The sequence below is a fragment of the Bacillus sp. FSL R9-9410 genome (genome assembly GCF_038050385.1).
Taxonomy (GTDB): Bacteria; Bacillota; Bacilli; order Bacillales; family Bacillaceae_G; genus Bacillus_A; species Bacillus_A cereus_U.
Map to the genome: position 1 here is coordinate 2533421 of NZ_JBBOTV010000001.1, position 115343 is coordinate 2648763.

The window sequence follows — 115343 nt, forward strand, 5'->3', positions numbered from 1 at the left end:
TACTGGTAATATAGATACGCCAGATTTTACTGCAAGGTGAAAACTCCCTGCTTTAAACTCACCGATTTCGCCGCCCTTACTTCTCGTTCCCTCTGGAAAAATTACGATAGAATGTCCGTTCTTTAACAGTTCAATTCCATCTTTAATTGCCTTAAGAGATTGACGGCGATCGTTGCGGTCCATGAACACACAATTCATTAGTTCCATCCATGTTGGTACAACCGGAAACTTTTTAATTTCCGCTTTTGAAACGAATCCAATTGGCTTATTTAAGTAACCTAGTAAAACAGGAATATCCATATTACTTTGATGATTACTTACAACTAGCACCGGCTTGTCTTTCGGAACATTTTCAAGTCCCTTTACTTCTACAGTCGATCCAGTTACACGCACCATTTTCTTACCAAACCAGTTTGTTGTTTTATACACAACACTATCTTTTTCTTGCGGTGACATCGCATTTGCTTTTCTTTTTATACGCCACAACCTTGGTGTAATCGCAATTACGATTAAAATTAAATAAAAGATTTTAAAAAACGTTTGAATCATACAGAACCCCCACCTATTATCATTCCGACCTTCATTATACTAGACAAACGAAGGAAAAAGAAGAAAAAATGTCCAAACAACAAGTGTTTGGACATTTTGAAGTTTTCTATATTAGAAACGTTTTGCTAATTCGCGTGCATTTACAATTGCTGCTTCTTTAATGTCTTGTGCTTTTTCAGGATTTGCATTCATTCCTTCAACTGCAATATATTCAGTGTCTGATACACCCATGAATCCTAATACTGCATTTAAGTGATTGCGACCGAAGTCCATAGATGCGTATGCTCCTTCAGAGTAAATGCCGCCTGTAGCTTGAATATGAAGTGCTTTTTTGCCTTCTAGTAAGCCAACTGGACCATTTTCAGTATATTTGAATGTTTTACCTGCGATTGATAAGTTATCTAAGTATGCTTTCACTACTGCTGGGTAGCTGAAGTTCCACATTGGAGTCACGAATACATAACGATCTGCATGCATAAATGTTTCTAAGTTATTGTTCATTGCTGCAACTTTTTGTTGCTGAGTTTCACTTAAATTTTCGAATCCTTCGCCTGCTGCAAATTTACCCCAAGCAGCGAATACGTCTGCATCGATTGCTGGTACAGTTGTATTGAATAAATCAATTGTTACAACTTCGTCTTGTGGATGTTCGTTTTTATATGTTTCGATGAAAGCTTCCCCTACTGCCATACCGAAAGAACCTTCTGCTGAATTTGGATTTGCTGTAATAAATAGTACTTTTGTCATTATATTATCTCCCTTTTTCAAATTTATCTTTACTTTGAGATTTATTTTTTTATAGTAAATAACTTACCTTATGTAAGTATAATACAAAAAGTTTTAATGGCTGTCAATAAAAAATAGCTGCTTTTTTTTCGTAAGTTAATAAGTTATATTATTTCAGTTAGTTTTGTATATAAATATTAAGGTTTTAATCAAATAAAAAAACTACCTCCATATTTCATGGAGATAGTCTTCATCAATTACTACTTTTGAAAAACATGTTTCACTTTTTCAGCCGGAATATTACTTCCACCTCTACCTTTTACATCTTCAATCATCATTGTAATGACCATATCAGGTGAATTTAAATCAAACGCAGCGAACCAACCTAGTTCTTTTCCTTCTGCCTCTTTTGATACTTTTAATTCTGCTGTTCCTGTTTTACCAGCAAGAGTCATACCATCAATTTTTGCAATTTTCCCTGTACCATCTGGATCGTTAATTACTTTCGTTAAAGCCGTTTTCAATATATCTTGAGTTCCTTTAGAAATCACATTTTCTTTCCAGGCCTTTGGTTGTTTATCTGTTTTAATAAGATATGGCGACGGAATCGTTCCATCATTTACAATCGGTGCATACGTTAAAGCTAAATGAAGAGGGGTCATTAAGACTTGTCCTTGTCCATATCCTGTATCTGCCATTTGAATATCATTTTTTATGCCATCACTTGCGATTTTAGAAACTGGGAATCCGTATTCAATTGGTAATTTCTCATCAAATCCGAATTTTTTCGCCTCAGCCATAAATTTATCTTTTCCAATTTTCAAAGCTTCTTGTGCAAAGTAAATATTATCCGAGTATTTCATTGCCTTATCAAAATCAATCGGATTTGCATCTTTTACACGTGTTACGTAATAATTGCCCCAAGAAGAATCTTTCGTCCATTTCAGTCCTTCAATTTTCAATTCTTCTTTCGGATCGATTGTTTTCGTTTCAAGTCCAATTGCACCTGTAATTGGCTTAAATACAGAACCCGGAACCGATAATTGTGTAAATCGATTCGTCATCGGTTTTTTCGGGTCATTATTCCAAGCTTCACGTTGAGCTTTTGATGTCCCTCTCGCAATAAGATTAGGATCGTATGCTGGACTACTTACAAGTGCAATCGTTTCCCCGCTTTTCGGGTTAATTGCAGCACTTGATCCAGCCTCTCCTTTCATTTCATTATACGTTTTTTCTTGAACAACACTATCGATAGTTAAAGTTACATTTTCTCCATCAACAGCATCTGTTTTCGCTAAATTTTTAATTTCTTTTCCTTGCGCATCTTCCATGAAGACACGGCCACCTTTTTTCCCGCGTAGCTGTTCTTCCAATACTTGCTCTAATCCAGCCTTACCAACTGGATCATCTGCTTGATAACCTTTCTTTTGAAGCGTTTTTAAATCTTCAGCATTTACTTTTCCGATATAACCAGTAAGATGCGCTGCTGCTTCCCCTAATGGATATGTACGAACATTTACAGGTTTTGTTGCAACACCTGGTAAATCAATGTAGGTATTTTGCGTTGCTCCCTCAGGCAAAATTCCAATTGGTACGAGATACCCTGGTTTTACCCATTTAGCAGCTAGTTTTTGATCAATTTCTTCTACAGACATATTTAACAACTTCGCTACCGTTTCTTTCGTTTGCGGAGCAGCATCCCCTAACTTTTCAGGAATCATTCCGATTTCAGAAGCTTTACCATTCGTCGCAAGACCTTTTCCATTACGATCGTAAACTTCACCACGTTTTGGTTGTGTTGTCTGCATACGCACTTTACTATCTTTTGTCATGCCAGGGAAAATGAAATCAGGAGTCCAATCTATTTTCCAAGACTCTTTATCCCCATCTTTTTCTTTCACCATTTTTGCTTCATGGCCAAAAGTGATTTTACCACCAACTGTATCCATGCTTACTTTAAAAGGAACAGGGCCTTCATCTTTTTTATCTTCTTTTACTTCCCCTGTTTCTACCTTTAAGTCTTTCACTTCAATACCAGAATAAATCTTTTCATATTTCTCAGTAAACTCTTTCTGTGAAATATCTTTTTTTGCATTTTCTGATAATTGATCATACATATCTGCAAATTTTTGTTTATTCCATGCTTTTACATATGTATCAAACGCTTCTTGTGGTTTTTCTTCTTTGCCGCATCCGACTAGCATTAATGCAAAGCAAAGAAAAAGAATCCCCCATATTTTTCTCAACCGATTCTCCTCCTTTTATTACATAGCGTACTTCTAAAGATTTATAGCATTCTATACATGCTAACTCTCATTATAGCACTATCGAATCCTCTCTATAAAGATACATTTAATAATATAAATAAAAAGATTGATGTGAATGCTCACATCAATCTTTTTTTATTGTTGCTTTTCATAAATATGATAATAGTACGTGTACGGATTTTTTTCATCCGTTAAGCCTTTCTCCACAAAAACTTCTTTCCAATCAGTCATATCTATTTCCGGGAAGAATGTATCTCCATCAAACGCATGATGAATCTTTGTTATATACAATTTCTCCACATACGGTAAGAATAAATCATAAATTTGCGCTCCTCCAAAAATAAAGATTTCTTCTTCATCTTTGCATAGCTCAAACACTTCTTCCGCAGAATGAGCAACTTCACAACCTTCAACATGATACTCTCCATTGCGAGTTACGATAATATTACGTCTTCCTGGCAGTGGTCTACCAATCGCTTCATAGTTCTTTCTTCCCATAATAAGCGGGTGACCCATTGTCGTTTTCTTCACATACTGTAATTCACTTGGCAAATGCCAAGGTAATTTATTATCTTTACCAATTACTCTATTTTCGTCCATTGCGACCATAAATGAAATAATCATCTTTGCATCTCCTCTACAATTACACTGCAACTGGTGCTTTAATTGCTGGATGTGGATCATATCCTTCAATAGTTAAATCGTCCATTTCAAAATCAAACACAGATTTCACATCTGGATTTAATGTAAGTTTAGGGAACGGACGTGGTTCACGTGCCAACTGCTTTTCTACTTGTTCAAAATGATTTGTATAAATATGTGCATCACCAATTGTATGAACAAATTCTCCTACTTCAAGACCACATTCATGTGCAATTAAATGTGTTAAAAGTGAATAGCTTGCAATGTTAAATGGAATGCCAAGGAAAATATCACCGCTTCTTTGATATAACTGACAAGAAAGCTTTCCATCTGCTACATAAAATTGGAATAGCGTATGACAAGGCGGTAATGCCATACTTGGTACATCTTCAGGATTCCAAGCAGAAACAATTAGGCGGCGTGAATCTGGTGTTTTCTTAATCATTTCAATTACATCTTTTAGTTGATCTAGTGTTTCACCAGCTGTCGTTTTCCAAGCACGCCACTGCTTTCCGTATACGTCTCCTAAATAACCATATTTATTCGAAAAATCATCATCTTCTAAAACATTCTTTTTAAATAGGTCCATTTGCTCATCGTATTGCTTCTTAAATTCCGCATCTTGTTGAGAGCGAAGACCGAAATCTGTCATATCAGGACCATTATACTCGTCACCTTCTACCCAGCTCTTAAACGCCCATTCATTCCAAATATTATTATTATGTTGCAATAAATAACGAATATTTGTATCACCTTTCATAAACCAAAGCAGTTCACTTGCTACAAGGCGAAATGGGACTCTCTTTGTCGTTAATAAAGGAAATCCTTTACTTAGATCGAAACGCATTTGATATCCAAATACAGATACAGTACCTGTCCCTGTACGATCTTCTTTCTTCGTACCGTGCTCCATTACATGACGGCATAAATTTAAGTATTCATATTCAGCATGTTTCATATGTAGGAAAACCTTCTTTCAATCTTATATGAGATTTATCATAACATGAAAAACAGCGAATTTAATAATCCAAATTAATAAAAATTCTTTCAATATTTCTTACAAAATTATTAACTTTCAATATTAAAAAAGGTTTTCACTTTTCTATTACAGAAAGTATAGTGCGGAACATAAAATTTATATTTGGAGGTTGGAATCATGTCTAAAATCAAAACTCCTGTTTTAAGTACGTTACAACATAAGGTTGAAGAGATGATGAAAGATTTACACGTTCCTGGCGCTGCTATAGCTGTTATAAAAGATGGTGAGGTCATTATTTCAGAAGGTTTCGGCTATCGTAGCATAGAGAAAAAAGAGGCTGTTACTCCGCAGACAAGATTCGCCATCGGTTCTGCAACGAAAGCATTCGGTACACTTTCATTAAGCTTATTAGCACAGCAAAAAAAGTTTAATTGGGATACTCCTGTCCAAACTTACGTACCTAACTTCTCTTTATCCGATATGCTCGCTAACTCGCAAGTTACAGGACGAGATTTAGCTTCTCATCGTACTGGGGTAAGTCGTCACGATGCTCTTTGGTACAGTTCTTCCTTAACTCGAAAAAATCTTGTTGAAAAAATAAAACATTTATCACTTGATGCACCGTTCCGCACAGCATTTCTTTATAACAACTTAATGTATGCAACAATTAGCTACATTGTTGAAAACATTACAAATCAAACATGGGAGCAATACGCTACAGAACATATTTTAGAACCTTTAAATATGAGCCATACAAATTTCTCTGTTACAGATTCACAAACTACAGATGATTATGCTTTACCTTACATTGAAAATGAAGATGAAATAAAAGAAGTTCCATTCCGTAACATCGATACAGTCGGCGCTGCTGGATGTATTAATTCTACAATTGAAGATATGGCAAATTGGGTACTTCTTCACTTAAACGAAGGAAAGTTTGGAGATCATGAATTAATCTCCTCTGAATTATTACAACAAATGTATACACCACACAATTCAATTCCAGATCAACCGATTTTATCACTTCCCGAATCTCCATTAAATAGTTACGGACTTGGTTGGTTTATTAGCGCTTATCGTGGTAATAAGGTGGTTCATCATGGCGGTAATATTGATGGATTTTCAGCGCTCGTTTCATTCATACCAAATGAAAACATAGGCCTTGTCATTTTAACAAATGCTGGAGGCACATTACTTCCTACTTATCTCGCTAATCAAATTTATGATGAACTACTTGAATTAGAATCCATTGATTGGCATAAACGTGCTGTAGAAGATACTGAAAAAATGAAGGAAATGATGAAAGAAGCAACTGAATCACTTCCTGAACAAATTAAAGGAACTACACCTTCTCACAAGTTAGAGGATTATACTGGTACTTTTGAACATCCTGCATACGGAACATTACAAATATACAAGCGAGATGATTCGTTAAATGTACAATTTATGGAGATGGATATTCAATTAGGGCATCATCATTACGACATCTTCTCCGCAGAAGTTGAGTTATTCCAAATGAAAATGAGTTTATTATTCGCTTATGAAATGAGTGTGAGTGGTGAATTCCCATCCCTTCAGTTACATGTACCAGCTATGTTAAGTACTCAGCCGCTTGCATTTAAGAAAATTAAATAATTTTTTAAATAGAGGGATGACAACACTTCCCTCTATTTCCCTTTAAATTCTTCATCCAAAAAAAGGATAATACGTAAAGGATATAAAATTCTATTATTCAACTAATTAAATTATAAAATGGAAAAGCTATGTACACAGAAATTTCAAAAGAAATTGTTTCGATTACTCATCACGATTATTCCGGTTGTATTGATAAAAAAGGATGGGACGATCCTACTGCTGGTTTAAATGATTATTCTAATTTAGCAGTAATGGAATGGGCTGATACATTTGCTCTTTACTACCCTACTTCACGGCTTTCTATTATAGATAAAGGCGAAGGAATGTCCGGAATTGGTATACAACCACATATACATATCCCGTGGACTTCGGAACATATACAAGAAGATGTAGATTTAAAGTTAGCATTACAACTGCTTCAAAACGAAGAATGGTAAAAAATAAAGGTAGGTGTGAATCACACCTACCTTTTCTATTTCATATCAATCTTTTCTGGTTGAAACCAAATTGGCTTTAATAGCTCAAAGTTTTTATGATCCGCTAAAACTATAGTAAGACGTTCTAACGTATCATCTAACATATGGGGTGCTGCTCGTAAGGACCAGACAACTGATGAGAAAACTGTCATGCCAACGTACACCGCATATAATTTCCAAAACTCCTCTGGTATTCTACCATTAAAGTATCCTTCTATTTGTCCAATTGAATACGGAATACTAATGTCCCTTGCAAATAGTGCAATTTTCACGAAATCATGAAGTGGATCGCCCCAGTCGTATCCATTAAAATCAACAACACCTACATATTTCCCATCCCGCACAATTATATTTTCTAAATGAAAATCATCGTGTTGAAATCGATTTGGGCGATTTTGTAAATACATTTCATTATCATCTATAAACTTTATGATTTTATCATCATTTTTTATTTTTATTCCACATGTTTTATATGCCTCTAAATATTTCCGGTGTTTTTTCATTGCTCTTTCATACCATGGAAGTATATCCTTAGGAGCTTCATATGTATGCATTTTTGCTAAATCTTTTCCTGCCTCTATACCAATATTATATTGTTCTTTTGGTGAATACGTAGGCAATAGCTTCTTCGCATCTTCCCCTTCTACATATGAAAAAATGCCATAGCATAAACCTTCTTCTGCCAATAAACCCATTTCAATTGGTTTTTGCGCTCGCACACTACGGTTTTGCATTTCATTTAAAATTTGAAACTCTATTTTCTTTCTTTCATACTCTTTTATATCGCCTGTCCGTAACAAATACTTTTCATCTTCAATAGTCGTAATGATATATTTTTTATCAGGAGAGAAACCTTTAGAGATTTCTTCAATATTTGCTGCATCTTTTACTATTTGTATATTGCTTTGCCGTGCTGTAATTGTCTTCATGTTTATTCCCCTTACATTTCTACATTTGGTGTATACGCTACTTCTATAATAAATCCATTCGGATTGTAAAAAGTAATAGACTCATCTAAATTCGCTATCCCAAATTCAATATGATGAATACCTTATCGAAGTATATTCATATTAAGAATGTGCGCCCTGTACAACTTGTACAATTTCCATCGGCGTATTGACCATAAAATCTGGTTCATCTTTTTCTACTGTTTCAATGACATCATATCCCCAAGATACCCAAATCACATTCACACCAGCTTTTTTACAAGCTGCAATATCACGTTGTTCATCACCGACATACAACATATCTTGTTCTGTGAGCTTTTTCGACTTTAAAAATCTTTTTATCATTTTATCTTTACCAAACAAATTTTTAGAACAATACACTTCTTGAATATTTTCTATGCCATTATTATGTAAAAATGCCCTAATATGCTCTTCTGAGTTCGAAGATATAACCGCAATCCCGTAGCCTTTTTTATGTAATTCATCTAAAACATTCTTCATCCCATGGAATAAAACGAGATCTTTTATAGCAGGTTGATATAATTTATAAAACTCTAGCGCCAATATAGGAAGTTTATACAGTGGCACATCGAGTTTTTTACATCTTTCAGCAATAGTCAGTTTTCGTAAAGACTCAATCTCTTCCTCACTAACTGTCTTATATCCATGCTTTTCAGCAAGTTGATTATAAATTGGTACAAATATCTTTTGTGAATCTACTAATGTGCCATCAAAGTCAAAAACAATGTATTTTTGCATTCCCAGACTCCCTTTGTTTTTTTCCTAAACCTATGTTATTCAACAACATAAATGTCTTACCCTTTCATACACATAAAAAAAGAACAAGATTTTCTCTTGTTCTTCATTAAGACAACCATTTCGGCGGTACATTCGTATTCCAATAAATATTTCCTAACTCATGGTGTCCTGAGTATCCATCATCAAAACGATGATAGTGGAAATTAAAATAATATCCATCTTGCGGTGGATGATCTCTCCTTACATGAAATCGCAGTAAGTCATTTCCTGATTTCGTGTCATAAACATGAAAAATCTTTTCATTATTTCCGCCAGCTGGTCTTTGAGAAATCGCTAATGATTGCAACGATTCTTCTGGTACATCATTTGCAAGTTCCGCGATTGCCTCTTCAATTTTAGGTAATACAACGTATTTAAATTCATCTTCAATTACAGGCCCAATTTTAGAACCGAATTTTTGCATAGATTGCTTCTCTGCTTCTTGCATCGCATAGTTAACAAAAGTATCGGTGGTTAACCTATCATTCGTTTCTTCATATGTATAGGACGTACTCTCCAAATTTTGTTGCCCAGCTGTGCTCGTAGGCTTGTCCGCAGCTTTGGCATTATCAAGTAATATGGAAGGAGGCGTCACTAAACCAAACGTAAATACGGTAATTAATGCGACTAAGGTTTTTCTAAACCAATTTGGCATTTATGTTCCCTCCCCTTTCACTCATTATATTTTATATAACGGTTGTTTCTTCTATTATACAAAATGATTGTAATTTTTGCACTTTACAAATTTGTTAACGTTCACATTTTTTTCACTTGAATATGAAATTGTAAGATTTCATACACTAGAAATACAACAACAATGAGGAGGCGATCAGATGACTTTAGATGTCGTGTATTCCGCCGCAAGCATACTCCTTTTAGTATATTTTATTTATCAGTGTGTTACAGACTAGAAAAAGAGCCATTTCCGGCTCTTTTTCTATGGTAAAAATACAATCCAACCAATGAATACTATAAAAATAACTCCAATAATTACTGCTGGCAATAAATAAAAATGTGAGAGGATGACTGTTGCGTACATAAATACGACTGGAAGGAGCAAATAACGATCCGCCTTCCACCTTAATAATAGTAATTCTCCTTCATCACAATATAAATGTAGAAACATTTTCTTCGTAAATTCATTCCAATAATCACGCGCATAGCGAGAAATAGCAACTATAGCAAACACAAGAATAATAGCTGTTATCCACTGCGGAGTCACGATAATACTTACAGTACTAATTAAAACAATTTGCACATAAAACGTTAAAGCGCTACTTGTACGCAAAAATTCTTTCAAAAAAGATTCTACAATACGCGAATCAGATTTTTTTCCTAATATATTTTTAGAACGAGGGAACATCCACGGTTTTTTATTCGAACTACTCGGCTTCGCAGCATGGCCACCAACTTGCATAATCCCTACCGTCCAACGCATACTTTCTTCTTTTTCTTTCTCAACTTCTTTAAAAAAGAAATTTTTATAATTCATCTTTTCTTTTACCAAGACTATAGTAAATACAGCTGCTAGACCGATAAATAATATGGAATACAATGGATTTTTATAAATAAAAAATACACTGATTCCAAAAAAAATCAAACTAAAAGAAAATATAACATCTTTTATAATCAATAAAACCCATCGTTTCCCCACACGTACATTTATGAATCTCGTCAACAACGATAGCATAAATCGAAAAACAGTAAAGAAAATCCAGAACAGTACGATTTGTATAATTGTCGCTCCCATACTTTTCATCAATATAGGCAGCATAATGAATACTACAATTGCGTTCGTTATTGCAATCCGAATTAACGTATATATCATGCCAAGCTTCATTAATCTTCGCATATGATTTGGGTACGAAATTAAAAATAAGCTATCTGCTTGTTCAAAAAATGAGCGCACTCCTCTTGAAAATGTAACAAAGTAAAATGCAAGTAAACCTAATCCAAAATAAACGGTCTCTTCCATTGATAATTCTTTCATCCATAGTGAACGATAGTAGATCCCCGCAAATATAAGTGCTGGAATAATAATATATAATGCGACTGTCCAATCTGTTACAGAACGAATCGACTTCCATTTTCTTTGCAATTCATGACGTAACCTTTTATTAAACTGTTGTTTAATCATGCTGTTCCCGCCTTACAATTGCATCGAAACAATCTAACAGTGTACTTCCTGGCATTTCTGCTAACGATTGGATCGCCTCTAAATGCCCATCTGCTACTAATGTACCTTGCGAAATGAGTAAAAATCTTTCACAAATTCTTTCAGCTGTATCCAGCACGTGCGTACAAAGTAATATACCTGCTCCTCGCTCTTTTTTTTTATATAAGTAATTCAAAAAGTCTTTCGTGGCTACTGGATCTAAACCGATAAAAGGCTCATCAATAATATAGAAATCTGGCTCTGTTAAAAATGCTAATATTAGCATCGATTTTTGTTTCATACCTTTTGAAAATTTTGATATGTATTCGTGTATATGTTTTTCCATTCGAAACGTATGTAATAATTCCCTTGCTTTGTCCTCCCAATTTCCCACTTCATTTCCACAAGCCGCCATTAATAATTCAATATGCTCCCACAGAGTTAAATAATCATAATAAGTGGGATGCTCCGGTACATATGCATATGGATTTTTCTTTTCACCAAACGAGATTTCACCATCCATATTGACAAGCAAAGCGAGTATCGATTTAATTGTCGTACTCTTTCCTGCGCCATTTGCACCAATAAGAGCCACTAACTCGCCTTTTTCAATTGCAAATGCAATATCATGAACTGTCTTTTCACCAATTTCATATCCGGCTGAGCGGATATTCACCTCTAACATAATACTTACCTTCTTTCCAATTACATTACAATCAAGGAAAATGATAACATATCCCTCTAAATTTAGTATTATATCACTTCTGATATATTTGTTTCGGTAGCAGGAAAAAGCATATTTCAAGAGAATATTTAATGTTTGTAGTTTTTAATTTAAATTGAAAGGACTGTAACTATGAAAAACATTGAAGCTATTTTCATTGATCGTGACGGAACAATTGGCGGTGATACTACAATACATTATCCAGGTTCTTTCACATTATTTCCTTTTACAAAGGAATCTTTACAAAAGTTAAAAGCTCAAAATATTAAACTATTCTCTTTTACGAATCAACCAGGTATCGCGGATGGAAAAGCAACTGTGAATGATTTTGTTCAAGAATTAAAAGAGTTTGGTTTTGATGATATTTACCTTTGTCCTCATAAACATGGTGATGGATGTGAATGCCGCAAACCGAGCACAGGTATGCTCCTGCAAGCAGCAGAAAAACATAGGCTTGATTTAACAAAATGCGCTGTAATCGGTGATCGCTGGACTGATATTGTTGCTGGTGCAAAAGTAAATGCAACAACAATATTAGTTCGAACTGGTGCTGGATATGATGCTTTACATACGTTCCGAGACAAATGGGCACATATTGAGCCGAATTACATTGCAGAAAACTTTGAAGACGCTACAAATTGGATTTTAAATCATCAATAAAAAAATTAAATGAGACGTCTTCACTTTGAAAACGTCTCATTTAACTATATATATTTCAAAAAGTTAATTCATAATGAAAATAACGATTATCTCTCAAGTATCCATTTTCAGCGTATAATCGCTGAGCTGATAAATTATCAATCTCTGTTTGTAATTTTACACCTTTTGCGCCATTTTCTAAGGCGAATTCTTTAGCAGCTTCTAATAATTTTTTACCTGTTCCGGCTCCACGCTTTGCCTCTTGTACAAACAGATCATTTAAAATCCATAATTCTTTCATCGAAATGGAAGAAAATGAAGGATATAATTGCGTAAATCCAATATATTCTCCGTTTTCAACAGCCACGAAAATGACTGACTCTTTTCGCTCAAATCGATTTCGTAAAAATAATTTTGCTCCTTCAATATCGGAATCTTGTCGATAAAATACGCGATAGTTATTAAAAACAGATGCTAGTCCATCTAAATCTGCAATTGTTGCTTCATATATTCTCATTTTACTCCGTTCCCCTTCCAATACTGTTTCATAATATCTGTTGCCCATTTAGGCTGCTTTATTTCTTCTCTCGGTATAAATTCTTTCATAACAGGCTTAATATCCAATATAGGTGTACCATCGATTGCGTCTAATCCTTCAACCACAATTGTATTTCCATCCCTTTTTATCACTTTAACAATTGTCGCTCCTAGTCGATTCGGACGATTTTTTCCACGCTGTGCAAAAATCCCTACTTTTGGATAATTACTATTATTTCTAGGGTGTATAGCAGAATATTGAATTTGTTCATCTGTTACTTTATGAAAATAGAAAATAACTTCAATATGAGAAAACTCTTCGATCCCTTGTATACTTTCCTCTGTATACATATCAGTTAAAGTAATACAGGATCTTACATCTCCCCACTCATCATCTTTTATTTCCATTCTTTCATTATATACAAATGCGATTGGTTGAACTGAAAGCATCCGCATTCCCCCTTAAATGTAACCACTTACATTATAGAATATTTTCTGAATGTTTTCCACTTACACGTTTTTGTTTACATAATAAAATTATATATCTTTTTGTAATACTCAGTAGATGACTCACAGCTCATTCCGCCAATAAGACCTATTAATTTCATATATTCTCCTTCAAAATAATATTTTAAAACGTGTAATTCATACTATAATTTATACACAATAAATAATGTTCTACTGAAATATAATTAATAGTTTTATAACCATTTATATTAAAAGTTACTTTTCATTTCCACGGAAATAATTAATGAATATTCAGAAAATTAACCTTACAGTAACCTCATATTTATAATCAAAGCATTTTCGATAGAGCTCTTTTATTTCATCATAAGATGGAACTCGTGGATTGTTACTTGGACTCCCACTTCCGATAGCATCTTTCGCCATTTTAGAAATAGCATTTTCAAATTCAACTTCATCAATTCCGTATTCTCTTAAATTAGGAATACAAAGATCAAAACAAAGTTTCTTAATTTCAGCAATGGTATAATTCGCTACTTCTTCATCAGAATGGGAATACAAATCTTTGTTTAAGCTACGTCCTACTTCCGCTAACCTTTTTACTGCACTCATTTTTGTAAACTCTAAAACTGTAGGTAATAGTATTGCATTCGATATTCCATGTGGTACATGGAATATTGCTCCCACTGGACGGGACATACCATGAACTAATGTAACAGATGCATTTGAAAAAGCTATCCCCGCTTGTAATGAAGCAATCATCATTGCTTCCCTTGCTTCCATATTATCTCCATCTTCATATACGATACGTAAATATTTCATAATACTTTCAATAGCTGAAAGAGCAAGAACATCTGTAAGAGGTTGTGAAACTTTAGAAATATAAGCTTCAATTGCATGGCATAATGCATCTACTCCCGTTGCTGCAGTAATATGAGGTGGTACCGAACTTGTAAAAATCGGGTCTATTATCGCAACATGAGGGGTAAAGCTTGGATGTTTTATCATCATTTTCACATCTGTTTTTTTATTCGTAATTACTGCTACACTTGTTACTTCCGATCCAGTACCAGAAGTTGTTGGGATTGCGATTAGCGGTAGTGGATTGTATTCTATTTCTATATCCTTTTGGACGTAATCTTCAATTTCTCCACCATTTGTATATAACACTGCTACTGCTTTCGCAACATCAATACAACTTCCTCCGCCAATACCTATGATAAAATCGCATTTTCCTTCTTTACAAATAGATAACGCTTCTAATACGTGTAAATTTGTAGGCTCAGTATTTACTTCATTGTACGTAATAACAGTAATCCCTTTCGCATTTAAGTGATCCACACATCTTTCAACATAACCCAACTTCTCCATAATTGTATCACTTACAATAAAAGCCCTTTTCCCTAACTTTCTTGATTGATCCCCTAGTTTTTCAAACGAATTTCTCCCATATAATACAGACTTCGGCATACGAAACTCAGCAACTTCTTGCAAGTACTCCACCCCTTCTATCCATAATAAATATTTGCAAATACTCAGACATGCATTTCATTTTTCAGCATATAGATTGCTGCCATGAAGATAACAATGGACCTACACCTTGCTACCTTTCTTTGTTTTAAAACTTTGCTTTGCGCATGGCAGGAAAGGTCCTGACCGCTCCTATACACAGCCAGGTCCTCTCTCGGCCAACTAAAATAAACCTTTCTGCCGATTTTTCATAGAGTGACTGAGTAGTTACAATAAATATTTTATTATGTAAAATATCAATCTGATAAATCTTTTCTTTTCGTATACTAACTAGTATTAATAGATTCCTGTTAAAGTATAGAACGCGATGACTGCAAATACAGCAACCGTTTTCAAAATTGTAATAGCAAATATATCTTTATACGACTGTTTATGTGTTAATCCTGTTACCGTTAGAATAGTAATAATTGCACCATTATGTGGTAATGTATCCATTCCTCCTGATGCCATTGATACAATACGGTGCATAACTTCTAACGGAATATCATATTGATTGGCCGCTGCAATAAATTTATCTCCCATCGCACTTAAAACAATCCCCATTCCTCCTGATGCTGACCCAGTAATACCAGCCAAAATATTCGTTGTTACTGCCCCATTCACTAATGGATTCGTGAAAGTTGCAGAGATGCTATCTCTCATAATTGCAAACCCTGGAAGTGCTGCAATAACACCACCAAATCCAAACTCAGCTCCTGTATTCATTGTTGCAAGTAGCGCTCCACCAATACTTGTATTCAATCCAGCTTGAAATCCAGTTACTACTCGTTTCCAATATAATAAAAGCGTTGATAAAATCCCTATAATAAGTGCCAATTCTACAGACCAAATCCCAACTACTGCACTTAATTCAACTTTTCCAAATGCTTTCATACCAATAGCTGAGAAATCAAAACCATTTGGATACCACTTTGGTATCATGATTGTGAAAACTTTATTCATTACACCTACTAAAATAAGTGGTACAAACGCAATTACTTGCTGTATTCTTGTGATTTCAATACTGCTTAGTATCGGTATATCTTTTTGTTCTAATTGTAAAGATGCTGCCATTTCAGACTTTCCATCGTTAAAACCAAAATACCCTTCTCCTGCTGCTTTTGCCTTCTTACGCTTACTCTCTAAATAAAGTAAACCTAACGTTAAAACAAAAATTGCGCCTAAAATACCAAGTATCGGTGCTGCATAAATATCAGTTTTAAAAAAAGTTGTAGGTATTACATTTTGAATTTGTGGTGATCCAGGAAGCGCATCCATTGTAAATGTTGCTGCTCCAAGAACGATTGTGCCGGGGATTAAACGCTTCGGAATATCCGCTTGTCGAAACAACTTAGCCGCAAACGGAAATATAGCGAACACCACTACATACACACTAACACCGCTATAAGTTAAAATAGCTCCCATTAAAACAATCGCTAAAATTGTACGTTTTTCTCCAACTAACTCTACAATCGTCTTTGCGATGGAATCAGCGATTCCTGACATTTCTACTACTTTCCCAAATATTGCTCCAAGTAAAAATACAGGGAAATATAGTTTAATAAATCCTACCATTTTCTCCATAAAAATATTAGAAAAGAAAGGTAATACAAAACTAGGCTCTGTTAAAAATACCGCAAATAATGCAAAAATCGGTGCGAATAATATTACAGAAAATCCTTTATATGCTACAAACATGAGTAAACTAAGTGCTAATAAAATAATAACTAGCTCCAATTATAACCCTCCTTTTAAACTGAAAATTCAATCTTTTGATGGTGGACTTTCACTTGTATTTCGAACCCTTTTATGTCATGACATTCCTCCTCTTTTTATTACAAATTTTTTATGCTAAAAATGTCTAATTATAAGTATTCGATTACATATGAAAAATCCCTTTAAACAAAAACGATTTCATCGTCATATGTTATAAAGGGATTTCTATGTTCTATTTCTATAATTTTATTGTACTATTCTCTATACAAAAGCTTTGTAACTCTTCGACATCTTTCACTATATGAATCGCCCTAGCATCACTCAATTCATTCTCATTACCATATCCATACAATACACCTATTGAAGCAATTCCGTTACTGTTCGCACCGATTACGTCATGCTTTCTATCACCAATCATCACTATTTCTTCTTTTCGAAGTTCTTCATTTGTTTGTAAAATATGAGCAATTATTTCTTCCTTTTTTATTCTTGTCCCATCTAAATTACTCCCAACAATCTCTTCAAAAAAAGATGTTAACTGAAAGTGCTCTATTACTTGTTTCGCAAATACAGTAGGCTTTGAGGTTGCTACAAACAAACGATTGCCAGCATCCTTTAATTCTTGCAATAGGATTGGAATTCCATCGTATACTTTATTCTCTAATAAACCACTTCGCTTTAAATATTCCCGAAAATAAAACACTGCTCGTTCTACTTCTATTTCATTCATATTATATCTATCTACAAAAGATTGTTGGATTGGTGGACCGATAAATGAATCTAACTCACTTATATTCACTTCTTCAATCCCCATTTTTTCTAACGCGTATAGAACAGAATTTATTATCCCTTCTTTCGGATCAGTTAATGTTCCATCCAAATCAAATAGAAATGTTGTATACATATTTAATTCCCCCACTGATTTTATATGTACCCCATTAAGGCCATTATCCTACTTACACCTTTACTATACTATCACCATTTAATTTTTCGGAAAATTGTTCTTTCTAACCCTTATACTTTCAGTTACAAAATCACAAAAGATATGATAAAGTGAAAAAGTTATAATTAATTTAATAGAAACTGGTGAAACACATGTCAATTACGTTAATTTTTATAATGGCTTTCACAATTGTTATCCATGCAGTTGAAACTAGCTCTTATAGTATTCGATTAGCTGGTGTCCGTTTAAAAAAGATTGTCGTTGCCTTATCCATCGTAGGAATGGTACTACTTATTTCAAGAACATCTAACTTACTACAAGCTTTTTTAATTGGTGGTATTGTCGATGAAGCAAAACTAGATTCTTCTATTGATTTAGAGCATATTATACGGCTCGTTCTATTATCTGCTTCTGTCGGTACATTGCTCGCGATTATACTCTATCCAACTTTGACAAAGCTATTTGGATACGTTATTCAAAACTTTGAAACGAATGGTTCATTCATTCGAATGATGAAGACGAATAACATTCAAAAATTAAAATACACAAAAAAATATGTACGCTTTCCAAAATTCGAAATGATTCATCGAATGCGGATCGGTGGCATCCCAAAGCGTATTATGCTTATCAACATGTTTGCAACTGCAATTTATACAGCGGGTGTCCTTTCAGCCCTTTACGCTTCCTTTTTAAACCCAGATTACGCAACAAATGCAAGTACAGCTTCTGGCCTTGTTAATGGTTTTGCTACCATTTTATTAACAGTGCTACTCGATCCACGCATTGCTCTTCTAACAGAACGAGCTTTACAATCAGAAAAGGGTGCTGAAGCAATGAGTAAAATGTATGGCTGGCTAATGATTTCTAGACTTCTTGGCACCTTATTAGCACAACTTTTATTTGTACCAGGTGCTTACTGGATTTTATGGATTATTGAACTTATGCATTAATTCACTCTCTAAAAAAGTAGGTGTACTATCAAATGACTATTAAAACCGAACAAGATATTATCCACTTGATACAAAATGATCCGTGGATGATGAATGTATTACAAATGGCAAGATCACTAGAGCTACCTGATTGGTGGGTTTGCGCCGGATTTGTTCGTTCTAAAATTTGGGATACTTTACATAACTACGAAGTACGAACAGCTACACCAGATGTTGATGTCATCTATTTTGATCAATTACATAAAGATGAGACATACGAACAATCGTTAGAAACGAAACTAATGAATATGGATACTACTATCCCTTGGTCAGTAAAGAATCAAGCTCGTATGCATGTGGTGAATAACATGCCACCATATTCTTCTTCTGTTGATGCTATTTCTAAATTTCCTGAAACAGCAACCGCTCTTGGTGTTTCTTTGGACGAACAAAACAAAGTCATATTAACATCTCCATGCGGAATTGAAGATGTACTTTCATTACAAGTGAAGCCTACAGCCCATTTTCGTGAAACGAAAGAAAGAATACATATGTATAAAAATAGGGTTAATAAAAAGAATTGGCAAAGTAAATGGCCTAACATTACAATCACTTATCCCGAAATTTAAAAAGGGTGCTTCTCATTATTAGAAGCACCCTTTCTTTTTTATTTCAAAAAATGAATAACTGTTTCAGCAAATCGATTTGCTTCCTCATAATGTGGTGTATGACCACTTTCTTCGAATATGATATGCTTTCCATTTAGAGCATCATTATTAAATGTTTCAATTTGTTTTTCACACGTTACTACATCATATTTCCCCACAATTAATAACATTGAGTTGTCTACTTCCTTTATTTTTGATAATAATGACGTATGACATGCCCCTTCTGCTTTTAATCTATCAAAATGAATTTGCGAACGGCTCGAAAATTCCTCCCATTCTTCCTCACTATATAAACTACCGTCTGTTTCATCTTCCTTATAACTGTAAATCTCCATTCTTTTTTCTTCTAATTCAGAGCTTAATCTTATATAAGCTTCTAGCAACTCTTCTGAACTAGCATGACTAGATGAATAAGCTAGGCACTCTTCTGCTGCCGCTTCTTTTCCATACTTTTTTAATAACGTTCCTGTCTTTTGTAATAGAGCTCTACTTGTTAATGAAAAATCGAAAGTTGGTCCTTCAAATATTATTTTCTCTATTGAATTTGGATTCGTCGCTGCATATAACAATGCTACATATCCACCGAAAGAGTGCCCGATTACCGACCATTTCTCAATTTGTAATACTTTTCTTAGTTCTTCACAGTCTTGAATTAAATCACTTAGTCCAAAAGGTTCTTCCTTAGTAATTACTTCCGAACGACAAGCTCCTCGTTGGTCTAACATAATTACATATAATGAATTTTTTAATCGTTCCGCTTGATGAAATGAAAAATCATAACAACTCTCTCCTGGTCCACCGTGCAAATATAATACTGGTTTATTTTTAGGACTTCCATGTGTTTCAACGTATAGTTTTTTCCCTCTAATGCTCATATATTTCCCAACTTCAATCAAATTCGTTTTTATTATCATCACCTTCTTTTTTACTGAATATTATAACATTTAATGTTAAATAATCCCTATTACATTTAAAAAGACGATGACTATTGCAAGTGGAGCTATAAATCGAAGTAAAAATACCCAGATAGTAAACACTATCTTTCCGTAATTTCCACCTACAAAAAATTCAGCTTCTAACACTCTCTTTTCCATTTTGAATGATACGAAAATACTAATAAATAATGCTCCGAGCGGCATTAATATATTACTAGATAAGAAGTCTATCGCATCAAAAATATTCTTCCCAAAAATCGTAATATCACTCCATACTCCAAATGATAACGCAGATGGTATACCTACTAGGAAAATGCAGAAACCGATAATCCATGATAGTTTATTTCTTCTTTCTTGCTCGCCATTTGCTAATGCTGAAACGACCGTCTCTAGTAGCGAAAATGCCGATGTTAATGTCGCGAATGTAAATAACGCAAGAAATACTGTTAAGAACAATCCACCGAATGGAATTTGACTAAATACAGATGGTAATACGATAAATAGTAATCCAGGCCCTTCCGTCGGCTCCATTCCTAATGAAAATACTGCTGGGAAAATGGCAAGCCCTGCAAATAAAGAGACGAATAAATTCAATCCAACAATTGTTATTGCTGATTTTGGTAAACTTTCTTTTTTATTTAAATAGGAACTATACGTAACCATAATTGATATTCCGATACTAATCGCAAAGAATGATTGGCCCATTGCGAACAAAATACTTTCTGAAGTAATCTTTGAGAAATCTGGTTGTAAGAAAAACTTCACACCTTTCATCGCACCATCAAGTGTTAATGAACGAATAATAAGGGCAATGAATAAAACGAACAACGCTGGTAACATATATTTACTTGCTTTTTCAATCCCATTTTGTACACCTTTTGATACAACCCATATCGTAATGAACATAAATGCAAAATGTCCGATAATGGCCCAAGTAGGATTTCCAATTGTCTCTGTGAATAATGCACTATAATTTTGTCCTGGAGTAATAAGCTGTCCTGTTGCTCCCCTGAAAAAATATATTAAAACCCAGCCACCTACAACACTATAAAATGATAGCAATATAAAACAAGTTCCAACGCCAAGACGTCCAATCCAGTGCCATCCTGTATTTGGCGCGATACTTTTAAATGCTCCAACTGCTTGTTTCTGTGTACTGCGTCCAATCATAAATTCAGCAATAAGTAGTGGTAGTCCAATTAATACAGTAAATAATATAAAAATTAAAAAGAATGCTCCTCCCCCGCTCTTTCCAGCGATATAAGGAAACTTCCATATTGCGCCAAGTCCAATTGCTGATCCTGCTGCTGCCATTATAAAACCTAATTTCGAAGTCCATTGCTCCGTCTGTTTCATCTTATTTTCCTCCTAATTAAATCTTTTTATATAAATAAATAAATTTTATAAACCTATCCAAATAAACCCTCCATTTCTTTTTCTATAAAATAAAAAATGGCCCAGCATCTCTTTATATAAAGAGACGCTGAGCCATTTGCTTAACGCGGTACCACCCTTATTGATTCCATTATGAATCCACCTTAGTAGTAATCGTTTGATTACAAACCTCATATCGAAGGTTAACCGTTAAGATTTACTAAGAATGTAATTCCGTTCTACCTTACTGCTCCTAGGCGAGTTCAGGATGTCATTTGACTATGTCGCACCAACCCATAGCTCTCTGCACAAATACATGACCTTACTACTCCTATTCAACACATTTTAATATTTAGAATATATTTTCTTTTGAAATTAATATGAAGTATATCGGTTATATTTATAACTGTCAAGATATATATTAATTATTTTGTCGAAAAGGATTTTTATAGGATTATATAAAAAATATTTACAAATAAAATATAAGGAGAAAAATATGTTATGTCACTTTTAAGGAATGGATGTTTTTTTATTATCCGCTCATTTTTCATCATCTTTGGTATTATTGCGATTTGTGCTTTGCCACAATTGTTTTTTTGTACATCTCCAAGTGCATCAAGAGCGTTAGCCATGACGCCAACACCAACTTTACAATTAAATTTTAGTAACTATTTAGATTCGATATCAAATGTTATTTCTTCTTTGTTTCACCCTACAAGCATTACTTATAAAATTAGCAATGCTGGCACGCAATCACCAGACCGTGATCTTTTTCCATATTTACTAGAATCATATACGCATACATTAACTATTATGATTTGTGCTTTCCTTATCGCCGTACTCCTTTCTACTACTTTTACCATACTTACATTTTACTTTCCTAAACGCATTCAGTCCCTTATGACAAAACATTAATAGCGGTCTCTTCCAAAATCCCTACAGCAATGCCCCATTGTACTTTATTACAATGGGGCATTAGTTATCAATCATCTAGATCGTCTTCTTTACTATTCTTAATAGACTCTATTTCTTTTTCTGTTATAACATTCCCATTATGGGAATCAATATATATTTCTTCCTCACCTGTATTTGTTTCTACTTCTATTTCATATACAAAATTACCGTCTTTATGTTCCAAATCGATTTCTTTTACAACTCCATTTACATTTTTAAGTGCAATTTGTTCAGCTGTTTCAGGACTAACCGCCACATTTTCATGATTTTTTTCTATAGGCTCTCGGTATAATTTTTCTTCATGCTCCATTGCACTCACACCATATACTGTGCCCCCAATAATTAAAACAGCAGTTAATATTCCAATCCATAATTTCATTTAACGTTCCTCCTCTTCTTCTCTTACTCATATACTAAAGTTTCAAAATTACAGAATAAGGTGAAGAACATTAAGATTTGATGAGAAATAGTTATTCTTTATACAAAACTTTAATTAGATTAGCCTTCATCATCTTGATCATCATTCATTTCTTCTTGGTCATCATCATTATCATCTTGTTGTGTTGGCCCCTTTTGCTGGATAGCGTTATCTATCGTTGTAGTAGACATGATTTCACCTGTAATTATATGTACCCTTATATCAACTGTTTCTGTTTGTTTTTTAATAATAATTTGATAGATAGACGTACCATTAAAATCAACTAAACTTACTTTCTCAATAGTTCCGCCTGGCTCCTTTTGTAACGCAACTTCCTTTGCCCGCTCTTCTGTAATGACTTTCTGTATTTGCGAAGTTCCAATAAGAGCACCTGTCGCTTCTTCAACTTCCACCATTACATTCTCATTTTTATTTTTCTCTATCTCGATTACATATACATTTTTTTCACTCTTTTGCTCGAGCCTAATCCCTTTCACGTTCCCTGACACTTGCTGCATTGCGATTTCCTTTGCCTGCTGCTCTGTAATTTTTGTCGTTTCTTTCTCTAACACTTGAATCTTACCAGTCTTGCTTTCAATCTCAACTACCGTACTTTGTATAGCATCCGTTTCTACCGTTATGACATACACTTCTATCCCATTTCGTTTTTCTACTATAGTTTTTTTAATTACTCCATGTACTTTCTGAAGTGCCATATCTTCAGCTTTCTTTTTCGTTATTTTATTACTGTTTATTGAAATCCCTTTTGCATTCTTTATATCCCCATTTTGAGCATCTACTACTATTTCATATGAACCTTGTTCGTTTGAAATATTTACCTTATAAACATTTTTCTCCCCTTTATTTAATAACTTCATATTTTTTATTTCCCCAGGATATTGTTCAGACACAATATTCTGAATTTCTTTTTCGGTTAATAGTTCTTCTCCTTGCTTAGAGACAATACGCTCTGATACAAAGGCTACACTTACAGCTGCAAAGCAAACCAACAATACGATTCTCCATTTTCTTTTCATTTTCAACCCCTATCCCATTATGAAGATATTGGCAAATACACTGTAACTTTTGTCCATTTATCCTCTTCACTTTCAAGTTGTATATTCCCTTCATGAGCATCTATAATTTGTTTAGCAATTGATAAACCTAAACCTGTTCCTCCTGTTTCTCTACTCCTTGCTTTATCTACTCGAAAGAAACGATCGAACACTTTTTGTATATCCTCTCTAGGAATCCCCATACCATAATCTTGAATAGAAAGGAAAACTTTATCTTCCTTGAAACCAATTATAATATCAATTGAATTCTTACTATATTTCATCGCATTATCTAACAATACAACTAGAACTTGTTTTATTTTTTGTTCATCAATTTTGACGACAATCTTTTCTTCCTCTGTTATTACTCGGAAATCTCTATCATATGTTTTCTCTAGTTGTTCGGCAGTCACTCGGCATAATTTAATAAGATCTGACTCTTTAGTCTCTAGGCTCCACTCTGCACTATTATTAGCAAGAAGCAACATTTGATTTGTCATGCCCTTCATTCTTACCGCTTCAGAGTATATCGCTTCTACAGATTCTTCTAAAACATCTTGCTTTTTCATTCCCCATCTTTTTAATAACTTTGCATAACTTTCAATTACTGTTAAGGGCGTTCTCAATTCATGAGAAGCATCTGATACGAACTGTTGCTGTTTTTCAAAGTTTTGCTGTAATAAATCTATCATCTTATTGAATGTCGTCCCCATTTTATACAATTCATCTTTTGATTTTTTCTCCAGCGGAATCTTTTTGAAAATCCCTCTATCCTGTATATGTTCCATCGTTTGTATTAAAGAATTTACTGGTTTTAAAATGAGTTTACTTAACATTCTTCCAGCAAAAAAAGACGGAATTAAAACGAAAAGGGATGCTATAATTAATACATTTTTTAACATATTTAAATTCTCTTGCAAACTATCTAAACGTTCTGTCATTTCTAGCGATACTATTTTTCCATCTTGCCAAATGATAGGAATTTTTATATAAGCAAATTCCTCTCCAGATTTTTCATATACTCCCTCTGATTCCTTTCTTTCAAATTTTGTTTTTATTGTAGGAATCGGTTTTTTACTATCCACTTCTTGCCTAACAATTACCTTTGAGTCTTCATTAATAATTCTAATCATACCGTTCGAAGGTAAATATGGTTGTAATAAATTTACTGCATCTATTTCTTTTGCTCCCTCTGCATTCATCCCTTCAATAATATGTAATGCCTCACGCTTTAAACGTTCTAATTCTCCATTTGTCGTAACTTTATAAAACATAAAATATATTGAACTATTAATAAGTAACAAAATAAGCAATAACCATACTGTAGAAAATAAATATATTTTATTTTTAATCTGCATACATTAAACCTTCAAGACATATCCGACACCTCTAACAGTGTGAATAAGCGGTACGTCCACATTACAATCTACTTTTCTACGCAAATAACGAATATACACATCTACAACATTCGTATCACCATAATAATCAAATCCCCATACATTCGTTACAATTTGCTCCCGATTTAACACTTGATTTTCATGCTTCATTAAAAAGAATAGCAAATCGAACTCACGTGGAGTTAATTCTACTATATTACTACCCCTTTTCACTTCTCGTGTTTTCTCATCTAAATATAAATCCGCAATTTGAAAACTACTATACTCTTCTTCCTTTATTACATATGAAATTCTTAAACAAGCACGAATTCTCGCTAATAGTTCTTCTATTTGAAACGGCTTTGTAATATAGTCACTTGCTCCTCGATCTAGACCACTAACTTTATCAACAACCGAATCACGAGCGGTTAATAAAATAATAGGTATCACAGCATTTTTCAAACGTACCCTTCGAAGTACTTCTAGTCCACTTATATTCGGTAACATTACATCAAGTAAAATTAAATCCCATTTACCAGCTTGAAACTTTTCCATTGCCTCTGTTCCTGTTTTCGCAATCTCACTTTCATATCCTTCAAATTCTAATTCTAACTGTATAACACGAGCAATTTTTTCTTCATCCTCAACAATTAAAATCCTTTCTCCCATAAAAACCTCCTGCAATTTAATCTCTTTTCATGCAATTACAGTATAACAAGGAATACTTTCCTGCAAAAGAAAAAATATCCATATATTTATTACACCGTATAGAAAAAATCAGGAATTTAATACATTCCTGATTTTTTAAAGAGACAACCCAACCCATTGCCAATAAGCATAGTAAAACAAAAACATTACTACTATATAAATTATACCTAAATAACTACTTAATCTTAATAAATCCTGTGGCTGAAAAGTTTCTCTATCACTTTCTTGAAATAGCAGTAATGCTTTAGAACTTACCGGAAAGGTTAAACAATAATTCATGCCTACAATCCCTAAGAATAGTACAGCTACTTCATTTAGTTGTAGACTACTTGCAAAGTATAATAATGGAGGAATAAAAATAACCGCTCTCGTTGTATGAGATGTGATATATAAATGTGATGTGACAGAAAGAATTACAATTACAAGTAACACAATAAAAATAGATTGCTCATCAATTAATTCTGTTACAGAAAATAACTTCTGCATAATCCATTTTGCTGCACCACTCTCCATTAATGATTTACCTAACGCAATTGCTGCACCAACAAACAATATTAAGTTCCATGAGACACCTTTTAAACTTTCTTTCCACTGCATAACGCCGAATTTTGGTAATGTTAATAAAAACACTCCTATTATGGTTACAGTTGCAATTTCCAAACTATGTAACCATTCCGTTAACCAAAATACTACCATTGCGATTAAAATACTTATTGTATATTTTTCATTTCGAGATAATTTGAACTTAACTTTTTTCTGATGTAGTTCTGTCTTGACCTCTTCTTTGTCTAAAAACAAGTGTAATATTACGCGGCAAGATATAAAACTCATCGTTATTCCAAATGGTAATCCCCATATTAACCACTCTACAAATGTAATATTTTTATTACTAAATTCATCTAACATATCTAGTGCAATTAAATGTGAGCCTGCACCAATAATTGTCGAGCTTGTTGAAACTAAAATAACAGTAGGCATTAAGATTGCTAATGCTTTCGTAATTCTACGGCTTCCTATTTCTCTTGATATAGCTTGAAATACGGGTAATATTACTGCTGCGCGTCCAGATGTCGATGGGATAAAGAACGCTAGTGCTTGAATAATCATTGTCAAAACCCAGCACAAACTCGATATATTCCGGGCACGATTCACTACAAAGTTCGTCATTTTTTCAGCTAAACCGGTAACTTGAAATCCCCTTCCTAAAATAAAGGAACCGATCATAAGCCAAATGACATCAGATGCTAGTGAATCGAATAATAAATCCTGTTTTGCTGTTCCTGAAATAATTAAAAATAACACAGACCCTATTGCAATATATGCCGAATTAATAGTTGTTGTTGTCCATAAAATAATCGCACAACAAAATCCAAATAAGCTCCATTTTGCTTCCATCGTTAAGGAAGATGGAAGCAAAAGAACTATTTCTACAATTAACATAAGTGCTACTGGACGAATCCATGATTTCGTATTTTTCGGATCTCCTGTACTTTTCACATTTAATTCCTCAATATTTTTTTCAATCATGATACGTACCCACTGTTATTCAATCGAGAAGCAATTTGGTAACCGACTAAAACGGTACGCATCGTGCTTTCTGTACAATCTCGAAGCCATTTCTCTGCATTTGAAAACGCATTTTCTAAAGATGATGGCATTGGTAAAATACTTGTATATGCATCAATTCCGTAATCGTAATTTATGCTTGCCCCCTTCCCAACTGTCCCAACTAACGCAATTACAGGTAGTCCATATTTTTTTGCATGTTTGGCTACCTCAGCAGGGATTTTGCCACGTGGTGTTTGAAAATCTATACTTCCTTCCGCAGTATAAACGAGATCGCATTCTAGTAATTGTTTATTCAAATCTATATATTTCATAATAATATCGTATCTCGGATGAAGTTTTGCACCAATTAAAGCTTGCAATCCCGCACCTAGCCCACCAGATGCACCACTCCCTGGTGTATAGTGTACCTCTATACCTATATCCCTTTTAATAATTGAAGCATATCGTTCTAATGCTTTTTCTAATTCTATTACTTGCTCTGCAGTCGCACCTTTTTGTGGACCGAATACTCGTGCCACTCCATGCTCTCCGCACAATTGATTAAACCAATTACAAGCAACATCAATTTGAACATGTTTCAATCTTGGGTCCACTTGTGATGTATCAATCTTCGAAACTTGTAATAAAGAGCTTCCTCCTTGAATTTGCACTTCATTTCCTTCGTTATTTAAAAACTTTACACCTAGCGCTTGGGCCATACCAGCTCCTCCATCACACGTACCGGAATCACCACACCCTATTAATATACGTTGTACTCCTTTATTTAAAGCCAAATCTATCAACTGTCCTACGCCATGAGTTGTTGTTTTTCTAGGATCACGTAAATCTCTCGGAACAAGTCGTAATCCCCCAGCAGCAGCCATTTCAATGACAGCTGTGCGCTCAGCATTTTTCGTTTCAAAAATACCGAAATAAGATTGTATCTCTTCTCCAACAGGTCCAGTTACATGTACTTTATACATTTTTCCGCCTGTAATATTTATAATCGCATCTGTAAAGCCTTCTCCACCATCGACCATTGGTAACGTTTCAACGGTAGCTAGTGGCATAATTTTCAATATCCCTTCTTTCATTACATCAGCAGCCTCTTTTGCTCCTAAACTTTCTTTAAAACCTGATGGTACAACTAAAATACGCATATAATAATTCTCCCTTCACCTAATTAATCTAGTTACTTTCTAAGACTTATATTAATGGTGAAAAAGGAGAGCACTATTAAGGTTATATTAGAATTTGATGAGAAAGTGCTGAGTAATATTAATGAAGAAATTGAAAAAATCCGTTGCACTATTTAATAGCCACAACGGATACATTACTTTACTCTTCTTTAATTTTATTTCTCTATTAAGGGACAAGTCGTGTACAATCTCTAGGAAAAGCACTCGCCTCTCGGACGTTTGTTAACTCTAAAAATTTATATACAATCCTTTCTAATCCTATCCCAAAACCACCATGTGGTGGACAACCGTATCGGAATGTATCTAAATAAGATTGAAATTTCTCTGGATGTAATCCTTTTTCTTTAAAAGAAGCAAGTAACATATCATAGTTATGAATTCGCTGTGCACCTGATGTAATTTCTAATCCTTTATATAATAAATCGAATGAATCAGTAATAGTTGGATTTTCTTTATTCGGTATCGTATACATCGGTCGCGCTTCTTTCGGATAATGTGTAATGAATACAAATTCACTATTATATGTTTCTTTCACATATTTCCCTAGTAACTTTTCACCTTCTGTATCTAAATCCCCTATAAGAGATTCTTTTCGATACTTACTTTTCAAAACTTCTTGTGCTTCTGATAATGTAATTTTAGGAATTTCTGCAATAACAGGTACTGTTACTTGTAATAGTTGTAGTTCTTTTTCACATTTTTCTCCTACTTGTTGAAACATATATCGTAAAACATCTGTTTCTAATTGCATCACTTCATGAAAATCATGAATAAATCCAAGTTCTACGTCTAACGATATATATTCATTTAAATGTCGTGAAGAGTTATGATGTTCAGCCCGGTACACAGGAGCAATTTCAAAAACACGTTCGAGTCCTCCCGCTACCATCATTTGTTTATAAAATTGTGGTGATTGAGCTAAATACGCTTCTTTTTGGAAATATGGAAGCTTAAAAACATTCGCTCCTCCTTCTGCCCCTTGCGAGACAATTTTCGGAGTAAATATACGTGTGAAATCGTTCTCTATTAGGAATTCACTAAAACTTTGAACGAGTGTCGATTTCACTTTGAAAATCGCCGCGATTCGCTCATGCCTTAATGATAATACCCGATCATTCAACAGTTGATCTAAGCCAACTTGTAGCTTCTTTTTATTTATTTCAAATGGAAGTGGCTCTGCACCATTTAATACTTTCACTTCACGTGCAAGTATTTCAACACCTAATTCTGTTTTCGGTGTCTCTACTATTTCTCCAATTATTTGGACGACACTTTCAACATCAACTTTGTATCCGGCTAACTCGTTTTCTAATACACATTGAATAACTCCCGTTCGGTCCCTTAATAATAAAAAACTAACATTTCCTAGATGACGAATCTTTTTTACCCACCCTTGTAGTAATACAACCTTACCGCTATGCTCCGTACATTCTCGTGTGAGTGAGCGCTTCATTATTTGATCCATTATATTTCCCTCCATTAATTTTATTTTTATTTACGTTATTGTTATTGTTGTCGTCGTCATCATCATCCACGGTCACTCACCTCCTTTCAAAGAATACAAAAATCCGCCCCTATAAATAGGGACGGATTTTTCCGCGGTACCACCCAAATTGTCATAATGACCATCTTAGCCCTGATAACGGTAGGTACCGTTTGCTTTTACTAATTATCACTTTCAAAGCAACACTCACAGGTGTCTTTCCATCATGCGGTATCGCAATCTTCCCAGCAACCGATTGCTCTCTGTAGACCCTTGCATCATGTACTTTTCCTAATCATCACTTTTTATATTTACAGAGTATTCTATCTCTTTATTTTATAAAACGCAAGCCTTTTTGTAAACATTTTGATTTCCAAACTCATAAATACCTCTAAAGCGAGGTAAAGTAGATCATATATATCCTTATATACCTAATTAGAACTTATACTCAAATTTCTAACATGACATTACCATTTTATTACATAAATTCAATTTCATATACGCATATTAATATAAACTTTATAGCGAGGTCTGTATATGAAAAAAGCAATTAGTTTCTTTCTCCTTTTGTTTTGCCTTATTGTTGTAAATGAAACATATGCCTATTCACCAAAATCTTTACCAATCTCTCAAAACTCTGATCAATGGCAAGTGAATATTGATAAAGTGAATATAAAGGATAAAAATATGGTGCAACCTAAAAAGGGTGTGTTTCAAACTTATCATTTCTCTGTAAAAAATCTCGGGAAAAATGAAGTGTATAACGTACAAGTTGAAGTATTTCGTAACGAGCCAAATACGAAAACAAAATATGAACTCTTTTCTCGAAAAGAAGGTCGGCTAGCAAGCAAAAAAACTGGATTTGAACATGCTAACTTACCTATTTCTACAAAAGCAGATGAGGTTGACGTTATTATTACATGGCAAGAACACCCTTTCCGCTCGATGAGAAACGGTCAAAAGGTTGAGTCTAGAAAATTTAAAGAGCATTTTGTTTTTAAAGAAACAAAAAAGTAAATGGCATGAGAATATATTCACACTATCATTGATATAGCTTAATTTACTAGTACCAATTCTTATGTGAATTAAAAAGTCGTGGCTTATAAAAGCCACGACTTTTTAATTAATTCGTACTAATCCCTCTCGCTGCCCAAATGCGATCAATTTCAGCTGCGTGTTGTCCGCCGTATAAAAGAGCATCTGCTTGCTTAATCGCTTTCGCTCCATCACGGAATTTCGCATTTGGCGTTAATGACCAATGTGATTGTAAAATAATTTTTGTTGCTACATCACGGCCAAAAGCTTGCGCCATTTCATATTGACCTTGAGCCCATATTTCCCCATCATTATGCACTTCATTCGTTATATCTTTCGGATATACTTTATTCGTATCTAATCGGCGTAAGCACGTTGGATCTGAACTAGAGTAAGCAGCCGCATCCCATTCTCCAATGCATGCTTTTCCGTAACCTGTCGTTGATACCGCATCTTCATACGTTGCGCCTAAGAAATCACCAAATCCTTCTCCCATCGCTCCGCCTTCTGGTGAACTTCCGAAGCCAGGTACTTGATTATCTTGAATAGAATGTCCATATTCATGCGCAATAATGCCAGCATCTTCTGCATCATCTACTCCGCCAGTACCGAAAGTTAAAGCCTTCGTTGATGGAGAATAGAATGAGTTATCATCAGTTGTACCATTTACATTCACTTTAATCGAACGGTTATTAATATTTTTAAAGCCTATTCCTTGAATGTAACGCTGTAATGTATCAATATGATAATATGACATAACATCTTCAAAGCTATCATTTGCACGTGTAAAGTTAAATTGTAGGTTAGTAGATTTCGTCTTCGCCTTTGAAGAAATCGTGACATACTCCCCAATTAAAAATCCTGTACCATCTAGACCCTTTAAAGTAACTGTTTTTAGTTGATTATTTAACGCTGTAGAATCTGCATCATTATTATCCTTTAACCCTGCTAAACTACCACTTGATACGACAGGATTAGGTAAAAATACTTTCCCTGTTCCTTCTGCTTTTCGGTTTATATCAACCTTTTTAATTAACTTTCCATTTTCCGCATCAATAAATGTTTCCCATGCACCAAATGGATTATTAGAATGGACTACAACTTTGTATACTGGGATAGCGATTCCCTCTTCAATCATATATCCGAATTCTTTCTCAGTAGGAGCCCATAAGTTTTGCTCACTTTCTCCTCCAACATAAGCCATTGATTTTTGTTCAGCATCTTTTTCACTAATCTTTTTAGCTATTTCTTTCACACTTTGAACCGCCTGGTAATCAGAAACAGCAAGTACTCCTTGTCCCTGGCCATTAATAGTAACTGTTATTTGTTTTGAAAATACAGGAGCACCATTGACTACTTGTTGGAATCTAACATATGAAGCTACTGACGTTTCAGTTGTAGAAATATATTGTAAGTCTGAAAGGTCTGCCTTTAATCCATACTGCGCAGCATTTCCTTTTAAATATTCAATTGCTTTTTTCTGTGGTGAATAAGCTTCTAGCTTTACTTGCTGTTGTTTTTCCAATGCCGAAACCGTAGAAATCGTCCCCATTACTAATGGCACAGTCATTGCCATTGCCACCATTTTTTTGTTTAACATAAAACCACTCCCCCTAATAAATTGAATCCTTTACCCCATTCCTTTAAGGCTATTACTGTCCACAAGTAACGAGATAAATTGAATCTACGAGTAATTCTATACGAGCAATTCTATTACCTTCACATTTATGGTGAGTGAAATTTTCTCAATAATTATGTATAAAATGAGAACAATACTTTAGAAATATATTTATTTCCCACTTCGATTAACTATATTTTACTAAAATAATGTATTGAAAAATAGGTTATTTTTTACCTAACGGTAGGTTGAAAAATACCTAAATGAATGATACACTTTAATTAATCTTTTTTATTGGGAGGATTTATTATGAGTAAAAGTGAAGAAACACTCTCTTCCATAGTCGAAGCAAGTTATCGACTATTTGCCGGTCACGGCATTGCCAAAACGACCTATACAATGATTGCTGAAGAAGTTGGTATTGCCAAGCCATCTATTTATTATTACTTTAAATCTAAAGATGCATTAATTGAAAGTATTTTTAATGAATTATGCGAAGCGATGCAGTTCTCCTCATTCTTTCATACAGAAGAATTTACGAAAGAGAATTTCATTGAGAAATGTGTTGAAATTGGCTTTAAAATGATAGACGAACAACAGAAAGATCCTTATTTTAATCGTGTATTACAAGAATATGTATTACTATCTTCAAGAAACGATATGTACAAAGATCGATTACTAACTGTACAAATAGAATATTTAAACGGATTTGAATCACTCCTAACAAAAGCAAATGAACTTCAACTCATTCAAAATAAAAATCTAGTTTCAAAAGCTCATATGTTGGCATTAGTACTTGATAATATCGGAAACTTCATGATGTTCGATGTAAATATGAATTATAAACAAATATGGATTGAAGCTGTCCACAGCATATTCGAAAGAAGTGATTCGTATGAAAACTAAAAAACGAATTATCGGCTTAGATTTTGCTAGAGCGTGGGCAATGTTTGGAATGTTACTAGTTAATTTCATGGTAATAACAGGGGCGGAAGGAAATGGGCCTCCTCTGTTAAAAACCTTTATGACACTTTTTGAAGGTAGAGCTTCTGCCTTGTTTGTTATACTTGCTGGGATTGGCATAACTTTAATGACTAAATCATCTGTTGCTAGCCAAGAGAAAATAAAAATCAATACCAGCCGAATATTGATTTGGAAACGATCACTATTCTTATTTATTTTAGGGTTATTATTGTATGTAATGGAATGGACGGGTGATATTTTACACTACTACGGCGTTTACCTTTTCATCGCTGCATTACTAATTACTGTACGAAGAACTATACTAATATGGATTTCTATCATTATTTTACTTGCTGCACAATATCTCCAACTTACTTTCAACGCCTTCGAAGGATGGGGAGGCACAATCCCATTTATAAACTATATAGACTTTTGGACCTTAAAAGGTTTTCTTCGCAACTTATTTTTTAATGGCTATCACCCTATTTTCCCATGGTTTTCTTTCTTCTTAATCGGTATGATAATTGGCAGATTAGATCTTCATAATAGAAAAATTAGACATAGATTGCTCTTACTCGGTATAACAGTAACGATAATTATAGAGCTGTTGTCCAAAGCATTAACTCACCTTTTTATCCCATACATTGGTGAGGAAGCATCTACATTTTTGTTTAATACAGGCCCTATTTTACCAAATATATTATACGTCGCATCTGCTGCAGGATCCGCTATTGCTATATTAATAATTTGCCTCTACATTGCTGAAAAACATGAAAAGAATTGGTTTATTACATCCATTGTACAAACAGGCCAATTAACATTAACTCATTATGTAAGTCATGTATTTATCGGTATTGGGATATTGATTCTATTAAATAGGATGGAACATCAAACACTATTATTCGTTTTACTATTTGCTACTGGATTTTTCATTTTCAGTGTATTATTTAGCGTTTTATGGAGAAAGAAATTTTCTAGAGGCCCTATCGAATGGATTATGAGGAAATTGGCCGGATAAAGTGAAACTTTAATCAGTGGGGATTTTGTCCATCCCCACTGATTATTAGCCCTCACCAATCGGGCTTTTACGAGCATACAAAAAGGAAGTTGGAATGATTCCAACTTCCTTTTTTCTTTAATTAGCCGCGTTTAATTTAATTCGGACTTTTGTCTCCCCTAAAGAAAGTTCATCGTCCTCATTCGTTAAGTGACCAAATGTAAATTGCTTGACGAGTAAGTTCTCTTCCAATAAATCTTTATGATTCGTTAACGTTTGCTGTAGTTCTTCTTCTGTATCAAGAATTACATCCACTCGTAAATTAACCGGTAAATTCAACTGCTTACGATATTCTTGAACTGCACGAATAAATTCACGTGCTACTCCTTCTTGTAACAATTCCTCAGTTACATTCGTATCTAACATAACCGTATATTGTCCGTTAGTCGTATTTGAGAATCCTGATTTCGCAACTTTCTCTACTAATACATCTTCAGCCGTGACAATTACTTCTTTCCCTGCTGTTGCTTCATATACTGCTTTTTCTGTTGATACAAAATTTTGTACTTCTTCTTGTGATAATTGTTTTAACCACCCGTTTACTGCATTCACATTTTTACCAAACTTCGGTCCCGCTGTTTTAAAATTCAGCTTTAATTGATATGATGTGTATTTCGATTCATCCAGTTCAACATGGAATGCTTTAACATTTAGCTCATCCATTACGATATCACGATAAGATTCCCAATCGATATCATTTTCGTTATGCTCAAGTAATACAAGCTCTGCTAACGGCTGTTTTACTTTTAATGAATGTTGATTACGATTACTTCTTCCAAGTTCAACAACTTGTAAAACAGCATCCATTTCCGCTTCTAACTTTGACTGGATAAGTGATTCGTTTACAACCGGATAATCTGCTAAATGAACGCTGCTTTCTTCTAAATTCAGATGAATATCCTCAGCTACAAACGGTGTAAATGGTGCGATTAATTTACTAATTGTTACAAGCACTTCATGAAGTGTTTCATACGCAGCTGCTTTTTCAGGATTCATACCAGATTCCCAAAAACGATTGCGTGAACGTCTTACATACCAGTTACTCACTTCATCTACAAGAGCAGCAATTTCACGAGCTGCATTTGTGAATTGATAATCATCAAGTGCAGTTCTTACCTTTCTCGTTGTGCTATGCAATCTCGATAACACCCATTCATCTAATTTCGTACGTTTAACTTCATACTTTTCTTTCGGATTATATTCATCTAAACTTGCATATAAAACGTAGAAGCTATACACATTGACTAACGTATCTACAAATTTAGATTTCGCTTCTTGTACTGTTCTTTCAGAAAATCGTTTCGCATTCCACGGTGCACTATCAACGAGTAGAGCCCACCTTAGAGCGTCGGCACCAAACTTCTCTACTAAATCAACAGGATCTAGTGCATTCCCTTTACTTTTAGACATTTTCTGTCCTTCTTCATCTAGAACATGCCCAAGTGATAATACTCGTTTATATGGTACTTTCCCTGTATATAGTGCTGATACGGCTAATAAACTATAAAACCAGCCGCGTGTTTGATCAATTCCCTCCGCAATTACATCTGCTGGAAACTGTTCTTCAAACAACTTTTTATTTTCAAACGGGTAATGATATTGCGCAAAAGGCATGGAACCACTATCAAACCAAACATCAATTACTTCTGGTGTTCGATTCATTGTACTTCCGCATTTTTCACAGCACACTTGTACTTCATCTACATATGGCTTATGCAATTCTAAATCTTCAGGTGTTTCTTTCGTACTATGCTTTCTTAATTCAGCAATACTTTTCGGTGCGAATTGATGATCGCAGCTTTCACATTCCCATACGTTTAACGGTGTTCCCCAATACCTATTTCGGCTAATATTCCAGTCCACCATATTCTCTAAAAACTTCCCAAAGCGTCCATGTTTCATATGATCTGGATACCACGTAACAGTATCATTATTTTGTAAAAATGTTTCTTTAATCTCAGTTGTTCGAATTAACCAGCTTTCTCCTGCATAATAAAGTAACGGTGAATCACAGCGCCAACAGTGTGGATAGCTATGTTCATATTTTTCTTTATGATATAGTAAACCTTCCTTCGCTAAATAACGAACGATATCAACGTCACAATCTTTTACAAATTTCCCTTTCAAAAATGGCACTGCTTCTGTATACTCACCTTTTTCATCTACAACATGTAAGAACGATAACCCTTCACTTTGAACGATTTTATAATCGTCCTCCCCGTATGCTGGAGCGATATGAACGAGTCCTGTACCACTATCTGCAGTTACAAAATCTGCCTCAATAACACGGTATCCATTTGTAACTTCCTTCATAGGAAACGGTGCCGTATACGATGTATTTAATAATTCTTCACCTTTATGAACAGATAGTACTTCATAGTTTTCTTTTAGTACTTCTTGTACACGTTCTTTCGCAACAATGTATACATATCCTTCTTGTTTCGCTTTAACGTATTCCATATTTGGATGTACGGCAAGTGCAACATTCGCTGGAAGTGTCCACGGTGTTGTCGTCCATCCAAGGAAATATTCATTTTCACTATCTTTCACTTTAAACTTAACTGTGGCGCTTAAATCTTTCACTGTTTTATATCCTTGTGCAACTTCATGTGAACTAAGAGATGTTTGACAGCTTGGGCAGTACGGTGAAACTCTATGCCCTTTATATAATAAGCCTTTTTCATGAATCGTCCCTAAAATATTCCATACACTTTCGATATATGGATTCTCTAAAGTAACGTACGGATCATCCATATCTACCCAATATCCAATACTCTCCGTAAATTCACGCCACTGCTTCTCATATGTGAATACACTTTCTTTACACTTTTGAATAAATGGTTCAATGCCGTACTCTTCAATTTCATGTTTACCTGAAATACCAAGTTGCTTTTCAACACCTAATTCTACAGGTAATCCATGTGTATCCCATCCAGCTTTTCTTAACACTTTATATCCAGCCATCGTTTTATATCTCGCTACTAAATCTTTAATCGCCCGCCCAAGTGCATGGCCGACGTGTGGTAATCCGTTCGCAGTTGGTGGCCCTTCATAAAACACAAAAGATTGTGCGCCTTCTCGATTCTGAATTGATTGCTCGAAAATACTTTGTTCGTTCCACTGCTTACGAATACGTGTTTCTCTCCCTACAGCTGACTCTTTTACATCTACTTTTTTCATGTACAATCACTCCTTTGAATTTTTTAAAAAGCACACAAAAAACCCGTCCCTATGAAGTAGGGACGGGTTTACCCGCGTTACCACCCTAATTCTATTAGCTTTTCACTAATAGCACTTAGCAACGTACTAACATACGCGTTCTTTGTAACGGTAGACATCCGTCCGAGCTTACTTTATTCAGCCACGGCTCCTCGGAGATGATTTTCAAATAACGTCTGCACACCGGCTTTCAGCAATACACCGGCTCTCTGGGGAACAGCTCACTATTTTACTCTTTCTCGTCTTCAGATTTGTATACTTTATTAAAAGTTATTTTATGCCATTGGGCAATTAATTGTCAACCAATTCAAAACATATTTTTATTTATATCCTTTTTCTCTATTCTTATACAATTACTTTTCAAATTCTCGCAATCCTGCTAAATCTTCATCTTCCTCTGCAAGTTCAGCGAAAAATCCTGTTTCATCTTCACGAAGTACAATTTCAAGTTGATCTCTTGCCTCTTCATTTCTGTTTAATGATGTTAAATAACAAGCATGATCGTATCTTGCTAACAAGTCAGTAGCATCAATTGCTAATATTTCACTTGTTATTTTTTCTGCCTTTGTCGTTTGCCCAGCTTTATGATACGAAGATCCTAAAGCAAGAAGAATTACCGTTTCATTTGGATGATGTACAGAAGCATCTTCTAATAAATAAATCGCATCCTCATACCTCTCTTGACTTTGATATACTTCTGCTAAAGCAAGGAATCCTCTACTTACAAATGGCGTTTTCTCAATTAATTGCAAATAAATTTTTTCGGCTTTTCTTTCTTCGCCTAGCTTACATAATACATTCGCTTGTAAAAGAAGAGTATCATAATCATCCGGTAGCTCTCGAACCATTTGTTTCGTTAATTCAAAAGCATCTCGTAACATATCTTCTTCCTCACACTCAATGAAAAGATTTACAAGTTGCTTCGCTACATCATAATCCCACTTATTTTCTAACGATGTTTGTAATACCTCTATCGCTTCTTTATTCATCGCTGCATTCTCGTAAAATAGTGCAAAACGCTGCGCTGCCATACTATTTTTTGGATTTAATTTCAAGGAGATTTCAAATAAATCGATAACAGCTGTAATCATTGAAATTTCCTTCGCACGATTTTTCATGCGATAAAATGCTCTTGTAAATATAGATTTTTTCGGTTGCTCATTTTGCTGCCTTTCTACTACTCTTTCGGCAACCGCAGTAGCTGCATACACAAACGCTGTACTTCTTTCTGCTTTTTTCACCTTTAACGTATGAAGTGCGTCTCTTATTTGCGATACTTTTTTATGTTGCTCCATTGCTTTTACGTACACACCAAATATACGTTCACTTTCCAAATCTTTATGCATTACTTTCAGCGCCACTTCGATTGCTTCTGCACTCTGCTTTTTAACTAGCAATTTCGCATAATGATATAGTACTTCCACATGCGCTTCATCTATTTTCATTGCACATTCAATATATTCTTTTTCTTTATTTACCTCATTCATCGCACCATATACGTATGCAATTGCATCTAAACGCCATATTTCTGGTACCTCTTCTGCTAATTGTTCTAGTTCAACTAGCAATTTTTCATGAAGATTCAAATCTACTGAAAGCTGTGCCAAATATTCCATATTAATATGCAAAGGCTCTTCTTTCATTGCCTGGACCATATGACTTTGTTCTTTATAACTATTTTCTTCTTTTTCATAGATTTCTGCTAGTTGCACATGTACACCTGTGAAATTCTTATCCATTTCTAAACATGTTTCATACGCATGCTTCGCTTCTTGAAATTGTCCTAACGCCATGAATGTTTCACCGATTCGGAAATACGGCAATGAATCCTGTTTTTTCTTAAGTGCATCATTATACCGTTTTATTGCTTGATCATACTGTCCAATAGATTCATATAAAACACCAGCGTAACAACCGTATTCAATTACTTCCGTTTTATCTTTTTCTAACGTTCTTAAAAACGCTATGCCTCGTTGCACGAAAGCTGTGTCTTTTATTCGATTGACATACTCATCCAACACGTTCGCTATATTAGCGTATACGCTTCGTATACCGCTCTCTAATTTAGAAAGTGCAAGTTTTAACTCTTTTTCATCCCCACCTAATGCAATTTCAGCATCCCATAGCACCATGCCAGCATTCATAAGGAAATCTTGATTGTCTTCAAATTGCTTATTAATACTAACAATATAGTTTTTTGCATCCTCATATTGTTCCTTTGCCATATAAACTTGAGTTAAGCCGAAATGGGCATATACATCTTCATTATTTTCTTCTAAAGAACGCTTATATATAGTTTCCGCTTCTTCCAGTTCATCATTTTGAAAATGCACATCTCCTAAACGAACATATAAAGATGCCTGATCTTCACAATTTTGAATTCCTTGTAATAAAATTTCCTTCGCATTATTCCCATCATCCAAATCTGATTCATAGATTTCCGAAAGCTTCGTATATAAATACGCTGCCGTTTTATCTAATTGAATTGCTACTTTAAGTCCTTTTACCGCCAAATACACTTTTCCTAAATGCTGAGCACATCTTGCACGTTCATACCATATGTGCGCTTCATACTTATATTCTTTTAATAAATCATTAAAGAATCCATATGCTTCTTCATATCGTTCTAAATCTATTAAAATTAAACCGTGATTTACAAGTGTAAACCTTTCTGGGCTACGTTCTATAGCTGTTAGAGAATACTCTAGCCCCTTTTCGGATTGATCCATATACATGTATGATAATGCTAAGAAACTCCACGCAACTGGTTGATCTGCATCCAATTGTAATGATGAACGAAAACTAGCAATCGCTTCTGCATAATTATCTTGCTCAAAAGAATAACGTCCATTTATAAGATGATACAACGCTTGACTATTTTTTTTCTCCACACTTTGAAGCATATATCCTGCTTTTTCCATATCTTGCAGACGAATAAAACACTGTGCACTATGCAATTTCACAAAGTCAGAGCTCGGAAACTTTTCCATTAATTTTTCTATACAAAACTGAATAAAATCTTTATCTACTTCAGCATCTAAATGTTTAATCGTATATAGCCAAGTGTTTGGATTTTCACTTGTTTCTTTTAAAAATAGTACTAACTTTTCAATCCCCTCTTTATCTTGCTCAGCTAAATGATCTGTAAGAGAAAAGATTGTTTTATAATAAATGTGTTCTTCCTCATTTAAAAATGAAAGTTGTTCTATTCTATCTTTTGGTATAAACGTAATAGCCAAACAATCTGTGTAACGATATTTTTCTTGCAATTTATCATATTCCACAAGAATCGGTTCCAAGAAATTCGGATCTTGAATATAAAAAGCTTGCAGTACATCGTCATAACCAGAAAGCACTTGTACATGGGAAGCGTGCTCAATATCTATACTTAATAAAACGGGAATACCTTGATTGAGTAATCTCTTATAATTTTCCTCATTCCCTTGAAAATAACGATATTCGTAACCTTGCTCTTCTATATATGTAACTGTATCTGAAAACTTAGAACCTGTTACATCAAAAATATATTGTGCAATTTCATCTTGCGTACGTTTTTCTCCCCATACCCCTAACATCATTTCCAAACTTGTTGGAACGCAATAGTTATCCTTTTGTACAACCGGAACTATCGGTAAACGAACCTTTTTTCCATCAGGATTTTTTTCTATATGATGATATAGAGAATTTTTCAAACTCTTTTCACTTTTCAATAGTGCTTGCAAATCGTGAATATTATTCATTTTATAAAATGCTTCTGCACGTAAATGTATAAAATAAGTTGTATATGCATGATGCGGAAGCATATGATTAATTTTATCTATTACCGCTAACATTTCTTCATAGCTCTCTAAATCTAATAAATATTTTACTTTTTCAAAATAGAAATATGGTACTTGAGGGAACTTTGCAATCGCATCATTAATGAGTTGTAATGCTCGCTGCTGTTCACCTTTATATGCATATAATTGCGCCAATAAGTACGTAGCTAACTCTTCACAATCTTTATGCTGCTGACCGGCTAAAAGTTGTTCCTCTGCCTTCTCCCACTCACCAGTCTGTATATATAAGTAACCCCATTTATCAAAAACTGCACGTGTACTATACTTTTCCGCCTTTTGCATATAGGCATAGGCCTCTTCATTTCGCTTCATATCTAACAAACATCTAACTAACGTAAAATATGCTTTCGTTAAAACATCCGCATCAGTTTCCTCTTCATTTACCTCTTCCAAAGAATCTTTTAATAATTGTTCAGCATCAAGAATTTTACGTTCATCAATTAACTCATCACAATATAAAGAGAGCGTTCTCATATTTGGGAATTTTTTATAAGTATAACGAATTAAAAAGGAGCTATATTGATGCATCAAACCTTCATCAGCAAGACGAATTAATGTATCAGACTCCTTGGGTGACGAGACGTTAGAAAGCCAGTTCTTCACGTATGATAACTTATTCGTTTCTTTTATATGCGCAATTTCATTATTTATCTCATGTAATCCATCTACAAATCTCTTTTCTTTCAAACAAACTTCTAATTGTTTAAAATCTAGCATGTATTCACCTCAAATAATTATTTATACTGCCATTTGCAAGCAGTATTCTAACCTACTTGCTTAGATTTTACACATCATATAGTATGCATTCAACTAAAACCTCATATAATGAACGATATTATTTAATATTATTCAAGTTTATAACTAAATATCTTAAAAACATTGATTTTTATGGGGATTTTGTTTAATTTGATGAAATATCATGTGTTATTAGAACATCGATTTTATCCTCTTTTTTGAGGCTTCATTCAGTGGATGAAATTATATCAACGATTCGACAAGATATATTGATAAAAATGACAATCATCCTATCTTCTATTTCATACTATTAGGGAGGTTGTTCCAAATTCCCTTTTGTTTCACTTATCAAATTTTAAATCCACAAAAACACCGTAATGATTACTTGGGAATATGCATGATGAAGTTAGTACTGAATCTGCAAATATTGATACATTTTCTATATTTTGAAATTCAAACGCGTCATTTTCTTGATAGAAATTTAGTTAGTACAATCACAATCCGAGCAATCGGTACAATCTATTACGTCACAATCTAAATTTCTCTTTTTCTTGCTTCTTTTTAAATAAAAAAATAGTAGTGCCATAAATAATACGCAAATAACAAAAGCTATTGTTGCCTCTATATATTTTTCATGAATGATAAAACCAATTCCACTTCCACCTGATATAAAAATTAGAATTATGTAAATCCAGAACATTTACGTAGCTACCTCCGTTGATATGTGGTTTAAGATATAATCCATATAATACTAGATGCAATAAATAGTCCCATACCATTACCGCTTAATATACCGGTCGTTACTCTTAGTAAATTTGTACTGCTTCTCCATTTCCATTTTTGGGTGAATCCATCGATTAATAATGGAATTTGAGCAAAAAAGGACAGCATTAATGCGAGACTAAACGAAGGTGTTATTAAAAAGTAAATTGGAAACATACAGAAACCAATAAACATACCTGTGCATCGTGCACATAAAGGTAAGTATTTTTGTAGTTTAAGAAAACTCCTTTCCGGTATTCTATGACAAGGAATATGCAAAATAAAACCTCGAATCAATACGGATCATCCTCTCTACAAATATTTTAATTGATTTCGCAACATAATTATAGAGTTGTTACACTTCGTAACATATAACTTCTTATAGTTACGAGGCTTAGTCAGCAAAATCCAAAAAGACAAATTAGGTTAATGGTCACCTAATTTGTCTTTTTGTTACTATAGCTTTATTTTACATCTCCTCAGGCGCCTCCACCCCAAGTAAACGTAATCCCTCTTTTAATACAACCGTCACAGCATAAGCTAATGCGAGTCTACTCTCTTTCTCTTCGTTCTCTTCTAATATACGAACATTTCCATAATATTTATTGAACGCTTGTGCTACATCTAATACGTATTTTGAAATAATAGATGGTTCATTTTTGTTGAAGGCCGCTTCAATTACTTGCGGGAATTTATTGAGTAATTTTACTACACTCCAGCTGTAATCGTCTTTTAATCCAAAAGTACACGTTTCAAATTCCACACTTTCTTTTCTTAAAATTGAACAAGCACGCGCATGCGTGTACTGTACATACGGTCCTGTTTCCCCTTCAAATTTCAACATATTTTCTAGTGAAAATTCGATATTATGCATACGCTCATTTTTTAAATCGTGGAAGATAACTGCTCCAACACCTACTTGCTTTGCCACTTCTTCTTTTTGTTTTAAATTCGGATTTTTCTCTTCAATATTTTGTTCCGCAAGTGCAACAGCTTCTTCTAGCACTTCTTCTAATAAAATAATTCTGCCCTTACGTGTCGACATTTTCTTGCCATCTTTTAATATGAATCCGAACGGTACATGTTCCATCCCATCCACCCAGTTATAGCCAAGCTTTTTTAATACAGTGAAAAATTGATTGAAATGTAAACTTTGTTCGGGTCCTACTACATATAAAGCTTTATCAAACTCGTATGTGTTTTGACGATACAATGCCGCTGTTAAATCACGTGTTGCGTAAATGGTAGCACCATCTGATTTTCTAATTAAGCACGGCGGCATACCTTCTTCTTCTAAATTAACGACTAATGCCCCTTCTGATTCTTCCAGTAAATCGTACTCTTCTAAAATCCCAATAAAGTCTTCCATTTTATCGTTATAGAAAGCTTCTCCTTGAAAATTTGTAAATTCCACGCCGAGAAGTTCATAAATACGAGAAAATTCTTTTAAAGACTCATGACGGAACCAATTCCAAAGTTCGACTGCTTCTTCATTTCCCCCTTCTAGTTTTTTAAACCATGAGCGTCCTTCTTCTTCTAGTTCTTTGTTCTCTTTTACTTCTTCATGAAACTGAACATATAGCTTAAATAACTCACGTATTGGATCCTCTTTAACAATTTCTTCATTTCCCCATTTTTTATATGCGGTAATTAATTTTCCAAACTGTGTTCCCCAATCGCCAATATAATTGATTCCTACAACTTCATACCCACATTTTTCGGCGATATGTTTCAGCGAATTACCGATCATTGTAGAACGTAAATGCCCCATTGAAAAAGGTTTCGCGATATTAGGAGAGGAATAATCGATAACTACTGTTTTTTCACATCCAAAATGATTTTGACCGTACTCTTCTTTCTCCGCTAAAATTGTTTTTAATACTTCATCACTTACTGTTTGACGATTAAAAAAGACGTTTACATACGGGCCAACAGCCTCTATTTTCATAAAAAATGGGTCATTTAATTTCTCCGCAACTTCCTTTGCGATAGTAGCTGGTGATTTTCTATATTGCTTCGCTAGTGAAAAACATGGGAACGCTGCATCACCGAATTCATCTTGTTTTGGTGTTTCGATTAAATCTAAAATTTGATTTTGCGTTAATTCATTCGTAAAAATATTCGATAAACTTTTCGCAAACTGCGTTTTATAATTCATACTATAACCTCCTTATTTTTTAAAACACAAAAAACTCGTCTCTAAAAAAGAGACGAGTTTTAACCCGTGGTACCACCCTTGTTGTTCATTACGAACCACTTTCCCGTTTATAACGAGGACAGGGGGCCTCGGCTTACTCTACTATTCGTTCAAGAAGCGTCTCCGAAGTGCGCTTCATCTTTTTCTTCTGCACTAGGCTCACACCATCCCTAGCTCGCTTTCCTTCTGAAAAAGACTACTCTCTTCATCACAGACAGTATATTTAATTAATTATTGCTTATTATACATCTTTTCAAACAATTAGCAAGGGTCAATTACACCAAAATGAAACTTAGCACTTTTTCTTTTGTATACATGAAAATTGTGTTTTTCAAATCTAGAACTACGGAAATGATCTTTCAGAACAACACGTTTTCTCGCCACACGCTTCGCTTCCGCAATTGTTTCATCAGTAATATCATGATACAAAGCGAAGTGTTTTAATCCTTTAATTCCATCTGATTCGATGATAGTTTCTTCAAACATCGGATCAAGGTAAACAACATCATAACTATCATCTTCACATTGTGTTAAAAATGCGAAATGCTCTGTTTGTTTTACATCGATTCTTTGCATTGCCTCATCGATTTCAGAAACAGATGAAGACCACGTTTGCAAGCCTTTTCCCATGATGTAAGCCATATATTCGTTTCCTTCAATCCCTGTTACTTTTCCGTTCTCACCAACAATATAACTAGCTACAATACTATCTGATGCCATACCGAGCGTACAATCTAATACTGTCATTCCGCTCTCTAATTTGGTAGCTTGTATAAACGGATCATGTTCTCCGCGCATTAACCTTTTCACACGAAACATTGCTGAGTTTGGATGAAAGAAAAACGACTCTTCCGTACCCTTTGGATAAATAGCTAATCGGTTTTTCCCTACAATCAGCACATCTTGTTCATACTGCTCATGCAGTTTGTGCACAGGTATATCATTACGTAAAACGAAAGAACAATTTAATTCTTCTGCTACCTTATTTGCATAAGCTGTCATTTCTTTATTTGTTCTTCCTGCTGTTGTTACTATCATTTTTTCACCTCTATATAAAGAAAAGAGGGAGATTCACTCTCCCCCTACTTTAGCAATTCTTTTCGAAAGCTTGTTCTAAGTTTGTAATAATTTCGTCCATTGTTGCGCCTTCAATTTCATGACGGTGAATGAAATGAACAACTTCTTTTCCTTTTAGTAATGCCATAGATGGTGAAGATGGAGGAATTTCTCCGAAGTATTCACGCATTTTCGCAGTAGCATCTTTATCTTGACCTGCAAATACAGTTACAAGATGATCAGGTTGTTTTTCAGCACGTACAACCGCTTGACCTGCTGATGGGCGTGCTAAACCAGCTGCACAACCACAAACAGAGTTTACAACTACTAAAGTTGTACCTGTTGCATTCTCAATAAATTCTGTTACAGCTTCTTCTGTAGTTAACTCTTCAAATCCAGAACGCACTAATTCTTGGCGCATTGGAATTACCATTTGACGCATGTATTCTTCATATGCATTTGACATCTTGTAATCTCCCCTTCAACTTTCATTCCAACTTCATCATATCACGCGCTATTAATAGGTGCAAAAGAAAGATAACGATGATTTCATTTTTTTGTAGGGATTTCACAAACCCCTTCACGGCAGTGTCCAACTGGGACAAGTTTTCTATTGTTGGCAATATATTCGTATACTTTACTTCCAAATCCAACTATGATAGATAGTTTTATAAAAGGAACTGCAAACCAATAAAGTGGGACAGCCTTTGCTAATACGTAAATGCTGTGAATTCCGTCATACCACTTATTATTTTTAAAAATATACAGTCTTTGTTCCATCTTACTTTGTAATTCTTGAGATAGTTCATACTTCTCAACTACATCTTCATCTCGAAATGAAACAAATTTCATTGTACCCTTTTTATCTAACCTTTTCGTCCGCTCTGCCACTGCCGTACACATCGGACACCAACTATCATAGAAAACAATCATATATTATTCCCCTTTACGAGACTCCGTCATTTGCTTCCATACAGAACCTTTTGCTTCTTCGCCGCCTTCAATACGTTCTAAAGCTAAACGCGCTTGCATTGCTACTTCAAACTCTGGATCATCTTCAGCTGCTTTTAATGCCGGAATTGCACTTTCATCACCAAGTTCAAATAAGAACATTGCTGCACGCCAGCGTACTAATTTACTTGAATCTTTCAGAGATTTAATCATAACGAACATCGCTGCTGGGTCACCTACATCTGATAAGCAATCTCCTGCTGTACGGCGAACACTTACAGAACGATCTAATAACGCTTTATATAATAACGGCAATACTCCATCACCTTTTACCATACCTAAATAAGCTGTTGCTAAGCGGCGAATAGATACTTTCTCATCATCTAGCGCCATTTTCAATACCGTCATATCCTCTTCCGTTGGATCCATTTGTTCTAAAGCTGCAAAACGTTTTTTCCAGTCAGAATCCTTCATCATCTCTTCTGTTACTTTATATGGCTCACGCTTTTGAATCGTTACTTCAACAGCACCTGCTTGATTCAATAATTCTTTAACCGTTTCATTTACACGTTCTTCTGAATAAGCAGCAACAATTTCTTCTACTACTTCTTTCCCGATTTCTTCAAAATTACCGTAACGTGTACTTTGTTCTACCCATTTGCGCTCTTTCACAACGTTAGGTGCAGACATTTGCACTTTCATAATGGATTCTTTAAAACGATCAGGTAAGCCTACACGCTCTTCTGTCGTTCCATCTGTTAACTTCACTTGCATCGGAATAGTAAAGAACATTTGAACAAACACTTTCACTTCTCCAAAATGAGAAAGTTGTTGTTCTTCGCTTTCTTCCACTATTTCTTCACCAAAAACGGCACGAACTTGTTGTAATAAAACTTTCCAGTCAAACTTCGCATTTCGCTCCACTGCTAAAAAGTCTGCAACATGATATACACCTTTAATGCCTTCAATTTTCAAAATTTCTTGCACTTGCATTGGTGCTTGTTCTTTATTTTCATTTGTATAATTATTACGCGCTCCTGATGGTAATACTTCATTTAAAATAACTTTCATTGTATTCGGACTTGGCGTCGGTTCGATTGCTTTAATTTTCACGTAAAAATACTCTCCTTTATTGCGTGTTCTTAGCTGTATTGTAACATGTTATCCCTCTATACTCCTACTCGGATGCTTAATTTTACTAATTCCCCTCCTACATTTTTAGAATTTCAATTATTTCTATTTTTCACCTAATCGTTCCGGAACTATAGTTAAAAGTCTAATTGACAATAACAAAAAAAGGCATTAATCTTAACTCATAAAATGACCCCGGTCATTTTATGATCAAAGTCATTTGAAAGTGGAGGGATAACAAATGAATAATGTCATGATTATTGGTGGTGGTATTGCTGGTCTTTGCGCAGCAATTTCCTTACAAAAAATAGGATTAGATGTAAAAGTATATGATAAAAATACTGAACCTACTGTTGCTGGTGCAGGTATTATCATTGCCCCAAATGCAATGCAAGCACTTGAACCATATGGAATTTCTGAGCAAATAAAAAAATTCGGCAATGAAAGTAACGGTTTTAACCTTGTATCCGAAAAAGGAACTATATTTAGTAAATTGACCATTCCAGCTTGTTATCCAAAAATGTACTCCATTCATCGAAAAGATTTACATCAATTGCTACTTTCCAAACTACAAGAAGGTACTGTCGAATGGGGAAAAGAGTGCGTAAAAATAGAACAAAATGAAGAAAACGCCTTAAAAATATTATTTCAAGATGGTAGTGAAGCATTCGGCAATATACTCATTGCTGCAGATGGTATTCATTCTGTCGTTCGAAAACAAGTAACACAATGTGATGGTTATCGTTATGCCGGTTATACGTGTTGGCGCGGCGTAACTCCAGCTCATAATCTATCTTTAACAAACGATTTTATTGAAACTTGTGGAACAAACGGTAGATTTGGTATCGTCCCTCTTCCTAACAACGAAGTATACTGGTATGCGCTCATAAACGCTAAAGCTAGAGATCAAAAATACAAGGCTTATACAACAGCAGATTTGTATAATCATTTCAAAAGTTTCCATAATCCCATCCCAGCTATTTTAAAAAACGCATCGGACGTTAATATAATTCATCGTGATATTGTAGACCTTATTCCAATGAAACAGTTTTTTGACAAACGCATCCTCTTTATTGGAGATGCTGCCCATGCACTTACACCTAATTTAGGCCAAGGAGCTTGTCAGGCAATTGAAGATGCTATTATTCTTGCTGAATGCATCAAAAATAATGCCCACTATCGCCAAGCATTTACAGAATACGAACAAAAAAGACGAGATAAAATTGAAAAAATCTCAAACACTGCATGGAAAGTTGGAAAAATGGCGCAAATAGAGAGTAAATCCTTAACTATACTAAGAAACCAAGTAATGAAACTTGTTCCGAAATGGGTTTCTGAAAAGCAAGCACATGAACTATACAATTTTCATTTATAAAAAACTACAACGAAAAGTGGCGAAAAGTATGACCAGATTTCTCTCTATCTTATTTTCAACTATAGTACTTATTAGTTTACTTGGATGCTCTGCTTACACCTCAAATAAAGCAGACTCAAAACTAGCATTAAAAACAGATGATGTAACGGATGTAAAGTTATTAAATATGAAGGAAAATATTACAGTAAAAGCAGAAACAAATAATAATGGATTTATTGTACAAATGCTCAAATCTATTCAAGCAGGTACACCTAAAGAAATCTCCTTAACAAAACAAACTATGGAATCTGTATCGAGTAAAATGGAAATTGTATATGAAGATCATTCAATCAAAACTTTATTAATTTGGGTGAATGATGATGAGACAATTACAGTAGCAGAAAACTCTAGCAGCACAACTACAAAGGGTCTTCAAATACAACACGACATAAAAACTCCCATGATTGTATTAAACTTTATTAAACAGTAAAATTAAGCATGAAATAAGATTTTATTTGAGATAATCTAATAAATAGATATAATTGTTTGTGTTAGGAGTAGATTATATGCTTAGAGAAACGAGAAAAAAAGAATTAAAAGAACTTATATTCCTAAAAGCAGTACAGCTCTTTCAAGAACGTGGGTACGAAAATGTAACGGTTCAAGATATTACTACTGCATGCGGGATTGCAAAAGGAACTTTCTTCAACTACTTTCCGAAAAAAGAAAACATATTATTATTTTTAGGTGGTTCTCAAATTGAACTATGGAATGAAAGTTTAAAAACGTATGAAAATGTGGAACATCCAAAAGAACGAATCAAACTTGTTTTAGGAGACTTACTGGATCGCTTTACTGGACAAGGAGAATTAATGACGCATGCTGTTTTTGAAATTATTAAATCTAACTACTTAGTAGAAAATGAATTAAAAAGTATACAACAGCTACAAGAAAGTTTGTCTTCTATTATTACAGAAGCGAAAGAGACAGGAAAATTACACAGTCCATGGGATACAAATATCATCACTTCTACTATTATGAGTACTTATTTTTATACACTAATGTCCCACTCGCTATTACACGCTAATGAAACAAGTGCGAAAAATATACTTAATCAACAGTTGGATATTGTTTGGGAAGGTATCAATCAAAAATAATAGAGGGCTATGCTACAAAGCCCTCTTAACTTTTAATACTCTTTACGTTTTACCCCGATGCCCCCTCTCTCCTTCTCTCCAGAAATGTAATACTCTCAATCACAACTTCAGTTCTATATATTTTCTTTCCTTTCTCATCATCGTAATTATTCGTATGAATACGCCCTGTAATCCCAACAAGTGAGCCCTTCGTACAATATTCTGTTACATTTTCAGCCGATTTTCGCCATACGACACAATTTATAAAATCGACTTGTTGTTCACCCAAACTATTTCGAAAACCTCTATTCACCGCAACACATATTCGCGCATAAGCGACACCTTGTTTTGTGTAGTATAATTCTGGCTCCTTTGTCAATCTACCAATTAATACAACTCGATTCATCATAAGTTATACCACCTCACATATTTTTCTTCATTGTAAAGAAAAATGTTGGAAGGGTAAAAAGCGCAAAATGATATGTTTGTAAGCAAAAATTATTGCTTTATATCTTACAAATCAAAAAAAGAAACCCTACATAGTTTAAACATGTAAGGTTTCCAAAAATATTATACTTCACTGCAAAATATGTAATATCCTCCGCGGGCCATCTTTATTTCAGCGCGGTACATTACATTTTCTAAGTAGAAAGTAATCGGTTTAACTTTACTCTCAATTTTTAATTGTTCATTACATTTAGCCGCATAGCTTTCAATAGCTGAACGAATGACTTCTGCTGATGGATATGTTAACGCGTCATCTAGTTCTATGAAAAAACTTTTAGAAAATAGTTTTTTCATAATCCCTTTTTTCTCTTTCATCATATTCCATCCCCCTTCAATTTAAGTCGCCAACATCCATATTTTCAATTTATCTTTAAAAATAAAAAAACCTGCACATTTCATGCAGGATTTTTTATTAGTCATTTTTCGTAAAGTAAGAAACGAAACGAAGAATTTCTAAGTATAACCATACTAGCGTCATCATTAGACCCATTGCACTGTACCACTCCATATATTTTGGAGCTTGGCTACGTGCACCATTTTCGATTAAATCGAAATCTAGTAATAAATTTAATGCAGCAACTACAATAATAACTGCACTAATGATCATACCAATTGTCCCACCTTGGTGAATATATGGAACAGAAACACCGAACATGTTTAGTAAGAATACGATTAAATACATAACCATAATTCCCATTGTTGCTGCTATAACACCTGTGCGGAATTTATCAGTTACCTTCACTACGCGTGTTGCATATAAAACTAACATCGCAAATAGAATTGAGATTGTTAGTAATACAGCGTTTAAAACGATAGAATCCTGAAATTTCATTGCATAAACTGCTGAAATACTCCCTAACACTACCCCTTCTACTGCCGCATAAATCGGTGCACCAATTGGTGATATGCGCGGGAAGAAGATAGATGCAAACGCAACGATTGCCGCAATAACTAAAGCACCAATTAATACTGGCATTTTCATCGTACCATTTGACATCTGTATGTATGAATAGACAGACGTTGCAAGCAGCAAGATAAGCATGATAAACGTTTTGCCTACTGTTCCGCCAATAGTCATCGCAGAAGTATTTGCTCCCTCTTTACGGAATGCCTCTTTTTTCAACATTGGATTAGATGTTCTCATTTTTTCCCTCCTAAAATAGGTTCTACCAATAGTGTAAAGTTTTTCTCTTTACTTTTCAATATATGCAGCTTGTTTTTATTTTAAACCTTCAACGATGTCTGATAACTCGCTCCATCTTTCCATCGTTTTTTCTAGCTCTTCTTCTGTTTTCTGCTGTGCTTCAGATAATTCTTGTGCCTTTGTGAAGTCAGATCCAACTTTCGCAAGTTCTTCTCCAATTGACTCAATTTTCTCTTCTAGTTCGGCAATTGTATCTTCAATTGTTTCCCATTCACGCTGCTCATTGTATGAAAGTTTACGTTTACGTTGTTGTTTTGGAGCTTCTTCTACTACTTTTTTCTCTTTTTGAACTTCCGCTTTCTCAATAAGTTCTTTCGTTTTTTCCATTTCTAAATAATCTGTATAACTACCTAGGAATTCACGCACTTCGCCCTCACCACTAAAGATGAACAATTCATCTACTACTTTATCTAAGAAGTAACGGTCATGCGATACAGTTAAAACGACACCTGGGAAATCTTCTAAATAATCTTCCAGTACTGTTAATGTTTGTGTATCTAGATCATTCGTAGGCTCATCAAGTAATAGTACGTTTGGTTCTCCCATTAAAATACGCAATAAATATAAACGTCTTCTTTCGCCACCAGATAGTTTACCAAGCGTTGTTCCATGTGAATGCGGTAGGAATAAGAAACGTTCTAGCATTTGAGATGCGCCAATTACTTTTCCATCTGTCGTATGAATAACTTCCGCAATTTCTTTAATGTATTCAATCATACGCTGGTTTAAATTCATCTCTTCATTTTCTTGCGTATAATAGGCAACTTTTACAGTTTGTCCTACTTCAATTTCACCACTATCAGGAGAGAATTTTCCTGCAAGCATATTTAATAGCGATGATTTTCCGCTTCCATTTGCTCCGATGATTCCGATACGATCACCAGGCTTCACAATATGATTAAAGTTATGTAATACTGTTTTATCACCAAATTTTTTCGTTACATCTTTTAATTCAAGTACTTTCTTTCCTAAACGACTTCCACTTAGTGCAATATCAACTGATTGCTTCGCTGCTGGTCCTTCTTGTCCCTTCAGCTCATCAAAACGCTGAATACGCGCCTTTTGTTTCGTAGAGCGGGCTTTTGCACCACGACGAATCCAAGCAAGTTCACGACGATATAAATTTTGGCGTTTTGATTCTTGTGCCGATTCTTGCTCTTCACGAAGTGCTTTCGCTTCTAAAAATGTACTATAGTTTCCTTCGTAGCTATATAGTTTACCATTGTCTAATTCAAAAATACGGTTTGCTACACGATCTAAGAAATAACGATCATGGGTTACAAGTAATACCGCACCTGTATATCTTGCTAAATATTCTTCCAACCATTCAACTGTCTCATGGTCAAGATGGTTCGTAGGCTCATCCAAAATTAATAAATCAGGTGTTTCAATAAAACATTGCGCCATTGCAATACGCTTTTTTTGTCCACCAGATAGGTTTCCAACAGTTGCTGTAAAATCAGTAATTCCTAATTTCGTTAATAACGATTTTGCATTCGCATTTGCTTCCCATGCACTCATCGCATCCATACGTTGCTGCACTGCAAATAATTGTTCCTGTACTTTTTCATTACTTGGATCTTTTTCGATATTTAATAACGATTGTTCATAATCACGAAGAAGACGAATTAAAGGTGTATCACCATGGAACACTTGCTCTAATACTGTTAGTTTTTCATCAAACTCTGGTTGCTGTGATAAATAACTAATTGTATAACCACGTGAATGCGTCATATCACCTGTATCAGGAGTTTCTAATCCTGCAATAATTTTTAATAATGTCGATTTACCAGTACCGTTTACACCAATAATTCCGACACGTTGTCCTTCTGTAATACTACATGATAATCCATCAAATAACGGTTTTTCTCCATATGATTTCGATAAGTTCTCCACAGTTAACATTTTCATATTTGTGCATTCCACTCTTTCATAAATTGTTCAATAAACTGTTCCATATAACGATGACGAATTTCAGCCTCTTGTTTTGCTGCATTCGTGTTCATCAAATCTTTTAGCTTCAAAAGTTTTTCATAAAAATGATTTAAAGATGGATCATTATTTTTTCTATATTCATCTTTCGTCATCACTTCTCGAGGCGGAATAGTTGGATCATACATTAATCTCCCTTTCGCCCCTCCGTATGCAAATGTACGAGCTATTCCAATTGCACCAAGAGCATCTAAACGATCCGCATCTTGAACAATTCTCCCTTCAAGTGACTCAACTGTGCCACCATGACCGCCCTTATAAGACATATTGGCGATGATATGAAGAACATGTTTACTTTCCACTTCTTCAACATGTAACTCCTCTAACCAATCAGAAACTTTTTTCATTCCTGCTTCTTCACTCTCATTTAACTTCTCATCTGCTACATCGTGAAGTAATGCTGCCATTTCAATTATAAAACGATTTCCCCCTTCTTGCTCGGATAAAGAAATCGCCAATTTATGTACGCGTTCAATATGATACCAATCATGCCCACTCGCATCTTTTTCTAAAATATGCTTTACGAAAGTTATTGTTTTTTGTATTTTTTCTTGTTTTATCATTTTATCTTCACCCAGTTACTTATTGTAACACGCCCGCATTTTTTCATCACATATTTTCTTGTCCGCCCATACACTAGGTGGTAGGCATCATTATGAAGGAGGAATAAAAATGTTCTATAATAATCAACCGCCTTATCCACAACAACCATTTTCCCCTCAACATCAGGAACAAAGATATGCTGAACAGTATGGGGAGCAAGAAACACAGCATCAAGAGCCTCAATACGAACAAAATCCATACGCAACACCGCAAACTCAAGAAACTGAATATCAACAAAATCCATATGACACACGTCCAAATTATGAATATCCTCAAAATCCATATGCAGCACCACCAACTCAAGAACAACCATATCAGCAAAATCCATACACAACTCAGTACACTCAAGAACAACAAAATCCATATGTACCGCAGCGCACCCAAGAACAACAATATCAGCAAAATCCATATGCAACTCAGCCACAACAACCGATGTATCAACCAAACTCCGACCAACGTGTCTCACCACCTGCACCACCAACTATCGATCCGACGCAACCACAAATTTTACCGCCTGGTCCAACATTCGATATTACACAGCCACAAATTTTACCACCAGGATCTATTACAGAACCAACGCAACAACAAATCCAACAAGTTGTCGGTACACAGTTTTTACCTTTAAAGAAACCTGTACTTGATTTCGTAAAACCTTGGGTAGATTACGGTTTAAATGAAGCGAAACATACATCACATCAACACGCTTTAACTGAGGTTGCTGCAATTATGTTCTTAGTTGGTAAAGGATTCAACCCAACGATTGCTCATTATATTGTTGAATCTTGGGAGAAGAATGAGCAGTTTTAGGGTTATTTATTTGCTAAAACATAAAAAATATAAAAGTGCCAAATCCCTTATATCACAAGGGGTCTGGCACTTTTTAGTATCTAGAACAAATTTTATTAGAATAATTATTTTTATAGATTTTCATACTTTTTTATATAATACGTGAACAAAATGTGAGCAAATATGTGAACATAAACGGCACACGAAACGCCTTTACTATTTTGAATTTCATATCAGGGCAAACCATTTACTTTAACTTTTAGATTCACAGTAAACCCTAATTCTTCATCATCCAAAGTATGTCTAAACTTGGGCATACTTTTTCACTTCATATATACGTAGACTTCACATGCAGTTACATAGTATATTTTCCCTTGGCTGTTGTGTACTTTATATTGCGGTGAGCCATTAACACTTATTTTGGCATCGATAATGAAACCAAGTCCTTCATCTACAGTTCCAGCTACATCTTTATCAGACCAAGAAGCAGAATCATAGAAGCGAAGGTTGTCCACTTTAGAAACAACGCGTTTTCCTACTTCAGAACTTGCAGCAGAAGTTTGTTCCCCTTCATATCGAATGTAAGAAGGATTGTTATAAATCCATTGGTTACCGCCAAGATTTAGCCAATCACCTTGTTTTCCCCATACTTGATATGCTTCATTTTTACCTAATTGACGGGTAATGCCATAATTTGTTGATGGTCCACTTCTTAGGTTTACGTTATAACCATCGATATAAGCAACTCCTGTTGCCCCTGTAACGTTTTGAGCAGGTTCTTGTGGTTTTGGTTTAACTGTAACTGTTTCGCCTTCATATGCCTTTTGTACGTCCAATCTGAATTGTGATTCTGATACGCCATGACTGCGAAGATAATCAAGCGGATCTTCGTGGTCGGTTCCACCTAATTTATAAGTAATATCTTTATGTGTCCATAATCCTTTGCTTGGATGAATCCCTCTATCTTTTAAAATCTTAGCTAATAGTTTTACATAACGTTCATACGATGATTTAAATTTAGCTGGATTACTAGTTTCAGAAAGCTCTACGTGAACAAATCGTTTGTTAGCAGCTGGTCCAGCACCATAAGCGATATATTTTGTATCGGCAATTTGAATTGTTTCATCCCAATCTACTGCATAATGAACGAAAGCAGAACGCCATGTACGAGATTCATATTTTTGAATATTAATTGCTGGTGCTTCTGGTGTTGCTGTACTATGTGCTACAACGCCTTCATAAGCGCCCACACCGTTACGATACGCTTGTTTCGGTAAGTCTTGGATAATTAGTACTCTATCGGCAAAAGAAGCCGTAGCGAACGAAAATAAGAGCAATAGAGTCATAAATAATGAGCTAAATAGTTTAATTGGTTTTTTCATTGTGTATTTTCCCCTTTTTAGCCAAACAAAAAGAGCACCGTCTTTTGACAATGCTCTCTCCTTATGTAAGGCGTATATTTTTATTTGGTAGTATGTTTTTCTTTTCTTGCATCGGACCTTTGGATTTTCGCCTGGATTTCGGATGCTACACTTTCTAATAACCATGCAGGAATCCATTTATCCCAGCCGATTCTTGCGCAGTTTGCAGCAAAACTATTAAAGATATGATAGATTAGCCCACCGGTTACCATGAAGAAAAAGAAATCCGGTAGTTTAAGAGCCGTATCAAAGAAATGTGCAAGAGCAGGTAATGATAAAAGCACCACGGTTCTCGTGATACCTTCAATTCCATATTGTGATGAATAGGTACCATCTAATTTAGAAGCTCTACTACCAGTAATCCAATCTAGCATGATAATCCATCCGAAAATCACTATCCAAATTAGATTCGTCTTTCCATACATAAAATTAACTAGTGTTCCTAATCCACCACTTATTGCTGCACCCATTTTAAATTGAGTACTTGTAATAACATCGGCTATATTTAATGACTTGATGAGCTCGTGAATTCTTTCCAAGTTCTCACCTCCTTTCAAATTTTGACCAAAATAAAAAAGCCTACTGTTGTACGCTTGATTTGGATAAATCTACATGTTCATTTTCTTCCACACGTATTCTAGCGGTTCAGTTCGTGGTGGTTTCATTACTGCTTTTTCAGTAGCCTTGCTTTCGTTTCGGGAGAAATCGAACATAACCCCTTTTCGTATAGCAGTTGGTCTAACTCCTGTAATATACATATTACTGATTTCTAATTTTGAACCTTTACGTGTTTGTATTTTACGCGTTGCGGTTTGATATGGGGTTTCCGGTTGAAATATTATGCCCTTTATTGTCATAAAATCACCAGCCTTATTCTACTCGTAATGCAATTTGGTAATCAGCGAATGAACTCCATACACTTGAGTAGTAAGTGTTAAATACCTTATACTTCTGTACTTCTTCACCTTGAGAAATTTCAACGATATCGCCAGTCACATAATTTGAACCTCTATATATGTAGAAACCATCAAATTTTGCTCTTAATCCATCTACGGAATCTCCCATGAAAAGTGATGTGAATATCATATTTCCTTCTGGAGATGGCGCCTTTAAAAATACTTTTTCCCAAAAGAAATTACCAACAGTAAGATTTTTAAACCCATCATACATTAATTTGCTTCTAGCAGTTACCAGTGCCGTAGGAGAACCCCAATACGAACCAGCACTCACTAAGACACTAAATGGAGAAGATATAGGGCTGAATTGTTCTTGTTGATATAGTTCATTTGGAATACCAATTAAACCTATTACAGTTTTCCCTTTTCGTTCTGGAAAGTTATCATCGTTTTCATAAACACAATAGATAACAATGTCCTTATCAACGTATAAATATAAGTCCACCATAACAATTGGTTTACTAATAGTATTGATGCTAGTAGAGTTTGTTATTTTCCCTTGATGAAAACATAACGGGTAGAAAGGACCAGGGCCACCAAAGGTAACATCCTGCTCTTTATCATATCTTTCAATTAATCTAAAGCTTGCATCAGTAGCAGACTTAGAAGGATCTCTTATATCATAGTCTTTATATATACCTGCTATAATATCTTTGGTACTTGCAGTGGCGTGATCAAATGGACGCAATTCTATATAATGGTTCTTCATGCCATCGTTACCGTTTGAGTACATGACATAAATTTTATCTTTTGATGGTTTGTCAGCATTTAATTGCTGCCACCCAGCCTTTTTCATTTCATCGATAATCTTCATAAAGACTTCTCTTCGCTCTAGTCTGTGTAACTTACAAATTTTATTTGTCATTTTACATGTTCCTCCTTAACTTAAACGTATTACTTTCATAGAAACATTAAAAGTAGAGTTTGCTACGCCCCTATTTTCTATATAAAGATGTACCTTGTTTGTATGATCTTTATCCTCACAAGGAATGGCTAAAATATCATACGTTCTTTTTTCCGATAAGCTTTTATAAATTTGATTCCCATTCTCTTTTTGGTCGTACATAAATAGCATTGCTTCAACGTTTGAATCATTTGTAACTTGAATCGTACGAATATCGTATTTGTTACAACCTACATCCAATGGAGCATATAGAACTTTTCCTGGTTCAATTGTGATTTGTACATTCCTCTCAATAAGGATTGATGGTGTAATCTCACTTTCGGATGTATATCTAAATAATTTCATTACAGTTCCCATATGGTATTCACCTCAATTATGTTTTAGATGAATATTAAAATAAATTGGTTCGAATGCTATGAAGTTTGTATCCTTCACAACCTTTACCCAAAAATCACGCGTACTTTGTGCGGCTACTGAATCAATCTGTATTTCATTCGAATAGTTAGTACCATCTAATGAAATAAGTGCCCAGGTGTAACCTACTTTCTCCATGTATTGCTGAATTGATAGTTTTATATTTGTAGCAGCACCGATATTATCATTTACGATTGTCATTTTTACAATACGCTCATTATTCACCATATAACCTAAATTCGTTGGATCCGTTTTATTTAATTCTTCGCTATTCATTTTGATTTGTAAGGATGAACCCATACAATACATATCTCCACCATAGAAGGTAGCTTGTTTCTTTGCTAGTAGTTCGTTTTCTTCATCATATATTTCTATGATTCCCTCAAACTCTAAAGAAGGGAGTAGAATATCAATGCCTGTATGAACTGCAGCTACAATGTTAGTAGACAGGATATTATCTGCAGTATCTTTTAATACAACTTTATAGTTTTCATATAGTTGGCGCAGACGTAACATATTACTTGTTGTCATAATAATTTTATTGATGTCTAGCGGTACAAATCCCTCTGCAGTTCCTCTTTTTAAAACAACACCAATTCTTTTTGCTGCTAATGAATCGTTATCCGCATAATCAAAAAATGTATCTGTCTTTGTGTAAAAGTCCCATTGATCTTCCTTACATATTGCCATCCACTCTTTATTGCTTTGTGAACTATTAGAAGAATAGGATTCAAGAAACTCAACTTTATTCTTTTCATTTTGATAGATCAGTAAGCCACCTTCATCTCCTTCTTTTGTAGGAGCATAATCCGCAATAACTTGTATTGCAAAATTACCTTGTGGTTTATCGATTAAAAGCATAACGTCTTTATCTGCAGAATGATTCATACGTAAGAATCCTTTTTTAACAGCAGTATTAAATACATTTGATGGTGACATAAGCCATTTTGGATTTACGGAATCAAAATCATCTACAAAGATTTTTCCGCTTTCCTTTTCGTATAGTGAGACCTTAGATTTTTTCTCCAATTCTAAATCTAAGTAGTCTATTGCATATAGAAAAGTATATCTTCCTGTATTACTTCCACTTGCACGTATTGTCACTGTATGCTCCTTATTTTGTAAATTCAAATCTTCATAAACTACTGTAAACTTTGATGTATAAGCGGAAAGGTTAACGGTTCTAGAACTGCCATCAACCGTAACCAAAAGAAATGAGCTTTTTGGTACCTCATCATGTCCCGTAATAATACGAAATCCTGAACCAAAGAATGTAAAAGATAACACTGGAGAAGGCACTTCAGAGGTCGCGTACCATGCATTTCCTGTTTTCGCATATTCGTCACTACCCACAGCGAACCAGCCTTTCGGACCATTAAGGTTCACCCCCTTAAAAAAAGTCTCTACATTAGCTGGTTGACAACTTTTTCTTATCCAACCACTTTCGGGATTGGATAAAATCTTCCCGATGCTCATCATTTTCTACACTCCTTATCTTGTTTTTCTCCAGTTTGAATTTGTCCACCAAGATTGACGACTATGCCGCAGCCATAACTTCGGATCATCATTTTCTTTTTCGATAACTATTAATTCATCTGGTTTTTCTGTATCTAGCACTCTCTCCATTTTGAATAGTTCATTATCCTCTAGAACTAATTCTCTTTCTGGTGTACGTTCAAACCTTTCATATTCCTCTGTAACGCTTTCTAATTCATGTTCCCTATCAAATGTATCTACTTCGTTAGTCACAGTGTCTACAATAGCCTGTCGCTCTAATAATTCTTGTTCACTAACGATTGCATATCGTTCAGATTCCCTTGCTGCATCTACAGTTTTAATTACATCTGTATCTGTTGTTATAACTTTTCTATCAGCTGGTGTTATATCAGAGATAATTCCGCCTTCAAATTCACGTATACCGGTAAAAGCTTCTTGCTCTGTAATAAGAGCTTGTTGTGTATCCTGTTTATAAGAAATGTCTAATGATATATGTTCAGCATCTAATGTAACTGGAACGATGTCAGAAGCTACTTCTTCAATTACTGCAGTTGTATGTTCTTTCATTGCTTTTTCAGATTCAATTGTTTGATCTAGTTTCATCTGCATCAAATTTAATGATTTAGATGAATTATTAAATAAGGTAATACGTGTTTCTAGTTCTTTTTGAACACGGCCGAACAAATCAAATTCTGGAAGATATACAGGAATACCAAGGCCCTCAAATAAATCAAACTCTTCTATGTTAGCTTGAAATTCTTTTTCTGTTTTATTGGCAACTTCATCAGTATCTACATCGGTAATAAGTACGCGTTCTTTTAATCCGGATGAAGAAATTTCATCTACATGTGCAAGTACTGCAGTACCTTCTTTATCCGCATGATCTAGTTCCGCTATATTTGCTTGTAGCTCATTTTTCACATCTGCAAAAGTTACGTCTGGCGATATGCCTTGTAGTTCTTTTACGATGCGGTGAGAATAATCTGCTTCAGCAATGCCAGCATTTACTTCATGTAATCTCTCTGCTTCTTCTGTAACAACTGTCTGGATAACGAATATGTTTTGTGACTTATTTGCATCGTCAGTTCCGGAAATATCTTTAACGGATAACACCCGTGAAGCATTTTTACCTTCCTGTCCGGATTCTATGGCTGCTGTAAATACATTTTCTTTATTTGCAAACTCTTGTCGATCGGCATAAACAGAATCAAGTGTTTTTACAATCCGTTCAAAAGTGTGTGTTGCATCTATATTTGCATACTGTTCTTTTGTTCTTGTAAATGATGCAGACTCATTTCTTTCAGAATCGAATACATTCATTTTCTTGTTTACTTCGTTACTTGCAATAACATCTGCAGCAAGTTCTATTGTTCGAATAGAGTGATCTAGGTTAATTTGCTTTACATCTATGTTACGAATTAAATATGTACTTTCTATATTTTCATAAGGGAGTAGGTTCACGTTTTCTATTTCTTCTAAGCGGTTTGATTCATATTGTGTAGCAATAGATGTTTCAATATCTCTTTGCATACGAGCAAACAAATCATAATCCGGAAGATAAACCGGCATACCCATTCCATCGAATAAATCAAATTCTTCTATAATTCCTTTTACTTCTCGTTCCTTTTTACCGATTTCGAATTGTGCCGGCGTATGAAGGAGTATTTCTTTTCGCTGTATATCACCAATTTCTTTTTCTGCGATAGATGCAGGGAGTACCTTTGAAACTACATTGGATAAAATAACTTTTTCGTGTGTAGCTTGTAATTCCCTGGTTACAATATCGCTTGCTTCATTATGCATCGATACAGCTTCATGATCCTTTGTAACTCTGTCGGCCATAAGATCATTATAAAAACCTTCACCATATACAATACGCGCAACATTTACCCATTCCGGTAGTACTTCCACACCTGCAGCGAATTCACGTAATTTCCCCTTTAGTAAATCCTGCTGGATGATTGGTGCAGCTTCATATTCATTCGTTATAAGATTTGTTTCATCAGAAACGTGTACCATTGCTTCTATCTCATTTGGTCTTTCGCTCTCTACCCCTTCGATATGGTTTATATCGAAAATCCGTCCATGTTGTATTGATTCCTCTGCAGAAATAAGTTGAACAGAAACACTGTCAATCCGTTGTGAATGCTGCATTCCAATGTTGGCCACATTTATATTTCGATTTAATTCAAAATCAGTTGTATTTGAAATATAAGCTTCTACCTCTATTTGTCGCAAAGCATTCTCTACAACATCTGTTAAAATCCCTTTTGCTCTTACTTTTGTAGCGGTTACCCCTGCGTTATCTTCTTTAACAGCTTTATATCTCGCATAGGGAGCAATGCAAACTGGATAATCAACATCGTTTTTGTTTTCTGTATCCGCTGGTGTGATAGAAAAAGAATAAACTTTCTCGTTCTGATCTGGTCCAGAACCAACGACAACAACATGACTTTTTTCTTTGGTACATATAGAAAGGGAAGCAATAGAATAAACTTTTTCACTCATTCTTCTGCTACCCCCTTATGCTTAAATATCTTCTTTGTAGATTGCTAAACCAATTGGATTAAATGGTGTTGCTTTTGCTTGTGTCATAGGACAAACTGGCGTTGTTGGTAATGTGTAACGATATAATTGGGCCATTTCATAAGCGCCTGTGATTTCAGAACCAATAACCGGTGCTTCGTTAAATGTAACGGTCTTATCTTCTGCATTGTATACATAATCCGTTTTTTCTACTTCTTTACATGAAATGAATAGTCTTAACGTTTCGCCCTTCGGCTTATGTTCTAAGTGAAATACTTTACGGTGGCCGTCGCCTTGTCCAAGTACTTCATCTACAACTGTTTTTTCAATTTCTAATTCATCGGCTTGCTGGATATTCTTTGGATGAACCGCATATACATCATCCAGCTTTCCAACATAGCCATCATTCGGATGAACAATATAAATTTGAGATAAATGGTATTTACCGCTATAAACCGATGGATTAAAGCGCCCTTGTCCACTATCTACTGACATATCGTGAGTAATGAAAGCTAAATAATGGTGTTGGTACATTGCTCCTGTGCTTGATTGTGATAATTGAACTGTTTCGTTTCCGTTCGATGTATCAGAACCGTAATCAAGTGGAGCATTACCTATTTTCTTATTTGGAGAATATGAAAACTGATCGCCAGGTCTGCATCCGCTTAAAATCACCATATTTTTTCTTGGTGCAACATCAAATGTATAAAGTTTTCCAATATACAACGGTACGAATAAGGCACGAACCGGATTAGGTGTTGGATCTACACGCATAAACATAATTAAGCGGTCCTTGTTTGCATTCCCATACAGATAAACAACAGAGTCACGATTTAATTCTTTAGAGAAACGCTGCTCTGGTGTAAAACTAATCGATGTATAAGGGGATGGATTTACAAAGTTAATTGTCGAATATACTTCCCCCATAATGCTCTCCATCTTTTGTACATCAAAACTTGTTTTTGCGGTTAATGCATCCAGTGTTCCGTCTTCTTTTGGTAATAAGAAATAAATACCGCTAATCTTAATTGTTGTATCTGCTGCAGGTGCAGTTTTAAATACAATTTCTTTTTCTGTGAAAGAATACTCACTAGGGTCAACAATAATATTATTCTTGTAAACTACGGTTCTGCTTTTATCGAAGTTAGGGAATGGGAATACAAAGTTCTTTTTCGTTCCATCGCCTTTTCCTAATTCACCTAATTTATCACCGGAAAGGATCTCTTTTTCGATGAAATATCGATTGAAAGTGAATAGCAGCATATCATTATTCGGTTCATATGTGTTGGTAGCTAATCTGTATTCGCACGTTACTTTATCGCCTTTCGCAATAGCAGTAGTAAATGTTACTTTTCCTGTAGTTGCATCCACCTTATATTTACTCTTTTCTTGCTCAAACCCATTTACATATACAATGACAGAAGGGCTAAGAACAGGAGAAACAGGAATAGAGAAGTCTTTCTTCACTCCATCCCCCATCCCTAATTTACCTAGTGGAGAATCTGCAGAAATAAACCGGCTATCAGTGAAATCAGAATCAGCAGTGTCATACGCATTTGCTATACCGAATCTTCTGCGTTCTCCATCACTTCCTAACGATTCAAACAACCTTACATCAATAAATTTTGAAATGCCGCTCTTAATTTGGAAAAATAACGTTCGTTTCCAACCGTTATCAGCGAATAGTTTTTCTAATTCTTGCGGTAATGTTTGTAAATATACGACTTTATCAAACCACATATATGTACACTCCTTTATACTGTTTTCTCAAAAATACCTAATCCAGCAGGACGATACGCTGTAGCAGGTCTTTTCGTGATTGGTGAAATAGCATCTACATTGAAGAATTTGTAAATGTCATGTGTATCCGGACAAGTATTCTTTCTAACTTTTAATCTATCGCCATTTAACAGACCTAGCGGTGACAATAGGATCATATAAGGTAAATATCCACGTACACCTTCGTCTGGATGGACAATGTAAGCACGGGAAGTATGTACTTTGTTGCTGTAAACAGACGGGTTAAATTGATATTTGTATTCGTCATTGTCCTGCGATTGCCATGATAGTGAGTATTGGCCACCGTCTTTCCCTACACGATCTGGTGGCATTGAGTTAGGCGCTACATTCCAAGCAATATAATGAGCTTGGTACCGCGCTCCTAATCGTGAACGTTTAATAATTACGTTATCGATACCGTTACCTGGAGAACGCGGATAGGACTTCATAACAGGCATATAGGATTCTACATTTCTATATGGTTTCGGGTCATTAAAATCAAATTTATGTGACGCAGCTTCATTTCCTGTATCAAATGCCGTTCCTGCCCACAATGCATCACCTAGTGTATCATCGTTTGCATAGCTTTCTAATTGGCCCATATAAAGCGGCGTAACTGGAACTACATTATTTTCAAAAGCTGGTGTGTTATCTGCTTGAATTAACAAAACAACGCGACTTTCATCAACTTGGCCATTAATCCGTACCAATGAATCCGGCCACCAATTTGTTTGAGCATCGATACCTTGTAAATTCGTGTTTCGTAATGTTACTTTCACCCAGGGGGACATCATGACTTGTGTCTCTGCTTCATCATAGGAGTAAACTTTATATGTACCGTAACCATTTGGATTTGCCTTTAGAGTAATTCCTATCTTAGTTAATTCCACATCCAATAATATTTTTTCAAATTTATTAGATTCATAGGGAAGAACAAGTACACCTTCATCAGCAACACTTGGCTCTTTTTCAATCATATACACATAAAAGCAAGAACGATCTCTGCCACTTTCCATGCGCTTTTTACCGTCTTCGGCAAAAGCTTTCTTGCCTTCTTCATTTGTGAAGTTGTATTTAATCTCTGTCTTTTTAAGTGACCATTTTGAAATTTGAGCAATTCCATAAATAGAACCGCTATTGTTCTTTACTAGCATGTGCTTACTCATGCCGAATTCAAACTTTGTATCATCGTCAGATTTCTGATCCATATCTGGATAAACTGCTCTGAAAAACGATTTTACTTTCTTCCATCCGTTAGCGATTACCAATTTGACAATCTCGTCCTGGAATTCGCCCTCTGTATACATTTTTTCAACGTATGCCATCTATTTCACGCTCCTAATCTCTTAATAGTTGGTAATTAAGCCATATAGCTTTTTTCTCTGCGGATGCATTGTGGTATTCGAACTTTAGCTCTGCATTAGCAGGTATCGGCTTTACAATGGAGAAATTAAATCCCTCCGGCACATCTTTTACATAAACCTCTTTAAATACTTGTTGGCCATTAATAAATAAATTCCAATAGTCCGTATCACTGTAATGTGAAGCAGCAACAGAAAAAGCAATCATTTCTGTTTCGAATGGTAATGAAAACTTATCTACATGAATTTCATCATGTATACCAACTCTTCGCCCTTGTATGAATGGCTCTGTTTTAGTTGGGAAGTAAGGTGCGTCAAATCTTCCACCAGCCATATAGGTAACTGCAAAACTCATGAGTACGCCCCCTTATCTTAAAAAGTGCAACTCGAACCACACTGTTTTATCAAGAATCCCTTGGTTATGGAATCGAAACACAATTGTGTCTCCTGCTTTTGCTGCTTTATAAACCATAAAGTGCATGCCTTCTGGAATACGCTTCGTATAAATATCTTGGCAAACGGTCTGTCCGTTCACGATTAAATCCCATTTATCGTCTAACTCATAAATGGAGGAACTAACACTAATTGCGTAAATCTCCATATCTGCAGGTAATGTATATTTCTTTTCATCCGTTTTAAATGATGTAGAATCCATAATGAAACCAGGTATAAAAGGTTCTGCTTTGGTCGGATGAAAAGGTGGATCTAATCGCCCACCAGCTAAATAAGTTGTTTCAAACAAGAGCAATCACCCTTTTTCGTGTATTAAAAAATTCCCGTGCGTCATTACGACACATCGGGAATTGGTAAATCGGATAGCATGCCGTTACCTTTATTAAGAAGTCGCGGCTGCACACGCTCCAATTGTTTTTGTGCATTATATATTAATTGTATCTCCATCTCTTTTCCGGTTACTTTATGGGAGACAAGAACCTTTTCTAGCATACCGTGTGTATTAAAGGCTAAATCATAGTGCAGATATTTATCTCCATCGACTGCAGATAAACGAGCACCATCACGAATAAGTGTATAACCTTCTGTCATACCTTCTTTAAATACGTCATTTGGGTCATTACCAGGCATGGGTTTGCCACCGGTATATATTTGCCTATCGATCAATCCTTTCATCAAATACATGATTGGATCGTATAAGTTTTTTTGCATTATCATAGAATCACCCCTAGTTAACCCTCGTAACAGACCAAGTTTTTGCTGGTCGTTGGATATAATAGTGATTTGCATCTTGATTTACCCGAGGAAATGATAAATCTGGTAAAGAACCATAATCAAATAAGATATTATTCTGCGTATCTAGTACTTGTAAACGTCCTGTAAGAATCCCTTTTGGGTTTCGTACTGCTTCAAATACGATAATATTCACACCGTATTCTAGTGGAATATCGACGTATGTCGGATTGTTCCGGATGAAATAATTTTCTTCAACTAACTTATCATTACAATAAATATTTAATAAGTCGCCATCCTCTAAATCCCAATCCCAAAGTTTTAATCGTAGCGTATCAATGTTTACTGTAATACCAGTTATATCTGTATATGGAGCAGGTTCATACCCATAGTTAACTGTTAAATCTAAAGTTTGATAGAATCCATCATCTGCAGATACCATTGTATTAATACCTTTAACAAAGTAATTCCACTGTTGGCCAGAATCTCTATTGAAAACAGAAACTACATCAAATAATTGAATCCGTGGATCCCCAACGACTGCAACTGTTAATGTTCTGAACTTCTGAATTGCTTTTAAATGATAAGCTGCAGCAACTGCTCTTCTTGCAAAGAATGTTGTGGCCCAGGGAACTTCTATCATTTCCTCTCGTAAATCACCCTGCGATACATTTTTTAATAGAAACGAATTAAGAAATCCATTTGCGTAGTCTCCGCATTTAACAACAATACTGTTACTTATATCCTGGTCCGTTAGCTGCATATCTAATGAAATAAGGTTCTCGCCTTCTCTAAAGCTAAACTTTGCAGGTTCGTTAATTGCATAGTCGGGCATTTTCATAAACGTACAACTGCCATCTGGTTCGTGTTTAATGTAATGGAATGTTGTATCTATAATGTCGCGAACAATTTCATCCCATTTTTGAAACCTCTTCCCAGTTGCGCCCTCAACAATCCAACTTTGATTGGTACCAGGGATGTTTACTCCGCTGCCGTGCAATTGAACTCCTGCTTTTTCAAAGAAGAATTTCACTACATCATAAACATTACCGGTTGGTGCAACAATTTCATCTGATCCAGGTGTTGGAATCACCGACTTATGAAGAACCTTTTTATAAGACGTTGTGCAGGTTACTGAAATCGTACCGCTTTCGGCATTTACTTTTACATCAGATACAAAACCATGTATATATGGTAAAGCTTCGTTACCGTAACCAATAGACACTTTAAATTCAGTCTGTGGATATAACTGGTTTGTATTTGTTACCTCACTGTTATAAAACCATTCTTGAATAGAAGAAAACTTACCATACCAGTTATCCGGAGCCATTTCCCCGTATTCATTTGCAAAGCTAATAGTAAATGTACTAGCGAACTGGTCGGCGTTCTCCTGCACTTCTAAGCCGGTTACACGGTGTTGTACTTGTACATAAGAAGAAGAGTCCCTTCTTTTCATATAAACAATTAAATTAGGGGAGTTATTCCCAACCTGGAAATAGCTCCCCAACATTCTAATTAAAGAAATAGATCCTTCTCTCACATTCCATCAACTCCAATACCTGCTTGTGACATAGATGTTAATTTACATTTTGCTATTACTAGCGTTCCTTTTCGTATTGCATCTACTTCATTCGGCGGAATAATACCCCCGTACGTACCATAATCACCGGTGATAATATGAGGACGATATATTTCTCTCATAAAATCGCGCCAATGACTTATATCGTTGAATAGAGCAGTGAATTCTACTTCGCATCCTTTATTCCCAGCACTTTGAAAACGTGGATATCCATGCATGACATTATAGCTTTTTAAGCCGTCTAGTGATTTCGGCATTTTTGTTTGTTCAATCATTGCAATAGTGGGTATAGGTCCAAATGCATAATAATGAACATCACGTATATACGCTATGTCCGAGGAACCGTAACCGCTTGTTGTAAATTCAATTGTTTGTGGACCTGCACCAACAAAGATTTCTCTTGCTTCCCAGGCATAAGCACCTCTTGCTCTAAACTTTTCAATACCATTAACCCGAACTATAAAATATTTATCTGGTAGCATACCATCAGAACCAATAGGAACTTGGGACATAAATGAAAAGTTATATGTCCCTGGCCATGAGAAATTAATGGTATATTGTATTGTGTTTTTTAATTTTGTAGCATCCCCTAAGAGATGGTATGAACCACCTCTCCTATGCAATGTTTTTAATATACTCATACATTTCGCACCGCCATTCCCATTAGATCATCAGCAACTACGTTTTGTAGCAGCTTTCTCATTTTTACAAAGTCTTCTGCATTTTGTAGTTTTTCAACAGCGACTCTGAATGTTGCATTTTGAATTGTTACGCCATTATCTGTTTTCTTCTCAACGTGGGTTTGTCCAGCAAATGGATGTGCAGTTTTACCGATTAGATCAGCTGAACGTGCTCCCATTTGTCCGATTTGAGTAGATACATCGGTTACTAGTTTCATTGGCTTAGGTGGAACCACTGCTTTGTTTAGCAATTCAGAAGCTCTGTCTACTGCAGGAATCATTTTTTCCATCCCTACACCTAGACCTTCTGTAATAAATCCACCAAATTCCATCATTAGGCGTGAAGGGCTTCGAATACCAAAGAACTTTTTAACTGCTTTTGGAATTCCACTGACTACGCCTTTTGCTTTATCAGCTACCCAGCCACCCATTGCAGCCATACCTTCACCAATACCAGCGATGATATCTTTTCCCCAGTTCACTGCATCTTTTGCTACATTTTTTACAATGGATCCTACTTTACTGAAGACATCTTTTACGGTATCTACAATACCTGTAAAAGTACCGGTAATAACTTTCTTAATCGTAGCGAAATTATTTACTATGAAATCTTTAATCGCCCCAACAACACTAAAAATTGTATTTTTAATTTTGTTGAAATTATCAACTACGAAATTAACGAAAGCGCGAACTGCTCCAATGATCGTATCTTTAATAAAATTCCATGCCGCTTGAATGAAGTTTTTTACAGCATTCATCACGGTAATAATTACATTTTTAATAAAGTTGAATGCGTTTTGTACAGTAGTCTTAATGAAATTCAATACAGTAACAAATACTGTTTTTATAAAATTCCATGCTGCAGAAATAATAGTTTTAATAACATTCATCGCTGTGGAAATCACATTTTTTATGAATTCAAATGCAGCACGAACAAACGATTTCAAGAAATTAAGTACAGTGGTAAAGATTGTCTTAATGACATTCCACCCGACTCTGAAAACCGTCTGCCAAAATTTAACGTAAAATGAAATTATATTTTTAATGCCTTCTAATACGAATTTAACAACGCTTTTTATAGCATTTAAAGCAGCATTAAACAGAAATTTAATGACATTCCAACCAACTTCGAATATTTTCTTCCAAGTATTGATATGCCATTTTATTACTGCAGTGATACCTTTCCATGCGCCCTCCAGGATTTTACCTAGAAATGACACGGATGTATGGAAGACTTTCTTTGTACCTTCCCAGAATCCAGAAAAGAACTTAGACAACCCATTCCAAGCGGCTTTTGCACCTTTTACAGTTGCGTCCCACCCTTTAGAACAAACATCGCCTATCCATTTCACGGCTTGCTTTGTGTATTTTACAACGTCATCCCAGTTTTTATAAATTAAATATACTAATCCAACAATAGCTAATATTGCAATCGTCCAGGGATTCATGAGTAATGTCATTGCAGATCGTCCAAGTATAGCGAGTGCCTTACCTATCGCACCAAACATACCAATAAGTTTAGGGCCTACCTTTAAAAGTCCAGCAAATGCAGTACTTCCTAGAAACGCAACTGCTCTTCCTATCATTCCGAACATACCAATCAATCTAGGGCCGAGCTTTAATATGCCCGTAAATAACAATGGTACCTTAGATAATACCGGTACTAGGAATCTAAATGATCCAACAAATGCACCAACTCCACTTGTCATAAAGCCCATCATTGCAATTAGTGGACCTAATACAGCAACCATACCTAAAATTGCTACAATACCAATTTGAATTGGCTTAGGAATAGAACTAAATGCCTTTGCAGCTAATTCCACAGCTTTAATAATTGGTGGAAGGGCTACTTCTGCAATATCTAAAATGGCTTGTCCTAATGGTTCTAATGATGCCATCGTAGTGCGCATTAACTTTTGCCAACGAACACCAAAGGCTTCTTGCTGTGTTTTCTGCATTTTGCCCATCGTTCCCTCAACATCACCTAATGCACCATTGGCATCATTAAGACCTAAGACAGCTTGAGCACCCATGTCTTCCCATTTTGTCATTGTGTTATCGTAAAGGCTTTTTATCCTCTACTTCCGGGGATTCCTCCGCATAATAGGATGTCGATTCATCCTCGGTTCGGCATACGTTTTCACTTATTAGTGTCGCGGTCTCGTGGAGGGATTATATCTTTTCACCCTCTATGCTCTGCCCCTGGCCATACTTTGCATAGCCTTCGGTTCAAATTAGGATTCGCACCCTCTTTGCTTTATACCGCGATTTTAATTCGGCACAACTTATCATCTACCGAATACAGCAACTCCAAGTTGGTTTGCTTTTACTTTATCGTCCATCTTACCTAAATCACCTAAGACGGCATTAAATACATCTGCAGAAGTTCCTTTACCTTTGTTGAAGTTATCCCATACTTTTTGTGTTTCGGGAGACATTTCAGCAAAAGCATTAGCTACACCTTTTGAACCATCCTGTACACGAATACCGAACTCTTTTACAAGGTCGTTAATGTAATCGAGGTTATAACTGCCATCACGGGTTCCGTTTGCCATAATGGTAAACATCTCGTTAGCAGAGAACCCGGCTTGTTTATAAAGTGGTGCATATTCGGACACATTATCAAACATTTCATTTGAATAGTTCAAACCCTCTTGTCCACCAGCAGCAAATAAATCAAATGCCTCTTTTGAAGAAATACCGAAATTAGTCATTAATTGCCCTGCACCACGGGTTACTTCATTGATATCAGAATCAAATGTTTTACCCAGTGTCATAGCACTCTTTGTAGCTTCCTCTAATTCTTCATGAGGAACTTCTTTCATATTTTGATACACTTTTATAAGGGATTGATCTACTTCTTCAATACTTTGGCCAAATCCATCTTTCCAAGTTTCTTTTGCGATTTTACCAAGGTTTTCGGCACCTTTTTCAGTAAGACCTAAAGAGGATTGGATGTTTCTTTGAGAAGTATCAAAATCAGAAGCTACTTTAACTGCTGCAGCACCAATACCAGCTAAAGGTAATGAAACACCAGCGGTCATATTAGCGCCTGTTTCTTGCATCTTGCTACCTACATGGCTAATTGATTCCCCTGCTTTTTGGAATTTATCATGCATTCCGTTTGCAGTTTTTTGTACACGATCTTCGAATTGCTGTAAATCTTTATAAGCACCTTCTGCTTTAATACCAATCGTTCCGAACAATTGGAACATTTCAGCGAGCATTTATGCACCCCCTTCGCTGGGGTCTATTACCCTTTTATTCCTCATCGTCGTCTTCTTGGAATTGAGCCATAATCTGCTCAACGTGCGCTTCACATGCTTCTTTCGTCCATACTTCTCCCATCTCATACGATGACTCTTTATCGTCTTGAGTATCGGTAAGTCCAAAAGCTTGAAGGTAATCGTTGAAAGTAGTACCTTCTTCAAGCTGACGAGTTTGAAAGCCAATGAACGCCATCTTCTTCCACTCATTTAGTTCTTCTTGCTGCTCTTCTTGTGCAATTAATGAAAATAAATCCATTAAACGCGAATAAGGTATGGATAAGACATATTCATCTGTCCATCCATACCGCTTCTGAATCTTATCGAAAGCACGTAACATGTTTTGTTCAGCTTCCTCTAAATATTCATCTGTATCTTCGTTTACGCTTGCATTTGAGCTGCTGCTGGTTTGCTCCATTTCTCGCTCTGAACTTTCACGAGTCCCTTGACCTGGTTGAAAAAAGTCATTAAGTCCTCACTTTCTAATAGGCCCTGTATAACAGCAACCATTGCTTCTGGAGGGAATTGTCGAAACTCTTCTGCTTTTACTTTTAATAAACTAGCAAAGAACTCTGTGAAATCATCTTCGCAAGCAGGAATCATTGTTAGGACACGGAAAGCGAATTCTAATCCTTTTTGTTGCTGCCTCTCTTTAAGTGCAGCTAACTGCGCTTGTTTTTGTTCTTCTGGAAGAGCTTCTGCTACTATAGTTAGTTCATCCATTTCTTGCTTATCCTTACCAAAATCAGCGAAGTTGGCCATTGCACTGCGTCCAACTTTTGAAATGATCTTAGCAAATCGCCAAACATCAGTTACATTTAAACGTCGCATTTCCACTTTTACACCCATGATTGTAATTTCTGTACCGTTATTCATCATTTTCTCTAAAATAGAAGCCATTCCGTTCTCTCCTTTTAGCATTTAGCTCGTTTTATGTAATAGAAAACCGACTACCATTTATACGGTAGCCGGTGCTTTTAGTGTTGTTGTTTTCTTTTTCTTCGGTAAGTAAATTTCATATGGCGGTGTAGATGGTGCAGATTCACTGTAATGACCAATAAACTTGCATTTCAAGCCAACCGTTCCTTTACCATCTTTTAGATCAACCTCAATAGATGAAACTACCATCGCATTACGAATTACAAAGATAACAGGTGATTCACTTCCAGAAATCATACCGATTAATGCTATATCATGGTAACTTGAATCAGGAATATCATTAGAAGGTTTCATAATATCGTAGTCTGTTTCTGTAGTACTATCTATTGTCATACCAGGTAAAGCTAACTGCAGATTTTCTTTCGTAAATTCAACTAGTGTAAGTTCTACATGAGGTTCATCTTTTAGCAACCACTTACCGCGTACCATTTTACCTAATACGCCATCAATATCCGCATCGTAATACTCACGATCAAAACCTACTTTTGTGCCGCCTGTCGTCGCTCCTACAAGTTCACCTAAATCTTTTACACTTTTAAATCCTTTGTACATGACACCAGGACCGATAACAAAATTATCAGTAGTCCCTTCACGGACACCATTAATTAATTTCCAGCTCATTTGTCCTACCCCCTAATACAAGTCCGTTCGCATGGTTCGGACAAGAAATTTCGCATTTATATGAATGATAGATGGGTCTTCATCCGGTACCGGCAGTTTACCGGCACGATGTATAGAAAGTATCCCATCATCTTTTAAACCAACTTCTCTATCTAGTAACTTCTCAATACGTGTAGCAATTAACTTTGCCTTATCATAATCCCCGTTATCGCAATACACATCGAAATTAAGAATCATACGATCTATAATTTCAACATCATCCGGATTATCTGCTTCAATTCTCATAACTACATAAGGCATTTCCATATCATCTTGTGCAGTTTGGAATGAAAGAGCAGGGCCTTTGTCCTCGCCTTCACCATATTCTGATAGATTAGCTTTTATTATTTCATCGTTCTCTACAAGCATTCTAATAGCTGCAATAGCATTAGACATACAATTACCCTCCCATCATTCTTTTAAGCTCTCTGCGCTCTTTTTCAAACGCTTTTAATAGGAATGGACGGGCTTCCATATTACTTGTACCAGCTTCAAGCCATATCGCTTTCTGCAAATCGCTTCCTACTGCACCCAATACCTCTGATTGTGACCGTTTAACATTGTATTTAATCGAATTTAACAAGTCACCGGTACGAACAGCAGGAGCTTCACCTGGTTTAGAAGCAGTATATTTACGACTCGTATGAGGTATTTTGTATTGTTTACCGCTACGGCTACCTGTGAGATTCTTCTTAACTTGATTTTGTAAATGAATAGATGCTGCTGTGACTTTTTCAACACACATAGCGTTAATATGCGTCTTTATTTGCTCCATATTGCTTGAGTACTCAATTTCTACTGAATTAGCCATATAGAATCATACCTTTTCGCAATAAATTTCAATGTGGTGATTCATAAACGCAGGATTACGCGGCTCTCCTTTTACTTCAAACATATAATCAACACCTAATTCTTCACTTTTGAAATGAATACGATCATTAGGCTTAATTTTGTAAGAAGCAGGTGCATATATTTTAAAGGTTGTATCAAAATTTTGTTTATCACGCTTAAATCTCTCATTATCAGCAGCAGAATTAGTAGTTACACGGCAAATCATATTCTCATAAATGTCCTCTTCTACTTCTGCATAATTACCAGAGGATTGTTTCTTTTTTGATTTTCGTTTTACAACTACCTCATGAATATATAAATCATCCATTCCACCATCATCGAAATACATTTCGTTCATGTGGCCATCACCGGCTTAACTCTTGCTCTAAAGCCTTTTAAACCATTGAGTATCTTATTATTTGTAGCTGGTTCATCTAGCGTTTCCGGGCTAATCTGGTACGAATAATCGCCAATACTCTCCGATGTCTTCATACCTTTTCGTTGTAAGTTAGCACGAACTACTGCAGAAACAACCAAATCAATAATACATTTCTTCATAAGTACCTGCAGATCATCATAATCTTGTATCTTATATTCGAATTCATATAACTGATTTTCAGATAAACCGTAAACAATACGCCCATTTACAGTAATAGAATCGGTCATATCTTGTTTAGAACTAACATGAGTTACTTTTGCTACAGATTCAGCAGTAAAAGAAAGCCAAGCCAATTTACTTGTCCGAATGATTTCTTTCATCGGATTCTCCGGCTTGACTCTTAAATACTTTCTTGTAATAACTGCATAGTAATCTATTAGCTCTTGAATAACCGTATCGGGCATTTTCTGCACATTTACGCGGTCTTTAATGTCCTGCACGGTAATATCCATTATGTTTCTTTCTCCTTCTTATCGACTTCGCTTACAAGTTCAAAATGTCCAGTACTTACTAAGTAATCTGCTTTATCATTTGCAACTGTTTCCTCTTGGCCATTCTTAAACTTTTGTCCATAAGCGGTGTAAGTGCCACCTAATCGCAGCGCAACTATTTTCATAATTAACACCCCTTTCACGAATGTAAACTAATAAATAGTAATTTACATTCAAATATTTACATTACTGATTTTTAATGAAATAATTAAAATACTTTAGGAGGTTGATACACTTGATGAAATTTTTCTTTATTTTATCAGCTCTCTCAGTAATAATATTACCTTTGCTAAATAAAACATCATTAGCGATTTTATTTGCCAGTTTATTTTTTATACTTGCTATATTTTTTAGTAAACCTCGATTTATTAAAAAATAATATAACAATTAAACTCCCAAGATTAATATGAAACTTGGGAGTTTAATTTATTTTCACCTTTTTTCACGAATGTAAACTAATCTATGAAAGTTTACATTCGTTTTGTTGGTTTTATTGACTCTATCTCGTTTCCCATTAAAAACAAGAAATTAATAAAAAAGTATACATTCAAAACCCTAATAACAAAGAGTTTATTTCCATAAAAAATACGCCTGGCTATTAAGCGCCAAACGTATCTGGAATATTTGTTAGGATTGCTACTGCATCCATTTCTTGAACTACAGCATCATCATCAAAGTGAATTACATAGAAACGTTTATCTTCCATTACTGCAGATTTACCTTCTGTAGTTTTACGAACACGAGTGTCGTATGTATTAACCGCAATGAAGTTTTTAGGATCTGCAAGAATAATAACATCGTCTTCTAAAGATGGAACCGTAACAATTCCGTATCCCATTGGTTTATTAACTTGATCCCCTGCTCCAAGTAGTGCAGCATCACCAGCGCCAGTAGGACGATTTGTTAAATACTCAATCCATTTTTCTCTACGGCTTGGAGACATAATCCAACGTAGGTTGCTGTTTTTATATTTATTTGGCATTGCACCGGATAAAGCAAAGATAGAACCTTTTCCAAATCCATTCGCCGCCGCTGCTTCACCTGTACCAGTTACTAACTTAGCGTGATCGACAATATGAGACTCTTTCGATTTCTTGATTTTTTTCAACCATCCATCATTGATAGATAACATTCCGTCTGAAGACTCTGTATCTCCATTCCAATGTAAATCCTCTAAATCAATACCTAATTGAGTAGACATGAGAGCCATTACAGTATCTTCATATCCTTCACCTTCAATATTTTCACGGAGTAATTCTTCTGTAATCTCCCAAGGTAAGCGAATAGCCTTTGTATTGTACTCAATTTTAGATGTTTGAACACCTGCGCGGTAATTATCATCACTGTTTTCTGTTTTCTTACGTAAGATACGGCCACCAATTGCAATTTTATCTAATTCACCTTGTTTTGCCTTACGCATTTCTTTACGGTGTAATTGTGAGAATGGTGTTGTATCGAATGCCATACGGAAGAACTCTTTACTTTGCTCTGGATTTAATAATCCTGCATTCGTTCCACCGGTTGTCATTGCTCCCTTTTCAATACGATCTAGACGTTTTAATAATTCTGCATTAGTCATTGTCATAGTTATAATCCTCCCCTTACAGGTTTAATCCTGTCCATTTAGATTTTTTGATTGTTTGTTGTCCAGATATTGGATCTCCATCTGGATCTAAACCTTTACGAATAGAAGCAGTTTTTCCGATATCCTCAATTTGTTTTGCGATTGGTTCTATAGCTTTTTGAATCATTCCCTCAATTTTCTCTGTTTCTGTTTGCTCTTCCGGTGTAGGATTATCGCCAGGAACTTCCTCGCCATTTACTTGTTTTGCGATTTTTTCTACCTGCTCGGCAAATGGTTGTATAGCTTGTTTTACGATTTCTGCAATTTCTTCTGCTTTCATTTCCTCATCCTCCTGTGGTGTAGCAGCTTCTTTTATTTCGGTAATTAAAGATAGTGCTTCATCTAATTTCGTGTGATTCTTTTGGGATAATACTTTCCCGGCTTTTTTAATGGATTCAAGCACAATACTCTCTGCTTGTCCGTTATCAGCTGCTTTAGCGATGGTATAACCACCATTAATAGAAGAAAGTATTTCCTTCATATCATCAAGTGCTGCTGTCATACGGTCGATATCGGGATTGTTCTCCCAAATCTCCCAATAGAACACATCTTCGAACAAGTCAAAAACAGCACGTAAATCACGTTTTTGCTTTCCATCGATAAAGCGATCTTTCACTTCACCTTTTGCAATTTTGTGATTTTCACCTTTGAAGAAATCGACCATTTTACGAATAATCCCCTTCTCTTCATGAGTAAGATCATCAGCCTTCGCAATTTCTACACGCTCGCCAAATCCTCCCATTGAAAAGCCGGTTACTTCACCTTTTTTGATTTCTTCCCAGGTGTCTGTATCGTCAACACGAACTGTCATGAGCCATGTTCCGGCTTTCACTTCTTGTTCGCCTACTGTCATATCACTTTTAGCAATCCAGTTTTCTACAACTGTACCCTTACCAGCAATTTCATCATGTTGTTTATCGACGTGTTGGTAATTTTCCATAAAGGTATATGCAGCCTTTTCTATTTCTTCTGCAGTCATTGTGTCCCCGTGCGAATCTTCCACATCTGGTTCATATACAACGCCTGTAACAAGCTGCTTCTCTTCCTCTGTTTTAAGGATTGGAACTTGCTTTGATATATTAGGTTGTTTAGCCGTCGCACTCTTCATAATGGCAAACTGACGACCATTTGCACCCTTTGTAACTAATGAAACATAACTAATATTGGCATTCTTTAGTTCATATCCCATCGTTTTACCTCCTTCCCTATAAATATTGGGGTTCCACTGTCAAAACGCATCGCAGCAATTACAGCCGTATACGTTTTGACGATGAAACCCCAATCAATAGGTATATTTCTATTACTCTTCTGAAATCATAGTGCAGCGGCAATGTGGATGAGCTGGCGGACACATCTTTCCATTACTGAATGGTTCATCTATATCTACCGTTTCGCCATGTAAACCACCACACTCTTTACAAACACGCTCGTCGTTTCCTGTAAGCCATGTTTTTTTATTTCTATTTGCACCCTTATAAGCAATTAGATTGCCGTAATTCATTGCATAGGTTGTTTCTGTACGTGCAATCATCATTGCTCTGTAGTTACTGGATTCTGACATTACATCTGCAATAGAAACGCTTAATGCATCGACACCCATTCCTTCACTAAGATTCTTTAGCATTGTTTCTCTTAATCTATCTTTAGTGGTTTCATGGATTCCCTTTGCTAATTCAAAGGCATAAGCAGCAACCCATTTTGCAGCAACGTCACCAATAGGATCTAATACCATCCAGGTTAATCCGTTTGTTGCAATAGCACTTTGTACGAATTCCGTTACATCATCTTGTAGAGTGTTAGTGACTTCATCAACAAACATTTGTCGCTCTTCATCCCAATCTACGCTATCCAGGAACTCGTCAACTTCTGCTTCTGCAATTACAAGATCAATCTCTTCATCTGCTTTATTAATACGCATTACGGGAAGCAGGTTTAAGAGCCTATTTCCCTGTCCGGAAAAAAATCAGCTACCTTCTTTTGCATAACCTTCTCTACTTCTTCATGCTTTTCCCTAAATGTATTAATAGCAATTATGTTCTCTTGTTCATTATCTGCAGCTTTATTTATAGGTTCTACTTGAGAAGCGACTGGTCCACCTTCAAAGAATGAATCACCATCTGCTACAGGTTCATAGCCTACTACCTTACGAGATTCATTCCGTGTTAATATACGTTTCTCATAACCACCTGCTGCATATTGCATATCAGCTTCACGATCATCCGTATCGATTTCGTTTAATTTGAAATGCCAATCTAAACCGCCTAGTATTTCAGCAAATACACGGAACAATTGATTATTCAATCGATGCTCTAATATTTCTTGGCCAGGTTCAATAATAGAACGCTTGTACATCTCGTTCATTTCTTTAGCAGTTGTTTGCCCTAATGAACCAGTCATAGCCCAACCGATACGATAAGGCGGTACACGATGAGCCACGCATATTTCCATTGCGCTATCCTGCTTATATAAACGGAAACTACCTTCTTTTACATCTGGGCTTATTTTTTCTAGTCTAGCTTTTGCTCCTGGCGGTACAGGAACAACGGCTAACTTATGATGTTCTCCTTTTGTTTCTGCAGAGAAAAATACTTTTAGTTCATTTTCAGTTCCGGAATCTATTTCATCGACTCCCTCAAGGAATAGGATGGAATCCGGAATAGTCTTACCTGTGAAAAAGTTAATGTTATAATCTCTTACTGCTTGAGAGCCAACTATCGAACCAATAGAACTAACGTAATTAGGTATACCGTAATAAGAAGAACGAGAACCGAATTTACGAATAACAATTACTTCTCCTGCTTTTTCTGTTCCGTTTTCTGCAATATCCTCTGCACCTAAAGGCCTACCATCAGCAAGGTGATAATCATCGGTATAACCAAACTTTTTAAACCACCGCTCTTTGTTATTTACGATTTGAGCAAAGCGTATTTTGTCCTTATGAGCACGTACTGTATGACCTGGTATATGATAAAGCTCTACTGGACTTTCACCTTTTTTATCGCGAACAACTTCAATAACGCCCCATCCAACTGTTTCATAATCCTCCCATACAGCTCTAAGAATTTCTGAACTTGTCATTTCTGGATTACAATTCCGCATGAACTCTTTTAGCCTTTTATATTGCTCTTGGCTTGCTTCTTTCACTTCTTCAAAAGGTGCGAAGTCAAAACCGACACCTGCAATATCATCCACTTTGGCGCTAATACAAGCTGAATGAATAGGGTTACTTTCTTTTATATCCAGCAGCACTTTCATATCATAAGGAGGTTTAATCAATCCCTTATCGCCATATATTTGTGCAAATGGGTCAACTGCCATTTGTTTGCTGTTGTCTTCCTTATTCTTTGGATCATCTGCAGCTTTATTGATGCTAAATACTTTTACATTCTTTATGGTTTTCTTGTCGCTCATATCCTTTGTATGTCCTCCTTTCTTCTATTAATAGAGAAAAAGAAATAGCCGAACAATTAATGTCCGACTACATTCTTTTAACCTTACCGCCCATAACTACTTTACGTTTACTCATATCGTCCTCACATGCGTAACGAGTCATATCAATACTATGATTATCTGTACCTTGTAATCTGTTTTTAGGATTACCATCTTTATCGACTTCATAATCAATATTTTCAAATTCGCTTGCAGTTTTTGGACAACGTTTAGGGTCAATTATGATTTCCACTAAATCATCTAACCATTTTTCTCCGTATTCAACGGATCCAGGACCTTTAACTGCACCTTTGATTTTCTTAATATCATGATCGTTTTTCATTTCATCGATTGATTTTGGTTCAGAAGAATCCGCAATTATCTCAACATCATCCCAGCCGAGTTTCTTAATCTTTTCAGCCAATGAACGATTACTAATTTTAACGCCATATATTTCACCGAATATATACAACTTCCTACGCGTTTTATCATAATGCATACGACCAAAAGACAGTGCGTCATTCCCATAACCCCAGTCAATCCCTTGACGTATATTATCAAATGATTTGATTTCTTCATCTGTAATACGTCTGAATTTAAGGTTACTAAATGGAACAACGCCGCTGCCTGTCGGTTTCCCTTCATATTCATGTTCATATTGCTGTGGTTTAAGCCTTTTTGTTTCTTCTGCTTCTTCCACGAATTGCTTAGAGATATGAGGGTTATCATGGTATGTACTATGATGTACAAATGTATTCTTTGGTTTGAATTGTGTTTCAAACTTCTTATTAACCCAGGACTGCTTTCGCTTTGGTGGGTTATACGAGTAATACATTTTATATCGCAATCCATTCGGTAACTCTTTACGCAAAATAGATTTTTCTATTGTAGAAACGTCTTCTTCTAATCTAAATTCAGCCAACTCTTCAAACCAGGCAATAGCAACTGGATATTTCGCTATCTTAATAGATTTGATTTTTGCAGGGTCATCAGCACCACGGAATATCATTTTATTTCCACGCGGTTTATAAATGATTTCCATTGGACTTTCTTTAAAACGAAATAAATGTTCTACACCTAATATTTCTATTGCTTCTTTTATTTGCTCATAGCAGGATTCTCTTATTGTATCCTTTACTTTACGTATACAAAGAACCGTAATAGGAAACTGAATAAGATCCATAACAATACAAATGGATATATCAGTAGATTTACCCGAACCACGGCCGCCTTTACAAACGATTTTTAATATGGATTCACATTTACGAGCTAACCAGACTTGATGAAACGCCGGTGGAAGTATTTCACCAATTTGCTTTTTAGACATTTAAATCACCACTGATATTGTCTACAATGACAACCGGCTCAATATCGTTATCATCATTATTAGTAGTGGATTTAATTTTGTCGATTTGAACCTGGATAAATTCAAGTTTGGCGCGTCGCTCATCATCTATATTTGCTAATCTATCAAAATCTCGAATAAGAGCAGATAAGGTAGAAAGTGCTTTAGATTGAGCATTTAAGAAACTAGCCTGTTTATCCCAGGCAAATTGAATTTCCCACTCTTCTTCAAAGCCGCTTTCGCTAAGTTTATTCTTACGAAGCTCCTTTGTCATGTCTTGATTATCCTTAACAAACATAATACGTTGAGCATGAATAATTTGAGCATGCTGCAGCATTATACTTTCCCATAAAATCGATAATGGATCATTGTTAATTGCTTCCTCTAGCTCTTCTTTTAAATCATATAATTCTTGCGGTAAATACTTTCTGTATAGACCATGTGTAGCAGCATTACCATTACGCAGTGGAGCAGAACCACCAGAATTACCAGCAGCATTTCTATTGCCCTTTTTAGCTCCACCACGATTGTTTACAGCATTCTTATTACCTTTGGGAGCTCCTGGTTTCTTTTTGGAGTACTCCGTATCTTTCTTTGGAGTACTCCGTTCATTTTTATGGAGTACTCCATTTAATTGCTGTATCCATTTATCTTTCGTTTTCCATCCTCCTACTGTTTTTTCATTCACAGTTCTTTCGGATGTAGATAACAATTCTGCAATTTTACGATTGGTAATATCGCCATTATGTTCTTTAAATAGTTGATACGCTTTATCACGGTCTGGACTTCTTTGTCTGGCCATAATTACATAACACCTGCCCCCTTATCCAATTGTTTGCACTTCCTTCTCTAAGCACTCAATGCATATATGAGAATTATCCGTGTTCGCTTCACGGATATATGTTTTATCAAAATGAGTAATAGTTAATGGCATTTTTAATGTCCACATACAAGGCTCATTACAGACAGAGCATGTAGGAACGTTTATATTTTCTTCTTCCATTTACACCACCTCACGCTAATTGCTTTACAAAATAAAAAAAGCAGCGGATTCGCTACTTTTTTAACATATCAAACAAAAAAATTATTACTTAGTAAGGGAACGCTCTTTTCCAGATATCATCCCAATTTCTCTAGCAAATTCCAAACATTCATCAGAACGGTTTGGAAATAAATATAATATCGCCTCTAGCATAGCTCCTGTACAAAAAGCTTTTATACTGATTACATCATCAGGTTCTACTCTACATCTAATCGGTTTAAGTTCAAGTGGCTTATCCATAAGTTCTGTATAATTTGTTGCATCTAATGCTTTGTAACTATGAGCTTCTTGAGATAACGGCCCATAAAATAAGTATAAAAGGGGATCGTTTTTCATTAAACGATTAGCCAATTGTTTTAATGACCACGGTCCTTTGAATAAAGAATACCAGTTAGGGTCGTGTAGCTTTTTAGATTTTCTTTTTGTATTTTCCCATTCCTTTAGAATGTATTTGAATCTAGGATTACTTAATATTTCTGAATTAATATCAATCGCTCTTTCAAATTCTAAATCAGACATATCAACTTTTTGTTGCTCGGACCAGCTTCTCATATCATTATTTAAATCTATTAAAAATCCTACATAATAACTATACGCTCTATCTTTTACTAATTCTTCTTTTTGCAAGATATACCTTATCGCTAGATATGTTTCTAAAATGGAACGCTTTATTACTGTTAGCGGTCCTTCTAAATCATGGTCTGCTAATACATAGCCAGCATCAGCTTGTTCGATTAATTTCCTAAAAAGAGAGACAACTATTTTATGCTCTAATTCTAGATCCGTTCTTTTCTCTAAATCTTTAAGAAATTTTTCTCCAAACTGTATGCTCTTACTCAATATATGTAAGGGTGATTCCATAGGGTTCATTACCTCGCTTTGTTTTTTTATTTAATACAAAGTACTGGTTAAATTGTACCCAATTTGCACCCGAACGCACAAATTTCACTTATAAACTAAAATCTTCTAATGATTTATCAATCTCATCTTGTTGAATTCCTATATAACGTAATGTAATAGACGGAGCAGAATGATTAAAGATTGTTTGCAGCATTACTACATCTTTTGTCTTTTGGTAATAATGATATCCAAAAGTTTTTCTAAGAGTATGCGTTCCAATTTCATCAAGTCCTACTTTTTCAGCAGCACCATTCATGATTCGATAAGCTTGAATTCTTGTAATTGGTTTCCCCGTCTTTTTAGAAGCAAACAAGCAGTCTGTTTCATTCATTCCACTTACATACTCATTTATTTTTTCTCTTAACGATGTATTAATAATGAAACGCTTATCTTTTCCGGTCTTCTGCTCTTTAATAACAATGTGAGTTCTTTCTTTCACATCATTCACATGTAGTTTCAATAAGTCACTTATTCTAAGACCTGTATTAATTCCCATTTCAAATAAAAATAAATCACGATAAGATTGACGACGCAAAACTTCTTTCACTTCTTCTAATTTTTTCTTATCTCGAATTGGTTGCACAAACTTCATTCCTTACCCCTCCATACGTTATGTTACATTAGATGTATCTTCATTATACATTATGTTACATAAAATATAGTAGTTATTTTTATAAATAGATAGAAACGTTGTTATATCAATGTTTTTCGTCAAAAATCTAATGTAACAAAATATATGATGTGTTACATTAGATGATTTTTAAATAACTTTTACAATATTTGGTTTGTGTTGAGTTTGTTTTGTTAGAACAAGGTAAATCTATCAATCCTATTAAATCCATCAATTTGACTATTACATATTCATATTCAATTCATATACTGTAGTAGTTTACTAGAAAGGAGGCGTAACCATGGAAAGTTGCGTTGTGTTTGTAAATGGCCAACCTTTTTTAGTTCTTACAGTAGCTGGTATCGAGATTGCTAGATTAGAGATTTCTCTTCAAGTAGCATTAGCTCTAAGAGTGCTTGGAATACCGATTTGTGATTAATTAGCATATCAAAAGAAAAAGAGGGATTCAGCCCTCTTTTTTTATTTTTCTTATCTTTCATTTGCACCAATTTGATTCATCATTGACCCATTACGTTTAGGGCATTTACAACCATCACGTATCGTATGAGAAGCCTCTTCAAATCCACAACTTTTATTCAAGCACCATTTTTTTAATGGTATTTTCAAAGTACAATCTCCTCCAAAATAAAAAGAACCTGAATGGATGCTCTGATATCAATTATTTATTTGTATTTTAATTACGGTAAATGAAGTTTTACCCTTCTTCCAATCACCTAATGTTGCTGCACCAATCTTTTTATGCATTATTAAGTAACTGGAAGAAGAGCTAAAGCCCTTCTCCGTTTATACAACGTAAATTGCAATTGAATGTAAAATTAAGAAACAACTGTTCATCCAATCTGCAACCATCGCCACCGGTTATGACGATCCATTTTCAGTTATTAGGAATTTTATAAGTAATGTTTTCCGCCACTACTCACAATACAAATATATCACGTTGATTCCAAAACAGCCGGCACATTTACTGCCAAAAAGCGGTCACGACTCTGCCACTTATTTTAATTCACTAATAACCTTTATTTTTCTAGACAACTTCACTGCAACAGTCATAAAGAATAGATTGAATTTTATTTAGGTATTATGCTTGATCTGATTGTAGAACATGTAATGGAGGCGGAATAATCCAACCTTTTTTCTTATTCAGACGAAGTAATATAGCTCCAGCTTGTGCTTTTTTCATATGAAATTGACCAAACATCATTCCTACATCTTCTCGAAGGGATTGTCCCATAGCTTGACTACATGCTACTAACCCAGCAGCAAGATCCATAGAAACTTTAGCTGCAATTTCCGCATCATTAATACGAGCACCAGGAGGAATCGTTTCAATAGATGCAACTGGTCTTTCTGGAGGTGCTGGTGGTAATGCAACACCATTCAATTTTAATATATTTTTTAATTCTTCAACTTCTGATTGGATATCATTCTCTACAAGGTTTTCTAAAAATTTCTTTAAATCCTCGTCTCCTGTGTGGTTAATAAGAACTTGATATCCAGCAATTGCACCTTGTGCCGCTGCAAGGTAACTCCAAATCCCAAAGACTTCTCCGTAGTGCATTGGTTCATTTTGTGGATTTCCACTTAAAATACCCATAAAAATATTCCTCCTTAAAGAAATTAGACTTTTAGCAACAATACTTACTATAGAAAAAATTTTCCTAACCATGTTCTGGATTAAAGAAAATAAGTTCTTATAACTCATAAGGAACACCTTACCCAAATATAGTAATTACCTCTCATAGAATGTACAGTTACCAAAAATTTATTCTTATAAATAATAAATACATTTCAATTCAAATGGTTTTATATATTTTCAAACGAATATTGCCTAAAAAACTGGAGACATTACTGAATATGAAAGGAGGGGAAAACTATGAAGAAAAAATTCTCATCTATTTTAAGTGCTCTATTACTAACTATTATGGTTTTTGGTACAAGCGTCCATGCTGAATACGATGGATATAATACGAATAGAGTTAACAATAATAATATTACAACTCGAGTTAATGACAATAACATGAATAGAGTTAATAATGATGTGAGAACTCGAAATGTAAATACGACAAATGATTTAAATGATAATCGTGATAAAAATAATAATTGGACTTGGCTTGGTTTATTGGGACTATTAGGATTATTTGGTCTTAGAAAAAAAGACAAAGATCCAGAAACACGTTAATGTAGAAAATTGCATTTAATTTTAAAAGATATTTATTTATCAAAAGAATGCAAAATGAATAAATTACAAATCGCCTTTAATGAGGCGATTTGTAATTTTTTAAAATCAATAACAATCGCATAAAAACAGATACTATTAATCGAAAACAATGAATTTCTTAACTTGATGGTAATGGAGCGTTACGTCCATTTGACGAACTACGCTTCTTTTTTATGCCTTTTCTTCACTTACCCATATCTTATATTTCACAGATATTCAATGTTATCTCTCCCTTCTCTCTATCTATTCGACAAAAAAGGAGAATACGGTAAATGAAGTTTTATCATTGATAATGGAAAACACCACTACCATAAAAGATAGCCGTGTTCCAAATAGACAAGTCATGTTTGTGCGCTTCATATTTTTTTAGTTTGTTTGGTTGTGAGATTGTACACCTCTTTCAATCGCCGACAATACATCACTCTCCCGTAGTTGCTTCTACTTGTCTCGGAGTCAGCGATTGAAAGAAGAGCAAAAGCTCTCCCTAATAACGGTATCATTCAATCATTACCATCTGCTGGTTTCGGATTTTATGTGCCATCATTATGAGTCGTTTAGACAAAATATAAAGGAATCTTTATGAGTTGTGTTTTCCGCCACTTCTCACAATACAAATATATCACGTTAACTCCAAAACAACCGGCACATTTACTGCCAAAAAGCGTTCACGACTCTGCCATGTTTTTAATTAATTGTTGCTTTAATTCTGTTTAATAATTTTTGGTATAATTCGTTTTCTGTTGACCACTTAATATGACTAAATTGTCTAGTATCAAAATGAATATCTTTAAAATCGTCATCTTTACATGTCCATATAACAGTCTTACCTAGTCCCATCGCATAACCAGCTTCGAAATAAACTCCACCTCTGTGTCCGGTAAAATCTGCAATTACAAATTTACTTTGTCTTATTTTGACTATAATTTCATCAGTTATGTCATTATTATGTTCCGCTTCTTCAATTCTGATAGGCTGGTATCCTGCCTCTTTTATAGCTTTTGTGATTGCATTCTTATATGGACTATCCATTTTTGGACTAAACGACATCGCGACAAATACCTGCTTAGTATCCGCTTCTCTTCCTTTTTCTAATTCTGCAATACGATTCCACCCTTTCGCTGTAACTGTAATATGTGCAGGGAAATCTGCTGCCGATAGCTTAGATATCTCAATCAGTTCGTCCTGAAATAGTTGGTTCGCTATATATTTCATTTCCAACAAGTGAGCACTCTGTACAAAAAATAGAGATTTATCTGATTCACGAATATATACTGGGTCACCTGGAAATTTGGACAATTTAGCTAAGTTTATTAATGACTCATCCAACCTATCAGAAGCACTATCAGGATATTCACTTAATAGATCCCCTAAAAGATAAATAGGATACGGAAATTCTGAAAGATTTTTATCTGGTCGATTAAGAAAAATCATTATTTTTCCCATCCCTCTAATGGCTCTCTTTCTTAAAATTGCAGAAAGTTTTCTCTTCTGCTCTACATTTAATTCAAATCTCGCTTCTTCAGCCATGGAAAATGTACCACAATTCTCACATTTATATTGCTCTACACGTCCCCCTCCCACTCCCACTAATTGTTGTTCCTCAATAGAGTTTTGACAAACCGGACATCTTTCACTCATCACAATCACTACTTTCTTTTTTTATAGCATAATCTTAACATACAAATAATTGACTTACCCATATCTTATATTGTGTGTAACTGACCCTTTCGCTAGAGCCCTTGATATTCATAGCTTCATAAACCTTCTCTTTTTGAGTTACACAACACATAAAAAATGGGTAATTATAAAAATCAAAAAATAAAAAGGATGTTGCTATATTTTAAATTTAATCATAGCTTTATCCATCGCATCTTGATTGACACCTATGTATCTTAACGTAACCCTTTCAGATGAATGATTAAATATCTCCATAAGTAAGGCTATATTCTTCGTCTGCATATACATATGATACCCAAATGTCTTACGTAATGTATGTGTTCCTATCTCATCTAATCCAAACTCTGCTGCTGTACTTCTAAGTATCTTATATGCCATGCTGCGTCCAATCGGTTTATTCTTTCCTTCACGACTCTTAATTAAATACTCATTGTCATCTCTTTCTTCAATGTACCAACGTAGTTCTCTTTTTAATGCTGGAGTCAATTGAATACGTTTCTGTTTGCCTGTCTTCTTTTCTCTCATTGAAATATGACTGCCCTTTAAATCGCCTATTTTAAGCTTTAGAATATCACTTATACGCAACCCCGTATTAATTCCCATCACAAACAAAATATAATTACGTTCATTGTTTTTCTTTAGGTATTCTTTAATATGTTGTATTTGTTCTGGATCACGAATAGGTTGAACAAAGTTCATAGATACTCCCTCCTATTCTGCTCTTCTGTCTCATATACTTCTAATCTAAGAGCGAAAGCTAATTTATAAAAAGCATTAGATTTATTTCTTCTATATGTACGTTCACTCATACCAATATCGTTATAAACCATATAATCAAAGACTTCCTCATCTTCCAAATATCGTTTTACAATGATATCTCGTTGATTTTTGCTAAATCGACTTAATGCTTTATCAATTTGAAAAGATAAACGTTGTAATTTTAATTCTCTTTCACTCATTGCAACATTTGCTAAAGCAACATCTTCAGCTGGCTTTCCTACTATGTTTGTTGGACCATGATACCTTACCTCACTAGAGGCTGTGACCTTCATCTCGTTTCTGATCATCCCAAATTGTCTGTAAATACGAACGTTTTCTAAAATCTCTTCTAAACGAACCTGTGTTGCTTTTCGGTCAATTTTAGGTAAGAAAGTTAATTGCATCATATATAAAAACACCCCTTATCTATTTTGTTAATAAAAAACAAAAGAGCGGACACCAAACTACAGAGCAATATCACTACTGCTCTTTATAGTTTGATGTCCGCTGGTTCTTCCAGTAGGACTAAATTTATAGATATTATTATATCATTTTCTCATATTTTAGTAATTTTCTTATTAGAAAAGGATTATTTTGTAACAAATTTATAAAATCCATCCTCATTGAGCAATTTGTATCTAAAAGGATTAATTATGAAAATTTTGAAATACATATTACATAGCATTGGTTGGATTGCATTATTCGGAATATGGTGGGCTATATTCTTTCATTAAATACATCTCCTCCCCCTCTGGATAAAACTCAATATTCCGTCAATACTGTAAGATAGGCTGTTAGCCAGAACTCATTTAAAGTAGTTTTCTCTGTATCTCCTTGTAGGGAGCAGTTAGCTTTTGCTAGCTGCTCTTTTGCATACTTTGTTATATTTAAACCCATACTAAACATTAGTTATGTGTATACATGACCAAAATTTCTAATAACAAATTTACTGTTCAAATGCATCCTTTGGTTATTCTCCTGTTGGATGCATTTGAACTTTACAAAATGAGATTTTTATTAAACTCATTTTCACTCCCACATAATATTTTTAATTCTGCTTATACTATAGCTGTAACTAAAAGTTACATATCATTTACTTGTAGGGCCTAATTTTCTTTTGTACAACAAGTAGTTAGCTAATTAAGCTAGCTACTTTGTCGTGCAATATGAAGTTTTTCAATTCACTTTACCCGATGAATAAACTTTTAAGTTTCTAACTATACTACTCATGAGCTATTACAGATGTAGCTCAATCTTTCCAAATCACATTTGTTCATTCATTTGGCAGACAGTTCACTTACCAACTGTCTGCCATCTTATTTTCATTGGTCCTTTATAATAAAATTCAAGAATTAATTCCCACAAATTGTAGATACTATAGGTAGGCTAACAGCCATAATAGTTTTCCCATGAAATTGTGCTGAATCACATATCCTTTAGAGAAAGTACTAAGAACATTGCAGTTAGCTTAATTAGCTAGCTGCTTTGTTTGTTAACCATTTTTTTGCACGAATACAGTTTATATGCATAACTTTTAAATTGAAATCCATACTATATTTAGGTCTTAATATCTAAAACCCTTATTTCAACCTTAGACCTAACAAACCGCTCCTCTCCCTTCCCTGGGGCTAAGCAGTTAGCTTTTGCTAGCTGCTCTTTTTTATTAGTCTGATTATAAAATTTTGTTCTTATTTCTTTTTCACACCATATACTTCTAACCTAGACCCAGCTCATAGAGTTACCTCCTATCTTGAAGAGCACTTGTACATGGTGCTCTTTTTTAGCTTCCTCATTTCTATACAATGCAATTTTTGTGCAAAAGATACACACTCAATTAAAAATAACCTCATATGATATCTTCTATCCTCTCTTTTTAGAATAAATAGCCTTTACAGAGCACTTTCCAAAGTGCTCTAACTTTTACATATCAAATAGCGTTTTTGTTTAAAAACTTTTCACATTTACACCGGACAAGCATATGTTATTGTATGGAAGCTTTCCATTCATAGCATTCTACCTTTCTTATTTGAGAGCACGCTTATTTGTGTGCTCTTTTTTATTTACTATGAAATAACGATTTTGTTAATATTTGGTTTTTAGTATCTAGTTGTAAAAATAATTAAGTGTTAAAAATTTCAGAAACCATAATAATCTGCCTATATATCGTTTTCGCTATAAGTGCAGTATTGGGCTTAATTAAAGAATTAAAAAAGCCAAAGAAAAACCAATTTTTGATTTTATTTGAATCTCTAATTTTGATAGGAGCTATATTTCTAGTAGCTAGTATCTTCATCTAAATTACATAACGAGAACAGCGGAGCAGCTAGCGAAAGCTAACTGCTTTTTTATTAAATAACGCTTTTGTTCAAACCTCTTCTATTTCCCACGCCTTTTCCAAATACAATTTCATCCATCTTTTTAATTATTTTATTTAAAGGTTATAAAAGTCTAATCATGGATTCTATTATTTTCATACATATATAATAGTTTAACTTTTCTAGGGATGTCTTATCTAGCTTCATGTATAAAAAGGGATATTACTAATTTATATCAAGAAGAGAGGTGATTTTTTGATTACTAATCTCATTATTAATGGTGGATTTGAAAACGGAACACTTTTACCGTTTTTGACGGTGAATGCTTCTATTGATGGTACACATAGTCATTCTGGCCTTTTCAGTGCAAGTCTTTTTGGCGGAATAGGGAATGCTGTTATTGTTCAAGAGGTACCTGTTTCCTCAAATCAAAGTTATGAACTATTCGCTTCTCTTGCTAAAGTTGGAGCAGCTGCAAGCCCTACTATCTCGATTACAATGGCTTATTATGCAGGGGCAGTTATTCCAGCAAATTTTTTAGGATATGGTCTGTCTGTTATACTCCCATCAAATCGTCTTCCAGATAACAGTCAAAATACCTGGTTGAAAGTGTATCAAACTACTTCTTTAGCACCACCTACAGCTACCCACGCCCTTGTATCTATTTTTAAATTAGGGCAGATTGGAAGTCCCGATGTAGTAGTGGATGATATATCATTGCTAGCATCGGAGCAACCTGGTCCTACTGGTGCAACAGGCACTACTGGTGCAACTGGTCCTACTGGTGCAACGGGGTCTACTGGTGCAACTGGTCCTACTGGAGCAACAGGCGCTACTGGTGCAACGGGGTCTACTGGTGCAACTGGTCCTACTGGTGCAACTGGTCCTACTGGTGCAACGGGGTCTACTGGTGCAACTGGTCCTACTGGTGCAACGGGGTCTACTGGTGCAACTGGTCCTACTGGTGCAACGGGGTCTACTGGTGCAACTGGTCCTACTGGTGGTCTACTGGTGCAAACTGGTGCAACGGGGTCTACTGGTGCAACTGGTCCTACTGGTGCAACTGGTCCTACTGGTGCAACTGGTCTTACTGGTGAAACAGGTCCTACTGGTGCAACGGGGTCTACTGGAGCAACTGGCACTACTGGAGCAACTGGTCCTACTGGTGAAACAGGGTCTACTGGTGAAACGGGTCCTACTGGAGCAACTGGCACTACTGGAGCAACTGGCACTACTGGAGCAACTGGTCCTACTGGTGAAACAGGGTCTACTGGTGAAACGGGTCCTACTGGAGCAACTGGCACTACTGGAGCAACTGGCACTACTGGAGCAACTGGTCCTACTGGAGCAACGGGGTCTACTGGAGCAACTGGCACTACTGGAGCAACTGGTCCTACTGGTGAAACAGGGTCTACTGGTGAAACGGGTCCTACTGGAGCAACTGGCACTACTGGAGCAACTGGCACTACTGGAGCAACTGGCACTACTGGAGCAACTGGTCCTACTGGAGCAACTGGCACTACTGGAGCAACTGGTCCTACTGGAGCAACGGGGTCTACTGGTGAAACAGGTCCTACTGGAGCAACGGGGTCTACTGGTGCAACGGGGTCTACTGGCGCAACGGGGTCTACTGGCGCAACAGGTCCTACTGGAGCAACTGGTCCTACTGGTGAAACGGGTCCTACTGGTCCTACCGGAGGACTGTAATTAACAGCCTTCAATCGTATTTATATAGCAAATACTAATAATGCTACTGTATCTGTGATTGATGGTGCAACAAATAGTGTGATCGCTACAATTCCATTTGGAAATGATTCAGGAAGAATGGGAGTCAATTCAACACTTCAAATTCGAAATAACAGCCCCTTAAACAACCAAAATATTGTAACCTGTGCTAGTGGTGTAAATGCTATAGAATTAACCATCCCTAAATTAAACTAATAAAAATATCCCTTCGAATACAGTTTTTATTACCCCATAAATGAAAAACCGTACTGTTCTTTTACTCAAACAGTACGGTTTCTCTTTTATTCTTCATATATTTACTCCATACCTTACTTAACTCTCCATTCCGCCATTTGACTACCTTACTATCAATAGTTTCAATTTCATATTCACCATCAGCCATTAATTTAATTAACTTCCCAATCTTTAATTCTAGGATTTGTATAAAGAATATTTTCCGTCTAGTACCTCCATTTTATTATCCATCATTCCAGACCCTTGAAATTCCCACGAATATTTTTAAATCTCAATATCCATTTTAATTTTTAAAGAAAACTTTTTAGGTCAAGCAGCATATCATACTAGATAAGGATATATTCCACAAAAATTTGAAAGGAGGACTCTTTATTAATACAACTTTAATTTCTCATTTTTATAACGAAGAGTATCTGCTTCCGTGGTGGTTAATGCACCACACAAAACTATTTGATCATGGCATTCTTATTAATCGTGGGTCTACTGATCGTTCGGTTGAAATATGCAAATTGTTTGCACCTCATTGGGAAATCCGTGATTCAAAAGTATTAGAGTTTGATGCCGTATTAGTTGATCAAGAAGTAATGAACATAGAAAAAGAAATTACGGGATGGAAAATGGTGTTAAATACCACTGAATTCCTTTGCTGTGTTGATAAGGAAGCCTTTTTCTCATCTCTTGCTACTTTAGGGCAAAACATGTACGCTATTAGGACTATTCTGATGGTGGATGACCCTACTCACGGTTATACCAATCCAAGATACGGAATTCCCCTTGTCAAACAGCGTTATCACGGGCAAATACTCCACCCTAATCCACCTGCCCCATACTATGGCGGTAGATTAATCCACAATTATTCGCATGGTAACTATTGGGCAGGGCGGCATTGGTCACCTCATCCATTTATCGTTTACAGGTATCCTGCTTTCGTTTTAAAATTTTTTTACAGCCCATGGAATACAGCTATGAAAAACCGAAAATTACAAATTGGTCCTACTCTTTCTAAACATAGCATCCAGCATGGCTTAGGTATTCATCACCTGGCAACACTAGATAAATTAGAAAAAAGTTATATACACTTTACAACCTCAACTACTGATCTTCGGTTAAACCCGGAATATCAAGTTTTATTTCCAGATTTATGTTTTCCTAACTATTAATACATCTAAAAAGAACATTTTGAAACTTTCCATACAGACAAAAGTCACCTCGCCTTTACAAATCATCGTATTACTGGAATTATCCAAATAACGATTTTGTCATAAAGCTGAACCTACCTAAACAACATGCATACAATATCATGTGTACTCTTTTTCAATATAAGTTTTGGTCAGAGAGCGCCTTGGAAAGCGCTCTTTTTAAATTCCACTTTAATCTGTTCACGATTTTATGAGGTGGACATATATTAACAAGACAAGACATAGTTTATATATAGTGGTGCACAAAAAACTTTGTGCACTATTTTTCATCTCGATAACTTAGTAATTAAATAGCGTTTTTGTTCCAATACTTCACGCCCCTGAAAAAATCACGTATGATATCACATACTCTTTTACATTAAGAGTTTTGGTCCGAAGAGCACTTATATATGGTGCTCTTTTTGGTATGGAATTTGAAATAGAGGCTTGCTCTTAAAACCTTTCATGTAATTTTTATAGGTTTTTTCCTTACACCCGTGTGGTTGTTTACTCATAAGTTGTTAAAGTATAAATATAAATTGTTAGTTAATTTATAAGGGAGGTGAAAAAATGAGTAAATTTAAAAAGAATTGTCACATACCCTTTCCATGTGCCTTTCCTTTACCTCAAATAGGGCCTACTGGACCAACTGGAATAACTGGAGTAACCGGACCTTCTGGTGGACCTCCGGGGCCTACTGGGCCTACCGGCATAACCGGAGCAACTGGACCTTCTGGTGGACCTCCAGGGCCTACTGGACCTACTGGACCTACCGGAATAACTGGAGTAACCGGACCTTCTGGTGGACCTCCAGGGCCTACTGGACCTACCGGATTGCCAGGAACTGGTGGACCTCCGGGGCCTACTGGGCCTACCGGCATAACCGGAGCAACTGGACCTTCTGGTGGACCTCCAGGGCCTACTGGACCTACCGGAATAACTGGAGTAACCGGACCTTCTGGTGGACCTCCAGGGCCTACTGGACCTACCGGATTGCCAGGAACTGGTGGACCTCCGGGGCCTACTGGGCCTACCGGCATAACCGGAGCAACTGGACCTTCTGGTGGACCTCCAGGGCCTACTGGACCTACCGGAATAACTGGAGTAACCGGACCTTCTGGTGGACCTCCAGGGCCTACTGGACCTACCGGATTGCCAGGAACTGGTGGACCTCCGGGGCCTACTGGGCCTACCGGCATAACTGGAGCAACCGGACCTTCTGGTGGACCTCCAGGACCTACTGGACCTACCGGCATAACTGGAGCAACTGGACCTTCTGGTGGACCTCCGGGGCCTACTGGACCTACCGGATTGCCAGGAACTGGTGGACCTCCGGGGCCAACTGGGCCTACCGGACTTACAGTATCTGGGTTATCTCATTATGCTTATGTTTTCAATACAGCAGCTCAAGTTGTTGCCTTGGAAGCACCTATTCTTTTTAATTCACATGGTAGAATGACATCTGGTTTTACTCATACGCTGGGAACTTCTCAATTAATGGTTCTTAATGCAGGAGATTATAAAATTTCTTTTTCTGTATCAGGAGTTGAGCCTAATCAATTCACACTTTTTTTAAATGGCGCTCCGGTTACCAGCGCAGTTTATGGATCAGGTGCAGGGACTCAACCAAACAACGGCCAAACAATTCTCGCTTTAGCTGCAGGTGATATTATTACCCTTAATAATCATACTTCCGCTGCTGCAGTTACTTTGCAGACTCTGGCAGGTGGAACACAAACGAATATAAATGCTTCGATTGTAATTGAAAGATTAAATTAATTTAATCATTTATTTCTTGAAACTCTGGCAGTAAATAACCTGGAGTGGATTCTTTTTTCAACAAGCAGTTAGCTTTTGCTAGCTGCTCTTTTAATTAAAATAAAGATTTTGTTTAAACTTGCACGTACACTAAAAACATACATATGCTATTATCGTAGTCACCTTTTTTGATATGAGTCTTGGTCATAGAGCGCTGTTAAAAGCGCTCTATTTTATTTTAAATAAGGATTTTAATAAAATAGCGTCATCTGTCCGCTCTTATTCTGCTCTTCTAATTCCTTTATTCTCTTCTCAAGCCTTTGTATTTCTTGATTTAAGAGATGCGTCGTTTTATTGTTATTATTCCTTGTTTTAAGGCATCTCTCATGAACCACGTTGTCATATTGATCAAGTATCCACTCATCTTCAAATACCCAATCCTCACAAATAGGACATTCAGCTATGATGCAACCAGACGCCATATTCATTCCCCTTTTCTACAAGATAACTATTTTGTTATAAAGTCACTGCTTCTGCTGCAGGTTTGTTTTTCTCTAATTGCTCAATTGCCATTTGTAACCCTAACCAGTATCCGATTAAACGATATGGCAACCTTTTTCCGAAATCACAAACACATGACATTGTTTCTGAATCCATAGATGTACTGTGATATGCATCGTGCAACCAATACTGATATTCGTTCATTGATGAACTTTCATTAATTGCTGACACGATCTTTCTATACATCCCTTTCCCTTCTTCTTGATCATTCATTTCCCATTCTTCCCAATGTTCTTTAAGTTCTTTTCTAGCTTTTTTATCATCAAAGTCCCAACGATCGTCACAAAACGCTGTTAATTTCCCTGTAAAATAACTGAGATTAAATCCCTTAATGTTCTTTAATGTTGCTAAACATGTTAATCTATAAACCGCTTCACCGATATCACCAGAAATAAAGACATTCGCACCAGATAATACATATTTTGTACGGTACATGTTTGTGCCTGGCTTGCCCCATTGAATTACTTGTAACCCTTCTTCACCTTTTATTTCAGCCACATGATCTGCGAACCAATTCTCTTTAATATCTTTAGTTGCTTTTTCAAGGTATTCCATATCTCATTCCCCTTTTCGAATAATCTTTTTTCACATTACACATACTACCTGCAAGCCGACTTCCCACCGGCTGCACTCTTTCAAATCGGAGCTCTCTCCTCCGTATCTTTTCAGGACATGGCAGGTAACTTAGTCAATTACCTGCCGTTTTTACGTATAATCGTAAAAATTCTTGTCCAAACTGTTTAAAGAAAACATCTCAAGCTATTTGATGAGACCTCCAGCACAGGTTACTTGTACGGCCGTTCCGATAAAAGGAGCGGTCTTATTTATCTCCACATTACTTTTTAACAAAATAACGCTTTTGTTCGCTTCAAACTAATTTACTATTATTTGAATAATCGTAAACATTTACTCAATGTTTTTTCTGAATACTCATGATATTATTTATGTGCTGGTGTTCACCATCCCAAGAACTCAGTAATTTCATTCACAGGCTCTACTCTCACCCTTTTGAGAGTGGAGCCCTTATTTATAAGGGTTATCCTCAATATTTATTTTTATAAAATTCAAATTCGATTATAATAACTGTGTTTTTCGTTCTTCCATACGAATTACTTTTCCACTTTGATATACAAATGATTGTTCACCAAATCCACCTTGGGGTGGTTCTATTAGTTGGACCTGGCCATTTTTAACAACATATATTACGTTTATTTTCAAATCTATTTCAGCTGTCATTTCTACAAGATTTTCTTTAATAATTCCCACTAAGACCGCTCCCATATGTTATGATTATTTTGTCGAAGCAAGTCGGGAGCAATCTCGACTTTTTTATTTTGTTATAGATATTCCACAACATTATCGGGAATAAATGATTGTTCTAATGATAAATAAAGTCGTATTGAAATCGGTTCTTTATTATCTCTCGCAGACTTGCAAAGCTCCTCCGCTTCTTCCCAATCGAACTGCTTATCTTCCACTCGCTTAAATCTCCAAATTCCAATTGTATATTCCTCAAATAATTCATACTGATCATTTTGCGCTGTTGTTGGTTTTAATTCATCAGTAGCTCTTACTTGCTTTGGTACTTGAACAACTACATCCGTAAAACGAACTTTAGAATTTAATCGATGAATGTGTGCTTTCTCAGTATCGAATGTTACTACAGGCTCAACATCAAATATTGTTAACTGCTTTGGCATTACAATCCTCCTAAGCCTCTTTTTTATATTTAGATAACACTTGTTCTAAACGTTTACGTTCACCCTCTAAATCCATTTCATCGTGCTTTACAGGCTGAGATTGCACTTCTGTATCTTGTGTATGTAACCAATCAGGGACGATTTCTTTTCTAGTATTACTTCTCCCACCACGAGACTGGTATTTCTTACGGAATTGAGTTTGTGCAGCTTCAACATCAGTAATACTCTTATACCCCTTAGCATGCCAATCTCTTAAAATACCTTGTACATAAGACATATTAGGTGCATTCTTTTCTAAAGCTATTTTCATTGCTTTGATAACAAGCTGTGCATTCAAATCTTCAATCCACGCATTGATCCCTTCAGCCACAAATGGTTTAAGAACTCCAAAGTTTTGCTCATAAAATGCTATTGGATTTTCTTCTGCAACTTTTTTATCTCTTGAGCAGCTTGCTGCTTCTTCTTTTGTTTTTGTTTCTTCTTGTTCTTTTGTTTCTGTTTCTGTTTCTGTTTCTGTTTTTGTTTCTTCTTTTTCCTTCATAGGGTCTTCGAAGCCCCTTATAAGCCACTCAAAACGAGCTTGGAAGTATTCCTTAATACGAGGGATTTTAAAATCTTGCTGCTGTTCTAAATCTAAACATGTCTCATAAAAATCAATTAAAAAATCTTCACACTTAATATTCTGGATTTCTTTTAACACACACTTTTCAATATTCATATTTGTAATAGCATTGAATTTAAGCCAATTAATCAACATAATTTCTTTGGTCTTTTTGTTGTAATGAATTTTCCCGTAATCAGCAAAACGCTCTAGCAGCTTCTCAACCGTTTCACGGTTATACCCTGTATCCATTTCTATCACTCGTAATGGAAGCTCATAGATACCACTCTGAGAAGTTTTGCTATTAGTCATTAAGTATAAGTAGAAGTATTTTTCCTCCGGTGTAAGATCTAAAACGAAAGCATCTTGCCAATATGAAACTTGAACAGGTCTATAAACTGCCATATTATTCATCCTCCATTGTTTTACTTGGTTTGCTTTGATATACTTAATCCAATTCAATTTTTAGAAAGACTCTCTATAAGAGTCTAAAATCTATCACTCTGCCAAGTGATAGATTTTTTATTTTCTTCGACTAACTACTGATGCATTGATCCCCCTGCCCTTGAAGGCTTTTAACAACTACACGATAACTCTTTGATACATCGTGATCCTCTTTTTCATTACGAAGGCTCTTGAATTCTTTTGCGCATCTATTTAATTCCTTCTCCCAATGATTAGCTTCATCTAATGAACCAGCATTGAACATGTTATGAATACATGTCACCATGCAGTTATGTAATTCATTTGCAAAAGCAAAATCACCTGGTAGAACTAAGTCGAACAGACGATTACATTCTACTTTCATAATTTCCTCCCCATTTTTAATAATTTGATACTGTACGCATCGTTATGACCAGAATGTAATGTATATTAAGCGGTTAGAGTTAACAAATCTTTCTGGTCATAACGACAAGCACAACAGCTTGTCGCACTAAATTGTTATATGCTATAATTTATCTACTGTCATGATTGGCTATCGCAGGCTACGCGGTGGCCTTTCCTTTTTTCTTTTTGTTTTTCAAAACAAATGCTGCTTCTATAATTCGAATTCTTATCTCCATTAATTTCTTCTCTTGTTTTAAATCCCTAGCTTTCATATAGTCCCCACAAACTGCTGCAATTCGAATATCACCATATAAATTTGCTTCCTTACGAATTAGCGTTTTATATTGATTTAAAGTTGGACTTGCATAATCAATTGTCATAACTTAAACCTCCCCAATAAAATAATTAAATTAAGCTTTTATATACTTCCTAGCTCGTAATGATAATTTCCAGTACTTAAAGACTTCTTTCATTGAAATACCATATTGATCACATAGGACCGCTACGAGGCTCATCATCGAACCTGTAGCATCCAAGATTTCATGCATTACCTTTTTCAAATCCTCTTTCTCTCTTTCGGACCAAGTTTGTGAAGGCTTAGACCAACATACTGTATCAAGTTGTTCCAAAGCTTTGTTTGTCTCTTGATAAACCATGTATCTCAGACTTGTAGGATGATGATCTATGTGCTCTCCATTGAAGAACGGGATACTTACATCCCCTGTTGCCTCACTCCACATCTTAAAAAACAGCTGCGGATCATTAATTCCTTCAGTAATGCATTTTCGCAAATCTTCTGGTAACCGTCGTTGTTCAGTTTCATATTTTGCTAGTGACTCACGACTCACGGGGATTTCTAAGGAGAGTTGTTCTTGGGTGATTCCCTTTCGTTTTCGTGCCATAGCAACTTCTTTTCCTATGGACATCGTTTACTTCCCCCATTCGTACCTAAAGCATTATTTATTTGTGACAACTTACTATGGTAATTTGTTATTAGACGGATTCTTTAAATGGATTGTAATACTCCGTATTGTTTTCTACCCATTCAGTGTGATTCTCCATCCACTTAAAAAGAAGGTGTGTAGGAATAAGAACCCCGGCTTCACGACATACTGGAAAATCAGAACGGTTTAATAACTCAGATGCTTTGGTACGTTTAATATGTAATAGTTCCATTAATTCTGTAATAGTTAAAAATGGCGGTAATTCTTTCATTGGTTGAAGATGTTCAGTTGCTTTTTGTACTTCTTCTCGGATAATTTGACGAAATGATTCAATATCGAAGTTAATCATATAGATATTCACTCCCCTCTAAAGTTTCATATACACGAATCGTGACATTTTTCATCAAAAAAAACCGTCCACTCAAAACTAAGGACCAATGCAATCTTTTTCGCAACATAAACACTAGGATTTCTTTCTCCATTTTCAATCATTGCATACATACTTCTAGATATTTGAGCCCTATGAGCTATATCTTTTTGCGTTTTATTAATTTTCTTACGTTTTTCAATTAACCACACTCTCACTCTCGCACCCCTCTTTGTCACATTTCGTGTAATACACTCTTGATATTAACCAAAAAAAGGTTGTCAGTCAACCCAAATTACACATTTCGTGTACTTTATTTAATGTTACATATTGTGAAGTTATAATTATTATGTGAAATATTTGGAAAGGAGGTAAAAACATGTTTGGAACTAAGCTAAATTTCCTTAGAAAAGAAAAAAAATTAAGACAAGAAGATATGGCAAAACATTTAGGAATTGCTCGCACAACATATGCAATGTACGAACAAGGAAATCGTGAGCCTGATTATGATACACTTCAAAAATTAGCTGATTTCTTCGATGTATCAGTCGATTACCTCCTTGGTAGAACTGAAAAAAGGAATAATAAAGAATTAAATTCAAAAGATTTTTTTACAGAGTCTAAACTCAATCTTTGGTTTAAAGATATTGAAAATGCTCCTCCTGAGAAGCTTGAAGAATTAAAACAATTTTGGGAGTTTATTAAGCAAAAAGAAAAAAATCGTAAACCAAAAGATACACAAAAATAAAAAACGCGCTAATACTACATGTTTTTATTTAATCTATTATTTTTAATAATCCCTTAATTATTGAATTTCAATATAAAATTCAACCTCATACATTCATAATATAAGGTGTTACTTTTTAGTTTTCAAAACAACTCGTACATGAAAAGGAGTAATTTAATGGAGACCACTTTATCCTTAACAATTGATTCTGTTACACTTGTTCAACATTTAAAGAAAAGAAATCCTGAGCTATATAATGATTTTATTAGAGTATACAAAAAGGTAGAGCCCATTTTAAATACCAGAATAAGCCAAGTATTTCAAAATTACACACTGCATAATGTAGGTCATTCCCTTAGAATAATGGGCTATATGGAAAAACTATTACCAGATATAAACCAGTTAAGCGATTTAGAGCTAAGTTTATTACTCTACTCTGCCTTACTGCATGACATAGGCATGGCCGCATCTCAACAGGAAATTACGCAAATTAAAGAAGGTATTCTAAAATATGAAGATATAGAATACAGTGCTATTCTTAAGAAATTTGAAGGCGATGAAATAAAAGCGACTGAGGATCTTATTAGAAGAGTCCATGCATTTAGATCATCAGAATATGTAAAACAAAACCTAAAAGATGACTTAGTTATACCCAATATGCCAAGTACAACATATGAAGATATTGTAGCTTTAATCTGTCAATCTCACACTGAGGATGTAACATGGATAAAACAAAATTTAGACATTTATGGATTGAAAGGACAGTATGTATATAATGCACAATTTTGTGCTATTATTCTCAGACTTGCTGACATTCTAGACTTTGACAGCCAGAGAACTCCTCCTAAATTATTTGATGCAATTGCACCAGAAGGGATAAGTAAAGAAGAATGGGCACAACATTTTTCAATAGAGAACACTGATAAGATAAGATGTACACAGGATAATTATAAAAAAATTGAACTCCATGGAAGATGTAATAACCATTATATTCATAGAAAAATACTAAGTTATATTAATTGGATTAATGAGGAAATTGATAATGCCAGTAATTTAACACAGTCTTTTTCTGCCCAATATAAATTGCTACTACACCCCAAAGTCTATGACTTTATAAAATCCGATGGCTATACAATTGCAGATATGAAATTTAAAGTCAACTATAGCCAAATTACTAAATTATTAATGGGCGAAGAATTATATGGGCAAAAAAAATATGGTTTAAGAGAGCTTATTCAAAACGCTCTCGATGCTTGTAGAGTGAAAAAGGAGATTCTTGATCAAAAAGCAGATTTTGGAGATGAAGAATATATACCTACTATTAAGATTATTTTAGATAAAGATGCTAATGAGGTAATCATTAAAGACGATGGAATTGGTATGGATATTAATATACTAAAGAAATACTTTTTAAAATTAGGTGCCTCATTTTATAAATCCGATGATTATTTATTAAAAGGCTATAAATATAAACCCATTGGAAATTATGGGATCGGTTTTTTAGCGTGCTTCATGTTATCAGATACAGTAAAAGTAAAAACAAAGCATCTTTTTGATTCTCTACTTTATGAAGTTGAACTGAACAAAACAGATGAATTTGTTTGTATTGATTATAATACAGCACCTCAAGGTCATGGTACTGAAGTCATTCTAAAATACGATCAATTTATACAATGTTGGGAAGATTTAAATGATTTAAAAAAATTCCTGAAAAATAATTTTATTACAGATAATATTAATCTACAGTATATTAATAAGTCTGACAAAGAAAAAGAGTTGATTACAAATCAACTGCATATTAATCCAAGTAAACATAGTATTGATCTTTCTAAGTATCTTAATGATATTGAAGGCCAAATTAATTTAGAAAGAGATATTAATTTTATTTTGGATCACGGTGTGGAAAAAATTAGTTTTGATGGTGAACCTTTTATTTATAATGGAGAAGAATTAATAGCAATTGATGATGGCGAAACAACTATCGACTTATCAGACTACCTTATTGATGATAAACTTCCAGTTATAAACATTCCTATCATAGAATATGGAGATGAGCTTGACAAAATTATTGATGTTACAGATGATACAATAGACGGATTTAACATATATGTTGATAAATTCGGACCAAATTACATCACAATCCTTTTAACTCCTGAATTACAAGGTGAGATGCTTCAGGGGCATGTAGATTCTGATGATGAAATACTTCCTAACCTCTTTGTATCAGATTTAGAAGAATTCGAACATGATGTTTCAGCCGGTACCCTTATTTCAACTGAATCTAAACATATTTTCAGATTACATGACCGTAACTTGTTGTTGCAATTTTTCCCAGACCCAAAAAATCAATATTATTCTTCAGAGACAACACAGTTTTTCATTAGAGATATTTTTGTGAAAGATTTGTCCTTAGAGGTTCCCTATCAATTAAAGAATTTATCCATTGCAGCTTCAAAAATTAACATTATTTCTGATCAAGTAATCGCTAACGTTACTAGAAATGATCTTAATCAAGATATTTTAAAAGATATTGTGCAAGCTACTTATCAAGCTATTTGTTTCTATCTTTATGAAAACTTTACTGATCACATAGCCAAAGAAACAATTATGGGATACATAAAAAAATATCATGGGTTAGAAAATAAATTTCTAAAGGAAGAATATAATCGTATTTTACAATGAAATTTATTTTCCATGTTATTTAAAACACAAAAGAAAGAGACGGATCTATATTAATGATTCGTCTCTTTCTTTTAGTATCTTAATGTTTCATTTCCTTCTTATTCCACCTCTTTGTACATTTTATTAAACTCTAACTACAGCGCTTCTACTGTTGAAATATCAGCTGGTGCCCACTCTAGATACTTCAAGTTTTTAATGCTAGTCCATTTTAATTCTGCATGTTCAAGAGCCCTTGGTGTACCTAGAACTATTCGTGCTTTATATGTAGTTAAGTGGACAATAATATTCTCATATTCATACTCAACTTCTTCTACTTTTCCTCCAACAGTAATAGTACAATCTAGCTCCTCTTTAATCTCACGAACTAATGCCGCTTGCGGCTCTTCTCCCCTATTTACCTTTCCACCTGGAAACTCCCAGTAGTTTGGTAATGACATTGTAGGAGAGCGTTGTGCACATAAAATGTCATTATTCTCATTGAAAATAATAGCCCCAACAACTGATATTTTTTTCTTCACGTTAGACACATCCTTTTTATATAATTTTTTCGCTAGTTAGAGTTCTAACCATTATTCAAAATCCGGAACTTCTTCTTACATAATTCCACAAAAAAATAACTCTTAATTATTTAGTTTTACGAAAAATATTTTTTTGATGCCAGTTTAAGTATTCTACCTGAATATTATTAAATTCCATATGAAAATCTTCAGGAATTCCTAATGCTGTTTGAATATCTTTATCAATATCTTCAAACAGTACTATCTGCCCTTCGTTATCAAATGTTATAAATCCTTTATCAAATAGCCAATCATGGTTAGGGCATAGTAATAGACCATTATTCTCATCTACTCTTTCAAAATCCGTACAATCTTTCCAGGGCTTTATATGACTAGCAATGAGAAATCTCTTATCTTCTAATCCACATAATGCGCAACCTTCTTGATTTTGAAATAGCTTATTTTTAAATAATGATTGACCTATTCTACTTTTAATAACAATTAACTTTTCTGTATGTTTTATTTCTTCATTTATTTCTTTAATAAAATCCTTTTCAGATTTACTTATTTCACATCTTTGTTTTATATTTTTTCTTTTGTTTTTAGTATAATCTAATTCAATTGGTTCATTTTCTCCTTTTCGAACAACGACAAAGCCCTTCTTTATTAAAAAATTATTTGATTCATCTCCCCCACCAAAATTCCATAACTCATCTTTATTCGCTATATAATTTGCTTCTCTCAGTACTTCTTTCGGCGGATATCTTTTACCATTAAATAATACCTCGAATTTCGTAGACATACGATTAGGCTGTATGCCGTTTTTCTCTAAATAATGAATAGCATTTAATATATTACTCTTTGAAATGTTATTTGGTATCATATGTATCGCCCTCTCACGTCTGCTACATAATTCATTAATTCTTTATGTACTTTAGCCTATATTTGATTACTTATATCGCTCAAGCTTCGCTTTCAACTTTTCCACATCAGTTTTATCATCTAAAACATGTAAACGACGGTGACAGTTTGCACATACACCAACCGTATTATAAATAGTGTCGTGTCCACCTTTTGATAGCCATTCTACATGATGCGATTCCAGATAAGGATTTCCATTCTTATCTGGAAATGGTGCAGGTTGATCACACAATTCACAAAAACCATTAGCACGTTCTTTTGCATATTGTGCAACGTATTCATCACGAACATACGTCTTAGTTGTAGTATTTCTTGTACTACATTTTAAACTCGCCTTTTTTGCCCTCGCTTTTAAAGCTTCACCTTTTAATCTTTCTGCTTTTTTTTGATTACGCTCTTGCTTACTTCTAATAACTTCCTCTGGAACATAAGTTTCTCCATCTATTAACCTCAGCGGAAAAATCCATACATTTCTTTTTTCTTTTTCCTGATCTTCTTGAATCTCTTGATATGGTATCCCTGCGAGTTGAACTCTTCCCCTAAAAAGATGCTTATGGCTGGCAAATGTCTCAAATAAATACACCTTTATATCAGTTTCATTTGATTCATAAAGGGTCTTATTTTGGTTACTTTGTAAAATCTGATCCCCCTTTTTTCCCATGCCGGTATAATGTAATATCTCTCCATCCCATCTATCATAATATAGATCTTTTTCGATCTTAGTAAACAAAACTAGTGAATTAGTTGCATGAGACCTTCTCATTCCCTGATTATTATCACATTTAAAAATATCCATTACTTGTTGATTAGTATAGAAATTCCCTACTTTGAATTTTGAATTTATTTTTTCTTCTATACTAGTAAAGAAATCTATAACTTTTTCTAATTCATATTCGCCCTTCTTTACTACTAAGAGTCCATGTCTCTCCATAGTTCGAAGAGTTTCTCTCGATATCTTAAAATATTCCATAAGCTCTTTGGCTTTTAAGATTCTATTAAATTCCAATTTACTCCACCTTACTTTGCCATATATTTTATTTAACCATTACCACATATTAACATTTAGTTCCTGACAAGATAAAACTTTATATTAAAAAGACGAATTACGTCAATAAATTAACGTAAAAAATATTTTTATCCATTTCTAAAACAATACATTTAACGAATATAACTATTCATTGTTTGGTAATCAAGAATATAAATAGCATCTATGTATATGAAATAGGAAAATTATTATTTCTATTAATTTTAATTATTTAATATAATCATTTCATTTTTTTCTTTTTTATTATAAAATAAGAACAAATGTTCTTATTTTATTTGAATGGAGTGAACAATTTTGTTTCAATCGCAGCCTTACTATACTACACAACTCGAAGACTATATCCAGCACTTGTACCAATCCTTATCTATTTTTGTTCCTGAACAGATTGATATGATTGAGATTGCGAAAAAATTAAATATTTGGATTTATTTTGCACCATTTGGAAGTCATGCCATCGAAAAAAGTGGAATTGCTAGTTTAGTAATTGATAGTCGAAAATCTGAACGTGAACACTGGGAGGATTTCTCCCATGAACTTTGTCACATCCTTTTACACTCTGGCAACCAACTATTTATGCCTAAAATGTTTTTAAGCTATCAAGAAGCTAAAGCAAATAATTTTGCACTACAGTTTTGTATCCCGACTTTTATGCTAAGAAGACTCCCTGTTACCCATTTAGAAACCTTATTTATTGCTGAAACGTTTAATGTCACACTTGAGTTCGCTAAAAGAAGGCTTCTGCACTATGAAAACCAATTACTTGCTAGTAAACTCCATCATACAATCTCTCAACATGCCACAATAATTCAGTAGCTATAAGGAGGATTTACTTATGAACGGATACTTCCACAAACGTGGGGAAAGATGGTCATTTACAATAGATGTCGGTATAGATCCAATGACAGGTAAAAGAAAACAAAAAAGTAAAGGTGGATTTAGAACTAAAAAAGAAGCTCAACATGCTGCTGCAAATATGATTACAGAGATTGAAAAAGGAATGTATTTTGACGACAAACAATTAAGTGTGTTAGATATCTGGGAAAAATTAAAGCCTATTCGTAAAGCTGAGTTAAAAATAACATCTTATGAAAAAGACATAAGCTTAATCAGACTTTATATCCTTCCCACATTTGGCTACAAAAAAATTAAAAGCATTAAGCCTGTAATGATTCAAAGCTATTATGCTGAACTTAAAGAAAAAGGTCTGTCAAATGGTACAATCAGCAATATCCACCGCTGCTTAAGATGCATTTTCAAACACGCTGTAGAATGGGAAATCATACATGATAATATAATGAATAAGGTTAAAAAACCACGTGAAGAGCAAGGTGAGATGAAAACATGGTCTAGCGAAGAATGTAATCGATTCCTCCAGTATTTAAAAGAAAAAAATACCAAGTACCATATGTTCTTCTTACTCGCAATCTATACAGGTATGAGACGCGGAGAATTACTTGCACTAACGTGGAAAGATATTGACTTTGATAATAAACGTATCCTGGTTAATAAATCACTTGTAAAAACAGAAAAAGGACTATTTAAAGCTGCCACAAAAACTAAGTCTTCAAATAGAAGCATTAGCATCTCTTCTTTTGTTATAGGGAATTTGCAATCCTACTATTCCTATAAAAAGAAAGAATTTTTCCGCTGGGGTATACACTTGAATGATGAGGCGTTTATTTTCACCGGCAATACGATACATTCGCCCTTACATATAGATGCTCCCCATCGCTTTTTGAATGATCACTATAAAAAAGCTGGTGTTCCTCGAATTCGTATACACGACTTACGACATACTCACGCTACACTTATGCTTCAGGCTGGAGAACACCCTAAAATCGTACAAGATCGCTTAGGGCATTCCTCTATTCAAATGACTTTAGACAAATATAGTCATATCACACAGAACATGCAGCAACAAGCAGCGGAAAACTTCGAGAGCATAATCAAATCTAATGAAAACACCTGATAAAAAATGAAAAGATTTAATGTGAGCAAAATGTGAGCATCGAGAGAAATCACCACTTAGAAACCTTGATATAATAAGGGTTTCCATACTATCTCGTTGAATCTTGGGAGAAGAATGAGCAGTTTTAGAATTGTTGATTTTAAAAAACATAAAAACCTCAAAAATGCCAAATCCCTTATGTCACAAAGGATTTGGCATTTTTAAGTTTCTAGAAAAACCCGCTAAATATAAAGAGGAATTAAAAGTCATAAATCCGGTACAATACTGTATCCACGCCCAAGGAACTGTCAAATGAAATAACGTGTCTAACTTTTTGGAGTCTATTGACCTTTTCAAATCCCCTTATATTAATGCTCGCTATTAAGACCTTCTCCTTCTAGGACCTACAATTAATTTGATTGCTGTTCTTTCTTGATTATCGATAGTAACCTCTTGAAACGCTGGAACAAGAACCAAGTCAATGCCACTTGGAGCTACAAAACCTCTTGCAATCGCAATTGCTTTAATCGCTTGATTTAAAGAACCAGCTCCAATCACTTGGATTTCTACTTTGCCACTTGCTCTTAGTACGCCCGCTATTGCACCTGCCACTGAATTCGGACTTGATTTTGAGGATACCTTTAATATATTTTCCATGTAAGTTGCTCCCTCTATTATTTAATCTCTCTTTTCTTACTGTTTGAAATATAACTAACGTATCTTTAACTACTATTCGAAATAAATACAAACAATTCTGTATAATTACATTCATTCGATATTTTTTGCCTTCTTCCTGCACAACTACATAAATAAAAAGCGACTACTAAGTTAAAAACTTAATCATCGCTTTATCCATTTCTCTGTTTCACTAAAATGCTGTCCTTTAAATACTTCTCTTCTTTACTTTGGCGATATACTATCTTAAAGTTTAAATACTTCAACATTTTAAAACCTTGGATAGAGTTATCTGCTAAATATTCATCCTTTTTCTTCTCCAAAATTCATTACATAGAATATTCTAACTCCATTTTTTTGAAAACTATATCTCCTCATTAGAGCACTTTATATTATGCCAGCTTTTTATCCCAAATCTATTACCTTATATATGGACAAGTATACACGCCAATTGCTTTTCGATTGCATAAACTACTATGTGTTATACATTTATTAATAATAGGAGGTAATATATTGGGTTCATACTATCATTCTTCAAGTTCATATAAAAGATCTTCATGCCACTCTTCTTCTAGTTCATATAAAAAATGTTCGTGCCATCAATCTTCCAGTTCGTATAAAAAATGTTCATGCGACCATTCACATAAATCATCTAAGCCTGCTTACGGCACTTTTTGGCAAACTGAGTTTATAACTGTTCCTTTTGGCGGTTCTTTTCCGTTTAATCACGTTGGCCCTTTGGCAGGAGGAGTTTCCTTATTAAATCCGACTACTATACAATTTAGTAAAGCTGGTGATTATAGAATTTCTTTCATTTCAAGTATTAACACTACGTTAAATCCTGTATTTCCCCATATTCCAGTCATCACTATATTTTTAAATAATAATCCACTTGCTAATAGTCAAGGTGATTTCGCTTTTCAAATGAATACTTCATCAAATAACGAATGCCTTCAACTAGTTGGCGAAACTATTGTTACGGTGCCTGCTAATTCAACTCTTCAACTTAGAAATAATAGTGGTTTCAATCATCAAAGTATTGTAACTTGTGATAATGGTATAAATTCAGTTGAATTAACAGTTACAAAACTAAGTTAATACTATTCCCTCACATTCAGATGCTAATTCAGCATCTTTTTTATTGCATAACGTTTTTTTGATTCCTATCGTCCTCTTATAGAACATAAACTCCTATTTCACTTTTCTATTCATCTAATAAACATGAAAAAGTGCCGAAATCCTTCTTCCACAAGAATTCGGCACTTTTTTTATTAAAACCGATTCATTCTTTCCTACTTCTCCACATAAACCGATTTAACTATCGTACGATTATAAGGTTGTCCTTCCTTATTCATTCCTTTCATATCAATTGTAACGTTATATACACCTGGCTGTTCTATATTTTTCAAAGCACCTGTAAATGTAGTTGTATTAATGTTTTTCGATTCATTTGATTCAGAAACTAATTTTCCATCTTTATTAATTACTCGTACTGTTACTGAAAGATCGCCTTTCATTTCTGGAGCTACAGGTGATTTTTTGAGTTTATACTCTGCTTTATTTACTTTAACCTTCGCCGGCATTTGAAGGACGAACGGAGCATCTTTTTTGTAATCGGTCACGATTAAATATGCATCTTTCGGCTGCTTCGCCATCATTTTAACTTGCCATTCTCCTGCTTCCATTTTATCAAATTTAAATGTTCTTATAGTGGCTCCTTTAAAGAGAGATTCACCTTCACCAGTAGATACAGCACTATCTTTATTTGTATAAACTTTTCCTTTTGGAGATATTAGTTGTATTTCTACATCTGAAGAAGCTGTTAAAATAGAAACTACCCCTTCTGCTTTTTTATCAACTGCGACAGTTTGTCCTACCCACTCATTTTGTGACAACTCTCCTCCTAAAATAGCTTGATTAGAAGTTGTGTTTAATTGTTCTACCTTATCCTCTGAACTATTGCTCTGGGCTAATAAAGCTGGTACTGGTACATTTACTGTCCGTAAATATGGTTCAATTCGTGCGAAAACGGCTGAACCTTTTCGTATATTATCATGATCAAATCGTGAATCTGTAAATAAATGTGTTCCATATGGTAACTTAGCACTCCATTCGTTCACCAATCCATCATTAGAACCGTATGATGACAAATACAACCCGCCCATAGATAGTGCTGAAAAAACAGGTCCCCAGCTTGTCCCAGTAGCCGTATAGTAACGGTTTAATTTAGCTGCAGGATTATTATCTATTGTAGAACGAAACTTTGCCATTTCACCTATTTGCAATGAATATGTCCCATCATCTTTTTGACCTAATATAGAGGCAAGCCATCCTGCCCACCAACTATATGATAAATCCGCTAAATTGGATCCGTAATGCGGAGTGGCAAGCGTAATAACATTTCCAACAAATCGATTCGCTCCATATCCAACTAACGCAGCTTGTGTATCAATACCACCTTTACTGTGAGCTACAATATTTACTTTTTTGCCAAAATGATTATAAATCTCTTCAAGCTTTTGTGCTAACAATTTTCCATTGTCCCATTGGCTAGCTGATCCTTTCCCCGCGGCATCATATAATTGAATAAATACAGTTTGATAGCCTGCTTTCAAAGCATAATCGTACATATCATTCATCTCATGATATACTGTCTTTCCATACCAACTATCCGCATTACCATTTCTTCCTTGTACAAAGAGAATTGGTGTTTTATTCTCATCATAATTAGCAGGTTTCTGACCTAAAAACCATTCTCCAGGAGTAAATACTTCTTGATTTGGAAAGCCAGTCTTAAGCTCTGTTACAACCTCCGCGTGTACATTTGCACTAAAAACCAGCGGACTCATAAAACAAAGTACAATAAATAATGCGATACTCCTTTTCATAATTCCCATTAACATCCCCCTTTTTCTCCTGAAAGAAAACGCTGCCATTCCGTTGAACACCAATTGTTTTAAATTCCATTTAATCAATTACTTTTACGTTACAATATAATAAGAAATTAATAGCCGCATTCCTTTCTTATCAAACGTTATTCTCTCAACATTTCTTCATTCCTTTTTACAATAAGCGTTTTGAATATTTCTCAATAAAGCTTTCTCTTTACAAAAAAACTGCGTATAAAAGGTCTCTTTAATAACCTTTTATACGCAGCTTCTTTGTTTAAAACTCGATGATGTACTCATCATCATATTTATCGTATTGCAAACCCGCTCCTATTTTGAATTCTGTAACTTGATCTCTTAGAAATGGTGCATCTTCTATTTTACTAGTTGCTATTTCAATCCCATATTTTTTTGTTAAATGCGCTAATTCTATTAAAAACCATTCTCTTCGTAATACGACTGGAATATCATACGTTCGTCTTTTCATATATACTAGCACCTCTTCTATTTTCATTATTGAAAAGAATATCACTTCTACTTTCGATACACTTTTTAAAACTATCGTTCATCATCAAAGGCCAATGAAACATTATAGTATATGCATGTCCGTTTTAAACGTGCTATAGCAAAAATAATATTAAAAAACTTAAAAAGCCTTATTTAGTTTACATAAAAA

The 115343-nt window shown here is 35.0% G+C and carries 114 protein-coding genes, 5 pseudogenes and 4 other annotated features (1 of these 123 cut by a window edge); of the genes and pseudogenes, 24 read left to right on the plus strand and 95 right to left on the minus strand.

Features of this window, described 5'->3' with window-relative positions; all coding sequences use genetic code 11:
• The 5 genes from MKX77_RS13170 to MKX77_RS13190 form a co-directional block, all read right to left on the minus strand.
• On the minus strand, window positions 1-549 hold the 5' portion of the coding sequence (locus MKX77_RS13170) for a lysophospholipid acyltransferase family protein (RefSeq protein ID WP_341306866.1). It extends 171 nt beyond the left edge of the window; the window shows 549 of its 720 coding nt (coding positions 1-549); its start codon is at window positions 547-549; the stop codon falls past the left edge of the window.
• 111 nt (window positions 550-660) lie between these two features.
• Window positions 661-1296: an FMN-dependent NADH-azoreductase gene (locus tag MKX77_RS13175; RefSeq protein WP_215556213.1), complete on the minus strand. Its 636-nt coding sequence runs from the start codon at window positions 1294-1296 to the stop codon at window positions 661-663.
• Between the two features lie 239 nt (window positions 1297-1535).
• On the minus strand, window positions 1536-3521 hold the full coding sequence (gene pbpC / locus MKX77_RS13180) for a penicillin-binding protein 3 (RefSeq protein ID WP_215556212.1): 1986 nt from the start codon (window positions 3519-3521) through the stop codon (window positions 1536-1538).
• A gap of 156 nt (window positions 3522-3677) precedes the next feature.
• On the minus strand, window positions 3678-4166 hold the full coding sequence (locus MKX77_RS13185) for a dihydrofolate reductase (RefSeq protein WP_002158016.1): 489 nt from the start codon (window positions 4164-4166) through the stop codon (window positions 3678-3680).
• 19 nt (window positions 4167-4185) lie between these two features.
• Window positions 4186-5142, minus strand: a complete 957-nt coding sequence (locus tag MKX77_RS13190) for a thymidylate synthase (RefSeq protein ID WP_341306867.1) — start codon at window positions 5140-5142, stop codon at window positions 4186-4188.
• A gap of 198 nt (window positions 5143-5340) precedes the next feature.
• On the opposite strand from MKX77_RS13190, the gene MKX77_RS13195 reads away from it, so the two are divergent.
• On the plus strand, window positions 5341-6798 hold the full coding sequence (locus tag MKX77_RS13195; protein ID WP_341306868.1) for a serine hydrolase: 1458 nt from the start codon (window positions 5341-5343) through the stop codon (window positions 6796-6798).
• A gap of 212 nt (window positions 6799-7010) precedes the next feature.
• A pseudogene (locus MKX77_RS13200) lies at window positions 7011-7235 on the plus strand (S41 family peptidase); the annotation flags it as partial.
• Window positions 7236-7270: 35 nt separating this feature from the next.
• Here the strand turns inward: MKX77_RS13200 and MKX77_RS13205 are convergent.
• From MKX77_RS13205 to MKX77_RS13230, 6 genes and pseudogenes are all read right to left on the minus strand, one after another.
• Window positions 7271-8203: an aminoglycoside phosphotransferase family protein gene (locus tag MKX77_RS13205; protein WP_016092692.1), complete on the minus strand. Its 933-nt coding sequence runs from the start codon at window positions 8201-8203 to the stop codon at window positions 7271-7273.
• Window positions 8204-8232: 29 nt separating this feature from the next.
• Window positions 8233-8322, minus strand: a pseudogene (locus MKX77_RS13210) (aminoglycoside phosphotransferase); the annotation flags it as partial.
• A 22-nt stretch (window positions 8323-8344) separates the two neighbouring features.
• Window positions 8345-8980, minus strand: coding sequence for an HAD family hydrolase (locus MKX77_RS13215; RefSeq protein WP_341306869.1), 636 nt, complete (start codon window positions 8978-8980; stop codon window positions 8345-8347).
• A gap of 106 nt (window positions 8981-9086) precedes the next feature.
• Entirely contained in the window at window positions 9087-9674 is a 588-nt protein-coding gene (locus tag MKX77_RS13220) for a YpjP family protein (protein WP_215556204.1), read from the minus strand.
• 282 nt (window positions 9675-9956) lie between these two features.
• Window positions 9957-11156, minus strand: a complete 1200-nt coding sequence (locus tag MKX77_RS13225) for an ABC transporter permease (RefSeq protein WP_341306870.1) — start codon at window positions 11154-11156, stop codon at window positions 9957-9959.
• The gene (locus tag MKX77_RS13230; protein WP_341306871.1) at window positions 11149-11859 is read right to left on the minus strand and encodes an ABC transporter ATP-binding protein; all 711 of its coding nucleotides are present in this window, start codon (window positions 11857-11859) and stop codon (window positions 11149-11151) included. The genes MKX77_RS13225 and MKX77_RS13230 overlap by 8 nt, the downstream gene beginning before the upstream one ends.
• A 171-nt stretch (window positions 11860-12030) precedes the next feature.
• Between MKX77_RS13230 and MKX77_RS13235 the strand changes: the two genes are divergently transcribed.
• On the plus strand, window positions 12031-12558 hold the full coding sequence (locus tag MKX77_RS13235; RefSeq protein ID WP_341306872.1) for an HAD-IIIA family hydrolase: 528 nt from the start codon (window positions 12031-12033) through the stop codon (window positions 12556-12558).
• 55 nt (window positions 12559-12613) lie between these two features.
• Here the strand turns inward: MKX77_RS13235 and MKX77_RS13240 are convergent, their stop codons facing one another.
• From MKX77_RS13240 to MKX77_RS13260, 5 genes are all read right to left on the minus strand, one after another.
• Window positions 12614-13054, minus strand: coding sequence for a GNAT family N-acetyltransferase (locus tag MKX77_RS13240; RefSeq protein ID WP_341306873.1), 441 nt, complete (start codon window positions 13052-13054; stop codon window positions 12614-12616).
• Window positions 13051-13524, minus strand: coding sequence for a tRNA (N6-threonylcarbamoyladenosine(37)-N6)-methyltransferase TrmO (tsaA, locus tag MKX77_RS13245; RefSeq protein ID WP_341306874.1), 474 nt, complete (start codon window positions 13522-13524; stop codon window positions 13051-13053). The genes MKX77_RS13240 and tsaA overlap by 4 nt, the downstream gene beginning before the upstream one ends.
• Window positions 13525-13833: 309 nt before the next feature.
• Window positions 13834-15033, minus strand: a complete 1200-nt coding sequence (locus tag MKX77_RS13250; protein ID WP_341306875.1) for an iron-containing alcohol dehydrogenase — start codon at window positions 15031-15033, stop codon at window positions 13834-13836.
• A 312-nt stretch (window positions 15034-15345) separates the two neighbouring features.
• The gene (locus tag MKX77_RS13255; protein ID WP_341306876.1) at window positions 15346-16785 is read right to left on the minus strand and encodes a GntP family permease; all 1440 of its coding nucleotides are present in this window, start codon (window positions 16783-16785) and stop codon (window positions 15346-15348) included.
• Window positions 16786-17002: 217 nt separating this feature from the next.
• A complete protein-coding gene (locus MKX77_RS13260; RefSeq protein ID WP_341306877.1) occupies window positions 17003-17668 on the minus strand; it encodes an HAD family hydrolase in 666 nt (221 codons plus the stop codon).
• 191 nt (window positions 17669-17859) lie between these two features.
• Here MKX77_RS13260 and MKX77_RS13265 point away from each other — a divergent pair, with 191 nt between their 5' ends.
• Together MKX77_RS13265 and MKX77_RS13270 are read left to right on the plus strand one after the other, a co-directional pair.
• Window positions 17860-18657: a lipid II flippase family protein gene (locus MKX77_RS13265; protein WP_341306878.1), complete on the plus strand. Its 798-nt coding sequence runs from the start codon at window positions 17860-17862 to the stop codon at window positions 18655-18657.
• Between the two features lie 32 nt (window positions 18658-18689).
• Entirely contained in the window at window positions 18690-19265 is a 576-nt protein-coding gene (locus MKX77_RS13270) for a nucleotidyltransferase family protein (RefSeq protein ID WP_341306879.1), read from the plus strand.
• 38 nt (window positions 19266-19303) lie between these two features.
• On the opposite strand, the gene MKX77_RS13275 is transcribed toward MKX77_RS13270, so the two are convergent.
• Both MKX77_RS13275 and MKX77_RS13280 read right to left on the minus strand, forming a co-directional pair.
• A complete protein-coding gene (locus tag MKX77_RS13275; protein ID WP_341306880.1) occupies window positions 19304-20218 on the minus strand; it encodes an alpha/beta fold hydrolase in 915 nt (304 codons plus the stop codon).
• Between the two features lie 36 nt (window positions 20219-20254).
• A complete protein-coding gene (locus MKX77_RS13280) occupies window positions 20255-21595 on the minus strand; it encodes a sodium-dependent transporter (RefSeq protein WP_341306881.1) in 1341 nt (446 codons plus the stop codon).
• 117 nt (window positions 21596-21712) lie between these two features.
• Window positions 21713-21961 (minus strand) — a binding site (T-box leader).
• Window positions 21962-22114: 153 nt separating this feature from the next.
• On the opposite strand from MKX77_RS13280, the gene MKX77_RS13285 reads away from it, so the two are divergent.
• Entirely contained in the window at window positions 22115-22528 is a 414-nt protein-coding gene (locus MKX77_RS13285) for a hypothetical protein (RefSeq protein ID WP_341306882.1), read from the plus strand.
• Window positions 22529-22595: 67 nt separating this feature from the next.
• Here the strand turns inward: MKX77_RS13285 and MKX77_RS13290 are convergent, their stop codons facing one another.
• The 7 genes from MKX77_RS13290 to aspS all read right to left on the minus strand — a co-directional run bounded on the left by MKX77_RS13290 (window position 22596) and on the right by aspS (window position 30336).
• Complete coding sequence (locus tag MKX77_RS13290) at window positions 22596-22946, minus strand: PepSY domain-containing protein (RefSeq protein ID WP_341306883.1); 351 nt, start codon at window positions 22944-22946, stop codon at window positions 22596-22598.
• A 119-nt stretch (window positions 22947-23065) separates the two neighbouring features.
• Window positions 23066-24022, minus strand: coding sequence for a PepSY domain-containing protein (locus MKX77_RS13295; RefSeq protein ID WP_341306884.1), 957 nt, complete (start codon window positions 24020-24022; stop codon window positions 23066-23068).
• A 17-nt stretch (window positions 24023-24039) separates the two neighbouring features.
• Window positions 24040-25398, minus strand: a complete 1359-nt coding sequence (locus MKX77_RS13300) for a sensor histidine kinase (protein WP_341306885.1) — start codon at window positions 25396-25398, stop codon at window positions 24040-24042.
• A 3-nt stretch (window positions 25399-25401) separates the two neighbouring features.
• Window positions 25402-26085, minus strand: a complete 684-nt coding sequence (locus MKX77_RS13305; protein WP_341306886.1) for a response regulator transcription factor — start codon at window positions 26083-26085, stop codon at window positions 25402-25404.
• Between the two features lie 135 nt (window positions 26086-26220).
• Window positions 26221-27651, minus strand: a complete 1431-nt coding sequence (locus MKX77_RS13310) for an SLC13 family permease (protein ID WP_341306887.1) — start codon at window positions 27649-27651, stop codon at window positions 26221-26223.
• Window positions 27648-28832: a glycerate kinase family protein gene (locus MKX77_RS13315; protein WP_341306888.1), complete on the minus strand. Its 1185-nt coding sequence runs from the start codon at window positions 28830-28832 to the stop codon at window positions 27648-27650. Before MKX77_RS13315 ends, MKX77_RS13310 begins: the two co-directional genes overlap by 4 nt.
• 205 nt (window positions 28833-29037) lie before the next feature.
• Window positions 29038-30336: an aspartate--tRNA(Asn) ligase gene (gene aspS, locus MKX77_RS13320; protein WP_341306889.1), complete on the minus strand. Its 1299-nt coding sequence runs from the start codon at window positions 30334-30336 to the stop codon at window positions 29038-29040.
• Between the two features lie 114 nt (window positions 30337-30450).
• Window positions 30451-30662 (minus strand) — a binding site (T-box leader).
• Window positions 30663-30891: 229 nt separating this feature from the next.
• On the opposite strand from aspS, the gene MKX77_RS13325 reads away from it, so the two are divergent.
• Window positions 30892-31371 carry a hypothetical protein gene (locus MKX77_RS13325; RefSeq protein ID WP_341306890.1) on the plus strand — a complete coding sequence of 160 codons (480 nt, stop codon included), beginning with the start codon at window positions 30892-30894 and terminating at the stop codon, window positions 31369-31371.
• 106 nt (window positions 31372-31477) lie between these two features.
• Here the strand turns inward: MKX77_RS13325 and MKX77_RS13330 are convergent, their stop codons facing one another.
• On the minus strand, window positions 31478-32989 hold the full coding sequence (locus MKX77_RS13330) for a M36 family metallopeptidase (RefSeq protein ID WP_341306891.1): 1512 nt from the start codon (window positions 32987-32989) through the stop codon (window positions 31478-31480).
• A 327-nt stretch (window positions 32990-33316) separates the two neighbouring features.
• Between MKX77_RS13330 and MKX77_RS13335 the strand changes: the two genes are divergently transcribed.
• Both MKX77_RS13335 and MKX77_RS13340 read left to right on the plus strand, forming a co-directional pair.
• Window positions 33317-33913, plus strand: coding sequence for a TetR/AcrR family transcriptional regulator (locus tag MKX77_RS13335; protein ID WP_341306892.1), 597 nt, complete (start codon window positions 33317-33319; stop codon window positions 33911-33913).
• Window positions 33903-34988: a DUF418 domain-containing protein gene (locus MKX77_RS13340; protein WP_215556189.1), complete on the plus strand. Its 1086-nt coding sequence runs from the start codon at window positions 33903-33905 to the stop codon at window positions 34986-34988. The genes MKX77_RS13335 and MKX77_RS13340 overlap by 11 nt, the downstream gene beginning before the upstream one ends.
• 117 nt (window positions 34989-35105) lie before the next feature.
• Here MKX77_RS13340 and ileS read toward each other — a convergent pair whose 3' ends face one another.
• The 9 genes from ileS to MKX77_RS13385 form a co-directional block, all read right to left on the minus strand.
• Complete coding sequence (gene ileS / locus MKX77_RS13345) at window positions 35106-38207, minus strand: isoleucine--tRNA ligase (RefSeq protein WP_341306893.1); 3102 nt, start codon at window positions 38205-38207, stop codon at window positions 35106-35108.
• A gap of 55 nt (window positions 38208-38262) precedes the next feature.
• Window positions 38263-38501: a binding site (T-box leader), on the minus strand.
• A 98-nt stretch (window positions 38502-38599) separates the two neighbouring features.
• Window positions 38600-42802, minus strand: a complete 4203-nt coding sequence (locus tag MKX77_RS13350; RefSeq protein ID WP_341306894.1) for a tetratricopeptide repeat protein — start codon at window positions 42800-42802, stop codon at window positions 38600-38602.
• 499 nt (window positions 42803-43301) lie between these two features.
• Window positions 43302-43520, minus strand: a complete 219-nt coding sequence (locus MKX77_RS13355; protein WP_341306895.1) for a hypothetical protein — start codon at window positions 43518-43520, stop codon at window positions 43302-43304.
• A 29-nt stretch (window positions 43521-43549) separates the two neighbouring features.
• Window positions 43550-43879, minus strand: a complete 330-nt coding sequence (locus MKX77_RS13360; RefSeq protein WP_341306896.1) for a DUF2085 domain-containing protein — start codon at window positions 43877-43879, stop codon at window positions 43550-43552.
• A gap of 172 nt (window positions 43880-44051) precedes the next feature.
• Complete coding sequence (gene argS, locus MKX77_RS13365) at window positions 44052-45740, minus strand: arginine--tRNA ligase (RefSeq protein ID WP_341306897.1); 1689 nt, start codon at window positions 45738-45740, stop codon at window positions 44052-44054.
• Between the two features lie 45 nt (window positions 45741-45785).
• Window positions 45786-46000 (minus strand) — a binding site (T-box leader).
• Window positions 46001-46040: 40 nt separating this feature from the next.
• The gene (locus MKX77_RS13370) at window positions 46041-46817 is read right to left on the minus strand and encodes a class I SAM-dependent methyltransferase (protein WP_341306898.1); all 777 of its coding nucleotides are present in this window, start codon (window positions 46815-46817) and stop codon (window positions 46041-46043) included.
• 49 nt (window positions 46818-46866) lie between these two features.
• The gene (locus MKX77_RS13375) at window positions 46867-47301 is read right to left on the minus strand and encodes a BrxA/BrxB family bacilliredoxin (RefSeq protein WP_002065140.1); all 435 of its coding nucleotides are present in this window, start codon (window positions 47299-47301) and stop codon (window positions 46867-46869) included.
• 83 nt (window positions 47302-47384) lie between these two features.
• A complete protein-coding gene (locus MKX77_RS13380) occupies window positions 47385-47768 on the minus strand; it encodes a thiol-disulfide oxidoreductase DCC family protein (RefSeq protein ID WP_215556183.1) in 384 nt (127 codons plus the stop codon).
• Between the two features lie 3 nt (window positions 47769-47771).
• The gene (locus tag MKX77_RS13385; protein WP_215556182.1) at window positions 47772-48899 is read right to left on the minus strand and encodes a conserved virulence factor C family protein; all 1128 of its coding nucleotides are present in this window, start codon (window positions 48897-48899) and stop codon (window positions 47772-47774) included.
• 259 nt (window positions 48900-49158) lie between these two features.
• On the opposite strand from MKX77_RS13385, the gene MKX77_RS13390 reads away from it, so the two are divergent.
• From MKX77_RS13390 to MKX77_RS13400, 3 genes are all read left to right on the plus strand, one after another.
• Window positions 49159-50292 carry an FAD-dependent monooxygenase gene (locus MKX77_RS13390; RefSeq protein WP_341306899.1) on the plus strand — a complete coding sequence of 378 codons (1134 nt, stop codon included), beginning with the start codon at window positions 49159-49161 and terminating at the stop codon, window positions 50290-50292.
• A gap of 28 nt (window positions 50293-50320) precedes the next feature.
• Window positions 50321-50761 carry a hypothetical protein gene (locus MKX77_RS13395; RefSeq protein WP_341306900.1) on the plus strand — a complete coding sequence of 147 codons (441 nt, stop codon included), beginning with the start codon at window positions 50321-50323 and terminating at the stop codon, window positions 50759-50761.
• Window positions 50762-50837: 76 nt separating this feature from the next.
• Window positions 50838-51428 (plus strand): TetR/AcrR family transcriptional regulator, encoded by a 591-nt coding sequence (locus tag MKX77_RS13400; protein WP_341306901.1) that lies wholly within the window; start codon window positions 50838-50840, stop codon window positions 51426-51428.
• 49 nt (window positions 51429-51477) lie between these two features.
• Here the strand turns inward: MKX77_RS13400 and MKX77_RS13405 are convergent, their stop codons facing one another.
• The 5 genes from MKX77_RS13405 to MKX77_RS13425 all read right to left on the minus strand — a co-directional run bounded on the left by MKX77_RS13405 (window position 51478) and on the right by MKX77_RS13425 (window position 55673).
• Window positions 51478-51816, minus strand: a complete 339-nt coding sequence (locus MKX77_RS13405) for a single-stranded DNA-binding protein (protein ID WP_341306902.1) — start codon at window positions 51814-51816, stop codon at window positions 51478-51480.
• Between the two features lie 161 nt (window positions 51817-51977).
• Complete coding sequence (locus MKX77_RS13410; RefSeq protein WP_341306903.1) at window positions 51978-52232, minus strand: DUF4318 domain-containing protein; 255 nt, start codon at window positions 52230-52232, stop codon at window positions 51978-51980.
• Between the two features lie 94 nt (window positions 52233-52326).
• Entirely contained in the window at window positions 52327-53058 is a 732-nt protein-coding gene (locus MKX77_RS13415) for a Bax inhibitor-1/YccA family protein (RefSeq protein WP_341306904.1), read from the minus strand.
• Between the two features lie 75 nt (window positions 53059-53133).
• Window positions 53134-55029, minus strand: coding sequence for an ABC-F family ATP-binding cassette domain-containing protein (locus MKX77_RS13420; RefSeq protein ID WP_341306905.1), 1896 nt, complete (start codon window positions 55027-55029; stop codon window positions 53134-53136).
• The gene (locus MKX77_RS13425) at window positions 55026-55673 is read right to left on the minus strand and encodes an HD domain-containing protein (RefSeq protein ID WP_199674107.1); all 648 of its coding nucleotides are present in this window, start codon (window positions 55671-55673) and stop codon (window positions 55026-55028) included. Before MKX77_RS13425 ends, MKX77_RS13420 begins: the two co-directional genes overlap by 4 nt.
• Window positions 55674-55782: 109 nt before the next feature.
• On the opposite strand from MKX77_RS13425, the gene MKX77_RS13430 reads away from it, so the two are divergent.
• Window positions 55783-56520: a hypothetical protein gene (locus MKX77_RS13430; RefSeq protein ID WP_341306906.1), complete on the plus strand. Its 738-nt coding sequence runs from the start codon at window positions 55783-55785 to the stop codon at window positions 56518-56520.
• A 302-nt stretch (window positions 56521-56822) separates the two neighbouring features.
• Here MKX77_RS13430 and MKX77_RS13435 read toward each other — a convergent pair whose 3' ends face one another.
• From MKX77_RS13435 to MKX77_RS13595, 33 genes and pseudogenes are all read right to left on the minus strand, one after another.
• The gene (locus MKX77_RS13435) at window positions 56823-57881 is read right to left on the minus strand and encodes an N-acetylmuramoyl-L-alanine amidase (RefSeq protein WP_215564313.1); all 1059 of its coding nucleotides are present in this window, start codon (window positions 57879-57881) and stop codon (window positions 56823-56825) included.
• A gap of 80 nt (window positions 57882-57961) precedes the next feature.
• On the minus strand, window positions 57962-58459 hold the full coding sequence (locus MKX77_RS13440) for a phage holin family protein (RefSeq protein ID WP_215564311.1): 498 nt from the start codon (window positions 58457-58459) through the stop codon (window positions 57962-57964).
• A 69-nt stretch (window positions 58460-58528) separates the two neighbouring features.
• Entirely contained in the window at window positions 58529-58777 is a 249-nt protein-coding gene (locus MKX77_RS13445; RefSeq protein ID WP_215564309.1) for a hypothetical protein, read from the minus strand.
• Window positions 58778-58790: 13 nt separating this feature from the next.
• A complete protein-coding gene (locus MKX77_RS13450; RefSeq protein ID WP_215564307.1) occupies window positions 58791-59741 on the minus strand; it encodes a hypothetical protein in 951 nt (316 codons plus the stop codon).
• A gap of 15 nt (window positions 59742-59756) precedes the next feature.
• Window positions 59757-60137, minus strand: a complete 381-nt coding sequence (locus tag MKX77_RS13455; RefSeq protein ID WP_215564305.1) for a DUF1998 domain-containing protein — start codon at window positions 60135-60137, stop codon at window positions 59757-59759.
• A 12-nt stretch (window positions 60138-60149) separates the two neighbouring features.
• A pseudogene (locus tag MKX77_RS13460) lies at window positions 60150-61664 on the minus strand (hypothetical protein); the annotation flags it as partial.
• A 21-nt stretch (window positions 61665-61685) separates the two neighbouring features.
• A complete protein-coding gene (locus MKX77_RS13465; RefSeq protein WP_341306907.1) occupies window positions 61686-64199 on the minus strand; it encodes a hypothetical protein in 2514 nt (837 codons plus the stop codon).
• 21 nt (window positions 64200-64220) lie between these two features.
• Entirely contained in the window at window positions 64221-65957 is a 1737-nt protein-coding gene (locus MKX77_RS13470; RefSeq protein ID WP_341306908.1) for a hypothetical protein, read from the minus strand.
• A 14-nt stretch (window positions 65958-65971) separates the two neighbouring features.
• Window positions 65972-67321, minus strand: a complete 1350-nt coding sequence (locus MKX77_RS13475; protein WP_341306909.1) for a hypothetical protein — start codon at window positions 67319-67321, stop codon at window positions 65972-65974.
• Between the two features lie 13 nt (window positions 67322-67334).
• The gene (locus MKX77_RS13480; protein ID WP_341306910.1) at window positions 67335-67712 is read right to left on the minus strand and encodes a Low copy number virion structural protein; all 378 of its coding nucleotides are present in this window, start codon (window positions 67710-67712) and stop codon (window positions 67335-67337) included.
• Window positions 67713-67724: 12 nt separating this feature from the next.
• Window positions 67725-68099 (minus strand): Low copy number virion structural protein, encoded by a 375-nt coding sequence (locus tag MKX77_RS13485; protein WP_341306911.1) that lies wholly within the window; start codon window positions 68097-68099, stop codon window positions 67725-67727.
• Window positions 68100-68143: 44 nt separating this feature from the next.
• Complete coding sequence (locus tag MKX77_RS13490; protein ID WP_341306912.1) at window positions 68144-68527, minus strand: hypothetical protein; 384 nt, start codon at window positions 68525-68527, stop codon at window positions 68144-68146.
• 10 nt (window positions 68528-68537) lie between these two features.
• Window positions 68538-70082, minus strand: a complete 1545-nt coding sequence (locus MKX77_RS13495; RefSeq protein WP_341306913.1) for a hypothetical protein — start codon at window positions 70080-70082, stop codon at window positions 68538-68540.
• Window positions 70079-70762, minus strand: coding sequence for a hypothetical protein (locus tag MKX77_RS13500; protein WP_341306914.1), 684 nt, complete (start codon window positions 70760-70762; stop codon window positions 70079-70081). Before MKX77_RS13500 ends, MKX77_RS13495 begins: the two co-directional genes overlap by 4 nt.
• Entirely contained in the window at window positions 70759-72852 is a 2094-nt protein-coding gene (locus tag MKX77_RS13505; protein WP_341306915.1) for a hypothetical protein, read from the minus strand. The genes MKX77_RS13500 and MKX77_RS13505 overlap by 4 nt, the downstream gene beginning before the upstream one ends.
• A 243-nt stretch (window positions 72853-73095) precedes the next feature.
• Window positions 73096-74028: pseudogene (locus tag MKX77_RS13510) on the minus strand (phage tail tape measure protein); the annotation flags it as partial.
• Window positions 74029-74062: 34 nt separating this feature from the next.
• Complete coding sequence (locus tag MKX77_RS13515) at window positions 74063-74485, minus strand: hypothetical protein (RefSeq protein ID WP_002136003.1); 423 nt, start codon at window positions 74483-74485, stop codon at window positions 74063-74065.
• Entirely contained in the window at window positions 74449-74967 is a 519-nt protein-coding gene (locus MKX77_RS13520) for a hypothetical protein (protein ID WP_341306916.1), read from the minus strand. Before MKX77_RS13520 ends, MKX77_RS13515 begins: the two co-directional genes overlap by 37 nt.
• Window positions 74968-75024: 57 nt before the next feature.
• A complete protein-coding gene (locus MKX77_RS13525; RefSeq protein ID WP_341306917.1) occupies window positions 75025-75627 on the minus strand; it encodes a hypothetical protein in 603 nt (200 codons plus the stop codon).
• A gap of 12 nt (window positions 75628-75639) precedes the next feature.
• On the minus strand, window positions 75640-76062 hold the full coding sequence (locus MKX77_RS13530; RefSeq protein ID WP_000063393.1) for a hypothetical protein: 423 nt from the start codon (window positions 76060-76062) through the stop codon (window positions 75640-75642).
• Window positions 76063-76066: 4 nt separating this feature from the next.
• Window positions 76067-76477 (minus strand): HK97-gp10 family putative phage morphogenesis protein, encoded by a 411-nt coding sequence (locus MKX77_RS13535; protein ID WP_085313693.1) that lies wholly within the window; start codon window positions 76475-76477, stop codon window positions 76067-76069.
• Between the two features lie 6 nt (window positions 76478-76483).
• The gene (locus tag MKX77_RS13540; RefSeq protein WP_341306918.1) at window positions 76484-76855 is read right to left on the minus strand and encodes a hypothetical protein; all 372 of its coding nucleotides are present in this window, start codon (window positions 76853-76855) and stop codon (window positions 76484-76486) included.
• Window positions 76852-77388 (minus strand): hypothetical protein, encoded by a 537-nt coding sequence (locus MKX77_RS13545; protein WP_341306919.1) that lies wholly within the window; start codon window positions 77386-77388, stop codon window positions 76852-76854. The genes MKX77_RS13540 and MKX77_RS13545 overlap by 4 nt, the downstream gene beginning before the upstream one ends.
• Window positions 77388-77552: a YqbF domain-containing protein gene (locus MKX77_RS13550; RefSeq protein ID WP_215564287.1), complete on the minus strand. Its 165-nt coding sequence runs from the start codon at window positions 77550-77552 to the stop codon at window positions 77388-77390. Before MKX77_RS13550 ends, MKX77_RS13545 begins: the two co-directional genes overlap by 1 nt.
• A 473-nt stretch (window positions 77553-78025) precedes the next feature.
• Complete coding sequence (locus MKX77_RS13555; RefSeq protein WP_341306920.1) at window positions 78026-79012, minus strand: phage major capsid family protein; 987 nt, start codon at window positions 79010-79012, stop codon at window positions 78026-78028.
• Window positions 79013-79028: 16 nt separating this feature from the next.
• Entirely contained in the window at window positions 79029-80240 is a 1212-nt protein-coding gene (locus tag MKX77_RS13560; protein WP_341306921.1) for an XkdF-like putative serine protease domain-containing protein, read from the minus strand.
• A gap of 111 nt (window positions 80241-80351) precedes the next feature.
• The gene (locus MKX77_RS13565) at window positions 80352-80870 is read right to left on the minus strand and encodes a phage head morphogenesis protein (protein ID WP_341307963.1); all 519 of its coding nucleotides are present in this window, start codon (window positions 80868-80870) and stop codon (window positions 80352-80354) included.
• A gap of 113 nt (window positions 80871-80983) precedes the next feature.
• Window positions 80984-82462 (minus strand): phage portal protein, encoded by a 1479-nt coding sequence (locus MKX77_RS13570; protein ID WP_341306922.1) that lies wholly within the window; start codon window positions 82460-82462, stop codon window positions 80984-80986.
• A gap of 67 nt (window positions 82463-82529) precedes the next feature.
• The gene (locus MKX77_RS13575; protein ID WP_341306923.1) at window positions 82530-83807 is read right to left on the minus strand and encodes a PBSX family phage terminase large subunit; all 1278 of its coding nucleotides are present in this window, start codon (window positions 83805-83807) and stop codon (window positions 82530-82532) included.
• Complete coding sequence (gene terS / locus MKX77_RS13580; protein ID WP_341306924.1) at window positions 83800-84627, minus strand: phage terminase small subunit; 828 nt, start codon at window positions 84625-84627, stop codon at window positions 83800-83802. Before terS ends, MKX77_RS13575 begins: the two co-directional genes overlap by 8 nt.
• Window positions 84628-84648: 21 nt before the next feature.
• On the minus strand, window positions 84649-84828 hold the full coding sequence (locus tag MKX77_RS13585; protein ID WP_063223223.1) for a hypothetical protein: 180 nt from the start codon (window positions 84826-84828) through the stop codon (window positions 84649-84651).
• Window positions 84829-84912: 84 nt separating this feature from the next.
• Entirely contained in the window at window positions 84913-85728 is an 816-nt protein-coding gene (locus MKX77_RS13590) for a DUF5677 domain-containing protein (RefSeq protein ID WP_341306925.1), read from the minus strand.
• A gap of 88 nt (window positions 85729-85816) precedes the next feature.
• Window positions 85817-86359 carry a site-specific integrase gene (locus MKX77_RS13595; protein WP_341306926.1) on the minus strand — a complete coding sequence of 181 codons (543 nt, stop codon included), beginning with the start codon at window positions 86357-86359 and terminating at the stop codon, window positions 85817-85819.
• Window positions 86360-86678: 319 nt separating this feature from the next.
• On the opposite strand from MKX77_RS13595, the gene MKX77_RS13600 reads away from it, so the two are divergent.
• The gene (locus tag MKX77_RS13600) at window positions 86679-86816 is read left to right on the plus strand and encodes a DUF3956 domain-containing protein (RefSeq protein ID WP_000443221.1); all 138 of its coding nucleotides are present in this window, start codon (window positions 86679-86681) and stop codon (window positions 86814-86816) included.
• 50 nt (window positions 86817-86866) lie between these two features.
• On the opposite strand, the gene MKX77_RS13605 is transcribed toward MKX77_RS13600, so the two are convergent.
• Together MKX77_RS13605 and MKX77_RS13610 are read right to left on the minus strand one after the other, a co-directional pair.
• Window positions 86867-87004: a hypothetical protein gene (locus MKX77_RS13605; protein ID WP_189338112.1), complete on the minus strand. Its 138-nt coding sequence runs from the start codon at window positions 87002-87004 to the stop codon at window positions 86867-86869.
• 472 nt (window positions 87005-87476) lie between these two features.
• Window positions 87477-87992, minus strand: coding sequence for a DUF3231 family protein (locus MKX77_RS13610; protein WP_000512143.1), 516 nt, complete (start codon window positions 87990-87992; stop codon window positions 87477-87479).
• Window positions 87993-88271: 279 nt separating this feature from the next.
• Here MKX77_RS13610 and MKX77_RS13615 point away from each other — a divergent pair, with 279 nt between their 5' ends.
• On the plus strand, window positions 88272-88577 hold the full coding sequence (locus MKX77_RS13615) for a WGxxGxxG family protein (RefSeq protein ID WP_341306927.1): 306 nt from the start codon (window positions 88272-88274) through the stop codon (window positions 88575-88577).
• Window positions 88578-89300: 723 nt separating this feature from the next.
• Here the strand turns inward: MKX77_RS13615 and MKX77_RS13620 are convergent.
• The 3 genes from MKX77_RS13620 to MKX77_RS13630 all read right to left on the minus strand — a co-directional run bounded on the left by MKX77_RS13620 (window position 89301) and on the right by MKX77_RS13630 (window position 91459).
• On the minus strand, window positions 89301-90254 hold the full coding sequence (locus tag MKX77_RS13620) for a nucleoside 2-deoxyribosyltransferase (RefSeq protein WP_341306928.1): 954 nt from the start codon (window positions 90252-90254) through the stop codon (window positions 89301-89303).
• 195 nt (window positions 90255-90449) lie between these two features.
• Entirely contained in the window at window positions 90450-90992 is a 543-nt protein-coding gene (locus MKX77_RS13625; RefSeq protein ID WP_341306929.1) for a site-specific integrase, read from the minus strand.
• On the minus strand, window positions 90989-91459 hold the full coding sequence (locus MKX77_RS13630; RefSeq protein WP_341306930.1) for an ArpU family phage packaging/lysis transcriptional regulator: 471 nt from the start codon (window positions 91457-91459) through the stop codon (window positions 90989-90991). The genes MKX77_RS13625 and MKX77_RS13630 overlap by 4 nt, the downstream gene beginning before the upstream one ends.
• Before the next feature lie 2163 nt (window positions 91460-93622).
• Here MKX77_RS13630 and MKX77_RS13635 point away from each other — a divergent pair.
• Both MKX77_RS13635 and MKX77_RS30680 read left to right on the plus strand, forming a co-directional pair.
• Window positions 93623-95074 carry an NTTRR-F1 domain gene (locus MKX77_RS13635; RefSeq protein ID WP_445819103.1) on the plus strand — a complete coding sequence of 484 codons (1452 nt, stop codon included), beginning with the start codon at window positions 93623-93625 and terminating at the stop codon, window positions 95072-95074.
• 24 nt (window positions 95075-95098) lie between these two features.
• Window positions 95099-95308 carry a hypothetical protein gene (locus MKX77_RS30680; protein WP_262450006.1) on the plus strand — a complete coding sequence of 70 codons (210 nt, stop codon included), beginning with the start codon at window positions 95099-95101 and terminating at the stop codon, window positions 95306-95308.
• 61 nt (window positions 95309-95369) lie between these two features.
• Here MKX77_RS30680 and MKX77_RS13640 read toward each other — a convergent pair whose 3' ends face one another.
• Window positions 95370-95495, minus strand: coding sequence for a hypothetical protein (locus tag MKX77_RS13640; RefSeq protein ID WP_341306931.1), 126 nt, complete (start codon window positions 95493-95495; stop codon window positions 95370-95372).
• Between the two features lie 283 nt (window positions 95496-95778).
• Between MKX77_RS13640 and MKX77_RS13645 the strand changes: the two genes are divergently transcribed.
• Window positions 95779-96507, plus strand: coding sequence for a glycosyltransferase family 2 protein (locus MKX77_RS13645; protein WP_341307964.1), 729 nt, complete (start codon window positions 95779-95781; stop codon window positions 96505-96507).
• 588 nt (window positions 96508-97095) lie between these two features.
• Window positions 97096-98304, plus strand: a complete 1209-nt coding sequence (locus MKX77_RS13650; RefSeq protein ID WP_341306932.1) for a BclA C-terminal domain-containing protein — start codon at window positions 97096-97098, stop codon at window positions 98302-98304.
• Window positions 98305-98534: 230 nt separating this feature from the next.
• Here the strand turns inward: MKX77_RS13650 and MKX77_RS13655 are convergent, their stop codons facing one another.
• The 10 genes and pseudogenes from MKX77_RS13655 to MKX77_RS13700 all read right to left on the minus strand — a co-directional run bounded on the left by MKX77_RS13655 (window position 98535) and on the right by MKX77_RS13700 (window position 103502).
• Window positions 98535-98765: a hypothetical protein gene (locus MKX77_RS13655; RefSeq protein WP_061457994.1), complete on the minus strand. Its 231-nt coding sequence runs from the start codon at window positions 98763-98765 to the stop codon at window positions 98535-98537.
• 34 nt (window positions 98766-98799) lie between these two features.
• A complete protein-coding gene (locus MKX77_RS13660) occupies window positions 98800-99399 on the minus strand; it encodes a hypothetical protein (protein WP_341306933.1) in 600 nt (199 codons plus the stop codon).
• A 519-nt stretch (window positions 99400-99918) separates the two neighbouring features.
• On the minus strand, window positions 99919-100110 hold the full coding sequence (locus MKX77_RS13665; RefSeq protein ID WP_085310793.1) for a DUF3954 domain-containing protein: 192 nt from the start codon (window positions 100108-100110) through the stop codon (window positions 99919-99921).
• Between the two features lie 71 nt (window positions 100111-100181).
• The gene (locus tag MKX77_RS13670; RefSeq protein WP_341306934.1) at window positions 100182-100544 is read right to left on the minus strand and encodes a cell division protein SepF; all 363 of its coding nucleotides are present in this window, start codon (window positions 100542-100544) and stop codon (window positions 100182-100184) included.
• A 10-nt stretch (window positions 100545-100554) separates the two neighbouring features.
• Window positions 100555-101550, minus strand: coding sequence for a DnaD domain-containing protein (locus MKX77_RS13675; protein WP_341306935.1), 996 nt, complete (start codon window positions 101548-101550; stop codon window positions 100555-100557).
• 117 nt (window positions 101551-101667) lie between these two features.
• Window positions 101668-101953: pseudogene (locus tag MKX77_RS13680) on the minus strand (hypothetical protein).
• Between the two features lie 178 nt (window positions 101954-102131).
• The gene (locus tag MKX77_RS13685; RefSeq protein WP_000151152.1) at window positions 102132-102353 is read right to left on the minus strand and encodes a hypothetical protein; all 222 of its coding nucleotides are present in this window, start codon (window positions 102351-102353) and stop codon (window positions 102132-102134) included.
• A gap of 30 nt (window positions 102354-102383) precedes the next feature.
• Complete coding sequence (locus MKX77_RS13690; RefSeq protein WP_341306936.1) at window positions 102384-102899, minus strand: helix-turn-helix domain-containing protein; 516 nt, start codon at window positions 102897-102899, stop codon at window positions 102384-102386.
• 67 nt (window positions 102900-102966) lie between these two features.
• A complete protein-coding gene (locus MKX77_RS13695; RefSeq protein WP_000606754.1) occupies window positions 102967-103266 on the minus strand; it encodes a helix-turn-helix domain-containing protein in 300 nt (99 codons plus the stop codon).
• A 26-nt stretch (window positions 103267-103292) separates the two neighbouring features.
• A complete protein-coding gene (locus tag MKX77_RS13700) occupies window positions 103293-103502 on the minus strand; it encodes a helix-turn-helix transcriptional regulator (RefSeq protein WP_097854327.1) in 210 nt (69 codons plus the stop codon).
• Window positions 103503-103663: 161 nt separating this feature from the next.
• Between MKX77_RS13700 and MKX77_RS13705 the strand changes: the two genes are divergently transcribed.
• Complete coding sequence (locus MKX77_RS13705; RefSeq protein WP_097854328.1) at window positions 103664-104032, plus strand: helix-turn-helix domain-containing protein; 369 nt, start codon at window positions 103664-103666, stop codon at window positions 104030-104032.
• Between the two features lie 156 nt (window positions 104033-104188).
• Complete coding sequence (locus MKX77_RS13710) at window positions 104189-106693, plus strand: HD domain-containing protein (RefSeq protein WP_341306937.1); 2505 nt, start codon at window positions 104189-104191, stop codon at window positions 106691-106693.
• 134 nt (window positions 106694-106827) lie between these two features.
• On the opposite strand, the gene MKX77_RS13715 is transcribed toward MKX77_RS13710, so the two are convergent.
• The 3 genes from MKX77_RS13715 to MKX77_RS13725 form a co-directional block, all read right to left on the minus strand.
• Window positions 106828-107211 carry a (deoxy)nucleoside triphosphate pyrophosphohydrolase gene (locus MKX77_RS13715; RefSeq protein ID WP_097854330.1) on the minus strand — a complete coding sequence of 128 codons (384 nt, stop codon included), beginning with the start codon at window positions 107209-107211 and terminating at the stop codon, window positions 106828-106830.
• Between the two features lie 106 nt (window positions 107212-107317).
• The gene (locus tag MKX77_RS13720) at window positions 107318-108073 is read right to left on the minus strand and encodes an HNH endonuclease (protein WP_097854331.1); all 756 of its coding nucleotides are present in this window, start codon (window positions 108071-108073) and stop codon (window positions 107318-107320) included.
• Window positions 108074-108139: 66 nt separating this feature from the next.
• Window positions 108140-109117 (minus strand): HNH endonuclease, encoded by a 978-nt coding sequence (locus tag MKX77_RS13725; RefSeq protein WP_257130373.1) that lies wholly within the window; start codon window positions 109115-109117, stop codon window positions 108140-108142.
• A 333-nt stretch (window positions 109118-109450) separates the two neighbouring features.
• Here MKX77_RS13725 and MKX77_RS13730 point away from each other — a divergent pair, with 333 nt between their 5' ends.
• Together MKX77_RS13730 and MKX77_RS13735 are read left to right on the plus strand one after the other, a co-directional pair.
• Window positions 109451-109969, plus strand: coding sequence for an ImmA/IrrE family metallo-endopeptidase (locus MKX77_RS13730; RefSeq protein WP_097854332.1), 519 nt, complete (start codon window positions 109451-109453; stop codon window positions 109967-109969).
• Between the two features lie 19 nt (window positions 109970-109988).
• The gene (locus tag MKX77_RS13735; RefSeq protein ID WP_341306938.1) at window positions 109989-111125 is read left to right on the plus strand and encodes a site-specific integrase; all 1137 of its coding nucleotides are present in this window, start codon (window positions 109989-109991) and stop codon (window positions 111123-111125) included.
• Between the two features lie 360 nt (window positions 111126-111485).
• Here the strand turns inward: MKX77_RS13735 and MKX77_RS13740 are convergent, their stop codons facing one another.
• Entirely contained in the window at window positions 111486-111761 is a 276-nt protein-coding gene (locus MKX77_RS13740) for a stage V sporulation protein S (RefSeq protein ID WP_002035358.1), read from the minus strand.
• Window positions 111762-112292: 531 nt separating this feature from the next.
• Here MKX77_RS13740 and MKX77_RS13745 point away from each other — a divergent pair.
• Window positions 112293-112877 carry a hypothetical protein gene (locus MKX77_RS13745; protein WP_002127124.1) on the plus strand — a complete coding sequence of 195 codons (585 nt, stop codon included), beginning with the start codon at window positions 112293-112295 and terminating at the stop codon, window positions 112875-112877.
• Window positions 112878-113071: 194 nt separating this feature from the next.
• On the opposite strand, the gene MKX77_RS13750 is transcribed toward MKX77_RS13745, so the two are convergent.
• A complete protein-coding gene (locus tag MKX77_RS13750; RefSeq protein WP_002165906.1) occupies window positions 113072-114682 on the minus strand; it encodes a lipase family alpha/beta hydrolase in 1611 nt (536 codons plus the stop codon).
• Between the two features lie 262 nt (window positions 114683-114944).
• Window positions 114945-115154: a hypothetical protein gene (locus tag MKX77_RS13755; RefSeq protein WP_002085943.1), complete on the minus strand. Its 210-nt coding sequence runs from the start codon at window positions 115152-115154 to the stop codon at window positions 114945-114947.
• Window positions 115155-115343: the final 189 nt, after the last annotated feature.

Bases quoted from the DNA above. Each gene is read 5' to 3' on its own strand.
- MKX77_RS13175 (WP_215556213.1), bottom strand. From the start codon at position 1,296: ATGACAAAAGTACTATTTATTACAGCAAATCCAAATTCAGCAGAAGGT.
- MKX77_RS13185 (WP_002158016.1), bottom strand. From the start codon at position 4,166: ATGATTATTTCATTTATGGTCGCAATGGACGAAAATAGAGTAATTGGT.
- MKX77_RS13190 (WP_341306867.1), bottom strand. From the start codon at position 5,142: ATGAAACATGCTGAATATGAATACTTAAATTTATGCCGTCATGTAATG.
- MKX77_RS13195 (WP_341306868.1), top strand. From the start codon at position 5,341: ATGTCTAAAATCAAAACTCCTGTTTTAAGTACGTTACAACATAAGGTT.
- MKX77_RS13205 (WP_016092692.1), bottom strand. From the start codon at position 8,203: ATGAAGACAATTACAGCACGGCAAAGCAATATACAAATAGTAAAAGAT.
- MKX77_RS13215 (WP_341306869.1), bottom strand. From the start codon at position 8,980: ATGCAAAAATACATTGTTTTTGACTTTGATGGCACATTAGTAGATTCA.
- MKX77_RS13220 (WP_215556204.1), bottom strand. From the start codon at position 9,674: ATGCCAAATTGGTTTAGAAAAACCTTAGTCGCATTAATTACCGTATTT.
- MKX77_RS13225 (WP_341306870.1), bottom strand. From the start codon at position 11,156: ATGATTAAACAACAGTTTAATAAAAGGTTACGTCATGAATTGCAAAGA.
- MKX77_RS13230 (WP_341306871.1), bottom strand. From the start codon at position 11,859: ATGTTAGAGGTGAATATCCGCTCAGCCGGATATGAAATTGGTGAAAAG.
- MKX77_RS13235 (WP_341306872.1), top strand. From the start codon at position 12,031: ATGAAAAACATTGAAGCTATTTTCATTGATCGTGACGGAACAATTGGC.
- MKX77_RS13240 (WP_341306873.1), bottom strand. From the start codon at position 13,054: ATGAGAATATATGAAGCAACAATTGCAGATTTAGATGGACTAGCATCT.
- tsaA (WP_341306874.1), bottom strand. From the start codon at position 13,524: ATGCTTTCAGTTCAACCAATCGCATTTGTATATAATGAAAGAATGGAA.
- MKX77_RS13260 (WP_341306877.1), bottom strand. From the start codon at position 17,668: ATGTATACAACATTTCTATTTGATTTGGATGGAACATTAACTGATCCG.
- MKX77_RS13265 (WP_341306878.1), top strand. From the start codon at position 17,860: ATGTCAATTACGTTAATTTTTATAATGGCTTTCACAATTGTTATCCAT.
- MKX77_RS13270 (WP_341306879.1), top strand. From the start codon at position 18,690: ATGACTATTAAAACCGAACAAGATATTATCCACTTGATACAAAATGAT.
- MKX77_RS13275 (WP_341306880.1), bottom strand. From the start codon at position 20,218: ATGATAATAAAAACGAATTTGATTGAAGTTGGGAAATATATGAGCATT.
- MKX77_RS13280 (WP_341306881.1), bottom strand. From the start codon at position 21,595: ATGAAACAGACGGAGCAATGGACTTCGAAATTAGGTTTTATAATGGCA.
- MKX77_RS13285 (WP_341306882.1), top strand. From the start codon at position 22,115: ATGTCACTTTTAAGGAATGGATGTTTTTTTATTATCCGCTCATTTTTC.
- MKX77_RS13290 (WP_341306883.1), bottom strand. From the start codon at position 22,946: ATGAAATTATGGATTGGAATATTAACTGCTGTTTTAATTATTGGGGGC.
- MKX77_RS13295 (WP_341306884.1), bottom strand. From the start codon at position 24,022: ATGAAAAGAAAATGGAGAATCGTATTGTTGGTTTGCTTTGCAGCTGTA.
- MKX77_RS13300 (WP_341306885.1), bottom strand. From the start codon at position 25,398: ATGCAGATTAAAAATAAAATATATTTATTTTCTACAGTATGGTTATTG.
- MKX77_RS13305 (WP_341306886.1), bottom strand. From the start codon at position 26,085: ATGGGAGAAAGGATTTTAATTGTTGAGGATGAAGAAAAAATTGCTCGT.
- MKX77_RS13310 (WP_341306887.1), bottom strand. From the start codon at position 27,651: ATGATTGAAAAAAATATTGAGGAATTAAATGTGAAAAGTACAGGAGAT.
- MKX77_RS13315 (WP_341306888.1), bottom strand. From the start codon at position 28,832: ATGCGTATTTTAGTTGTACCATCAGGTTTTAAAGAAAGTTTAGGAGCA.
- aspS (WP_341306889.1), bottom strand. From the start codon at position 30,336: ATGGATCAAATAATGAAGCGCTCACTCACACGAGAATGTACGGAGCAT.
- MKX77_RS13325 (WP_341306890.1), top strand. From the start codon at position 30,892: ATGAAAAAAGCAATTAGTTTCTTTCTCCTTTTGTTTTGCCTTATTGTT.
- MKX77_RS13330 (WP_341306891.1), bottom strand. From the start codon at position 32,989: ATGTTAAACAAAAAAATGGTGGCAATGGCAATGACTGTGCCATTAGTA.
- MKX77_RS13335 (WP_341306892.1), top strand. From the start codon at position 33,317: ATGAGTAAAAGTGAAGAAACACTCTCTTCCATAGTCGAAGCAAGTTAT.
- MKX77_RS13340 (WP_215556189.1), top strand. From the start codon at position 33,903: ATGAAAACTAAAAAACGAATTATCGGCTTAGATTTTGCTAGAGCGTGG.
- ileS (WP_341306893.1), bottom strand. From the start codon at position 38,207: ATGAAAAAAGTAGATGTAAAAGAGTCAGCTGTAGGGAGAGAAACACGT.
- MKX77_RS13350 (WP_341306894.1), bottom strand. From the start codon at position 42,802: ATGCTAGATTTTAAACAATTAGAAGTTTGTTTGAAAGAAAAGAGATTT.
- MKX77_RS13355 (WP_341306895.1), bottom strand. From the start codon at position 43,520: ATGTTCTGGATTTACATAATTCTAATTTTTATATCAGGTGGAAGTGGA.
- argS (WP_341306897.1), bottom strand. From the start codon at position 45,740: ATGAATTATAAAACGCAGTTTGCGAAAAGTTTATCGAATATTTTTACG.
- MKX77_RS13370 (WP_341306898.1), bottom strand. From the start codon at position 46,817: ATGATAGTAACAACAGCAGGAAGAACAAATAAAGAAATGACAGCTTAT.
- MKX77_RS13375 (WP_002065140.1), bottom strand. From the start codon at position 47,301: ATGTCAAATGCATATGAAGAATACATGCGTCAAATGGTAATTCCAATG.
- MKX77_RS13380 (WP_215556183.1), bottom strand. From the start codon at position 47,768: ATGATTGTTTTCTATGATAGTTGGTGTCCGATGTGTACGGCAGTGGCA.
- MKX77_RS13390 (WP_341306899.1), top strand. From the start codon at position 49,159: ATGAATAATGTCATGATTATTGGTGGTGGTATTGCTGGTCTTTGCGCA.
- MKX77_RS13395 (WP_341306900.1), top strand. From the start codon at position 50,321: ATGACCAGATTTCTCTCTATCTTATTTTCAACTATAGTACTTATTAGT.
- MKX77_RS13400 (WP_341306901.1), top strand. From the start codon at position 50,838: ATGCTTAGAGAAACGAGAAAAAAAGAATTAAAAGAACTTATATTCCTA.
- MKX77_RS13405 (WP_341306902.1), bottom strand. From the start codon at position 51,816: ATGATGAATCGAGTTGTATTAATTGGTAGATTGACAAAGGAGCCAGAA.
- MKX77_RS13410 (WP_341306903.1), bottom strand. From the start codon at position 52,232: ATGATGAAAGAGAAAAAAGGGATTATGAAAAAACTATTTTCTAAAAGT.
- MKX77_RS13415 (WP_341306904.1), bottom strand. From the start codon at position 53,058: ATGAGAACATCTAATCCAATGTTGAAAAAAGAGGCATTCCGTAAAGAG.
- MKX77_RS13420 (WP_341306905.1), bottom strand. From the start codon at position 55,029: ATGAAAATGTTAACTGTGGAGAACTTATCGAAATCATATGGAGAAAAA.
- MKX77_RS13425 (WP_199674107.1), bottom strand. From the start codon at position 55,673: ATGATAAAACAAGAAAAAATACAAAAAACAATAACTTTCGTAAAGCAT.
- MKX77_RS13430 (WP_341306906.1), top strand. From the start codon at position 55,783: ATGTTCTATAATAATCAACCGCCTTATCCACAACAACCATTTTCCCCT.
- MKX77_RS13435 (WP_215564313.1), bottom strand. From the start codon at position 57,881: ATGAAAAAACCAATTAAACTATTTAGCTCATTATTTATGACTCTATTG.
- MKX77_RS13445 (WP_215564309.1), bottom strand. From the start codon at position 58,777: ATGACAATAAAGGGCATAATATTTCAACCGGAAACCCCATATCAAACC.
- MKX77_RS13450 (WP_215564307.1), bottom strand. From the start codon at position 59,741: ATGACAAATAAAATTTGTAAGTTACACAGACTAGAGCGAAGAGAAGTC.
- MKX77_RS13455 (WP_215564305.1), bottom strand. From the start codon at position 60,137: ATGGGAACTGTAATGAAATTATTTAGATATACATCCGAAAGTGAGATT.
- MKX77_RS13465 (WP_341306907.1), bottom strand. From the start codon at position 64,199: ATGAGTGAAAAAGTTTATTCTATTGCTTCCCTTTCTATATGTACCAAA.
- MKX77_RS13470 (WP_341306908.1), bottom strand. From the start codon at position 65,957: ATGTGGTTTGATAAAGTCGTATATTTACAAACATTACCGCAAGAATTA.
- MKX77_RS13475 (WP_341306909.1), bottom strand. From the start codon at position 67,321: ATGGCATACGTTGAAAAAATGTATACAGAGGGCGAATTCCAGGACGAG.
- MKX77_RS13480 (WP_341306910.1), bottom strand. From the start codon at position 67,712: ATGAGTTTTGCAGTTACCTATATGGCTGGTGGAAGATTTGACGCACCT.
- MKX77_RS13490 (WP_341306912.1), bottom strand. From the start codon at position 68,527: ATGATAATGCAAAAAAACTTATACGATCCAATCATGTATTTGATGAAA.
- MKX77_RS13500 (WP_341306914.1), bottom strand. From the start codon at position 70,762: ATGAGTATATTAAAAACATTGCATAGGAGAGGTGGTTCATACCATCTC.
- MKX77_RS13505 (WP_341306915.1), bottom strand. From the start codon at position 72,852: ATGACAAAATGGGAAGACATGGGTGCTCAAGCTGTCTTAGGTCTTAAT.
- MKX77_RS13515 (WP_002136003.1), bottom strand. From the start codon at position 74,485: ATGGAGCAAACCAGCAGCAGCTCAAATGCAAGCGTAAACGAAGATACA.
- MKX77_RS13520 (WP_341306916.1), bottom strand. From the start codon at position 74,967: ATGGCTTCTATTTTAGAGAAAATGATGAATAACGGTACAGAAATTACA.
- MKX77_RS13525 (WP_341306917.1), bottom strand. From the start codon at position 75,627: ATGAGCTGGAAATTAATTAATGGTGTCCGTGAAGGGACTACTGATAAT.
- MKX77_RS13530 (WP_000063393.1), bottom strand. From the start codon at position 76,062: ATGTCTAATGCTATTGCAGCTATTAGAATGCTTGTAGAGAACGATGAA.
- MKX77_RS13535 (WP_085313693.1), bottom strand. From the start codon at position 76,477: ATGGCTAATTCAGTAGAAATTGAGTACTCAAGCAATATGGAGCAAATA.
- MKX77_RS13540 (WP_341306918.1), bottom strand. From the start codon at position 76,855: ATGAACGAAATGTATTTCGATGATGGTGGAATGGATGATTTATATATT.
- MKX77_RS13545 (WP_341306919.1), bottom strand. From the start codon at position 77,388: ATGGATATTACCGTGCAGGACATTAAAGACCGCGTAAATGTGCAGAAA.
- MKX77_RS13550 (WP_215564287.1), bottom strand. From the start codon at position 77,552: ATGAAAATAGTTGCGCTGCGATTAGGTGGCACTTACACCGCTTATGGA.
- MKX77_RS13555 (WP_341306920.1), bottom strand. From the start codon at position 79,012: ATGACAATGACTAATGCAGAATTATTAAAACGTCTAGATCGTATTGAA.
- MKX77_RS13560 (WP_341306921.1), bottom strand. From the start codon at position 80,240: ATGGGATATGAACTAAAGAATGCCAATATTAGTTATGTTTCATTAGTT.
- MKX77_RS13565 (WP_341307963.1), bottom strand. From the start codon at position 80,870: ATGTTTGTTGATGAAGTCACTAACACTCTACAAGATGATGTAACGGAA.
- MKX77_RS13570 (WP_341306922.1), bottom strand. From the start codon at position 82,462: ATGAGCGACAAGAAAACCATAAAGAATGTAAAAGTATTTAGCATCAAT.
- MKX77_RS13575 (WP_341306923.1), bottom strand. From the start codon at position 83,807: ATGTCTAAAAAGCAAATTGGTGAAATACTTCCACCGGCGTTTCATCAA.
- terS (WP_341306924.1), bottom strand. From the start codon at position 84,627: ATGGCCAGACAAAGAAGTCCAGACCGTGATAAAGCGTATCAACTATTT.
- MKX77_RS13585 (WP_063223223.1), bottom strand. From the start codon at position 84,828: ATGGAAGAAGAAAATATAAACGTTCCTACATGCTCTGTCTGTAATGAG.
- MKX77_RS13590 (WP_341306925.1), bottom strand. From the start codon at position 85,728: ATGGAATCACCCTTACATATATTGAGTAAGAGCATACAGTTTGGAGAA.
- MKX77_RS13595 (WP_341306926.1), bottom strand. From the start codon at position 86,359: ATGAAGTTTGTGCAACCAATTCGAGATAAGAAAAAATTAGAAGAAGTG.
- MKX77_RS13600 (WP_000443221.1), top strand. From the start codon at position 86,679: ATGGAAAGTTGCGTTGTGTTTGTAAATGGCCAACCTTTTTTAGTTCTT.
- MKX77_RS13610 (WP_000512143.1), bottom strand. From the start codon at position 87,992: ATGGGTATTTTAAGTGGAAATCCACAAAATGAACCAATGCACTACGGA.
- MKX77_RS13615 (WP_341306927.1), top strand. From the start codon at position 88,272: ATGAAGAAAAAATTCTCATCTATTTTAAGTGCTCTATTACTAACTATT.
- MKX77_RS13620 (WP_341306928.1), bottom strand. From the start codon at position 90,254: ATGAGTGAAAGATGTCCGGTTTGTCAAAACTCTATTGAGGAACAACAA.
- MKX77_RS13625 (WP_341306929.1), bottom strand. From the start codon at position 90,992: ATGAACTTTGTTCAACCTATTCGTGATCCAGAACAAATACAACATATT.
- MKX77_RS13630 (WP_341306930.1), bottom strand. From the start codon at position 91,459: ATGATGCAATTAACTTTCTTACCTAAAATTGACCGAAAAGCAACACAG.
- MKX77_RS13640 (WP_341306931.1), bottom strand. From the start codon at position 95,495: ATGGCTGATGGTGAATATGAAATTGAAACTATTGATAGTAAGGTAGTC.
- MKX77_RS13645 (WP_341307964.1), top strand. From the start codon at position 95,779: ATGCACCACACAAAACTATTTGATCATGGCATTCTTATTAATCGTGGG.
- MKX77_RS13650 (WP_341306932.1), top strand. From the start codon at position 97,096: ATGAGTAAATTTAAAAAGAATTGTCACATACCCTTTCCATGTGCCTTT.
- MKX77_RS13655 (WP_061457994.1), bottom strand. From the start codon at position 98,765: ATGGCGTCTGGTTGCATCATAGCTGAATGTCCTATTTGTGAGGATTGG.
- MKX77_RS13660 (WP_341306933.1), bottom strand. From the start codon at position 99,399: ATGGAATACCTTGAAAAAGCAACTAAAGATATTAAAGAGAATTGGTTC.
- MKX77_RS13670 (WP_341306934.1), bottom strand. From the start codon at position 100,544: ATGCCAAAGCAGTTAACAATATTTGATGTTGAGCCTGTAGTAACATTC.
- MKX77_RS13675 (WP_341306935.1), bottom strand. From the start codon at position 101,550: ATGGCAGTTTATAGACCTGTTCAAGTTTCATATTGGCAAGATGCTTTC.
- MKX77_RS13685 (WP_000151152.1), bottom strand. From the start codon at position 102,353: ATGACAATTGATTATGCAAGTCCAACTTTAAATCAATATAAAACGCTA.
- MKX77_RS13690 (WP_341306936.1), bottom strand. From the start codon at position 102,899: ATGTCCATAGGAAAAGAAGTTGCTATGGCACGAAAACGAAAGGGAATC.
- MKX77_RS13695 (WP_000606754.1), bottom strand. From the start codon at position 103,266: ATGATTAACTTCGATATTGAATCATTTCGTCAAATTATCCGAGAAGAA.
- MKX77_RS13705 (WP_097854328.1), top strand. From the start codon at position 103,664: ATGTTTGGAACTAAGCTAAATTTCCTTAGAAAAGAAAAAAAATTAAGA.
- MKX77_RS13710 (WP_341306937.1), top strand. From the start codon at position 104,189: ATGGAGACCACTTTATCCTTAACAATTGATTCTGTTACACTTGTTCAA.
- MKX77_RS13720 (WP_097854331.1), bottom strand. From the start codon at position 108,073: ATGATACCAAATAACATTTCAAAGAGTAATATATTAAATGCTATTCAT.
- MKX77_RS13735 (WP_341306938.1), top strand. From the start codon at position 109,989: ATGAACGGATACTTCCACAAACGTGGGGAAAGATGGTCATTTACAATA.
- MKX77_RS13740 (WP_002035358.1), bottom strand. From the start codon at position 111,761: ATGGAAAATATATTAAAGGTATCCTCAAAATCAAGTCCGAATTCAGTG.
- MKX77_RS13750 (WP_002165906.1), bottom strand. From the start codon at position 114,682: ATGTTAATGGGAATTATGAAAAGGAGTATCGCATTATTTATTGTACTT.
- MKX77_RS13755 (WP_002085943.1), bottom strand. From the start codon at position 115,154: ATGAAAAGACGAACGTATGATATTCCAGTCGTATTACGAAGAGAATGG.